The sequence below is a fragment of the Rhizobium deserti genome (genome assembly GCF_004358025.1).
Classification (GTDB): Bacteria; Pseudomonadota; Alphaproteobacteria; order Rhizobiales; family Rhizobiaceae; genus Neorhizobium; species Neorhizobium deserti.
Map to the genome: position 1 here is coordinate 57,112 of NZ_SMTL01000008.1, position 115,343 is coordinate 172,454.

General features: G+C 58.1%; 104 protein-coding genes, 1 tRNA gene and 1 pseudogene (2 of these 106 only partly in view). 57 read left to right on the forward strand and 49 right to left on the reverse strand.

Going from position 1 to position 115,343, the window contains the following annotated elements:
• Positions 1-19 carry the 3' end of a WecB/TagA/CpsF family glycosyltransferase gene (locus tag E2F50_RS21050; protein ID WP_133318157.1) on the forward strand. The gene continues 740 nt to the left of window position 1, outside the view, so only the last 19 of its 759 coding nucleotides appear in the window; its start codon lies beyond the left edge, outside the window; the stop codon is at positions 17-19.
• Positions 20-131: 112 nt separating this feature from the next.
• Here the strand turns inward: E2F50_RS21050 and E2F50_RS21055 are convergent, their stop codons facing one another.
• Complete coding sequence (locus E2F50_RS21055; RefSeq protein WP_133318158.1) at positions 132-2,381, reverse strand: methyl-accepting chemotaxis protein; 2,250 nt, start codon at positions 2,379-2,381, stop codon at positions 132-134.
• A 357-nt stretch (positions 2,382-2,738) separates the two neighbouring features.
• A tRNA-Ser gene (locus E2F50_RS21060) sits at positions 2,739-2,828 on the reverse strand.
• A gap of 305 nt (positions 2,829-3,133) precedes the next feature.
• Between E2F50_RS21060 and rplU the strand changes: the two genes are divergently transcribed.
• The 14 genes from rplU (at position 3,134) to E2F50_RS21130 (ending at position 15,282) form a co-directional block, all read left to right on the forward strand.
• Entirely contained in the window at positions 3,134-3,445 is a 312-nt protein-coding gene (rplU, locus tag E2F50_RS21065) for a 50S ribosomal protein L21 (RefSeq protein ID WP_133318159.1), read from the forward strand.
• A 30-nt stretch (positions 3,446-3,475) separates the two neighbouring features.
• Complete coding sequence (gene rpmA / locus E2F50_RS21070) at positions 3,476-3,745, forward strand: 50S ribosomal protein L27 (RefSeq protein ID WP_133318160.1); 270 nt, start codon at positions 3,476-3,478, stop codon at positions 3,743-3,745.
• 129 nt (positions 3,746-3,874) lie between these two features.
• A complete protein-coding gene (locus E2F50_RS21075; RefSeq protein WP_133318161.1) occupies positions 3,875-4,522 on the forward strand; it encodes a GNAT family N-acetyltransferase in 648 nt (215 codons plus the stop codon).
• On the forward strand, positions 4,519-5,106 hold the full coding sequence (locus E2F50_RS21080) for a GNAT family N-acetyltransferase (protein ID WP_245515528.1): 588 nt from the start codon (positions 4,519-4,521) through the stop codon (positions 5,104-5,106). The genes E2F50_RS21075 and E2F50_RS21080 overlap by 4 nt, the downstream gene beginning before the upstream one ends.
• 195 nt (positions 5,107-5,301) lie before the next feature.
• Positions 5,302-6,366: a GTPase ObgE gene (gene obgE, locus E2F50_RS21085; RefSeq protein ID WP_133318163.1), complete on the forward strand. Its 1,065-nt coding sequence runs from the start codon at positions 5,302-5,304 to the stop codon at positions 6,364-6,366.
• Positions 6,363-7,541, forward strand: a complete 1,179-nt coding sequence (gene proB, locus E2F50_RS21090; RefSeq protein ID WP_133318164.1) for a glutamate 5-kinase — start codon at positions 6,363-6,365, stop codon at positions 7,539-7,541. The genes obgE and proB overlap by 4 nt, the downstream gene beginning before the upstream one ends.
• Positions 7,534-8,817 (forward strand): glutamate-5-semialdehyde dehydrogenase, encoded by a 1,284-nt coding sequence (locus E2F50_RS21095; protein ID WP_133318165.1) that lies wholly within the window; start codon positions 7,534-7,536, stop codon positions 8,815-8,817. Before proB ends, E2F50_RS21095 begins: the two co-directional genes overlap by 8 nt.
• Positions 8,818-8,880: 63 nt before the next feature.
• Positions 8,881-9,453 (forward strand): nicotinate-nucleotide adenylyltransferase, encoded by a 573-nt coding sequence (locus E2F50_RS21100; RefSeq protein WP_245515529.1) that lies wholly within the window; start codon positions 8,881-8,883, stop codon positions 9,451-9,453.
• A 113-nt stretch (positions 9,454-9,566) separates the two neighbouring features.
• Positions 9,567-10,019, forward strand: a complete 453-nt coding sequence (gene rsfS, locus E2F50_RS21105) for a ribosome silencing factor (protein ID WP_133318166.1) — start codon at positions 9,567-9,569, stop codon at positions 10,017-10,019.
• Positions 10,020-10,120: 101 nt separating this feature from the next.
• Complete coding sequence (gene rlmH, locus E2F50_RS21110; RefSeq protein WP_133318167.1) at positions 10,121-10,603, forward strand: 23S rRNA (pseudouridine(1915)-N(3))-methyltransferase RlmH; 483 nt, start codon at positions 10,121-10,123, stop codon at positions 10,601-10,603.
• 93 nt (positions 10,604-10,696) lie between these two features.
• The gene (locus tag E2F50_RS21115) at positions 10,697-12,127 is read left to right on the forward strand and encodes a murein hydrolase activator EnvC family protein (protein WP_133318168.1); all 1,431 of its coding nucleotides are present in this window, start codon (positions 10,697-10,699) and stop codon (positions 12,125-12,127) included.
• Positions 12,117-13,448 (forward strand): S41 family peptidase, encoded by a 1,332-nt coding sequence (locus tag E2F50_RS21120; protein WP_133318169.1) that lies wholly within the window; start codon positions 12,117-12,119, stop codon positions 13,446-13,448. Before E2F50_RS21115 ends, E2F50_RS21120 begins: the two co-directional genes overlap by 11 nt.
• An 80-nt stretch (positions 13,449-13,528) precedes the next feature.
• Positions 13,529-14,749, forward strand: coding sequence for a divergent polysaccharide deacetylase family protein (locus tag E2F50_RS21125; protein ID WP_133318170.1), 1,221 nt, complete (start codon positions 13,529-13,531; stop codon positions 14,747-14,749).
• A gap of 2 nt (positions 14,750-14,751) precedes the next feature.
• Positions 14,752-15,282, forward strand: a complete 531-nt coding sequence (locus tag E2F50_RS21130) for an RNA pyrophosphohydrolase (protein WP_133318261.1) — start codon at positions 14,752-14,754, stop codon at positions 15,280-15,282.
• Between the two features lie 96 nt (positions 15,283-15,378).
• Here the strand turns inward: E2F50_RS21130 and bfr are convergent, their stop codons facing one another.
• From bfr to E2F50_RS23470, 5 genes and pseudogenes are all read right to left on the reverse strand, one after another.
• Positions 15,379-15,864, reverse strand: a complete 486-nt coding sequence (gene bfr, locus E2F50_RS21135) for a bacterioferritin (RefSeq protein ID WP_133318171.1) — start codon at positions 15,862-15,864, stop codon at positions 15,379-15,381.
• A complete protein-coding gene (locus tag E2F50_RS21140) occupies positions 15,830-16,168 on the reverse strand; it encodes a (2Fe-2S)-binding protein (protein WP_245515530.1) in 339 nt (112 codons plus the stop codon). The genes bfr and E2F50_RS21140 overlap by 35 nt, the downstream gene beginning before the upstream one ends.
• A gap of 184 nt (positions 16,169-16,352) precedes the next feature.
• On the reverse strand, positions 16,353-19,787 hold the full coding sequence (locus tag E2F50_RS21145; RefSeq protein ID WP_133318172.1) for an error-prone DNA polymerase: 3,435 nt from the start codon (positions 19,785-19,787) through the stop codon (positions 16,353-16,355).
• A pseudogene (locus E2F50_RS21150) lies at positions 19,784-21,204 on the reverse strand (Y-family DNA polymerase). The gene E2F50_RS21145 and the pseudogene E2F50_RS21150 overlap by 4 nt, the downstream one beginning before the upstream one ends.
• A gap of 40 nt (positions 21,205-21,244) precedes the next feature.
• Positions 21,245-22,183 carry an ImuA family protein gene (locus E2F50_RS23470; protein ID WP_245515531.1) on the reverse strand — a complete coding sequence of 313 codons (939 nt, stop codon included), beginning with the start codon at positions 22,181-22,183 and terminating at the stop codon, positions 21,245-21,247.
• A 172-nt stretch (positions 22,184-22,355) separates the two neighbouring features.
• On the opposite strand from E2F50_RS23470, the gene E2F50_RS21155 reads away from it, so the two are divergent.
• Positions 22,356-22,793 carry a metallopeptidase family protein gene (locus E2F50_RS21155; protein WP_133318173.1) on the forward strand — a complete coding sequence of 146 codons (438 nt, stop codon included), beginning with the start codon at positions 22,356-22,358 and terminating at the stop codon, positions 22,791-22,793.
• Between the two features lie 6 nt (positions 22,794-22,799).
• On the opposite strand, the gene E2F50_RS21160 is transcribed toward E2F50_RS21155, so the two are convergent.
• Together E2F50_RS21160 and E2F50_RS21165 are read right to left on the reverse strand one after the other, a co-directional pair.
• A complete protein-coding gene (locus E2F50_RS21160; protein ID WP_133318174.1) occupies positions 22,800-23,006 on the reverse strand; it encodes a DUF1737 domain-containing protein in 207 nt (68 codons plus the stop codon).
• Positions 23,003-23,905, reverse strand: coding sequence for an HpcH/HpaI aldolase/citrate lyase family protein (locus E2F50_RS21165; protein ID WP_133318175.1), 903 nt, complete (start codon positions 23,903-23,905; stop codon positions 23,003-23,005). The genes E2F50_RS21160 and E2F50_RS21165 overlap by 4 nt, the downstream gene beginning before the upstream one ends.
• A gap of 111 nt (positions 23,906-24,016) precedes the next feature.
• Between E2F50_RS21165 and E2F50_RS21170 the strand changes: the two genes are divergently transcribed.
• The 4 genes from E2F50_RS21170 (at position 24,017) to leuB (ending at position 26,599) form a co-directional block, all read left to right on the forward strand.
• Positions 24,017-24,244, forward strand: coding sequence for a hypothetical protein (locus E2F50_RS21170; protein ID WP_133318176.1), 228 nt, complete (start codon positions 24,017-24,019; stop codon positions 24,242-24,244).
• A 134-nt stretch (positions 24,245-24,378) separates the two neighbouring features.
• Positions 24,379-24,984 carry a 3-isopropylmalate dehydratase small subunit gene (leuD, locus tag E2F50_RS21175; protein ID WP_133318177.1) on the forward strand — a complete coding sequence of 202 codons (606 nt, stop codon included), beginning with the start codon at positions 24,379-24,381 and terminating at the stop codon, positions 24,982-24,984.
• A 14-nt stretch (positions 24,985-24,998) separates the two neighbouring features.
• On the forward strand, positions 24,999-25,385 hold the full coding sequence (locus E2F50_RS21180) for a RidA family protein (protein ID WP_133318178.1): 387 nt from the start codon (positions 24,999-25,001) through the stop codon (positions 25,383-25,385).
• A 101-nt stretch (positions 25,386-25,486) separates the two neighbouring features.
• The gene (gene leuB, locus E2F50_RS21185; protein ID WP_133318179.1) at positions 25,487-26,599 is read left to right on the forward strand and encodes a 3-isopropylmalate dehydrogenase; all 1,113 of its coding nucleotides are present in this window, start codon (positions 25,487-25,489) and stop codon (positions 26,597-26,599) included.
• A 71-nt stretch (positions 26,600-26,670) separates the two neighbouring features.
• On the opposite strand, the gene E2F50_RS21190 is transcribed toward leuB, so the two are convergent.
• Complete coding sequence (locus E2F50_RS21190) at positions 26,671-28,386, reverse strand: MFS transporter (RefSeq protein WP_245515533.1); 1,716 nt, start codon at positions 28,384-28,386, stop codon at positions 26,671-26,673.
• A 483-nt stretch (positions 28,387-28,869) separates the two neighbouring features.
• Between E2F50_RS21190 and E2F50_RS21195 the strand changes: the two genes are divergently transcribed.
• Together E2F50_RS21195 and E2F50_RS21200 are read left to right on the forward strand one after the other, a co-directional pair.
• Positions 28,870-29,904: an aspartate-semialdehyde dehydrogenase gene (locus E2F50_RS21195; RefSeq protein ID WP_133318180.1), complete on the forward strand. Its 1,035-nt coding sequence runs from the start codon at positions 28,870-28,872 to the stop codon at positions 29,902-29,904.
• Between the two features lie 195 nt (positions 29,905-30,099).
• Entirely contained in the window at positions 30,100-30,912 is an 813-nt protein-coding gene (locus E2F50_RS21200) for a lytic murein transglycosylase (RefSeq protein ID WP_133318181.1), read from the forward strand.
• A 19-nt stretch (positions 30,913-30,931) separates the two neighbouring features.
• On the opposite strand, the gene E2F50_RS21205 is transcribed toward E2F50_RS21200, so the two are convergent.
• Both E2F50_RS21205 and pdxY read right to left on the reverse strand, forming a co-directional pair.
• Complete coding sequence (locus E2F50_RS21205; RefSeq protein ID WP_133318182.1) at positions 30,932-31,606, reverse strand: carbonic anhydrase; 675 nt, start codon at positions 31,604-31,606, stop codon at positions 30,932-30,934.
• 70 nt (positions 31,607-31,676) lie between these two features.
• Complete coding sequence (gene pdxY, locus E2F50_RS21210) at positions 31,677-32,549, reverse strand: pyridoxal kinase PdxY (RefSeq protein WP_133318183.1); 873 nt, start codon at positions 32,547-32,549, stop codon at positions 31,677-31,679.
• A gap of 161 nt (positions 32,550-32,710) precedes the next feature.
• On the opposite strand from pdxY, the gene E2F50_RS21215 reads away from it, so the two are divergent.
• Complete coding sequence (locus tag E2F50_RS21215; protein ID WP_133318184.1) at positions 32,711-37,471, forward strand: NAD-glutamate dehydrogenase; 4,761 nt, start codon at positions 32,711-32,713, stop codon at positions 37,469-37,471.
• A gap of 28 nt (positions 37,472-37,499) precedes the next feature.
• Entirely contained in the window at positions 37,500-38,909 is a 1,410-nt protein-coding gene (locus E2F50_RS21220; RefSeq protein WP_133318185.1) for an MFS transporter, read from the forward strand.
• Here E2F50_RS21220 and purH read toward each other — a convergent pair.
• The 4 genes from purH to htpX form a co-directional block, all read right to left on the reverse strand.
• The gene (gene purH / locus E2F50_RS21225; protein WP_133318186.1) at positions 38,906-40,522 is read right to left on the reverse strand and encodes a bifunctional phosphoribosylaminoimidazolecarboxamide formyltransferase/IMP cyclohydrolase; all 1,617 of its coding nucleotides are present in this window, start codon (positions 40,520-40,522) and stop codon (positions 38,906-38,908) included. The two genes, E2F50_RS21220 and purH, sit on opposite strands and share 4 nt — an antisense overlap.
• Positions 40,523-40,605: 83 nt before the next feature.
• On the reverse strand, positions 40,606-42,288 hold the full coding sequence (locus tag E2F50_RS21230; protein WP_133318187.1) for a heparinase II/III family protein: 1,683 nt from the start codon (positions 42,286-42,288) through the stop codon (positions 40,606-40,608).
• Between the two features lie 102 nt (positions 42,289-42,390).
• Positions 42,391-43,794 (reverse strand): RsmB/NOP family class I SAM-dependent RNA methyltransferase, encoded by a 1,404-nt coding sequence (locus tag E2F50_RS21235; RefSeq protein WP_425375414.1) that lies wholly within the window; start codon positions 43,792-43,794, stop codon positions 42,391-42,393.
• Complete coding sequence (gene htpX / locus E2F50_RS21240; RefSeq protein ID WP_133318189.1) at positions 43,785-44,762, reverse strand: zinc metalloprotease HtpX; 978 nt, start codon at positions 44,760-44,762, stop codon at positions 43,785-43,787. The genes E2F50_RS21235 and htpX overlap by 10 nt, the downstream gene beginning before the upstream one ends.
• Positions 44,763-44,873: 111 nt before the next feature.
• Between htpX and E2F50_RS21245 the strand changes: the two genes are divergently transcribed.
• Together E2F50_RS21245 and E2F50_RS21250 are read left to right on the forward strand one after the other, a co-directional pair.
• Positions 44,874-45,092 (forward strand): DUF1674 domain-containing protein, encoded by a 219-nt coding sequence (locus tag E2F50_RS21245; protein WP_133318190.1) that lies wholly within the window; start codon positions 44,874-44,876, stop codon positions 45,090-45,092.
• Between the two features lie 48 nt (positions 45,093-45,140).
• Positions 45,141-45,587, forward strand: a complete 447-nt coding sequence (locus tag E2F50_RS21250) for a thermonuclease family protein (protein ID WP_133318191.1) — start codon at positions 45,141-45,143, stop codon at positions 45,585-45,587.
• An 11-nt stretch (positions 45,588-45,598) separates the two neighbouring features.
• Here the strand turns inward: E2F50_RS21250 and acs are convergent, their stop codons facing one another.
• Positions 45,599-47,551, reverse strand: a complete 1,953-nt coding sequence (acs, locus tag E2F50_RS21255; protein WP_133318192.1) for an acetate--CoA ligase — start codon at positions 47,549-47,551, stop codon at positions 45,599-45,601.
• Positions 47,552-47,776: 225 nt separating this feature from the next.
• Here acs and E2F50_RS21260 point away from each other — a divergent pair, with 225 nt between their 5' ends.
• Both E2F50_RS21260 and E2F50_RS21265 read left to right on the forward strand, forming a co-directional pair.
• Positions 47,777-48,487: a DUF1013 domain-containing protein gene (locus tag E2F50_RS21260; RefSeq protein ID WP_133318193.1), complete on the forward strand. Its 711-nt coding sequence runs from the start codon at positions 47,777-47,779 to the stop codon at positions 48,485-48,487.
• A gap of 36 nt (positions 48,488-48,523) precedes the next feature.
• Positions 48,524-48,757, forward strand: a complete 234-nt coding sequence (locus tag E2F50_RS21265; protein ID WP_133318194.1) for a BrnA antitoxin family protein — start codon at positions 48,524-48,526, stop codon at positions 48,755-48,757.
• Positions 48,758-48,790: 33 nt separating this feature from the next.
• Here E2F50_RS21265 and E2F50_RS21270 read toward each other — a convergent pair whose 3' ends face one another.
• The gene (locus E2F50_RS21270; protein WP_133318195.1) at positions 48,791-50,716 is read right to left on the reverse strand and encodes a propionyl-CoA synthetase; all 1,926 of its coding nucleotides are present in this window, start codon (positions 50,714-50,716) and stop codon (positions 48,791-48,793) included.
• A gap of 88 nt (positions 50,717-50,804) precedes the next feature.
• Positions 50,805-51,464 carry a YggS family pyridoxal phosphate-dependent enzyme gene (locus E2F50_RS21275; protein WP_133318196.1) on the reverse strand — a complete coding sequence of 220 codons (660 nt, stop codon included), beginning with the start codon at positions 51,462-51,464 and terminating at the stop codon, positions 50,805-50,807.
• A 178-nt stretch (positions 51,465-51,642) separates the two neighbouring features.
• Between E2F50_RS21275 and leuS the strand changes: the two genes are divergently transcribed.
• From leuS to holA, 3 genes are read left to right on the forward strand one after another with little or no spacing between them, the layout of a single operon-like run.
• Positions 51,643-54,273, forward strand: a complete 2,631-nt coding sequence (gene leuS, locus E2F50_RS21280) for a leucine--tRNA ligase (RefSeq protein WP_133318197.1) — start codon at positions 51,643-51,645, stop codon at positions 54,271-54,273.
• Positions 54,263-54,826, forward strand: a complete 564-nt coding sequence (locus E2F50_RS21285) for a hypothetical protein (protein ID WP_133318198.1) — start codon at positions 54,263-54,265, stop codon at positions 54,824-54,826. Before leuS ends, E2F50_RS21285 begins: the two co-directional genes overlap by 11 nt.
• Positions 54,814-55,854, forward strand: a complete 1,041-nt coding sequence (gene holA, locus E2F50_RS21290; protein ID WP_133318199.1) for a DNA polymerase III subunit delta — start codon at positions 54,814-54,816, stop codon at positions 55,852-55,854. The genes E2F50_RS21285 and holA overlap by 13 nt, the downstream gene beginning before the upstream one ends.
• 11 nt (positions 55,855-55,865) lie before the next feature.
• Here holA and E2F50_RS21295 read toward each other — a convergent pair whose 3' ends face one another.
• The 8 genes from E2F50_RS21295 to hemE form a co-directional block, all read right to left on the reverse strand.
• Positions 55,866-56,744: a ParB/RepB/Spo0J family partition protein gene (locus tag E2F50_RS21295; RefSeq protein WP_133318200.1), complete on the reverse strand. Its 879-nt coding sequence runs from the start codon at positions 56,742-56,744 to the stop codon at positions 55,866-55,868.
• 27 nt (positions 56,745-56,771) lie between these two features.
• Positions 56,772-57,563, reverse strand: a complete 792-nt coding sequence (locus E2F50_RS21300; protein WP_133318201.1) for a ParA family protein — start codon at positions 57,561-57,563, stop codon at positions 56,772-56,774.
• 7 nt (positions 57,564-57,570) lie between these two features.
• Positions 57,571-58,191, reverse strand: a complete 621-nt coding sequence (rsmG, locus tag E2F50_RS21305; protein ID WP_133318202.1) for a 16S rRNA (guanine(527)-N(7))-methyltransferase RsmG — start codon at positions 58,189-58,191, stop codon at positions 57,571-57,573.
• Positions 58,191-60,068, reverse strand: a complete 1,878-nt coding sequence (mnmG, locus tag E2F50_RS21310; protein ID WP_133318203.1) for a tRNA uridine-5-carboxymethylaminomethyl(34) synthesis enzyme MnmG — start codon at positions 60,066-60,068, stop codon at positions 58,191-58,193. The genes rsmG and mnmG overlap by 1 nt, the downstream gene beginning before the upstream one ends.
• Before the next feature lie 36 nt (positions 60,069-60,104).
• Complete coding sequence (gene mnmE, locus E2F50_RS21315) at positions 60,105-61,406, reverse strand: tRNA uridine-5-carboxymethylaminomethyl(34) synthesis GTPase MnmE (RefSeq protein ID WP_133318204.1); 1,302 nt, start codon at positions 61,404-61,406, stop codon at positions 60,105-60,107.
• 84 nt (positions 61,407-61,490) lie between these two features.
• Positions 61,491-62,756 (reverse strand): transcription termination factor Rho, encoded by a 1,266-nt coding sequence (gene rho, locus E2F50_RS21320; protein ID WP_112964404.1) that lies wholly within the window; start codon positions 62,754-62,756, stop codon positions 61,491-61,493.
• Positions 62,757-62,934: 178 nt separating this feature from the next.
• Positions 62,935-63,480, reverse strand: a complete 546-nt coding sequence (hemJ, locus tag E2F50_RS21325; RefSeq protein WP_133318205.1) for a protoporphyrinogen oxidase HemJ — start codon at positions 63,478-63,480, stop codon at positions 62,935-62,937.
• Positions 63,477-64,511 (reverse strand): uroporphyrinogen decarboxylase, encoded by a 1,035-nt coding sequence (gene hemE, locus E2F50_RS21330; protein WP_133318206.1) that lies wholly within the window; start codon positions 64,509-64,511, stop codon positions 63,477-63,479. The genes hemJ and hemE overlap by 4 nt, the downstream gene beginning before the upstream one ends.
• 400 nt (positions 64,512-64,911) lie before the next feature.
• Here hemE and E2F50_RS21335 point away from each other — a divergent pair, with 400 nt between their 5' ends.
• Genes E2F50_RS21335 through dnaQ form a run of 5 tightly spaced genes read left to right on the forward strand, consistent with a single transcriptional unit; the run spans position 64,912 to position 68,508 of the window.
• Entirely contained in the window at positions 64,912-65,733 is an 822-nt protein-coding gene (locus tag E2F50_RS21335; RefSeq protein ID WP_133318264.1) for a pyruvate, water dikinase regulatory protein, read from the forward strand.
• 26 nt (positions 65,734-65,759) lie between these two features.
• Positions 65,760-66,353, forward strand: coding sequence for a Maf-like protein (locus tag E2F50_RS21340; RefSeq protein ID WP_133318207.1), 594 nt, complete (start codon positions 65,760-65,762; stop codon positions 66,351-66,353).
• Positions 66,346-67,203 carry a shikimate dehydrogenase gene (locus tag E2F50_RS21345; protein WP_133318208.1) on the forward strand — a complete coding sequence of 286 codons (858 nt, stop codon included), beginning with the start codon at positions 66,346-66,348 and terminating at the stop codon, positions 67,201-67,203. Before E2F50_RS21340 ends, E2F50_RS21345 begins: the two co-directional genes overlap by 8 nt.
• Entirely contained in the window at positions 67,203-67,808 is a 606-nt protein-coding gene (gene coaE, locus E2F50_RS21350; protein WP_133318209.1) for a dephospho-CoA kinase, read from the forward strand. The genes E2F50_RS21345 and coaE overlap by 1 nt, the downstream gene beginning before the upstream one ends.
• Positions 67,801-68,508: a DNA polymerase III subunit epsilon gene (gene dnaQ, locus E2F50_RS21355; protein WP_133318210.1), complete on the forward strand. Its 708-nt coding sequence runs from the start codon at positions 67,801-67,803 to the stop codon at positions 68,506-68,508. Before coaE ends, dnaQ begins: the two co-directional genes overlap by 8 nt.
• A 47-nt stretch (positions 68,509-68,555) precedes the next feature.
• On the opposite strand, the gene secB is transcribed toward dnaQ, so the two are convergent.
• Together secB and E2F50_RS21365 are read right to left on the reverse strand one after the other, a co-directional pair.
• Positions 68,556-69,032, reverse strand: a complete 477-nt coding sequence (secB, locus tag E2F50_RS21360) for a protein-export chaperone SecB (protein WP_133318211.1) — start codon at positions 69,030-69,032, stop codon at positions 68,556-68,558.
• Positions 69,033-69,113: 81 nt separating this feature from the next.
• Entirely contained in the window at positions 69,114-69,626 is a 513-nt protein-coding gene (locus tag E2F50_RS21365; RefSeq protein WP_133318212.1) for an FxsA family protein, read from the reverse strand.
• 123 nt (positions 69,627-69,749) lie between these two features.
• Here E2F50_RS21365 and E2F50_RS21370 point away from each other — a divergent pair, with 123 nt between their 5' ends.
• The 5 genes from E2F50_RS21370 (at position 69,750) to gyrB (ending at position 75,067) form a co-directional block, all read left to right on the forward strand.
• Entirely contained in the window at positions 69,750-70,451 is a 702-nt protein-coding gene (locus E2F50_RS21370; protein WP_133318213.1) for a Tim44/TimA family putative adaptor protein, read from the forward strand.
• Entirely contained in the window at positions 70,448-71,566 is a 1,119-nt protein-coding gene (mltA, locus tag E2F50_RS21375; RefSeq protein ID WP_133318214.1) for a murein transglycosylase A, read from the forward strand. Before E2F50_RS21370 ends, mltA begins: the two co-directional genes overlap by 4 nt.
• Positions 71,563-72,129 carry a Smr/MutS family protein gene (locus E2F50_RS21380; RefSeq protein WP_133318215.1) on the forward strand — a complete coding sequence of 189 codons (567 nt, stop codon included), beginning with the start codon at positions 71,563-71,565 and terminating at the stop codon, positions 72,127-72,129. The genes mltA and E2F50_RS21380 overlap by 4 nt, the downstream gene beginning before the upstream one ends.
• Positions 72,126-72,485: a helix-turn-helix domain-containing protein gene (locus E2F50_RS21385; RefSeq protein WP_133318216.1), complete on the forward strand. Its 360-nt coding sequence runs from the start codon at positions 72,126-72,128 to the stop codon at positions 72,483-72,485. Before E2F50_RS21380 ends, E2F50_RS21385 begins: the two co-directional genes overlap by 4 nt.
• 146 nt (positions 72,486-72,631) lie before the next feature.
• Positions 72,632-75,067, forward strand: coding sequence for a DNA topoisomerase (ATP-hydrolyzing) subunit B (gene gyrB, locus E2F50_RS21390; protein ID WP_133318217.1), 2,436 nt, complete (start codon positions 72,632-72,634; stop codon positions 75,065-75,067).
• 57 nt (positions 75,068-75,124) lie between these two features.
• Here the strand turns inward: gyrB and E2F50_RS21395 are convergent, their stop codons facing one another.
• The gene (locus tag E2F50_RS21395) at positions 75,125-75,730 is read right to left on the reverse strand and encodes a nitroreductase family protein (protein WP_133318218.1); all 606 of its coding nucleotides are present in this window, start codon (positions 75,728-75,730) and stop codon (positions 75,125-75,127) included.
• A gap of 277 nt (positions 75,731-76,007) precedes the next feature.
• Here E2F50_RS21395 and E2F50_RS21400 point away from each other — a divergent pair, with 277 nt between their 5' ends.
• The 8 genes from E2F50_RS21400 (at position 76,008) to E2F50_RS21435 (ending at position 83,798) form a co-directional block, all read left to right on the forward strand.
• Positions 76,008-77,291, forward strand: a complete 1,284-nt coding sequence (locus E2F50_RS21400) for a polyhydroxyalkanoate depolymerase (RefSeq protein ID WP_133318219.1) — start codon at positions 76,008-76,010, stop codon at positions 77,289-77,291.
• Between the two features lie 134 nt (positions 77,292-77,425).
• Positions 77,426-77,848, forward strand: a complete 423-nt coding sequence (locus E2F50_RS21405) for a DUF2852 domain-containing protein (RefSeq protein WP_133318220.1) — start codon at positions 77,426-77,428, stop codon at positions 77,846-77,848.
• Between the two features lie 77 nt (positions 77,849-77,925).
• The gene (locus E2F50_RS21410) at positions 77,926-78,687 is read left to right on the forward strand and encodes a M48 family metallopeptidase (protein WP_133318221.1); all 762 of its coding nucleotides are present in this window, start codon (positions 77,926-77,928) and stop codon (positions 78,685-78,687) included.
• Positions 78,688-78,756: 69 nt separating this feature from the next.
• Positions 78,757-79,413: a phosphoribosylanthranilate isomerase gene (locus E2F50_RS21415; RefSeq protein WP_133318222.1), complete on the forward strand. Its 657-nt coding sequence runs from the start codon at positions 78,757-78,759 to the stop codon at positions 79,411-79,413.
• A 10-nt stretch (positions 79,414-79,423) separates the two neighbouring features.
• The gene (trpB, locus tag E2F50_RS21420; protein ID WP_133318223.1) at positions 79,424-80,644 is read left to right on the forward strand and encodes a tryptophan synthase subunit beta; all 1,221 of its coding nucleotides are present in this window, start codon (positions 79,424-79,426) and stop codon (positions 80,642-80,644) included.
• Between the two features lies 1 nt (position 80,645).
• Entirely contained in the window at positions 80,646-81,485 is an 840-nt protein-coding gene (trpA, locus tag E2F50_RS21425) for a tryptophan synthase subunit alpha (protein WP_133318224.1), read from the forward strand.
• A 39-nt stretch (positions 81,486-81,524) separates the two neighbouring features.
• Entirely contained in the window at positions 81,525-82,415 is an 891-nt protein-coding gene (gene accD / locus E2F50_RS21430; RefSeq protein WP_133318225.1) for an acetyl-CoA carboxylase, carboxyltransferase subunit beta, read from the forward strand.
• Positions 82,416-82,454: 39 nt separating this feature from the next.
• Positions 82,455-83,798 (forward strand): bifunctional folylpolyglutamate synthase/dihydrofolate synthase, encoded by a 1,344-nt coding sequence (locus E2F50_RS21435; protein WP_425375413.1) that lies wholly within the window; start codon positions 82,455-82,457, stop codon positions 83,796-83,798.
• A 72-nt stretch (positions 83,799-83,870) separates the two neighbouring features.
• Here the strand turns inward: E2F50_RS21435 and trxA are convergent, their stop codons facing one another.
• From trxA to E2F50_RS21495, 12 genes are all read right to left on the reverse strand, one after another.
• Positions 83,871-84,191 carry a thioredoxin gene (gene trxA, locus E2F50_RS21440; protein WP_133318226.1) on the reverse strand — a complete coding sequence of 107 codons (321 nt, stop codon included), beginning with the start codon at positions 84,189-84,191 and terminating at the stop codon, positions 83,871-83,873.
• 72 nt (positions 84,192-84,263) lie between these two features.
• Entirely contained in the window at positions 84,264-87,806 is a 3,543-nt protein-coding gene (gene addA, locus E2F50_RS21445) for a double-strand break repair helicase AddA (RefSeq protein ID WP_133318227.1), read from the reverse strand.
• Positions 87,799-90,996 carry a double-strand break repair protein AddB gene (gene addB / locus E2F50_RS21450; RefSeq protein ID WP_133318228.1) on the reverse strand — a complete coding sequence of 1,066 codons (3,198 nt, stop codon included), beginning with the start codon at positions 90,994-90,996 and terminating at the stop codon, positions 87,799-87,801. The genes addA and addB overlap by 8 nt, the downstream gene beginning before the upstream one ends.
• 3 nt (positions 90,997-90,999) lie before the next feature.
• Positions 91,000-91,731: a nucleotidyltransferase family protein gene (locus tag E2F50_RS21455; protein WP_133318229.1), complete on the reverse strand. Its 732-nt coding sequence runs from the start codon at positions 91,729-91,731 to the stop codon at positions 91,000-91,002.
• A gap of 12 nt (positions 91,732-91,743) precedes the next feature.
• Complete coding sequence (gene tsaE, locus E2F50_RS21460; protein ID WP_133318230.1) at positions 91,744-93,255, reverse strand: tRNA (adenosine(37)-N6)-threonylcarbamoyltransferase complex ATPase subunit type 1 TsaE; 1,512 nt, start codon at positions 93,253-93,255, stop codon at positions 91,744-91,746.
• Complete coding sequence (locus E2F50_RS21465; RefSeq protein ID WP_133318231.1) at positions 93,252-95,828, reverse strand: sensor histidine kinase; 2,577 nt, start codon at positions 95,826-95,828, stop codon at positions 93,252-93,254. The genes tsaE and E2F50_RS21465 overlap by 4 nt, the downstream gene beginning before the upstream one ends.
• 195 nt (positions 95,829-96,023) lie before the next feature.
• On the reverse strand, positions 96,024-97,424 hold the full coding sequence (gene ahcY / locus E2F50_RS21470; RefSeq protein ID WP_133318232.1) for an adenosylhomocysteinase: 1,401 nt from the start codon (positions 97,422-97,424) through the stop codon (positions 96,024-96,026).
• 152 nt (positions 97,425-97,576) lie between these two features.
• Positions 97,577-97,855 (reverse strand): HPr family phosphocarrier protein, encoded by a 279-nt coding sequence (locus E2F50_RS21475; RefSeq protein ID WP_133318233.1) that lies wholly within the window; start codon positions 97,853-97,855, stop codon positions 97,577-97,579.
• A gap of 12 nt (positions 97,856-97,867) precedes the next feature.
• Entirely contained in the window at positions 97,868-98,269 is a 402-nt protein-coding gene (locus tag E2F50_RS21480) for a PTS sugar transporter subunit IIA (RefSeq protein WP_133318234.1), read from the reverse strand.
• A gap of 125 nt (positions 98,270-98,394) precedes the next feature.
• Positions 98,395-98,859, reverse strand: coding sequence for an HPr kinase/phosphorylase (locus E2F50_RS21485; RefSeq protein WP_133318235.1), 465 nt, complete (start codon positions 98,857-98,859; stop codon positions 98,395-98,397).
• On the reverse strand, positions 98,856-100,619 hold the full coding sequence (locus E2F50_RS21490; RefSeq protein ID WP_133318266.1) for a sensor histidine kinase: 1,764 nt from the start codon (positions 100,617-100,619) through the stop codon (positions 98,856-98,858). The genes E2F50_RS21485 and E2F50_RS21490 overlap by 4 nt, the downstream gene beginning before the upstream one ends.
• Positions 100,620-100,725: 106 nt before the next feature.
• Positions 100,726-101,445: a response regulator transcription factor gene (locus E2F50_RS21495; protein WP_202615497.1), complete on the reverse strand. Its 720-nt coding sequence runs from the start codon at positions 101,443-101,445 to the stop codon at positions 100,726-100,728.
• Between the two features lie 332 nt (positions 101,446-101,777).
• Here E2F50_RS21495 and E2F50_RS21500 point away from each other — a divergent pair, with 332 nt between their 5' ends.
• The 3 genes from E2F50_RS21500 to E2F50_RS21510 all read left to right on the forward strand — a co-directional run bounded on the left by E2F50_RS21500 (position 101,778) and on the right by E2F50_RS21510 (position 104,554).
• Positions 101,778-103,391, forward strand: coding sequence for a phosphoenolpyruvate carboxykinase (locus E2F50_RS21500; RefSeq protein WP_133318237.1), 1,614 nt, complete (start codon positions 101,778-101,780; stop codon positions 103,389-103,391).
• 104 nt (positions 103,392-103,495) lie between these two features.
• Positions 103,496-103,930, forward strand: a complete 435-nt coding sequence (gene arfB, locus E2F50_RS21505) for an alternative ribosome rescue aminoacyl-tRNA hydrolase ArfB (protein ID WP_133318238.1) — start codon at positions 103,496-103,498, stop codon at positions 103,928-103,930.
• Between the two features lie 12 nt (positions 103,931-103,942).
• On the forward strand, positions 103,943-104,554 hold the full coding sequence (locus E2F50_RS21510) for an alpha-ketoglutarate-dependent dioxygenase AlkB (RefSeq protein ID WP_133318239.1): 612 nt from the start codon (positions 103,943-103,945) through the stop codon (positions 104,552-104,554).
• A gap of 32 nt (positions 104,555-104,586) precedes the next feature.
• On the opposite strand, the gene coaA is transcribed toward E2F50_RS21510, so the two are convergent.
• The 7 genes from coaA to hisB all read right to left on the reverse strand — a co-directional run bounded on the left by coaA (position 104,587) and on the right by hisB (position 109,319).
• Positions 104,587-105,576: a type I pantothenate kinase gene (gene coaA / locus E2F50_RS21515; protein ID WP_133318240.1), complete on the reverse strand. Its 990-nt coding sequence runs from the start codon at positions 105,574-105,576 to the stop codon at positions 104,587-104,589.
• Positions 105,573-105,896 (reverse strand): phosphoribosyl-ATP diphosphatase, encoded by a 324-nt coding sequence (locus E2F50_RS21520; protein ID WP_133318241.1) that lies wholly within the window; start codon positions 105,894-105,896, stop codon positions 105,573-105,575. The genes coaA and E2F50_RS21520 overlap by 4 nt, the downstream gene beginning before the upstream one ends.
• An 18-nt stretch (positions 105,897-105,914) precedes the next feature.
• On the reverse strand, positions 105,915-106,691 hold the full coding sequence (gene hisF / locus E2F50_RS21525; protein ID WP_133318242.1) for an imidazole glycerol phosphate synthase subunit HisF: 777 nt from the start codon (positions 106,689-106,691) through the stop codon (positions 105,915-105,917).
• On the reverse strand, positions 106,688-107,431 hold the full coding sequence (gene hisA / locus E2F50_RS21530) for a 1-(5-phosphoribosyl)-5-[(5-phosphoribosylamino)methylideneamino]imidazole-4-carboxamide isomerase (protein ID WP_133318243.1): 744 nt from the start codon (positions 107,429-107,431) through the stop codon (positions 106,688-106,690). The genes hisF and hisA overlap by 4 nt, the downstream gene beginning before the upstream one ends.
• Positions 107,432-107,565: 134 nt before the next feature.
• Positions 107,566-108,216: an imidazole glycerol phosphate synthase subunit HisH gene (hisH, locus tag E2F50_RS21535; protein WP_133318244.1), complete on the reverse strand. Its 651-nt coding sequence runs from the start codon at positions 108,214-108,216 to the stop codon at positions 107,566-107,568.
• Positions 108,216-108,695 (reverse strand): DUF2628 domain-containing protein, encoded by a 480-nt coding sequence (locus E2F50_RS21540; protein WP_133318245.1) that lies wholly within the window; start codon positions 108,693-108,695, stop codon positions 108,216-108,218. The genes hisH and E2F50_RS21540 overlap by 1 nt, the downstream gene beginning before the upstream one ends.
• An 18-nt stretch (positions 108,696-108,713) precedes the next feature.
• Complete coding sequence (gene hisB / locus E2F50_RS21545; RefSeq protein ID WP_133318246.1) at positions 108,714-109,319, reverse strand: imidazoleglycerol-phosphate dehydratase HisB; 606 nt, start codon at positions 109,317-109,319, stop codon at positions 108,714-108,716.
• 185 nt (positions 109,320-109,504) lie between these two features.
• Between hisB and hslV the strand changes: the two genes are divergently transcribed.
• From hslV to E2F50_RS21570, 5 genes are all read left to right on the forward strand, one after another.
• A complete protein-coding gene (hslV, locus tag E2F50_RS21550) occupies positions 109,505-110,029 on the forward strand; it encodes an ATP-dependent protease subunit HslV (RefSeq protein WP_133318247.1) in 525 nt (174 codons plus the stop codon).
• A 72-nt stretch (positions 110,030-110,101) separates the two neighbouring features.
• Positions 110,102-111,409 (forward strand): ATP-dependent protease ATPase subunit HslU, encoded by a 1,308-nt coding sequence (gene hslU / locus E2F50_RS21555; RefSeq protein ID WP_133318248.1) that lies wholly within the window; start codon positions 110,102-110,104, stop codon positions 111,407-111,409.
• Between the two features lie 239 nt (positions 111,410-111,648).
• Complete coding sequence (locus E2F50_RS21560; protein ID WP_425375415.1) at positions 111,649-112,548, forward strand: DUF1402 family protein; 900 nt, start codon at positions 111,649-111,651, stop codon at positions 112,546-112,548.
• 40 nt (positions 112,549-112,588) lie between these two features.
• Positions 112,589-114,007 carry a cytochrome P450 gene (locus tag E2F50_RS21565; protein ID WP_133318250.1) on the forward strand — a complete coding sequence of 473 codons (1,419 nt, stop codon included), beginning with the start codon at positions 112,589-112,591 and terminating at the stop codon, positions 114,005-114,007.
• Between the two features lie 54 nt (positions 114,008-114,061).
• Positions 114,062-115,343, forward strand: partial view of a hydantoinase/oxoprolinase family protein gene (locus tag E2F50_RS21570; RefSeq protein ID WP_133318251.1) — the 5' portion only. Its footprint extends 722 nt past the window's final position; the window shows 1,282 of its 2,004 coding nt (coding positions 1-1,282); its start codon is at positions 114,062-114,064; its stop codon lies beyond the right edge, outside the window.

The window sequence follows — 115,343 nt, forward strand, 5'->3', positions numbered from 1 at the left end:
TCTTCAAAAGTCCAAGTGAGCCTTTGGCTGAGCTCGGATCGGCCTCGTCATTTCAACGGTGAAGCAAAAAAAGGCCCGCACCACCTTTGCTGGTGTTGCGGGTCTGACGACTTTTTAGACCGCTTCTTGCGTTACGCGGCGTAGCGGGAGCTCGATTGGCGTAATGCACCGGCTGAATGACCGGCTCCGTGCATTTCGAAGCTTTCGAGCAGTTCCGACAGACGCGCGCTTTCCTGCGCCAGGTTGGCGCCAGCAGCGTTCATTTCTTCAACCATGGCCGCGTTTTGTTGGGTCATCTGATCCATGTGGTTGACGGAGGTGTTGATCTCCGAAAGACCGACAGCCTGTTCCTTGGCGGCAGTGGCGATCGCTTCCATGTGCTGGTTGATCGACGTCACGAGACCAGCGATTTCACCAAGCCCGGTTCCCGTATCGTTGACGAGGGTCACGCCTTGGGTCACGGCAGCTTCAGAGTTTCCGATCAGGAGCTTGATTTCTTTTGCCGCATTCGCGGAACGCTGGGCAAGCTCGCGGACTTCCTGGGCAACGACGGCAAAGCCCTTGCCCGCTTCTCCGGCGCGCGCCGCTTCCACACCGGCATTGAGCGCCAGAAGGTTGGTCTGGAAGGCAATCTCGTCGATCACGCCGATGATGTTGGTGATCTGGCTAGAGGCCATTTCGATCTTCTTCATCGCATCGACTGCGCTGGACACGACGTCGCTGGACGATGCGGCACGCGACCGGGCATGGCGCACCATTTCACGCGCTTCGTTGGCTCTTTCGGACGTTTGCCTGACATTGGTAGTGACTTCCTCCAGCGCGGCGGCGGTTTCCTCCAGCGAGGCGGCCTGCTGCTCCGTGCGCTTCGCCAACTGATCGGACGCCATCGAAATCTCGCCGCTGCCGCTGCGAACGCTCAATGCCGTTTGACTGACGCCCTCCAAGGCATCGCGAAGCTGGCGGACGGAGCTGTTGAAATCGTGGCGCAGGGATTCGAACTGCTCGCTGAAGACCTCGTTGATCTCGCAGACCAAGTTGCCCGACGCCAAGGCCTGCAAGCCGCGTGCGAGACCCGAAGTGGCTTTCGTCAGGCGCTCTTCGGCTTCCCGTTCGGCCTTTTCTTGAAAAACAGCTCGCTCCACTTCAGCTGTCTTCCGATTTTCCTCGGCCTGAATCTCCAGCGTTTTGTTGTGCAGCGCGGCTTCCTTGAAGATCTCAACCGCGCGGGCCATTTCGCCGATCTCATCCGAACGGCCGGATGCTGCAACAGCGACTGACAAGTCGCCGTCGGCAAGTCTGCGCATGATGTTCGTCAGTTCGGCGATCGGGTTGGCGATGCGGAAGATGACCATCAGGATGCCGGCGATGGAGAGAGATAGCGTGATCGCCATTGCAACGCCGTAGATCAGGATCGAGCGGGTCGAGGATGTGACGTGTGAAGCCGTGACGGCTGTCATCTGTTCAAGCGATTTGACGGCTATATCGGCAAGCGAGGCTTGAGCGGGCGCCGCCGGCTTACGCCATGCATCCACTGCCATGTCGATGGGCTGACTGGCCGCAAAAGCCTTCAGTGCAGCTGCTTTCTGCTCAGCGTAAGCTCCTCCGAAATAGGTGGTTTCAGCGACCTTATATTGTTCCTTGAGGGACGCGGGGACAGATGGCCCTTTGACGATTTGCGACACCAGATTCCAAGCAAAAGTGACCTTGCCATCCTGAACCGCAAGTTCGGAGAGCTTGGCGGCATTCAAAGGTTCCTTGGCGATGATAGCACCGACCAGTGTCGAGTTTGCCGAACCGCCATAGGTGCGCATGGACCAGCCGAGCGAACGAAGCTGCGTGAACATCATCAGCTGTGGATTGCGAGCCGCGATGACGACTTCCACCGCATTTGCCGATGCTTCAAGATTGGTCAGCATCTGGTCGGCATGTGCCAAGACCTCTTTGATCTGATCCGGATTGCGGCTAGCGACCGGTTTCTGAAATGCCGCATCGACCTGCACTCGCAAGGATACCCAGCGTGTATAGCCATCCATCAGCGGCGCAAGCGACCTGCCAAGATCCTCAGAGGCGATTTCGTTCGAAAGTGTCTTCACGGCAACGAAGGCCGGATCGACAGCCTTACGACCGTCTATGAGGTTCACGAGGCTCGATTGGATGTCCGCGGGCTCCAGCTTTGCGGCAGAGGACACCGCGCCGCGCTCACCGCGCAAACCAAGCAGCGCATCAAAAAGCCGAGCATCGAGCTGGGCCAATTGCGACAGTTCTGTTGAACTGCGATAAACGGCAACCTCCTGCATCAAAAGGCGCCCGACGAGGCCAATGACCGCTAAGCTTAGGGCGGCGAAAGCCAGAATGAGAGTATACTTGATCGATATTTTCATGTGTCCCTCGCAACATGCCCTCGACCAAAGCTTCATCTGCTAATGATTGGGTCATGCTATTTGAGGAACTTGTCATAAGAACATAAAGAGTCGATTAATCATCACGCCGCTGTAAAATCGCAGGTTGAGCTGAACCTCCACACTCTGGGCTTACATCATATATTGCCGCTTCAGAGGAGATGCTGCGGTATTTGCCTTGTGAAGGTTGAATGACACCGTCGCCTTGGAGCGGCTTCAGGCTTCATCCGAGTTCAAGCTGGAAGTGCCAGTAATCTGGTTACGGGATACGTTCAGGCTCTCGTTAGACAACTGCATGCTCCACGCAGTCGCGGAGATCCTTATGCCTCAAGTCCATCATGGCGGAGAGGGTGGGATTCGAACCCACGATACGGTTGCCCGTATGCCGCATTTCGAGTGCGGTGCTTTCGACCACTCAGCCACCTCTCCGCTTTGCTGGTCGGCGCATCTTGCAGCGCGGGCGTTCTCTTAGCGACGAAAGGCAATGCTGGCAAGCGCGAATATCAAAACCAGCCCGGCTTTTACCTTGACAGTTTTTCCTCTCTCACGTATCTCCGCACGCGATCAGGCGTGGAAAAGTTCCCGCGCCTCTTTTGTGTGGGTGACAACAAGCAGCCCGCGCAATTCACCGGCAGCCGTTTCGAAAGTTCGCCTTTCAGATCCTGCCAGAGCTCGACTGACAAAAAGACGGCCATCCTTCGGATAGAGCCGGAACGAACATGAAAGGATAAAAAATGTTCGCAGTCATTAAGACCGGCGGTAAGCAGTACTGCGTGGCAGCCAACGACGTGCTTACCATCGAAAAGCTGGAAGCCGATGCTGGTTCGGTTGTAGAATTCAACGAAGTCCTGGTTGTCGGCGTTGGCGCCGATGCCAAGTTCGGCGCCCCCTTTGTAGAAGGTGCGACCGTCAAGGCAGAAGTGGTCGAACATAACCGTGGCAAGAAGGTTCTTTCCTTCAAGAAGCGTCGCCGTCAGAATTCCAAGCGGATTCGCGGACATCGCCAGCATCACACGGTTGTCCGCATCACGGACATCCTCGGCTAATCAGGTTTCGAAGGTTTAAGGAGAACTCCAATGGCACATAAAAAAGCTGGCGGTTCCTCGCGCAACGGTCGCGATTCAAATTCCAAGCGCCTTGGCGTGAAGAAGTTCGGTGGCGAAGTCGTCATTCCGGGCAACATTATCGTGCGTCAGCGCGGCACGCAGTGGCATCCGGGCGCCAATGTCGGCCTCGGCAAGGACCACACTATTTTTGCGCTGACCGCAGGCAATGTGAATTACCGCACGAAGGCCAATGGCCGAGTGTACGTGTCCGTCATGCCGAAAGCCGAAGCAGCAGAATAAAACCGGTCAAGCGTTCTTAAGCAGCCGGTGTCACATCGACCCGGTTGAACGCGCAAGGTTCAGTCAGAAAAAGGGAAGATGGGACACCACCATCTTCCCTTTTTCTTTTTCCCAATAGGAGGACTGAACATGCAAGGCGAACTAATGCGGGCGAGCCAATCCCGGCCGCCAAAGGACCGGTCAGAAGACCGGTTAAGACCCGACAGGTCGAGAAGCGATTGCCCCGTCTTGTTATCGCAAAGACTTGTTCTGCGCGCACCCCACGAAGACGACATAGACGCACTTGCCCATCTCGCCAATAATGCGAACATCGCCACCATGGTGTCCCGCATGCCGCATCCTTATACGGCAAAAGACGCCGCCGACTTCGTGCGACGTACGAAAGCAGGCGAGATTGGCAAATGCGTCTATGCCATCACCGGAGGCGACAACGGTGCCTTTCTCGGTTGCTGCGCATTGGAGCCCCAGGAAGACGAGCATGCCCTGGAAATTGGCTATTGGCTAGGAGAACCCTTTTGGAACAAGGGCTATGCCACCGAGGCCGCCCACGTGCTGATCGACATGGCGTTCCGGACGCGCAACCAGATCGACCATATCGACGCCAGATGCCGGGTAACCAATGTTGCGTCGAAGCGGGTTATCCAGAAATGCGGCTTCCAGTTCCAGGGCACAGGCATGATCGAATGCTTGGCGGTCGGCGGCATGGTTGCCGTCGAATGGTTCCGGCTCGACCGCAAGACATGGATCTCGCTGCGAAGCTGGGGAGAGCTGAGATGAGAGCTGCCCTGTCGCACAAGACGGCTGCCGCAAGCGCCACGCCCGGCCCCTGCCCCGTGATCGCAACAAGGCGGCTGGTGCTTCGTCCGCATAGATTGGCGGATGCGGGCGCGATATCGGAATCGCTTGGCGATTTCCAGGTAACCCGGATGCTGGCACGCGTGCCGCAACCTTATCACCGCCAGGATGCTCTGGATTGGCTGGTACCGCAGGTTTCAGGCATCTTGCCCGATTGGACGCTGGCGATCACCTCCGGCGACGATACGCATATCGGCTTGGTCGGTATCGAACTCCGGCACGACCACTGGCATCTCGGCTACTGGTTGAACCGCTTCTATTGGGGAAAGGGTTACATGAGCGAGGCTGTCGCGGCGGCTCTGGAACGCTTCTTCCGACGCATGCCTCAAACGACGGTGTTTTCCGGCGCCTTTGCCGACAACCTTGCCTCGCTCCGGATCCAGAAGAAGCTTGGGTTCCGCATCATCGATGCCAACCAGATCTTCAGCCTGTCACGCAATGCCATGGCACCCCATGTGGAAACCATGCTCCTGCCGCAGGACCTGCGCGTGATCACGGGGCAGTGACCCATCAACAAGAGATCCGGCGGAACAGCCGCCGGATCTCTGTCACGACCTTGTCCATGCCAATGCCGTTTTGCGTGTTATAGCTGACGATGTTCATGATAGTCTTTGACCTGCGCCCTTACCGGCGATATCGAACTTACAAAGTGCTTCTGGGAATATCAGGAGCCCGATTGGCACAGGACTGACGGCAGCAAGATGAAGTTTCTCGACGAGGCAAAGGTCTACATACGTTCCGGCGACGGCGGTGCGGGCGCAGTCTCGTTCCGGCGGGAGAAATTCATCGAGTTCGGTGGTCCGGATGGTGGCGACGGCGGGCGCGGCGGCGATGTCTGGGTGGAAGCGGTCAATGGCCTCAACACGCTGATCGATTTCCGCTTCCAGCAGCATTTCAAGGCGAGCACCGGCGTGCATGGCATGGGCCGCAACCGCACCGGCGCCAATGGCTCGGATGTCACCCTGAAAGTGCCGGTGGGTACACAGATCTTCGAGGAAGATAATGAAACGCTGATCATCGACCTGACGAAGGAGGGCCAGAGGTTCCGGCTCGGCAAGGGCGGCAATGGCGGCTTTGGCAATACCCATTTCAAGAGCGCCACCAACCAGGCTCCCAATTGGGCCAATCCGGGCCTTGAGGGCGAAGAAAAGACCATCTGGCTGCGGCTCAAGCTGATTGCCGACGCAGGCTTGGTGGGATTGCCCAATGCGGGAAAATCGACATTCCTCGCCAGCGTCACGCGCGCCCGGCCGAAGATCGCCAACTACCCCTTTACGACCCTGCACCCAAACCTTGGTGTAGCGACCATCGACGGGCGTGAATTTGTCTTGGCGGATATTCCCGGACTGATCGAAGGCGCTCATGAAGGCGTCGGCATCGGTGACCGTTTTCTCGGCCACGTCGAACGCACCCGTGTCCTGCTGCACCTGGTTTCGGCGGTCGAGGAAAAAGTCGGCCATGCTTACAAGACGGTGAAGACCGAGCTTGAAGCCTATGGCGGCGGCTTGATCGATAAGCCCGTCATCGTTGCCCTGTCTCAGATCGACGTTCTCGATGAGAAAGACTTGAAGAAGAAGGCCAAGGAGCTGGAAAAAGCCAGCGGCCAGGTACCATACCTTATCTCCGCGGTGACGAATAAAGGCATGACCGAAGTCTTGCGCGCCCTGCGGGACGTCATCGTCGAAGCGAGTGGCAACAACGAAACCGCTCTTCCAGACCGCTCGACACCTATCGAGGAAGATTTTGTCGAGGACGACGACGAATGACGGCAGACCGCAAGCGTGTCGCCGACCATCGCCGCATCGTCATCAAGATCGGTTCGGCGCTGCTTGTGGACCGTCAAACGGGCCTCAAGGCAACTTGGCTGGAAGCCATCTGCGCTGACATTGCGGATTTGAGGGCCAAGGGCATAGACGTGCTGATAGTTTCCTCGGGCGCCATCGCCATGGGCCGGACGGTACTCGATCTGCCAGGCGGCGCCTTGAGACTTGAGGAAAGTCAGGCTGCAGCCGCGGTCGGCCAGATTGCGCTTGCTCGAGCGTGGTCGGAAAGCCTTTCCCGTAGCGGCATCGTCGCAGGCCAGATCCTTCTGACCCTTGGCGATACGGAAGAACGCCGCCGCTACCTCAATGCCCGGGCCACGATCAACCAGTTGCTGAAGATCGGCGCGGTGCCGATCATCAATGAGAACGATACGGTCGCGACCTCTGAGATTCGCTACGGCGACAATGATCGCCTGGCTGCTCGTGTTGCCACCATGACAGGCGCCGATCTGCTGATCCTGCTATCGGACATAGACGGGCTTTACACAGCTCCACCTCATCTTGATCCGGATGCGCGTTTCCTTGAGGTCATCCCAACCATCACGCCAGAAGTGGAAGACATGGCCGGCGGGGCAGCATCCGAGCTTTCTCGCGGCGGCATGCGAACTAAGATTGATGCCGGCAAGATCGCAACCGGCGCCGGCTGCGCTATGATTATTGCCTCAGGCAAGACGGATCATCCTTTACGCGCGATTGAACAAGGCGCGCGCTCCTCTTGGTTTGCACCGTCCGGGAACCCGGTGACGGCCCGCAAGACCTGGATTGCCGGGCAATTGCAACCTGCCGGCGAACTCCTGATCGACGAGGGTGCCGAAAAAGCGCTGTCGACGGGAAAGAGCCTGCTGCCGGCCGGGGTGCGTCGGATCGCTGGCCATTTCCATCGCGGTGACACCGTCGCTATCACCAGCACTGACGGCCGCGAAATCGCCCGCGGCCTCGCGAGCTACGATGCGGAGGAAGCCCGTCAGATTGCCGGGCGCAAATCCGGCGAGATCGAGGCGATCCTCGGCTATGCCGGCCGTGCGGCAATGGTCCATCGCGACGACATGGTAATGACCCGGTTTCTTCATCATGCGGCTGAACGCGACGATCGGAAAGAAAGTGCCAGCCATGGATGATATGCTCTCTGTGACCGATGACGTGACGGCCATCATGACCGAGATCGGGCGCAACGCCCGGGCGGCAGCGCGTGAACTGGCGACGGCTTCGGCTGAGGTCAAGAACACGGCCCTGCATGCCATGGCCGATGCTCTCTTGGCCAATAGTCGCGAGATTCTTGCCGCCAATGCCGTCGATCTTCAAAACGTTCAAGGCAAGGACCTCCTCCCTTCGTTTATTGACCGGCTGACCCTGACAGGGGGCGGCATTGCCGGAATGGCCTCAGCGCTACGGGAGATCGCAGAGCTCAAAGATCCAGTTGGAGACGTCATCGCCGCCTGGGAGCGGCCGAACGGATTGAAGATCGAGCGTGTGCGTACGCCGCTTGGCGTGATTGGCGTCATTTACGAAAGCCGGCCCAATGTCACGGCGGATGCCGGCGCCCTTTGCCTCAAAGCAGGCAATGCCGTGATCCTGCGCGGCGGATCCGATTCCACCAATTCATCGCAGGCGATCGGTGGGTGTTTGAAGGCTGGCTTGGAGATCGCCGGCCTTTCACAGTATGCGATCCAGATAGTGCCGACGACAGATCGGGCCGCCGTGGGCGCCATGCTCTCCGGCCTCGGTGGGGCAATCGACGTGATCGTGCCGCGTGGTGGAAAAAGCCTTGTGGCACGTGTTCAGAATGAAGCGCGTGTGCCGGTCTTTGCGCACCTTGAGGGGCTTTGCCATATCTACGTGGACACATCAGCCGAAATTGAAATGGCCAAGACGATCGTCGTCAATGCCAAGATGCGTCGTACCGGTGTCTGCGGCGCAGCCGAAACCCTTCTCATCGACAGTGCCGCAATCGGCAGCCATCTCATGCCGATCCTGGAGGCGCTGACCGATGCTGGCTGCGAAATCCGCGCTTCAGCCGCCGTTCTCAAAGTGGTCCCCGGGCTCATACCGGCGACTGAGGAGGATTGGCGGACCGAATATCTCGACGCGGTCATTTCCGTCGCCATTGTCGACGGCGTTTCCGGCGCGATCCGTCATATCAACACCTATTCCTCCAGCCATACGGAAGCAGTGCTCGCGGAGGATGCTCAGGTCGTGGCGCGCTTCTTCAACGAAATCGACTCGGCAATCCTGCTGCACAACGCCTCGACCCAGTTTGCCGATGGCGGAGAGTTTGGCATGGGTGGCGAGATCGGCATATCCACAGGCAAGATGCATGCCCGCGGCCCCGTCGGCGTCGAGCAGTTGACCTCCTTCAAATACCGGGTGCATGGCACCGGACAGATCCGGCCCTGATTTCACGTGGCGCAAGAGACCATCGACCGCCGATACCTAACCATGCCCCATGCGGAACGAGGCATGGCGGTCGGTCTGTTCGGCGGCTCCTTCAACCCTCCACATGAGGGGCACCTGCTCGTCGCAGAAATAGCCCTGCGCCGACTCGGCCTCGACCAGCTCTGGTGGATGGTCACGCCTGGAAACCCGCTGAAGAGCCGGCTGGAACTCGCGCCTTTGGCGGACCGCCTTGCAATGAGCGAAAAGCTCGTCCAGGACCCGCGGATCAAGATCACCGCTTTTGAAAGGACGCTTGAAACGTCCTACACCGCCGAAACGCTTGCCTTTGTCAAAGCCCGCAATCCGCATGTGAACTTCGTCTGGGTAATGGGCGCCGACAGCCTGAAGACTTTCCACCTTTGGCAGAAGTGGCGGGAAATCTTAAGCACATTTCCGCTCGCCGTTGTCGATCGCCCGGGATCCACCCTTTCGTTTCTATCATCGCCGATGGCGCGCGCCTTTGGCCATGCGCGCATCGACGAGGATGACGCTGGTGTGCTTTGGAAGAAGCAGGCGCCGGCCTGGACATTCATCCATGGGCCTCGTTCGGCGCTGAGCTCAACGGCGCTGCGAGCCAAGGCAGACTCAAAATCCTGAAAGCGGTCTTCTCCCATGCGGTTGTTGATGATCTTTTGTGCAGATCTCTTGAATCGGTAGCCGTTCAATGCCACCTTTAACCTGCGGCCGATCGTCGATCGGATTCGTGGTACGTGCATGTTGCTGTTACCTGGAAGAAAGGACAAACCCTGACAACAGTACACGCCAAGGGAAAGGCGATCTCCGTCCTCCCGCAGAGCCTGGAACGTGGCGCCGATGCCGCCGCCCGTGCTCTCGAACTGGTCCTCGCAAGTCTCGAGGATTCGAAAGCTGAAGATATCGCCACCATCAACATTGCCGGCAAGTCGGCGCTCGGAGACTACATGGTAGTCGTCTCCGGACGATCGAGCCGACATGTCATGGCGATCTGCGACCACCTAATTTCCGACCTCAAGGACGAAGGCTTGGGCACGGCCCGGGTCGAAGGCATGGAGACCGGCGACTGGGTGCTGATCGATACCGGTGACATTATCATCCATGTGTTCCGTCCTGAAATTCGCGAGTTCTACAACATCGAAAAGATGTGGGCGGCTCCGGATATCGAGGAAGGCGCACTGCTGCATTGACAGGTTCGGGCGCGTCCTGAACCGGTCCAGATGAGATCGAGTTGAAGGTTCGAGTGCGAACTCGGACCGTAATGCCCTGGTCTGCGAAAAATAGGTAGCACATGCGGGTCAGCCTTTTTGCCGTGGGACGGCTCAAAACCGGACCGGAAAAGGAGCTTGCCTCCCGTTATCTCGATCGCTTTGCCAAAGCAGGTCCTGCCACTGGGCTGGAATTGTCGCGCGTCGTGGAAATCGCTGAAAGCCGCGCGGCCAATCCCCAGACGCGCAAGAAGGAAGAAGGTTCGGCGCTGGAGAAGTCTCTGCCAGACAGCGCGATCCTGGTCCTACTCGACGAACAGGGCAAATCGCTGTCAAGCGAAGCCTTTGCCGCCATGATCGGCGGCTATCGCGACAATGGCAAACGGGATCTGATGCTTGCCATCGGCGGCGCCGACGGGCTTGATCCTGATCTATACGATCGCGCTCACATGGTTCTTAACCTCGGATCCATGACCTGGCCCCATCAGGTCGTCCGGATTTTGATCGCCGAGCAGCTTTATCGGGCTGTCACCATTCTTTCAGGCCATCCTTATCACCGCGTCTAAACGTTTCGTTTACCGTGGAACACGATGTTGTTTCTAGCTTTCGGTGACAAATCAGCATAGGATTTGGGCGATCCGGAGGACATCGGAGCTTTGATGGCAATTGGGCAAACGACGGCCGGCAAGCGGGCGCTGCTTCCTTTCACGGCAGCATGTTTGGGCTTTATCTGCCTTGCCCCAGCGCCCTTGTCTCACGTCGCGCTCGCTCAACAACAAGCTGCGCCGGGCATGCCGGGATCTCCGCCTCTTGTAATGCCGCCGGCGACGGATCCGACTGCAGAGCTGCAGAGCAAGCGAAACGAGACCCGCGGCGAACTGGAGGTGCTGGCCAAGAGCATGAGCCTCTCCGCCGAGAGGGCCTCCTCCATCGAACAAAGTATTGCGCAGATCAAGAAGACTTCCGCCGACCTGCGGCAGGCGCTGATCGCTTCGGCTGCTCGCCGCAAGGATCTGCAGACAAAAATTCTGGTAAGCGAGGAAAAGCTCGCCGAGCTGAAGGTCGGCGAAGCGGATATCCGGACGTCGCTCCGTAGCCGGCGAGCCGTGCTGGCCGAGGTCCTTGCCGCCCTGGAACGCATGGGTCGTAATCCGCCACCGGCTTTGCTGGTCAAACCGGAAGATGCACTTGCTTCCGTACGCAGCGCTATTCTTCTTGGAGCCGTGGTGCCGGGAATGCGCACGGAGGCGGATAAGCTGGTTGCCGACCTTCAGTCCCTCGCGGCCTTACAGGCTGCAGCACTCGAGGAGAAGGCATCGGTCAGCCAAACGATCGCTGCAGGTATCGAGGAAGAGCAGCGCATGAACCTGCTGCTGGCTGAAAACGATAAGGTGAACAACCAGAACCAGCAGGATCTGCTGGCGGAACGGCGGCGTTCCGAGCAATTGGCAGGCCAGGCGTCTTCTTTGCAGGACCTCATCCGGTCGCTGGAAGGTCAAATATCCTCTGTACGCGAAGGCATAGACCAGGCCCGCGCAGAAGAAGAAAGACGGAGACTTCTTTCGGAAGCAGAACGGGAAAAAGCCAAGCAACTTGCCGAAAGCGGTGTGCCTGACAAAAACCGTATTGCGCCCGCATACGCGTTTTCAAGCCTGAAGCAGAAGCTGGAACTTCCGCTCGCTGGCGATGTCTTGCGTGCGTTCGGGGACGCCGACGGCACGGGGCATCCGGCGAGAGGCATGACGGTTGCCTCCAATGCAGGGGCCGTTGTGACGGCACCCGCCGACGGCCTTGTTGTTTTCGCCGGCGCCTTCCGAAGCTATGGGCAAATGATCATCCTCAATGCCGGCGATGGATACCATCTGGTTTTGGCCGGTATGGATGTAGTGAATGCACGGCAAGGAAAATTCGTCTTTGCAGGCGAGCCGATTGCCGTGATGGGTGAGAAAAGAGTAGCAAGCGCAACTGCGTTGGCGCTGGAAACGGATCGTCCGACGCTTTACATTGAATTTCGAAAAGACGGCACCCCGGTTGATTCCAGACCATGGTGGACCGCGAAAGAAACTGGAAGGGCACGAAATGATTCGTAGGGCTTCTCTTGTCATCGTGGGTGCACTCTTGGGTGCCACGGCGATGAGCGTCATCTATTCAGCCGGTGTGCCGGCACAGGCCGCAGGGGCTTCCACTTACAGGGAGCTGTCGATCTTCGGTGATGTGTTTGAACGGGTTCGTGCCCAGTATGTGACGCCGCCGGACGAAGAGAAGCTGGTCGAGAATGCCATCAATGGCATGCTGACCTCGCTTGATCCGCATTCCAGTTTCATGAATTCCAGAGATGCTGAAGACATGCGCACGCAGACGCGTGGCGAGTTCGGCGGTCTTGGCATTGAAGTGACAATGGAAAACGAGCTCGTCAAGGTCATCGCGCCGATCGACGACACGCCTGCCGCCCGGGCCGGGATCTTGGCCGGCGACTTCATCTCCGAGATCGACGGACAGCCGGTGCGTGGCCTGAAGCTCGAGGAAGCTGTCGAAAAGATGCGGGGCGGCGTGAAGACGCCGATCAAGCTGACCGTTATCCGCCAGGGTGCCGACAAGCCTCTTGAGATCACCGTCGTTCGTGACATCATTGCTGTTCGTGCGGTTAAGTCGCGCGTCGAAGGCGGCGATATCGGCTATCTCCGCGTCATTTCCTTCACCGAAAAGACCTATGATGACCTGGAAAAGGCCATCAAGAAGATCAAGGCCGATGTCCCGGCCGACAAGCTGAAGGGCTATGTCCTCGACCTGCGGCTCAATCCAGGTGGCCTCCTGGATCAGGCAATCAATGTTTCGGATGCATTTCTCCAGCGCGGTGAAGTGGTCTCGACACGCGGACGCAATGCCGAGGAAACCCGTCGCTTCAATGCCGGTCCTGGGGATCTGACGGACGGAAAGCCGGTGATCGTGCTTGTAAACGGTGGTTCCGCCTCAGCGTCGGAAATCGTTGCGGGCGCTCTGCAGGATTTGAAGCGCGCGACCGTGGTTGGAACGCGCTCCTTCGGCAAGGGATCGGTTCAGACCATCATCCCGCTTGGCGATGCAGGCGCCTTGCGTCTGACCACAGCGCTGTACTACACGCCGTCGGGCAAATCGATCCAGGGCACGGGCATCCAGCCCGACATCAAGGTCGAGCAGCCGCTACCGCCGGAACTGCAGGGCAAGATCAAGGCTGAAGGCGAATCTGGTCTTCGCGGCCATATCCAGGGCGCTGCCGAGACCGACGAAGGTTCGGGTTCCGCAGCTTATGTACCGCCGGAAACCAAGGATGACATCCAGCTGAACTATGCAATGGATTTGCTCCATGGCGTAAAAACGGATCCGTCCTATCCAGCAAATCCTGACAAGGCGGCTGCAGCGATCAAGAAATAACGCAATACCGGCCAGAGCAACCGTGATACGTAATGCTCTGGCTGGTTTCATTCCCTAGAGACTGCAATTCGGAACTTGATTTGGGCACCGATCTCCACGCACCGCTTGGACGGGACCGGCCGGCTGAACGGCGTCGGGCAAGGAGATGGCCGGTATCTACCTTTTTCGCATGCCTCGGCATTGCCGGGATTTCAGCGCTTTCATTTTACGCCATGCGCGGCGACGACGCTCTGCGTCAGGTTGCCCCAATACCGGCACCGGACGAGCAAAAGCCGCCTGACGAAGCCTCGGCATCTAGCGACAACCAGACGGCAGGCGCTTCTGACGACAAGACTATTTCAAGGTCGAACCCGAATTCCGGCGCTCATGTGGAGCGAACTGTCACCGACGACGGGTCCATCGTCACCAAATACACGCCGCGACAGCGGGATGGCGCAGGGCCGGTTTTAATTGACGCGCAAGGGATTGGTCAGGATCCCCGCATAGCGGCTCAACCCAATGAAGCTTTGCTGGAAGACACACCAAACGGGAAGTTACCGATCATAGGTGCCGACGGAATGCGGCCTATGGATCATTATGCGCGGCCCTGGTCTGGCGCCCGCGGAACCCGTATCGCGATCGTGGTTGGGGGACTGGGCCTCAGCCAGACAGGCACGCAACGCGCCGTGCAGCAATTGCCTCCGTCCATCACGCTTGGCTTTGCATCCACCGGGAACAGCCTTCAGCGATGGATGCAGGAAGCAAGGCGAACCGGCCATGAAATCTTGCTTCAGGTGCCTTTCGAACCTTTCGACTATCCCGCCAACGATCCGGGTCCCGCCACCTTACTGACCGCAAGTTCGGCGAAGGACAATCTGACCCGCCTGCACGAGGCGATGGGTCGCATCACCAACTATACCGGCATCATGAACTACCAAGGCGGACGTTATCTGGCAGACATGAAGGCTCTGGAGCCCGTTCTGCGTGATATCGGCAAGCGGGGCTTGCTGTTTCTCGATGACGGCAGTTCGGCTCAATCGAAAAGCGGAACGATTGCCGACGCCGTCAACCTCCCGCATTCCTTCGCAGACATGACGCTCGACGGACAGATGCAGACCAGTGAAATCCTGAAGAAACTCGATGAACTGGAGCGGATTGCCGACCGCCGCGGCACCGCGATCGGTGTTGCCTCTGCTTTCGATGAAAGCGTTGCTGCGATAAAGCAATGGAGCGAGGAGGCTTCCCAACGCGGTATCGAAATCGTTGGTGTCTCCGCTCTGGCTCGTGAAAGCCTCAAGGCTGCCGATGGAGGATCGAGGTGACGATGAAGAAAGCTCTGCCGATGAAGGCTGAAGATTTGCCCTATCGCCCCTGCGTCGGCGTCATGGTCCTGAACAGCGAAGGTCTCGTCTGGGCGGGACGGCGCATCAGCGAAGGCAATTCAGAATATGACGGCTCCCCGCAGCTATGGCAGATGCCGCAAGGGGGCATCGACAAGGGCGAAGATCCGTTGAAGGCGGCTTACCGGGAGCTTTACGAGGAAACCGGTATTCGGTCTGTGTCGCTCCTGGCGCAATCGCGCGACTGGATCAACTACGATCTGCCTGCGCACCTGATCGGCATCGGGTTAAAAGGAAAATATCGCGGACAGACCCAGCGCTGGTTCGCTTTCCGCTTCGAAGGAGATGAAAGCGAGATTGCAATCAATCCGCCGCCGGGCGGCCATGAAGCAGAGTTCGATGCGTGGGAGTGGAAGCCAATGACTGCGCTTCCGGGTCTCATCGTGCCGTTCAAGCGCGCGGTCTATGATCAGGTGGTAAACGAATTCGCACATCTGGCAAAGCCGGTAAGCTGAGGCTTATCTCTTGCGCCTGGGGCGTCCTAGGGGTTTTCTCGTCAACTCAAGGTATTTGAAAGCCCGCGGAGTAATTCCGCGGGCTTTAGGGTATGGTTATTCTGCCGAGTCGGCGGATTCAGCGTTGAGCTGCCCGTAACGCTCTTCGCCGATCTTTGCGAGGAGATCCAGCTGGGTTTCGAGGAAGTCGATATGACCTTCCTCATCCATCAGGAGCTGTTCGAAAAGCTTCATGGAGACATAGTCTCCGGCGGCATGACAGATATCACGCGAGGCTTTGTAAGCCGTACGGGCATCGTATTCCCCGGCCAGGTCGGCTTCCAGAACTTCCTTGACATTCTGGCCAATGCGCAGCGGCGCAAGGGTCTGAAGGTTGGGATGGCCTTCCAGGAAGATGATGCGATCGATGAGACGATCCGCATGATGCATTTCCTCGATCGACTCCGCCCGCTCCTTCTTTGCAAGCTTCGTATAGCCCCAGTCAGCCAGCAACCGGTAATGCAACCAGTACTGATTAACGGCGCCGAGCTCGAGGAATAGTGCCTCGTTAAGCCGCTCGATGACCTTTAAGTCGCCTTTCAATGTCCGCTCTCCTGTTTTCCTCGTGGAATTCTTTCAGGCGGGACATATAAACGACAACCTCAGCTTCCGTCGAGTGTCGATGGGCGTGATATTCCTCGGTTGTACGGATAATCAAGTCGACGACATTGGGAAAGCATCCGCAGCAGCGGCCACGCTTGGCCATGGCGTGATACACTTTGACCGGAACAATCAATTGCCAACAGTCCTCATCCAGAAGCTGGATGATCGTGTCGCGGATTTCCTTATCAGTAATGTAATTGCAGCTACAAACCAGCATTCTCGGACGATCCGGAAAGATGAGCATTGGTATCCCCTTTTTTAGAAAGGAGACCGGTTCTGTCAAGAAAAAATCGCATGCCACGGTTCACGGCTTGATGAGCGAGACAGGATGTCGCGCCCGGGACGGGTCTCAGCCGTTCAGAAATTCCATGAGACAGAAGCTGACATGGATTGAAGCCTGCTTTTCATCTCCGGCTCCGCGCGACGCATCAGTGGAAGTTTCGGCCCTTCGGCATGACCTGCCCTGGTTGTTGATCCGATAGGAGATCCAAAGTGTCTGTAGGCTGTGGCCGGGCAGCCTCGGCCGGTCGCCGGCGCTCCGGTCGCCAGGAACCGCCGCCGCTTTGCAGTGTCTCATCCGAGCGCGGCGATGCTGCAAAGCGTCGGGCTTCCTTTTGCAACAGGCCCAGCATCGACGTGATGTCTTCGATATGCTCTACGACCGTATGGACCACACCACTCTGGCTCTGCAGCCGGCCGCGGATCTTAACGAGGCGCGCGCCCATCACCACGGGCCGGTATTGTTCAAAGATCTTCGGCCAGACGATGGCGTTTGCCACTCCCGTTTCGTCTTCCAAAGTCATGAAGATGACGCCCCGGGCAGATCCTGGCCTTTGGCGGACGAGAACTAGGCCGCCGATCGTAACCCTCTGCCCATTGGCGATCGTCAGCAAGTTAACGCTGCGGGTAATCCCCATAGCTTCCATTTCCGGGCGCAAGAAGGAAACCGGGTGCCCCTTCAGCGACAAGGAAAGATAGCGATAATCCTCAATCACCTCTTCTCCCGGCAGCATCATGGGCAACTCGGCCTTTGCTTCGGGCCTGAGATCAGAGCCAGACGCGGCGTCGAAGAGCGTCGGATTGTCGGTTTTGGCCTTGATATCCAGGCCACGCACTGCCCAGAGCGCCTCACGCCGCGATAGCCCCATGCTGCCGAAGCTATCCGCATCGGCCAGCCGCTCGAGATCCAATTTGTCGAGGCCCGATCGGATCCAGAGATCATGCACGGAGCTGTATCCGAGCTGACGATTGGCAATCAGCCTCCCAACCACATCTTTTTCGGCCAAGCCCTTGATCTGCCGAAAACCCAGACGCACCGCATGAGAGGTCCTGATGACGTCCCGCATGGAGCCGTGGCGCCTGTCGATCATCCTTGCGTCGAAGGGTGCCTGTTCCAGTGTGCAGTCCCAATCGGAGTGGTTGATGTCGACCGGCAGGATCATTGTGCCATGCTCACGCGCATCGCGGATCAGCTGTGCCGGAGCATAGAACCCCATGGGCTGGGAGTTCAGAAGGGCGGCGCAGAATATATCGGGATAATAGGTCTTGATCCAGGATGAGGCATAGACGAGGAGGGCAAAGGAGGCCGCATGGCTTTCCGGAAAGCCATATTCGGCAAAGCCTTCGATCTGACTGAAACATTGCTTGGCAAAATTTTCCTGGTAGCCATTGTCCAGCATGCCCTTGATGAAATCGAGCCTGAACTCATTGACGCGACCGGAGCGCTTGAACGTGGCCATGGAGCGACGCAGCCGGTCGGCTTTTTCAGGAGGAAAGCCTGCACCGGTGATAGCGATCTGCATCGCCTGCTCCTGAAACAGCGGAACACCGAACGTTCGCTCCAGCACATCCTTCAGTTCCGGCTTCTCATACCTGATTTTTCCGCCCTTGTTCCGGATCTCCCGACGCTTGAGATAGGGATGGACCATATCACCCTGGATCGGGCCGGGCCGCACGATCGCGACCTCGATGACAAGATCATAGAACTCTCGTGGCCTCAGCCTTGGCAACATGCTCATCTGTGCCCGGCTTTCGATCTGGAAGACGCCCACTGTGTCTGCGCGGCAGATCATGTCATAGACATTCTGGTCCTTGTGCTTCTGCATGAGACTGTCCAGTGTCTCTTCCCGGCCGTAGTGAAGCCGCATCATCTCGAACGCCTTTCTGAGACAGGTCAGCATGCCGAGTGCGAGGACATCGATCTTCAGCAGGTTCAGCGTATCGAGATCATCCTTGTCCCACTCGATCATGTAGCGCCCGGGCATGGCGGTTTTCATGATCGGCACCACTTCGTCGAGGCGGTCGCGGGTGATCAGGAAGCCACCCACATGCTGGGTCAGATGGCGGGGGAATCCCATCAACTGCTTGGCATGGGCAATGACCTTGCTTGTCAGGGGATCGGAGATATCGAGACCCGCGACCTTGGCCTCGCGTTCGGAAAGGCCATCCTCGGACCAGCCCCAGACGGTGCTCGAAAGGGCAGCCTGCACATCTTCGGAAAGACCGAATGCCTTGGCCACTTCACGGCCGGCCATACGCGTTCGGTAGCTGGTGACGGCCGCCGTCAGTCCCGCATGCCGATAGCCGTAATGCTCATAGATATACTGAATAACCTCTTCCCGCCGCGCATGCTCGAAATCCACATCGATATCGGGCGGTTCATTGCGCTCCGTCGAGATGAAGCGAGCGAAGAGCAGCTTGGTCGAGGTCGGATCGACAGAGGTAATGCCGAGACAATAGCAGACGGTCGAATTTGCAGCCGATCCCCGCCCTTGGCACAGGATCTTCAGCACATGGCGAGCATGCCAGACGATATGGCGGACCGTCAGGAAATAGGGTTCATAGCCCATCTCCTCGATGAGATCGAGTTCATACCGGATCTGGCTTGAGACCTCGGCGGGTATTTCATCCGGATACCGGTCTGCCGCCCCTTGCCATGTCAGCCGCTCCAGGGTTTGGGAGACCGTCTCCCCTGCAATGCTTTCATCCGGATAATTATGGCTGATCTCCTCAAGCGAAAACTGCAGCCGCTTGAAGAATCGCTCTGTATTGGCGATGGCATCGGGATAATGTTTGAAGAGACGCGCCATCTCCGCTGCATTCTTGATGTGCCGCTCTCCATTCGGCGCTAAACGAAAACCTGCTTCCTGGATTGTTACATGTTCGCGGATGGCAGTGACGACATCCGATAAGGAACGTCGCCCAGGAAGGTGAAAGAGCGGCAAATTGGTTGCGATCAGCGGCAGGCGGTTGCGCCTGGCCAAATGAGCGAAGCTTGCAAAAACAAAACTGTCGCGGCCGTCATAGGTTGGCGCCAGCGCGAGATAGATATCCTTGCGGAAGCGTTTTCGATAACGGTCCAGTTGCTTATCCAGCAAGGCCAGATAACTGCCATCCTCCGCCCGGCCTGGATCCGGCAATAGGGCAAGCATCATCTCGTCGCCCCATTCCAGAAAATCCCATTCCTCCAGGAGACAGGAGCCTTTTTCCGTCCTCAGATTTCCCCGGCTCAAAAGGCGGCAAAGATTAGCCCAGCCTTTCCGGTTGCGGGGATAGGCCAGGACATCCGGCGTATCGTCGGAAAAGACCAGCCGCGCTCCTGGATGAAACGCGCATGCGGGGAAAGCTTCCTCCTCGTCTTGCCCCCTGCCCTTTTGTTGCTGGCGCTCCCAAGCCTCCTTCATCTGGCGGACCTGATTATGGGCGCGAACAACCCCGGCCACGGAATTGCTGTCGGCAACGCCCAAGCCGGCAAGGCCGAGGACACTTGCGGCGACAATCATCTCTTCAGGTCTTGCAGCCCCCTCCAGGAAGGAGAAGTTGGTCTTGGCACCGATCTCGTAAAAACTTGGTACGTCGCTCATGCGAAGATACCATGAACCCGCCAGGCTGGAGCTGGATTACCGCGATTGTAATGGCCTTTGCGGAACACCCAAAACCTGCGGCCAGCTTCGCTTTCCAGGCGAAAATAATCCCGCTCTTCCACATCCTTCTCATCAAGCCACCATTCGGGCGAAATCCGTTCCGGGCCCTCGGCACGCACGACTTCATGAACAATCCGGCGCCAGCGAAAACGCTGCGGAGGCCCGTCCGGCACGGTTGCGGCAAAGGCCTCCATGGGTTCGGGATAACGGAGAGCCGCAATGGCCGGCTGGTCTTCGGCAGGAAGGCAAAAATCTCGTCGACCTTTTGCTTTACCGTCCAGAATGCAATGGCCGGCATGAAGACTTCCGCACGTTCGGGAATATGGCTTTGCCGCAGTTCGGCCACCTGCAAACAATCTGCACCCAAGCGGGCGGAAACCCGATCAACGAAATCCGCAAGCGAAACCGTGCTCTGGTGTTGGCCGGTAAAATCATTTTGGGACGCTTTGAATGCCTCGTGCTGCAGCACGTTGAGCCGCAGAAGCTCGAATCCGTAACCGGCATCCAGATCATCCTGCACAGCGCTCAGACGTTCGGAAAACAGGCCAGCGATGCGTTTCGGATCCCGCAAGGGCTGTGAGGCGCCGGCACGGATGCGAAAAACCCGACCGTCGACCCGAAACAGCACCAGTTCAAATATGCGCCCTCCGGCCCCACGCTTTTCCAGTCCGGAGGTCAGAGAAGCGGCGATCTGGCCTGTGAGATGAAGGATGTGCTCTTCCGCCTCGACCGGTTCGGCAAGACGTCGCTCGGCTGAAAGGGCAGCAACTGGACGCCGGGGTGAAATTGCCTCCTCATTGGCTCCCAAGGCCTGATCAAGCCGAAGCAGGAGATAGGCGCCAAACCGGCGTGCCAAAGGTGCGCGAGGCAGACGTAATAGGTCTGTAACACGCTTCAAGCCCAGCTTATGAAGCGAAGAAATGGTTGTTTCATCGACGCGAAGGGCATCCACCGGCAGCGGCGCCAGCACGTCCTGCGTCTTATCTTCGGCAATCACTCCGCCCGGGCCGTACCGACAGGCTGCCCAGGACAGGCCGGGCGAGGAGGAAATAGCGCCCCGGGCATCGAACCCCATCTGGAGCAGCCTATCCAGCACTTCCTTCAGCAAAGCATCTTCACCACCAAACAGGTGTGCACAGCCACTGATATCGAGAAACAATCCGTCACGACCATCCAGGGCCACAAGCGGCGTATAGCGATCGCACCAGTCTGCAATGGCTTCAAGAAGCACGAGGTCAGCGGCTTCGTCCTCCTCCACCACATCAATTTTTGGATACATGGCGCGCGCCTCCGCCAAGCCCTGTCCCCGCTTCAGGCCCAGACCCTCCGCCGGCTCGTCCAGCGCGGTCAGCCGCATAGCATTGGCGCGCCGTCCGGCACAAAGGATCGGCGGGTGCTCAGGACGCTCTTTCAAACGCCAAGACAGTCCCCATAGCCGGCGGGCGATCCTGTCTGTCGGCAAGTGCAGGAATGCCAGCGCCAGAATGCGCTGCCGGCTTGGGGCGAGAGAAAGCCTCTCCTGTTTGGCGGACGAGGGAAAATTGACGGTCACGGCTGTTCCACTCCAGAAGAAAGGAGAGCGGAGCCGGGTTGCGGCTCTTCTCCAGGGTGAGTCGGAAAACAGGATGGCCGATGCTGCCGCCAAGCACGGATCCATCCAAAAGACGCCGCTCGGAAGCCGGCGCCGGTTCGGCAAGAAAGCGGAGAAGAGCACTACTCGCCTCTTCCTCCGCCGCATGCCGCAGAATGAAAAGCGGCCGCCCCGCCGCCTTCGTCCTGAGGCTCAGTCTTCGGCTTTCGGTAAGGCCGAAATGTTTGAGATTGCCGCGGATTTCCAGGATGGTTGCGGAAATTGCCCCGCTGGCGACCGCCGCTTCCGCAATCCACAAGGCATCTTCGAGCTTGCGAGGCGAAGCGAAGAGAACATCCCTTGTCTCCAAGCCAAATTGCCGCAAACCACAGGCGTTGGGAATGCCCGCTTCCTGCGTCGCAAAGACGTCGCTGATCCATAGAAGCGGTGCTTCGCCGGTATCTTTTGCTTTGATATAAGCGGCCAGCGAAAGAACAAATCCGCTTGCCGCACCGGCATCTCCCATAAGGAGGCTTCGGATCTCGGTCAGGGCGTCGAGCGGCAAGCCACCTTCCAAAGCGTCATCCATGGACGCGATGCCAAATGGAAGACGAGAATGGAGGGACTTGGCTTCCTGCCCTTCAGGAACGATAGCCGACCTTGCTTGCTCTGCGGCAGCAAGCGCCGGTACAGGCTTTCCTTCCAATCTGGCGATCTGTTCGCGCAGGGCAAAAAGCGTCTCCTGCGCCGTGGCACCAGGGGCCATGGCGTCAGCTCCATTCTTATATGTTCACTTTATGTTCCTATGAATTCCAGAGGCCGCCAAAAGAGTCAACAGCCGCTCCAAAGGAATCTTTTCCTTCAGCGATAGCGCAATGATTCTTCTCTCGAAAAAAATCGCTGCAGGTACTATATGGGCGTGACCGGAAGGAGAGCCCATGGCCCGCAGTGACCAGACCAATGATTGGCAGGATCGTCATGCGCCGACGATCAGCACGTTTGAATCACTGGCCATCGAAGCTTATGGTCATTTGCCAGAAGAATTTCGGGCTTTAACCGCTAACCTGACCATTGAAGTCGAAGATTTTCCGGATGACGACGTCTTCGAAGACATGGCGCTTGAAACGCCCTTCGATCTGCTCGGCCTTTTTGAAGGCAAGGGTATCTCGGAACGGTTCACAGTCGAAACAGGCGAACTGCCTAATCGTATCAGGCTTTATCGCCGCCCCATCCTTGATTACTGGGCAGAAAACGAGGAAACGCTCGGCGACATCATCACCCATGTCCTGATCCATGAGATCGGCCATCATTTCGGCCTGAGCGACGACGACATGGAGCGTATCGAGGCCAGCGCCGAAGAGGCCGCCCAGCGCTAGTCCGGCTTATTGCTCGCCAAGCTTCATGCTTGGATCATAATCCTTGCCATCCACCGTTTTCGTCACCGCCTGGCCGCAGTACATCTTGTTCTCCGCCTGGTTGAAGGAGAGGCTTGGAGTGCCGTGCAATTCCCAACCCTTGTTCAGGGCATCTGATACCCGGTGGCAAAAGCTGGCATCATCCGGTCCGGTCAGGAAGCGGTATAGTTTCATGAGGATTTCCTTTCTCGTTTGGCGATGAACGCGGCTTCGGCAAGCAGCTTTTCCGCCTCAGTCAGATGCAGCCGCTCCACCATTTTTCCGTTCAGATTGATGACATTGAGATTTTGCGCCTCCGACTGCGAAAAAGCTGCGACGATCTCCTGCGCCTCCTTTACAGCCTGCACAGACGGGCCGAAATGACGATTGGCCGGCTCGATCTGGTTTGGATGGATCAGCATCTTTCCCGAAAATCCCATAGCCCGGCCTTGGGCACATTCGGCATCGAAAGCATCGCTGTCCTTGAAGTCGTTGAAGACGCTATCAATGACGACCAAACCATGGGCGCGGCCGACAAGCAGTATCTGCATCAACCATGGAATGAGATGAGAGCGGCCGGGCTCCGGAAGCACTCCCGTTGCTTTGCGCATATCATTGAGCCCGACCACGAAGCATTGAAGCCGCTCGTCCGCTATAGCAATCGCTGCAGCGTTGAGAATGCCCTTGGGCGTCTCGATCATCGCCCAGATGGCGACATCCTTCGTCAGCCCGGCATTCGACAGTATATCCGCCACCGCCTGGACATCGGAAGCCTGCTCGACCTTCGGGATCAGCACCGCAGCCGGCAGGACTTCAATCACCAAATCTAGGTCTGCCTTGCCGTAATCCGAATCAAGCGGATTGATCCGAATAACGGCTAAGGTTTCCTTGAGCGGATTTTCCCGGAAAAGTTGGCGCAGGTTATCTCGGGCGTTGACCTTCTTGTCTGGAGCGACCGAATCCTCAAGATCGAAGATCACGGCATCACAATCCAGATCATGAACCTTTTCCAAGGCCCGCGTGTTAATCGACGGTACACTAAGAACTGAGCGGCGGAGATGAACGGGCACGGAATTGATATCGGTCAAAGCCATTATCGCAACTTTGTGACAATCTTTTTATCCGCCGGCAATACCACAGGCAGGAAAGCCTCTTGCAACAGAAGGCCGCAAGGCCCACATTTTCCGATGCAGAAAGGTCTAATTATGCAAAATGTTCGCGCATTCCTAGTCATTACATCGGCAATTGCCATTCTTGCCACGGCGGCTTTGCTGACGGCATCTCTGACCGTCGCCTTTGTAGGCATACTGGCCGTTCTTTCCATTGGCCGAGCGCTTTCGCAGCGGCTCAAGCCGGTTCCGGTGCGTGCCAATGCTGACCAGCGCGCAATGCGCGTCTGGAATGATGGCCGCGGTACGATCATCGATCTCTAAGCTGCTCACGCTCAACAGGCTGCAATCCGGCTGCTTCAGGACGCTAGCGTACCGGTTGAGGGTAAACCGCCCTTCAAATTCGGCTGAATTTACTTTAATGCAGCTTGCGCGAATAAGTCTTGCGGAGGCAGATCATGGATAAGTTTACAAAGCTCACCGGCGTTGCTGCGCCGCTTCCGGTCGTCAATATTGATACGGACATGATCATTCCGAAGGATTACCTGAAGACGATCAAGCGGACCGGGCTTGGCAAAGGCCTATTTGCCGAAGCTCGTTACAATGAAGACGGCACAGAAAATCCCGACTTCGTTCTCAACAAGCCTGCTTATCGCGATGCCAAAATTCTAGTTGCCGGGGACAATTTCGGTTGCGGCTCCTCACGTGAGCACGCGCCTTGGGCCCTCCTCGATTTCGGCATCCGCTGCGTGATCTCGACGAGCTTTGCCGACATTTTCTACAATAACTGTTTCAAGAACGGCATCTTGCCGATCGTCGTCAGCCCGGAAGATCTGGACAAGCTGATGGATGACGCTTCGCGCGGTTCCAATGCCGTTGTCTCCGTCGATCTTGAAGCCCAGGAAATCAGTGGCCCGGATGGCGGCTCCATCCATTTCGATATCGACCAGGGGCGTCGCCACATTCTCCTCGAAGGTCTCGACGATATTGCTTCCACCATGAAGAGCGATGCTGCAATTAGCGGCTTTGAGAACAAAAACCGCACCGAGCGCCCCTGGCTTTGATTGGGAGCGCTCGAATGGTGACGCGCATCTCCTCCGGATCCCCCTTTGAAGCGCGGATTGGTTATTCCCGCGCTGTGGTCGACCGTGACATGGTCTATGTCTCCGGCACGACCGGGTATGATTATGCAAAGATGGAAATGCCCAATGACGTCGCGGCCCAGACCCGGAACGCGCTCGGCACGATCGAGAAGGCGCTGAAGGAAGCAGGCAGCGGTCTTCAGGATGTTCTACGCGTCCGTTATTATCTCACCGACATGGCTAACTACGACGCTATCGTTGAGGTATTGGGGCAGACTTTTTCCGACATCCGACCTGCCGCCACCATGGTGGTCTGCGGACTGACCACACCTGAAATGAAGATTGAAATCGAAGCGACGGCCCGGATCGGCGCCGGCAGTTAACGAAATCTGCCCCGTCGCTCCAGGCTCGACGAGGGTGTGACAGGCGCGCTTCAGTTAGCGCGGGAGGACGAGCCTGGAGAACCGGTAAGGACCAATCGAATATGGCCAAAACTCTCTTCCTTCTCCCCGGCGACGGTATCGGACCCGAAGCAATGGGCGAAGTCCGCAAGATCATCACCTACATGAACAGTGAAATGAACGCGGATTTCGTTCTGGACGAAGGCTTGGTTGGCGGCTGCGCCTACGATGCCCATGGCGCTGCCATTTCCGAAGAGGATATGGCCAAGGCAATGGAGGCCGATGCTGTTCTGTTCGGTGCAGTCGGCGGCCCGCAATGGGATGCCGTTCCCTACGACGTGCGTCCAGAAGCCGGCCTTTTGCGGCTGCGCAAGGACATGCAGCTTTTCGCCAATCTTCGTCCGGCGATATGCTACCCAGCACTTGCCTCCGCATCATCCTTGAAACCGGAACTGGTTGAAGGGCTCGATATTCTGATCGTCCGCGAGCTTACCGGCGGCGTTTATTTCGGTGAGCCGAAGGAGATCCTCGATCTGGGCAATGGGCAAAAGCGCGGCATCGACACGCAGGTTTACGATACCTATGAAATCGAACGGATTGCAGGCGTCGCGTTCGAGCTCGCCCGCACAAGGCAAAACGCCGTCTGCTCCATGGAAAAGCGCAATGTCATGAAGTCCGGCGTGCTTTGGAACCAGGTTGTGACCGAGACGCACAAGGCGAAGTATTCCGACGTCAAGCTCGAGCACATGCTGGCCGATGCGGGCGGCATGCAATTGGTCCGCCAGCCGAAGCAGTTCGACGTCATCGTCACCGACAACCTATTCGGCGACATGCTGTCCGACGTTGCCGCCATGCTGACCGGCTCGCTCGGCATGTTGCCGTCGGCCTCGCTCGGTGCGCCGGATGCCAAGACCGGTAAGCGCAAGGCTCTCTATGAACCGGTTCACGGATCTGCGCCTGATATTGCAGGCAAGGGCGTGGCCAATCCGATCGCGATGATCGCCTCCTTTGCCATGTGCCTTCGCTACTCGTTCAACATGGTCAACGAAGCCGACAAACTGGAAAAGGCAATTGCCACCGTGCTCGACCAAGGCATCCGCACCGGCGACATCATGGGCGAAGGCTGCAGGCAGGTGGGGACTTCGGAAATGGGCGAAGCTATCCTCGACGCCTTCAAAGGCAATCTGGGCGTCTGATCACCAGCGTTTGGATTCTCAAATGCAAAAGGGCCCTGCGTCTCCGCAGGGCCCTTCCTTTTGATGAACGGTTAGTCGTTGAGATCGATATTGCGCTGGTCCTTCACGAAGATCACGCCGATGATGATCGTGAGAATGGCAAAGCCGACCGGGTACCAGAGGCCGGCATAAATATCGCCGGTCGAGGCAACGATTGCAAAGGACGTTGCCGGGAGCAGCCCGCCAAACCAGCCGTTGCCGATGTGGTAGGGCAGTGACATGGCGGTGTATCGGATGCGGGTCGGGAAAAACTCGACAAGCGCCGCGGCGATCGGGCCGTAAACGATAGTGACATAGACGACCATGACCCAGAGGATGGCGATGACCGTCAGCGCCTGCTTATTGCCGAGCACCGAGAAGAAGCCATCGACTTTCACCTTGGCGGCATCATTGGCGGCCGGGTAGCCAGCCGCCACGGAGGCCGGACCCAGACGCTGGGCAAAGGTCTCGCTCTTGCCGTCGGCAAGCGTTGTCGTTGCGACCGGCACGTCAGTTCCTGCAACGCTGACCGTTGTCGGCGCACCGGCTGCAGCTGGAACCAGCGTGTAGGTAAAGGCCTGCTGCGACAGGGTCCGGCGTGCGACGTCGCAGGGCTGCGTAAAGGTTCTGATACCAACTGGATCAAACAGGGATCCACAAGTCGCCGGATCTGCCGAAACCTCGATTTTGACCCGTTCGATCGCTGCCGCATAGGTCGGATTGGCGGCATTGGTCAGCCCGTGGAACAGCGGGAAATAGGTCGCCGCCGCGAGGGCGCAGCCTGCAAGGATCACCCATTTGCGCCCCACCCGATCCGACAGCGCGCCAAAGACGAGGAAGAATGGCGTTCCGAGGAGAAGCGACCAGGCGATAAGAACATTCGCTGTCAGAAGGTCGATCTTCAGAATGCTTTGAAGGAAGAACAGGGCATAGAACTGACCGGTATACCAGACAACCGCCTGTCCAACGACGAGGCCAAACAGCGCAATCAGAACGATCTTGCCATTTTTCCACGTACCAAAAGCTTCGGTCAGCGGCGCCTTTGAGCGGGTGCCCTCTTCCTTCATCTTCTGGAAGACCGGCGACTCGTTCATCTGCATCCGGATGTAGATCGAAACGGCGAGCAGAAGAGCAGACGCCAGGAACGGAATGCGCCACCCGCCCTGAAGGCCGAACAGCACGGGATAGCTTGTAGCGAAAGCTTCTTCGCCCATGTTGACGCGCAGCGTCACGATGACAGCAAGCGAAAGCAGAAGACCAAGCGTTGCTGTTGTCTGGATCCAGGACGTATAAAACCCGCGTCGGCCGCGAGGAGCATGCTCAGCCACATAGACCGCTGCACCGCCGTATTCGCCGCCGAGTGCCAAGCCCTGCAGCATACGCAGCGCGATGAGAATAACGGGTGCCGCTGCGCCGATCTGCTCGTAACTTGGCAGAAGGCCGACCAAGAAGGTGGAAAGGCCCATGATCACGATCGTGATCAGGAAGGTATACTTACGCCCGACAAGGTCGCCTAGACGCCCGAAGACAAGTGCCCCGAAGGGGCGGACAAGAAAGCCCGCAGCGAAGGCGAGCAGTGCAAAGATCGCTTGCGTGGCCGGCGGAAAGGCTGAAAAAAACTGCCGGCCGATGATGACTGCAAGAGTTCCGTAGAGATAGAAATCATACCATTCGAAGATGGTGCCGAGAGAAGAGGCAAATATGACCTTCTTCTCCTCCCGCGTCATCGGGCTGGCCTTCGTTCCAGCCGCCGTTGCGACATTTGCCATTGTTGTCCTCCCACAAATGAACCGGCACCGCGTTCCAGACATTCCCTCCTGAACCTGGACATGGCGCATTTTCGCAGACTGACAGAATCTGGGACAAAGGGAGAGAGATGCTTTGGGATTATGACTTTCGTCTAATGTCAGGCCTGCATTTGCTTAAAGATACAGCCAGCCGACAGCTCGCATTGATCCTGTACCGCCTTGACTCGGCACAAAAATCTTCTAAACCACTTTGCGAACGGGAAATACCCAGATGCAAGCCTGCGACTTCGACATCGCTGCCTCCAGCCAGCCGGTCTATCAGACCGAATGGCGAATCTGTATTTCCGGTTCCTTCAAAACCATGGCCAAAACGACGACGAAAACCGTCTGACGTCTCTGGCCCGCCGCTCTCTCCCCGGCATGGCTGGGGACAAGGAACACCGCGACCTCACTGGCGCGGCTTCCCCCTCACCAGATCGAGGAGAGACAGAAAGAGAGCACGAAATGGGTTTCAAGATTGCAGTCGCCGGCGCAACCGGCAATGTCGGCCGGGAAATGCTCAACATCCTGTCGGAACGGGGTTTTCCCGTCGATGAGGTGGTAGCGCTCGCCTCCGCACGCTCGCAAGGAACTGAAGTGTCCTTTGGCGACCGGACGCTGAAGGTTTCCAACCTGGAAAATTATGATTTTTCCGACACCGACATTTGCCTCATGTCCGCAGGCGGTACCATTTCGCAGAAGTGGTCGCCGAAGATCGGGGCCCAGGGCTGCGTCGTCATCGATAATTCCTCCGCATGGCGTTACGATTCCGAAGTGCCGCTGATCGTGCCGGAAGTCAACGCGGACGCCGTCAGCGGCTTTGCCAAGAAGAACATCATCGCCAATCCCAATTGCTCGACCGCTCAGCTGGTTGTGGCCCTGAAGCCGCTGCACGACTTTGCGAAGATCAAGCGCGTTGTCGTTTCGACCTATCAGTCCGTTTCCGGTGCCGGGAAGGAAGGCATGGACGAGCTGTTTACCCAGACACGCGCCGTCTTCGTCGCAGATCCGGTGGAAGCCAAGAAGTTCACCAAGCGCATCGCCTTCAACGTCATTCCGCATATCGATAGCTTCATGGAAGACGGATATACGAAGGAAGAATGGAAGGTTCTGGCTGAAACCAAGAAGATCCTCGATCCGAAGATCCGGGTGACTTGCACAGCCGTGCGCGTCCCGGTTTTCATCGGCCACTCGGAATCCGTCAACATCGAGTTCGAAAACGAGATCACTGCGGACCAGGCGCGCGACATCCTGCGGGAAGCTCCTGGTTGCCTCGTGATCGACAAGCATGAAAACGGCGGCTACATTACGCCTTATGAGTCTGCCGGTGAGGATGCCACCTATATCTCGCGTATCCGCGAAGATGCGACGGTAGAAAATGGCCTCAATATCTGGGTCGTTTCCGACAACCTGCGCAAGGGTGCGGCCCTGAATGCGATCCAGATTGCTGAGTTGCTTGTCAATCGTGGCCTGATCAAGCCGCGCAAGGTTGCTGCCTAATTGTTTTATTAAGGCTGTTACGGTAGATCCCGCTCGATATGGCGGGGTTTACTCTTAAGAATACTCTCCCATCACGAACTGTTCATGAAGGATGAGTTGCGATTATCCGCAGCCATCGCCATAAGGCCGATTGGATATATCCCCCACGGGCGCGCTTCCGGCCAAGCTGACCCACTTTGACGACAGGTTGACTGCATGAAGAAGATTTTGCTGGCAGGATTGATTGCAACCAGTGCCATGGTAGCCTCCCCGGCTCTTGCCGCCCTTCAATGCGGCAATGATGCCTCCGGTTTCAGCCGCTGGGTCGAGGACTTCAAGCGAACTGCTCCTGCAAACGGCATTGACCCTTCCGTGGTTGAGCGGGCGCTGTCGACAGTATCCTACAATCGCAATACCATCCGCGCCGACCGCGGCCAGAAGAGCTTCAAGCTGTCTTTCGACGAATTCATGCGCAAGCGCGGCGGCCCCGCCATTATTTCGCGCGGCAAGGGCATGAAGTCCGGCAATGCTGCGCTTTTCGCGTCGCTCGAGCGCCGATATGGCGTTCCGGCCGGTCCGCTGATTGCCATCTGGGGGATGGAAACTGGCTTCGGCAGCTTCATGGGCAATGAGCATACGCTCTCGGCTGTCTCGACCCTGTCCTACGATTGCCGGCGCTCTGCCTATTTCACCGAGCAGCTTTATGCAGCCCTGCAGCTCGTTGCCCGCGGCGACCTCAGCACCTCTGCGCGCGGTGCCGCCCACGGCGAGATCGGCCAGACGCAGTTCCTGCCGCTGAACGTTATCCGTTACGGAGCCGATGGCGACGGCGACGGACATATCGATCTGGTTCGCTCGCGTGCCGATGCGCTTGCCTCCACTGCCAATTTCCTCAAGGGCCATGGGTGGAGAGCAGGAGCCGGCTATCAGCCGGGAGAGCCGAATTTCGGCGCCATCCAGGGATGGAATGCTGCAAGCGTCTACCAACAGGCGATCGCCTATATGGGCGCCAAGATCGACGCTCAGTAAAGTCTTGGATCAAGCCGCTTCAGGCCGAAACTTCTTCGGCCTGAAGCGCGGTCTCGACCAGATCGGGACGCACGAAATCGCCTTTGTCGTTCATGACCCACAGTTCGCCTGTGGAGATGTCAAACCAGGCGCCGTGAATGGCAAGTTCTCCGCTTTCCCCGAGAGACCGAACAAAGGGGAAAGTCTGGAGGTTTGCGATCGAATTGCGGATCGATACCCGCTCGAGCGCTGTCTGACGCTCAGTCTGGGTCATCAGATCATTGCTCTGGATCTGTTCGGCGGCAGGCCGCACAAGTCCGATCCACTTGCCGATGAAATCGCCGGGCGACAGCGGCTGCATATCGAGATCGAGCGCCGCCTGGATGCCACCGCAACGGCCATGCCCCATGACGACGATGTTGCGGATCTTCAAAACCTGGATGGCATATTCCAGCGCCGCGGATGTTCCGTGAAACTGGCTGTCGGGCTCGTAAGGCGGAACCATGTTGGCGATGTTGCGGACAACGAAGAGTTCGCCCGGGCCGCAGTCAAAGATTGTTTCCGGCGCCGCGCGCGAATCGCAACAAGCAATGATCAGCGTATGCGGTGCCTGCCCCGTTTCCGCGAGAACGCGATAACGCTCCCGCTCGTCGCTGTAGCGTCCGCTCATGAAATTGCGGTAGCCGCTCAAAAGTCTGTCTGGAAATTCCGTCATGCGCCAAGGATTATAGCGCTGCCGTTGGAAGATCAACGCCCTTGTGCACCTATAGATGCGCCGCTGCTGGTCAACGCTTGATCCGCTGTAGGGGATGCACCAGCCGGCGCATCTGCACCATGGCCATTGGCAAAGAAAGGCTTGCCGAATCCGTTTCCAGCGTCAGTTCATCGCCGCCACGCTTGGCCGTGCGCGCCAGGATCTCGAAGACGCTGGCTGTAGAAAGCTGCAGCGCCTTTTCGTCATCCAGCCCTGCCAGTATCCTCGCCAGGAACACCGCAGAAAGCAGATCGCCCAACCCGTTCGGCGGGTTGTCGATCAGCCGGTGTTCCGCGAGCAGGGCATGGTGGCCGGTGAGGTAGAGATTTCCGGTGCCACCGGCCATCATCGGTACGGCCGAGGTGACCAGAAGCCGGGGCGGACCAAGCGACACAGCGGCCTCCATGATTGCGGTATTGCTTTCCAGCGGCGCTCCGGAGAGCCATTCGAGTTCGAAACGGTTGGGTGTCGCAAGTGTCGCCAGGGGCAGCAACTCATCGCGAATGGCTTCAGCCGTTGCTTGGGGAACGTATAGTCCACCGCGATCGCCTATGACTGGATCGCAGGCGTAGAGTAGATCGGGATTCCTGTCCTTTAAAGCTAGAATGAGGCGCGCTACGGAGCGTGGCTGGGCCGCGTTTCCGAAATAGCCGGTCAGGACCGCCCTCACCTCTCCCAGCCATGGCGCACGAATGAGATCGTCTATAGCTTTGTCAAAATCTGATTCGGGAAAGCTGAGGCGCGTCGAGGGCCCATGCCCCGGATGCCACGGGAGGACGATGGTTGGCAGTGCCCAGACAGGATAGCCCAAAGTCTCCAGCGCGAAGACAGCAGCACGATTGCCCACCGAACCTCGCACCACATGGCTGGAGATGACGATGACGGCACTGGCAGTATTGGACATTGGCTTCGGCTTTCGGCTGCGAATGGGCGTTGATCCTTCCATCGTTGCCGCATGTCAACAAGGCTTAACGGAAGAATGAAACGCTGGTGAGCCGACATGGATCGGCTAGGTTACGGCAAGATGACAAGACAGCTCATCGTCTTGGAGGGGAAGGAAAACAAATGGCAGGCAAGCAGAACCCAAGCCGCGAAAAGCAGATCGAGAAGGCGCGCGCCATCGCGGCCGGCCTGGCAGGTCCTCATCTTGATCCCTTCATCCTTTTTGCCCGTGCCAGCAAGGACGACATAAGCAATTATACGTCTGACATGCTGGCGCTTTCGGCCCAGCACGCCGCTACGCGGTTGCAGTCCTGGACCCGGATCAAGGCGGACATTTCGATTTCCCAGGTAGCGGGGATAGAGCCGAACGGTAGCCCGGTCTCGATATTGACGGTCATCGACCGCAACATGCCTTTCCTCTTCGATTCCATCATGGGCGAGGTGACGGCCACTCATCGTGATCTATCCATGGTGGTTCATCCGATCCTGTTAATGCAGCCTGGCAAGGACCCTGTTCTGCGCTCTCATGACCAACCTGGCGATCCTTCCTACCATGTTAGCCTCATCCAGATCCATCTTACGCCACTGGGTGAGGAACAGGCTGCCTCGTTGGCAGAGCGGGTCCGTCATGTCCTGGATCAGGTACACCTGACGATTGCCGACTGGACATCTATGCTCGAAGTTCTCGATGGAGCAGCAGAACAGCTGGCTAAATCTGCGAGCCGACGCAAGGCAGAGCGCGACGAGGCTCTCGCTTTCCTTGACTGGCTGCGCGACGACAACTTCACCTTCCTTGGCATGCGTGAATACGTTTACAGCGGTAAGGGCTCGCAGGCGACCGTGGAGCGGGGCAAGGGCCGCGGCCTTGGTATTCTTTCAGATCCGGACGTGCTCGTGCTGAGACAGGGCAAGGATGCCGTGATGACCACGCCGGAAATTCTGGAATTCCTTAATGGACCAGATTTCCTGATCGTCACCAAGGCCAATGTAAAATCAGTCGTTCACCGCCGCGCCTATATGGATTACGTCGGCATCAAACGCTTCGATGAAACAGGGCAGGTTATCGGTGAGCTACGCATTGTAGGGCTGTTCACCGCCACCGCCTATACGCATTCGGTGCGAGATATACCGCTGCTGCGGGCCAAGATCAGCGAGGTCGAAACCCATTTTGGCTTCGATCCGGACAGCCATTCGGGACGAATGCTCGAAAACACCCTGGAGTCCTATCCGCGGGATGATCTCTTTCAGATCGATACCGATCTGCTCGCACGCTTCTGCGAACAGATCCTGGAATTGAGCGAACGCCCGCGTGTTCGGGTATTGCCGCGTATCGACCGCTTCGACCGTTTCGTTTCTGTCATCGTTTATGCGCCTCGTGAAGATTATAATTCCTTGGTTCGTGAAAAGATCGGCGCCTATCTGGCGGAAATCTACCAGGGCCATGTCTCCGCCTATTACCCGGCCTTCCCGGAAGGTGCGATTGCCCGCGTCCACATGATCATTGGCCGTAGCGGCGGGAAGACCCCGCGGATTGCGCAGGCCAAGCTCGAAGACGCGATACGTCTGATTGCCACGCCATGGGAGGCGCATTTCGCAGCCCTTGCCGAAGCCGGCCCCCGTCTCACCGTTAGTCAGGCTTTTCAAGAAGCCTTTTCTCCGGAAGAAACCTTTGCAGATCTGCCGGCGATCGCCGCTTGTGCGGCTGGTGAAACGATCAACATCGCGTTTTACCGTCGTGCAACCGATCCCGCGGCGACCATTTCGCTGAAGATCTTCCACAAGGATCACCATCTGTCTTTGTCGCGTCGCGTCCCGCTTCTTGAAAACCTCGGCTTCCACGCCGTCAGCGAACAGACTTTTGAGATCGAGGTAGGCCCGGACAACAAGCTCGTCGTTCTCCACGACATGGAGCTTCAATTAAGCAGTGGACGGGAAGTTGATCTGTCCCGCGAAGCGCCGCTTCTGGAAGAGGCATTCCTGTCGGCCTTCAATGGCTTGATCGACAATGACAGCTTCAACCAACTGGTTCTGCTCTCGGGCCTTTCTGCACGCGAAGTCACTGTATTGCGGGCCTATGCGCGTTACCTGCGCCAGGCCGGCATCGTTTATTCGCAAGCCTATATTGCCGACACGCTTAACAAGTATCCGGGGATAGCAACGGCACTCTTCCGGCTGTTCCGAAATGGGTTCGATCCGGCAATATCCGACAAGGCGCGCACGAAGAAGCTGTCGAGCTGCCATGCAGAAATCGAGCAGGCTCTTGCGGATGTTCCCAATCTTGATGAAGATCGCACCCTGCGACGCTTCGTCAATGCCATCGACGCAACGCTTCGCACCAACTATTTCCAGCGCGGCCCAGATGGCAGCCCGAGCCGGATGCTTGCCTTCAAGCTTGATCCGAAGCTGCTCGACGGCCTACCGGAACCGCGGCCATTCCGTGAAATCTACGTCTACGGAACGGAAGTCGAGGGCGTACATCTGCGCTTCGGCATGGTGGCGCGCGGCGGTATCCGGTGGTCAGATCGCGGCGAGGACTATCGCACCGAGGTGCTTGGACTGGTTAAGGCACAGCAGGTCAAGAACGCCGTTATCGTGCCAGTTGGTGCCAAGGGCGGCTTCTTCCCTAAGATGCTTCCTGTCGGCGGCTCGCGCGACGCATTCTTCAACGCGGGCAGGCAAGCCTACATCACCTTCATCCGAACCTTGCTGTCGATCACCGACAACATTGTCGGTGGCGAGATCACTGGCCCCCCGGACACGATCCGTATCGATGGCGATGATGCCTATTTTGTGGTGGCGGCCGACAAGGGCACGGCCACGTTTTCCGATACAGCCAACGGCCTGGCGCAGGAAGCCGGCTTCTGGCTGGACGATGCCTTTGCGTCTGGCGGGTCGGCAGGTTACGACCACAAGAAAATGGGCATTACCGCCCGGGGCGCCTGGGAGGCGGTCAAACGGCATTTCCGTGAAAAGGACGTCGACATCCAGACGACGCCGTTTTCCGTGGCGGGCGTCGGCGACATGTCCGGCGACGTTTTCGGCAACGGCATGCTGCTGTCGCGCAAGATCCGGCTGCTCGCCGCCTTCGACCATCGCGACATCTTCATCGACCCGGACCCGGACATCGAAAAATCTTATGCCGAACGAGAGCGCATGTTTTCGCTGCCGCGTTCCTCCTGGCAGGACTACGACCGATCGAGCCTTTCAGATGGCGCCATGATCATCTCGCGGTCGGAAAAGTCGGTGAAGCTTACAAAGCAAGCTGCGGATGCGATCGGTATCGACAAGACAACGGCGACACCCTTCGAGATCATGACCGCCATCCTTAAAAGCCCGGTGGACCTTCTCTGGTTCGGCGGCATCGGCACCTATGTGAGAGCCTCCTCCGAAAACGATGTGGAAGTCGGCGACCGAGCCAACGATCCCATCCGCATTACCGCTAGCGAGGTGCGTGCCAGCGTCATCGGCGAAGGCGCCAATTTGGGTGTCACGCAAAAAGGCCGTATCGCCTATTCACTGGCGGGCGGCCGTTGCAATTCGGATGCCATCGACAATTCCGCAGGCGTCAATTCCTCCGACGTGGAAGTTAACATTAAGATCGCCCTGAATGCAGCAATGCAGGATGGCCGGTTGAGCCGCGAAAAACGGAACCAGCTCCTTGCTTCCATGACGGAGGAAGTCGGACACCTCGTGTTGCGCAACAATTACCTGCAGCCCCTGGCCATATCGCTGACAGAACGCAAGGGCGTCACTAACCGGGAAGAACTCTCACGCCTCATGTCGGTTCTCGAGGCGCATGGCCAGCTGAACCGCAAGGTGGAAACCTTGCCCGACGATCAAGAGCTGACGGAGCGCTACCTGTCGGGTCGCCCGCTCAGTCGGCCGGAAATCGGCGTCTTGCTGTCCTATGCAAAGATCGTCCTTTTCGACTCACTGATCGACAGCCCTGTTCCGGACGACCCCTATTTTGCTGACGTGCTGAAGGCTTATTTTCCAGCCAAGATGCAGAAGCTATATGTCGGCGACATCGATAATCATCGGCTTCATCGGGAAATCATTGCGACCGCGCTTGCCAACGAGGTTATCAACCGCGGTGGGCCGGGCTTTGTCCAGCAGATGAGCGACATGACCGGCGCAACAGCCGCCAATGTTGTGAAAGCCGCATACCTTGGGCGTGACGGGTTCGACCTCCCAAAGCTGTGGCAAGAGATAGACGCTCTCGACGGAAAACTGTCCGGAGATGTCCAGAACGATCTTTATGCCCGTGTCGGCGCGATCTTTGCGGAGGCAACGCGGCTCATTATCCAGACACAGGTTGGAGCCGGCGATTTAACTGGCGCCATGAACCGGCTAAAAGCAGCCTTGAAGGGACTTCGAGCCTCGATCAATGGTCTGGATGTCATCGACGCGGCCGCACGCGCCGCGGAACTGGAGGAGCGTGGGGTTCCGGCATCGCTGGCGCGGGACATCGTACTTCTGTCGACCTTGGTTCTTGTTCCGGAAATCATGCTGATCGCCGACCGGACGGGGGAAACCATGGCACGCGCGGCAGAAAGCTATTTTGCCGTGACAGCCACTTTCCGGGTCAACAGGCTAATCGAATCGGCTGAGAGAATCAGCACTTCCGATCACTATGAGAGCCTCGCCATTTCCCGCAGCCTGCAACAGATCGCTTCAGCCCGCAGAGATATTGTGATCGCCGCCCTGATGAACCACCCGAAAGACAAGAAGCCGGTAGAAGCGTGGCACGGCAGTGACCGCGTCCGCGTCAACCGTATCGGCGCTGAACTGGTTGCCTTGAGCGAGGGCAGCGATATCACTCTCCCCAAGGTGACCGTCGCCGCCGGCCTTCTGGGTGACCTCGCCCATGCACGCACTGCCTAGCACAATCAATGAACCTATCTGAGGCAATATGGCCGACCTTCAAACTGAAGATGTGCCGGTAAGATCCACCCGGCGTGGCATATGGGGGTGGATGTTGTTCGACTGGGCAGCCCAGCCATTTTTTACCGTCGTCACCACCTTCATCTTCGGCCCCTATTTTGTTTCACGGCTGAGCGAGGATCCGGTCTCGGCTCAGGCTGCCTGGAGCAACATGGCGACCATATCCTCCCTGGTCATAGCCGTTTTTTCCCCTCTTCTCGGTTCGGTTGCCGATTACAGCGGACCGAAAAAGCCCTGGATTGCCTTCTTCGCTCTCGTGAAGATTGTCTGCGTGGCGGCGCTTTGGGTGGCGGCACCGGGCTCGCCCATCATCTGGCCGATGATATTCATGATCTTCGCATCGATCGCTGCGGAATTTTCCTCGGTTTTCAACGACTCGATGATGCCGCGGCTGGTCGGCAAGGCAGAGGTCGGCCGAGTTTCGAACACGGCCTGGGGCCTCGGCTATCTCGGCGGCATGATCGTCCTGATAGCGGTCGTTGCTCTTCTATCCGCCAATCCTGATACAGGACTGACTCTGATTGGCATTCCGCCGCTCTTTGGACTTGATCCACATCTCGGCGAAGATGCCCGCATCACCGGACCGATTTCTGCAGTTTGGTATCTTCTCTTTATTCTGCCGATGTTCTTTTTCACGCCGGATGCAAAGCGCGGCCTGCCGCTGGCGGCTTCGGTCCGTGCAGGTCTTCAGCAAGTCGGCGGCACGCTTCGCGAACTGAGGCAGCGAGCCGGAATCGCCCGCTTCCTGATAGCCCGCATGCTCTACCAGGACGGCGTCAATGGACTGCTGATCCTGGGCGGTGCCTTTGCCGCCGGCATGTTTGGCTGGGCGACGATCGAAATCGGCATCTACGGGATCATCCTGAATATTGTTGCCATATTCGGCTGCATTCTTGCAGGCTGGCTCGATCGCTTGCTTGGCTCTAAGGTCGTCGTCGTCATGAGCCTCAGCGCTCTCATGGCAGCAACCCTGGGCATCGTCTCAACCGGTCCGGGCTTCGTCTTCTTCGGCCTCATGCCACTGCCGCTCGACGATAGTGGCGGATTGTTCGGCACCGCAGCCGAAAAGGCATATGTCCTCTTCGGCCTACTGATCGGCATCGCTTTTGGGCCGGTCCAGGCCTCCTCCCGATCCTATCTCGCCCGCAGCGTCAGTCTCTCGGAAGCCGGCCGCTATTTTGGCATCTATGCGCTGTCGGGCCGCGCCACCAGCTTCCTTGCGACGCTGCTCTTTTCGGCAGTCACTTACCTGACCGGTTCTGCTCGCTACGGCATGGCGACCCTGATGATCTTCCTGACGCTAGGCTTGGTCCTGCTGATCACGACGCCCTATCCAGCCGATCGGTTGCCGAAACGACTGAAGGATACTGACGGCTAGTGTCGGAAGTGGCGCATGCCGGTGAAGACCATGGCGACATCATGCTCGTCGGCCGCCGCAATAACCTCTTCATCGCGCATGGAGCCGCCGGGCTGAATGACCGCGGTGGCACCGGCGGCAATTGCTGAAAGAAGACCATCGGCGAATGGAAAAAAGGCTTCCGATGCCACTGCCGACCCCTTGGTCATCGGCTCTGCCCAGCCCATTGCCCTGGCAGCTTCCTCGGCCTTCAAGCCGGCAATACGAGCCGAGTCTAGGCGGCTCATCTGGCCGGCACCGATACCCGCCGTCTGACCGTCCTTCGCATACACGATGGCGTTCGACTTGACGTGCTTGGCTACCTTGTAGGCAAACTTGAGGTCATCCAGTTCGCTCGCCGTCGGCTGGCGCTTGGTGACGACGCGCAAGTCAATGTCCTCGATCATGCCGTTGTCGCGGGTCTGAACGAGAAGGCCACCAGCTACCGTCTTTGCCGTGAGGCCACGGGAGCGCGGGTCCGGCAGTCCGCCGGTAACGAGCAGTCGCAGGTTCTTTTTGGCCGCAATGATCGCTTTGGCTTCCTCTGAAACCTGCGGCGCAATAATGACTTCCGTGAACAGCTTGACGATTTCTTCGGCCGTTTCGCCGTCCAGTATCTGGTTCAAGGCGATAATACCGCCAAAAGCCGAAGTGGAATCACAGGCGAGTGCCTTGAGATAGGCATCCCTTAGGGAGGAGCCGACCGCCACGCCGCAAGGGTTGGCGTGCTTGATGATCGCGCAAGCAGCGCCGCGTTCCGGCGAGAATTCGCCGATCAGCTCGAAGGCTCCGTCCGTATCATTGATGTTGTTATAGGAGAGCTGCTTTCCTTGCAGGAGCACGGCAGTGGCGACACCTGGGCGGTTCTCGCCGGTTACGTAGAAGCCGGCGCTCTGGTGCGGGTTCTCCCCATAGCGCATCTCTTCCTTCAAGACGCCGCCGATGGTGCGGTAGCGCGGAATCTCGATGTCAAGTGCTTCTGCAAACCAGTTGGAAATGGCTGTGTCATAGGCAGCCGTGCGGGCATAAGCCTTTGCCGCCAGTTTCTGACGGAAGGCGTAAACGGTCTGGCCCTCGTTCGACCGCATTGCTTCGATGAGCGCCGGGTAATCGGACGGATCGGTGATGATCGTTACATAGGCATGGTTCTTGGCCGAGGCGCGGATCATGGCTGGGCCGCCGATATCGATGTTCTCGACGGTGGTCGGGTAGTCACCGCCAGCCGCCCTGACCTCCTCGAACGGGTAAAGGTTGATGACGGCTAGATCGATGCCTTCGATCGCATGCTCTTTCATGGCCGCCGCATGCTCCGCATCATCGCGAATAGCCAGCAGTCCGCCATGCACGCTCGGATGGAGCGTCTTGACCCGGCCATCCATGATTTCGGGAAATCCGGTCACATCTGAGACATCCGTGACGGGCAGGCCGGCGGCAGCAATGGCCTTTTGCGTGCCACCGGTCGACAGCAGCTTTACGCCCTGCGCCACAAGCGCCTGAGCAAGCTCAATGATGCCGGTCTTGTCGGAAACCGAAAGCAGCGCAGTTCGGATCTTGATATGATCGGGAGCAGGAATTTTCTTGGAAACGACGGCCATTGCTCACTCCTCGAAATGCGCTCCGAACGGAGCCAGCAGCTAAGATGGCCGCGGTTAGCACAGCTTGGCAGAAGAGGGAACGTCTATTCGCCCCGCCTTAACATCCAGCGGATTTCAAAGACATCGGGCGGTGAGAATTCGATCACGAGTTGCTGGCTGGGGCGGATGCCGGCAACATCGGCGAAGAAGATGTCCTCGTCGATCTGCACGTGTAGACCCGGCGCCGTAAAGACCCACGCTTCTCCATCCGGCGCGCGCAGGACAACCGTTTCCTCGTCGCGACGCTTGAGGATGACAGCGGGATGGACGTGAAAACGGGCCACGGCTGAAAACGGCTTGGAAGGAGACGCGTCTCCTTCCTCCCGAAACAACCTGTCATGGCCCTTGATCTTGTTGCCTTTCGAACTCATGCCGATTTCGCGCTCATGGAAGTAGCCATAGTCGCGAACGTAACCGTCGTGAATTGCACGGAGCCAGTCATTGCCGTGCGCGTCGTCCCACCGCTCCACCTCGACCTGGCTGACGCCCGGCAGCAAAATGGCGCCTGAAATTTTGGAGCGGGCAATGCGGCTTGAGGACGCTTCGTCGAGGATGACAGTAGAATGGGCGGCCGTTGATCGGGCGATCGTACGGTAATTGCGGCCGGCGGACTTGGGTGCTCCGCAATTGACGATGAAGCGATGTCGGGCTGACGACATTTCGAAGGCAAGGCTGCCGGCATGTGCAGACGAGGACAGTTCCGGAGACAGCGGATGGCCGGTGTCGACGATGAGGGTCGTTCCTTCTGCCGCCAGCCGGTGGTAATTCATGTGTGGCAGCGCCTTGAAAGGCTTGCCTGCCGACTCGTCGTAACGCAGCACTGACATCAATTCGCTTGCCGGCGTGGCACTGGCGCCGTTGAAAAGTGCCAGATCGCCGTCCTGATGACGAAAGAACCGCAGCGCCGGATACATACGGTCGATTGTCGGGATGAGCTTTTGCGGCAGGTCATGCCCCAGATTAATGTAGGTTTGGCGAAGCGGCAGCAGATCCAGCAGGAGATCCAGCAGAGCACGCGGATTGCGGGATACATGGCCTCCATCCGCAAGGACCTGCTGTTCCAGCTCCCTATCCAGGCGGGCGCCCTCCCGACGGATGTAGCCAGCCCGTGTCGGCATGGAGATGGACGCCATCGCCAGAGCGATGCGCTGCCTCAAGCGCGTCTCCCCTTCGGGCGTATAGCTTGCGATCTTGCGAAGATACCGCACCTGATAGGCAAGGCACTTCATGAAGCGGCGATAGAACCCGGCTTCGGCCCCCTGCAGCACGACGGTGGAGTGGGAAAGCCAGGCAATGACCCTTTCCGCAACGACATGCGGCTCCCAGGCAACACCCCTGCGCCGCCGGCCATAGATGGCGATCCAGTCCGACACGATCTCTCTGGCATTCGCACAGCTGGCTTCGGTCTTGTTCGTCCGGATATGCCGCAGCCACGCAAACGAATGCAACCGCTCCGCAAAAGCGCGTGATGGCAGTTCTGTCGCGAAGGGCGATTGGCCAAATGTTTCAAGCGTGCGGCCAGCTAGGGGGAAGCGGCCTTCGAGAATCTCCTCGGCAACGAAGGGATCGAGCGACCGTAGATCCGTAGGCGCGACAATCAGCCGGTCCGGCACCTGCAGCGAAAACGGGGTGACAGCCAGCCGCAATGGCGCCGAACGCCGGCCGAGGCGTCGCCAGATCTCCCGCAAGCCGGAGGATAGAAGCCTCCTGCGATCCGCGAGTCGCATTGTCAACCTGGAACACTCCGCAGGATGTCTACAAGTCCGGCCGATCGGACGGAATCACTTTTTAGACTATTCGAATGATCGGACTTTATGGTGAAGAATGTCTTACCGGACCCGCAGCACCGAAGCGAAAAACCCGTCTATACCGCCAGAGAACTCGCCGTCTCCCGGCAGCATGGCAGGTGTCGTGCGGATTTCTCCGAGATCGGAAATGGCATCCTCCAGTCCCGGCCAATCCCTGGCGTGGACCGGCACACGCTCGAGCCTTGGATCGTCTGCCAGCACACGCGCCACCAGGTCTTCTCCTTCTGATGGATCGAGCGAACAGTTGGAGAAGACAACGATGCCGTCAGGCTTCACCAGTGTGGTTGCGTGTCTCAGCATCTTTTCCTGCAGCGCAGCAAGCTTGGCTATGTCCTCCGGACCTTTAGTCCAAAGGACATCGGGATGCCGCCGCGTCGTTCCGGTCGAGGAGCACGGAGCATCCAAAAGCACGCCGTCCAGGGCTTGGTCTGGCTGAAACTTGAACAGATCGCCGAGGACAAGTTCGGCCTCAAGCTTCAGTCTCGACAGATTCTCCTTCAGCCGGACAATGCGATTGCTGGACTGCTCGATGGCGATGACATGGGCTCCGGCATGGACCAGCTGCGCCGTCTTGCCTCCCGGCGCGGCACAGAGATCCGCTATCCGCTTGCCCTTGAGATCACCAAACAGTTTTGCGGGGATGCTGGCTGCCGCATCCTGGACCCACCATTCACCCTCGCCGAATGCGTCCAGCGCCGTTACCGAGCCTTCAAAGCTGCTGAGCCGTACGCTGCCTGTGGGCAGGATCTTGCCATTCAACTTCTCCGCCCAGCCATCAGGGTCGGATTTCACCGTAAGATCGATCGCCGGAGGCACCAGCTGTGCTTCCGCTATCCGCTTGGCTTCCGCGTCGCCATAAATCTCTTTCAAACGGTCGTTGAACCAGTCCGGCACCGGTGACACATCGGCTGTTCTGGCCAGAACTTCGTCCTTTTCCCGCACCAGGCGACGCAGCACCGCATTGACGAGCTTGGCGAAGCGCCGGTTGCGGGGGTCGCGATTGGCCTGTTCGACAGCCAGATCGACCGCCGCATGCGATGGGACATCGAGATGCAGGATCTGGGTCGCAGCAATTACGAGAACGTGGTGAAGCGCCCGAGCACCCTCCGGCAATGGCGTCTCGATAAGGGATGCGATAGCTGCCTCAATGCGGGGCAGATAGCGCAGCGCCGTTGTCAGAATGGCGCGTGTCAGGGCCCGATCGGCATCACTCAGCGCCTTGTAGGCCGGGTTGCCATGCGTCAGATCCAGCATTCCATCCAAGGAGGTCTTCCGGTCTACGGCCGCCGCGAGAAGCTTTGCGGCGGTTAGCCGGACTTCAAGACCGGGCTTGAAAGGTCCTGAACGACTTTCCGGAGCCGAGCTTCTGGAACCGGTCGATGGCGGACGGGGCTTCTTGCTTTTGTTGCTGTCGTTCAAGACCAGGGACCTTTGCGCGGTTCATTTGAACCACGGCCCCAACCGGAATTTCGGCCGGTATACGGAACGGAGCGCGCGGTGCGCTGCGGTCTATCAGCCTCAAATCGCGGCGTCGAGGAGTTGCCACGCAAGTCGCCGGCCATTTCCTGAAGCGCCGCGATGCGATTTTCGGTGTTGGGATGGGTTGAAAAAAGGTTGTCCATGCGCTCGCCCGAAAGCGGGTTGATGATGAACATATGCGCCGTGGCCGGGTTGCGTTCAGCCTCATAATTGGGAATTTGATGCGCGGTGCCAGCAATCTTTGCGAGAGCCGAGGCAAGCGCCAGGGGATTGCCGCAGATTTCTGCGCCGCGCCGGTCGGCTGAATATTCGCGTGTGCGGCTGATCGCCATCTGCACCAGCATGGCGGCGAGCGGCGCAACGATCATGGCTGCCAACACGCCAATGAACCCGAGCGGATTGCTGTTGTTCTCGCGATTGCCGCCAAAGAAGAAGGCAAAATTGCCGAGCATCGAAATCGCGCCAGCCAAGGTCGCGGTAATGGTCATCGTCAAAGTATCGCGGTTCTGGACGTGCGCCAGCTCATGGGCCATGACCCCGGCTACCTCGTCGTGGGTCAGCCGCTGCAAAAGACCGGTCGACGCGGCGACTGCGGCATTCTGGGGATTGCGGCCGGTCGCGAAGGCGTTCGGCTGAGGATTGTCGTAGACATAGACCTTCGGCATGGGCAGGCCGGCATTGGCCGCCAGATCCCGGATCATCGTATAGAATTCCGGAGCAGTCTGCGCGTCTACCTCTTGCGCATTGTAGGCAGACAGCACCATTTTATCCGAGTTCCAGTAGGAAAACAGGTTCATGCCGGCGGCGAGAACGAGCGCGATCATCATGCCGGACCTGCCGCCGATCAAAAATCCGACGCCCATGAACAGGGCGGTCATAAAGGCCAGAAGCATGGCTGTGCGCATCACATTCATCGTCATCTCTTCCTTTGACGGGTGCGGTGGGGTTTTCCCTTACCGGCAAGCGCTCTATTATGTGGTCAGATGAACCGCTATTTTCAACAAACAGTCGAGTGAAGCTAACCCATGCAGACTGCAGATAACGACAATATGCACGAAGTGGCGGACGAAAACTCGCGGAAAAAACCTCTCACTCCTGCAGCGCAACGTGCTCTTGAGGAAGCGGAGGAGCGTCGCCAGGCCGCGGCTCAGGTGAAAATGCCCGAGGAGATCGGGGGCCGAGGCGGTGCCGATCCGGCCCGCTTCGGAGACTGGGAGATCAACGGCCGCGCCATCGACTTCTGAGCAAATATTCCTATTGACTTGAACCAGAAAACGGAATTTATTCCTTTCATGGTCAAGAAGTCTGTCATACTTGCTGCTTGGTTTTCCGCTCTTGGCGCGGGTGCCTTGGCACGGGAAGAGATCTCCGGCCCGGTCACGGCAGAAATCCTGCGGGTGATCGACGGAGACACAATTCTCGTAGAAGCGCAGCCTTGGCCGCAGCAGAAGATAGAGGTCTATGTCCGGATCCGCGGAATCGACACCCCGGAGATGAACTCCCGCTGCGAAATCATCCGGGAAAGCGGACGACGCGCGCAACGAGCCCTGGAAGCGATGACGGCGTCATCGCGCAGGATTGAGCTTAGCCGAATTTCCGGCGACAAGTATTTCGGCCGGATCGTTGCTGACGTGAGATTTGCCGATGGGCGGGACGCCGCAAACAACCTGCTTCTTGCCGGGCTTGCCCGGCAGTACGATGGGGGTCGCAAACCTCGTGAAGTATGCGACGCCCCCTAAATAACTGGCGATCAGGCCGACTTGTTCTGACGATTCTCGATCAGATCATCCACCACGGCTGGATCAGCCAGCGTTGACGTGTCGCCGAGCGCACCAAAATCATCTTCCGCGATCTTGCGAAGGATACGGCGCATGATCTTGCCTGATCGGGTTTTCGGAAGCCCAGGCGCGAACTGGATCTTATCCGGTGCTGCAATGGGGCCGATCTCGTTGCGGACATGTTTCACCAGTTCCTGCCGCAGTGCATCGGTCCCTTCATGGCCGGACATCAGGGTGACGTAGCAATAGATGCCCTGCCCCTTGATGTGATGCGGATAGCCGACCACGGCTGCCTCGGAGACCAGGTTATGGGAGACGAGCGCTGATTCCACCTCTGCCGTGCCGAGCCTATGTCCGGAAACATTGAGAACATCATCGACCCGCCCGGTGATCCAGTAATAGCCATCAGCATCGCGTCTGCAGCCGTCACCGGTGAAATACTTTCCCTTATAAGTCGAGAAGTAGGTCTGGATGAACCGCTCATGGTCGCCGTAGACCGTCCGCATCTGGCCCGGCCAGCTGTCGGTAATGCAGAGGTTTCCGTCTGCCGCGCCTTCAAGCACATTGCCTTCATTGTCGACCAGCTGAGGCTTGACGCCGAAGAATGGCTTCGTGGCAGAACCAGGCTTCAAATCGGTCGCACCCGGCAGAGGCGTGATCATGTGGCCGCCGGTTTCCGTCTGCCACCAGGTGTCGACGACAGGGCAGCGCTTGTCGCCAACGACCTCGTAATACCATTCCCAGGCTTCCGGATTGATCGGTTCACCGACCGTGCCGAGCAGGCGCAGGCTTTCGCGCGACGACCGCTTTACGAACTCGTTCCCGGCTCCCATCAAGGATCGGATGGCCGTGGGCGCCGTGTAGAAAATGTTGACCTTGTGCTTGTCGACGATTTCCCAGAAGCGGCCCTGGTCGGGAAAATTGGGAACGCCCTCGAACATCAGCGTTGTGGCGCAATTGGCAAGCGGCCCATAGACGAGATAGGAATGTCCCGTCACCCAGCCGACATCGGCGGTGCACCAGTAGATGTCGCCGTCGTGGTAGTCGAACGTGTATTCGTGGGTCATCGCGGCGTAAACGAGATAACCGCCGGTCGTGTGTAATACACCTTTGGGCTTTCCCGTCGAGCCGGACGTGTAGAGGATGAAAAGCGGATCCTCCGCCTTCATCTTGACCGGCTCGCAATGCGGCTTCACGCTGGCGATTTCCTGATGGTACCAGAGGTCGCGCCCCGGCGCCCAGTTGGTCTTGCCGCCGGTACGGCGAACCACGAGAACCTTGTTGACCGTAACATATTGCTTGGCCGCAATGCGGATGGCCGTATCGGTGTTCTCCTTGAGCGGCACGGGCTTGCCACCGCGCACGCCTTCGTCACAGGTGATCACGAAGGTGGACTGGCAATCGATAATGCGCCCGGCCAGCGCTTCGGGTGAAAAGCCACCGAAAACAACGGAATGAACCGCGCCGATACGGGCACAAGCCAGCATCGCATAGGCCGCTTCCGGGATCATCGGCATGTAGATGGTAACGCGGTCGCCCTTCCTGACCCCCTGCTTTTTCAGGACATTGGCCAGGCGGCATACCTGATCGTAAAGCTGGTTATAGGTGATCTTCTTGTCGATATACGGATTGTCACCTTCCCAGATGATGGCTGTCCGCTCGCCGTGCGTCTTCAGGTGCCGATCGATGCAGTTGTAGGAGACATTGGTCAGCCCATCTTCGAACCATTTGATGGAAACCCGGCCCTTGAACGAGGTATTCTTCACCTTGCTATAAGGCTTGAACCAGTCGATGCGCTTGCCGTGCTTGCCCCAGAACTTATCCGGATCCTCGACGCTCTCCTCATACCATTTTTCGTATTTTGCCTGATCGATGAGCGCCTTCGTCTTGGCTGCCTTAAGAACCGGATAGATTTTTTCCGACATGAACTCCTCCCTACTGTGCCCTGAAAACGATGTATCGAACCTCAAGGCGATATGTCCGGCATTCATAGCAGCTGCGGCAAGAGCAGCAATTAGACAAACGGTCATGCCGCATCACGAATTGCAATTCGGTCCCAATTCGATTATAGCTCCGATGAATTCCCGGAAATTTGTGGTTGATACCCACGGCCCGCGACACCGGCGCGGACGGACAGAGGAACTATATCCATGGCTCAACAATTGCTCATGCCGAAGGCGACGGCCGTATGGCTGGTCGACAATACCGCACTTTCCTTTGATCAGATCGCTCAGTTCTGCAAGCTGCATCCTCTTGAGGTCAAGGCGATTGCCGATGGCGAGGCGGCCCAGGGCATCAAGGGTCTTGATCCGATCGCGACGGGACAGCTTTCCCGCGATGAGATCCAGCGCGCCGAGGGCGACGTCAATTACAGGCTGAAGCTATCTGAGCCCAAGGTTCGCGTGCCTGAATCCAAGCGGCGCGGACCGCGCTACACCCCGGTATCCAAGCGTCAGGATCGCCCGAACGCCATCCTCTGGCTGGTTCGCAACCATCCGGAATTGAAGGACGCCCAGATTTCCCGCCTCGTGGGGACGACCAAGTCGACGATCGAGCAGATCCGCGAGCGTACCCATTGGAACGCCACCAACCTGACGCCGATGGATCCGGTGACGCTTGGCCTCTGCAGCCAGATCGACCTTGATCTGGAAGTGGAAAGGGCGTCCAAGGGCCGTCCCCTGCCCACCGCTGCGGAACTCGGCGCTTCGCTGCAGCCAGCCGCTGAAACCGAGAACCTTGGCTTCAGCTATCGCACGGAGCGCGAGGACGAGAAGGAAATCGACGCAAATGCGGTGTTTGCGAAGCTCAGCTCGCTCAAATCAACCCGTCGTGACGACGATAATGAAGAAGATCGCTTCTAAGGCTTTGGCTTGAGGCGACGCGACGGAGACAGGCACATGGCATCTACGCCCAGACGTCCGGTCAATCCCATGGATGCGGCCGAAGCCTTGTTCAAGCCTGCCGCAAAGGAGGCAGCGCCGGCGGTTGAAAGGCCGGCGGTGCCCAACAGCCGCGAAACCGTATCTCTAAGGATCGATAGCGATGTCCTGTCCTTCTTTCAGGAGGACGGGCCTGGATGGCAGGACCGAATCAACGACGCTCTGCGTGCCGCCATGCTTGCCAAAGGCTGATTGTTTTCAACCTCCTGCTCGCTTGCCACATCCTCAAGAAGACGAACCACGCGCCTCTTTCGCATAGCCATTGTGCTTGAGAACTATGGTGATAGTCTCCAGAACCGCAGCATCCTCAATCGTTGCCGGCATTTTCCATGGCTGATCATCGGCAATCTTCTGCATCGTTCCACGCAGGATCTTCCCGGATCGCGTTTTCGGCAGCTTTGGCACCACTATGACGGTCTTGAAGGCGGCAACCGGGCCGATCTCGTTACGCACCAGTTCGGCAACCTCCCGCGAAATTCCCTTTTCATCACGGGAAACATTGTTCTTCAGAACGATAAAGCCGCAGGGAATTTGCCCCTTGATGCTGTCATTGACGCCGATCACCGCGCATTCCGCCACGTCCGGATGCCTGGCGCAAACCTCCTCCATTCCACCGGTCGATAAACGATGGCCAGCGCAGTTGATGATGTCGTCCGTTCTCGCCATCACAAATACGTAGCCGTCTTCGTCGATCAGCCCGGCATCCGCGGTTTTGTAATAGCCCGGGAATTCTGACAGGCATGTTTCTCGGAAACGCTGATCGGCGTTCCAAAAGCTCGGCAGGCATCCGGGCGGCAGGGGCAGCTTGATGACCAGATTGCCGAGCATTCCCGGCGTAACGGGATGACCCATGTCGTCCAGTACCTCAAGGCGGTAACCCGGCATCGGCCGCGTCGGCGACCCGTGCTTGAAGGGCATCAAATCGAGGCCAAGCGGATTGGCCGCAATCGGCCATCCGGTCTCCGTCTGCCACCAGTGATCGATCACCGGAACCTTGAGCTGCTGCTCTGCCCACTTCAAGGTTTCGGGGTCGGCGCGTTCACCTGCCAGGAACAGGGCCCGCAGGCTGAGAAGATCATAGTTCTGGACCAGTTCGCCTTCAGGATCGTCGCGGCGGATTGCGCGAAAGGCGGTCGGCGCGGTGAACAGAACTTTGACGTCATGCTCGCCGGCGACCCGCCAGAATGTACCTGCATCCGGCGTGCCTACCGGCTTTCCTTCATAGATGACGCTCGTAATGCCTGCCAGCAAAGGCGCATAAACGATATAGGAATGGCCGACGACCCAGCCGATATCTGAGGCAGTCCAGAAAACCTCTCCAGGTTTGACTCCGAAGATATTTTCCATGCTCCAGTGCAGCGCCACCATGTGCCCGCCATTGTCGCGGATCACTCCCTTCGGCTGCCCTGTCGTTCCGGACGTATAGAGGATGTAGAGCGGATCGGTTGCTGCCACCGGAACACATTCCACAGTCCTCCCGCGCGCACGCTCTATAGCTTCGGCAAAATCGAGGTCCCCACGCTCTGCGCGCAAGTCTACCCAAAGCTGTTCGCGCTGGAGAACCAAGCAGTGCCGTGGTTTGACATCTGCCAACTCGATGGCTTGGTCTAGCAGAGGTTTATACGCCACCACCCGCCCCGGCTCTAGGCCGCAGCTGGCCGTGATAACCAACTTCGCCTCCGAATCATTCAATCGGGCTGCGAGTTCCTGAGCCGCAAATCCGCCGAAGACGACCGAGTGAACCGCGCCGATGCGTGCACAGGCCAGCATGGAAAAGACCGCTTCAGGCACCATGGGCATGTAGACGATGACACGATCGCCCTTTTGTATACCGAGGTCGATAAGAGTGCCGGCAATAGCCGAGACCTCGGACAGAACCTGATCATAGGTGAAAGTACGCTTCTCTCCCGACATGGCGCTGTCGTAGATAAAGGCCTGCCGGCTACCATGGCCGGCAGCGACATGCCGATCCAGGCAGTTGAAGCAGGTATTCGTCTCGCCTCCGATGAACCACCGGCCGTAAACGCCCTGATCTTCATCGAAGACCCTGTCCGGTGGCTTGAACCAGTGAATTGCTTCAGCAGCGGCTTTCCAGAATGCCTGCGGGTCTCTCTGCCACTCGTCATAAACCTCGAAATAGCGGCTTTGCATCTGAACCTCCCCTTCTGGATTGCGCTGCCAGAACGGAACAATTTAGAAGGCGCAGGAGGCTCGGGAAAGCCCGACCAAAGCTTTAGTTCTAACGCACGCCGAAGATCGCTGAGCCCACACGGACACTGGTTGCACCGAACTCGACAGCGGTTTCGAAATCTCCCGACATCCCCATGGATAACCTTTGCAAGCCGCATTGATCAGCGAGCTTGGCAAGCAAGGCGAAGTGAGGCCCAGGATTTTCGTCTGCCGGCGGAATGCACATCAGGCCCTCGATCAAAAGCCCGAGATCCCTGCGGCAGAGTTCAACGAAGGCAGCCGTCTCTTGAGGATCGATGCCGGCCTTTTGAGGCTCCATCCCAGTGTTGACCTGGACATAAAGCCTTATTGGTTTACCCTGCTTTTTTATCTCTTCGGCCAGGGCTCGGGCTATCTTCTCCCGATCCACCGTTTCGATCACGTCGAACAAGGCGACCGCGTCTGCCGCTTTGTTGGACTGCAGCGGGCCAATCAGGTGAAGCTCGATATCCGTTGTTTCCGCTTTCAGCTCTGGCCATTTGCCCTGGCTCTCCTGCACTCTGTTTTCGCCAAACACGCGTTGGCCGGCCAGGATCACTGGGCGGATCTGCTCGGCGTGGAACGTCTTGGACACGGCAACCAGCGTCACGGACCCCGCCGGTCGCTTGGCCTGCCGCTCGACCGTCTCGATCCTTGACCTGACGTCCTTCAGTCGTTCCTCGACGCTCATCTACCGCCCTTTCTGTTTCTTGTGATAAGAGCGCTTAATCCCCATATGACGCCTTGCCAAGGGCGCTCTGGCGAAAGTTTACGGACGTCCCGAAGCCCCTAAAAACTTGACGCTTGCGGCCTTTCATGGTGAAGGTCAGCCCGACTCCTGATCCAGATTTTCCCGGAATATCATCGAAATGGCGACTGAACGTTATAATCCGCGCGATGCCGAGCCTCGTTGGCAGCAAAAATGGAACGAGGCCAAGGTTTTCGAAACCGACAACAGCGATCCGCGCGAGAAATATTACGTCCTTGAGATGTTCCCTTACCCATCGGGTCGTATCCACATGGGCCATGTGCGCAATTACGCCATGGGTGACGTGGTGGCGCGCTATAAGCGTGCTCGTGGCTTCAACGTTCTGCACCCGATGGGCTGGGATGCTTTCGGTATGCCGGCCGAGAATGCCGCTCGCGATAACAAGGTCCACCCCAAGACCTGGACCTACCAGAACATCGAATCGATGAAGAAGCAGCTGAAGGCCATGGGCCTGTCGCTGGATTGGTCGCGGGAATTTGCGACCTGCGATGTGGAATATTACCAGCAGCAGCAGCACCTCTTCCTCGACATGATGGAAAAGGGCCTGGTCTACCGCAAGCAGTCCAAGGTCAACTGGGATCCGGTCGATCAGACCGTTCTCGCCAATGAACAGGTCATCGACGGTCGTGGCTGGCGCTCCGGCGCGCTGGTGGAGCAGCGCGAGCTGGTACAGTGGTTCTTCAAGATCACTGATTTCAGCCAGGATCTGCTGGATGAGCTCGACAATCTGGATCAGTGGCCGGAAAAAGTCCGGTTGATGCAGAAGAACTGGATCGGCCGGTCGGAAGGCATGGTGATCCGCTGGGAGATCAATGGATCGACGGCGCCTGCCGGCGAGACGGAGATCTCCGTCTATACGACGCGGCCCGACACGCTGTTTGGCGCATCCTTCCTGGCCATTGCTGCTGATCACCCGGTGGCCAAGGCTGCTGCCGCTCAGAATCCGGCTATCGAAGCCTTCGCGGAAGAGTGCCGCCGGCAGGGAACATCGCTTGCCGCCTTGGAAACTGCCGAGAAGAAGGGGATCGACACGGGCATCCGCGTCAGGCATCCGCTCGACTCTTCTTGGGAGCTGCCGGTCTATGTCGCGAATTTCGTGCTGATGGAATATGGCACGGGCGCAATTTTCGGCTGCCCGTCCGGCGACCAGCGCGATCTTGATTTCGCGCGCAAGTATTCTCTGCCGGTCGTCCCCGTCGTGATGCCAAAGGACGGCGACGCGGCAAGTTTTACCGTGGGCGACACAGCTTATGTCGACGACGGCGTGATGATCAATTCCCGCTTCCTGGACGGCAAGACGACCGACGAGGCCTTCCAGATCGTTGCGGATATGCTGGCGGCACAGACGCTGAACGGCGCTCCCCAAGGCGAGCGCAAGGTGAATTTCCGGCTGCGCGATTGGGGTATTTCCCGCCAGCGCTATTGGGGTTGCCCGATCCCCGTCATCCATTGCGACGACTGCGGCGTGGTTCCGGTGCCTAAGAAGTCTCTGCCGGTACAGCTGCCGGATGACGTCACCTTCGACCAGCCCGGCAATCCGCTCGACCGTCATCCGACCTGGCGTCACGTCGCCTGCCCGCAATGCGGCAAGGACGCCCGTCGGGAAACTGACACCATGGACACGTTTGTCGATTCGAGCTGGTATTTCACCCGCTTTACGGCGCCTTGGGAAGCCGCGCCGACCGATCATGCCGTTGCGAGCCGGTGGCTACCTGTCGACCAGTACATCGGTGGCATTGAGCATGCGATCCTGCACCTGCTCTATTCCCGCTTCTTTACCCGCGCGATGCGCGAAACCGGCCATGTGGATGTCAAGGAACCCTTCAAAGGGCTCTTCACGCAAGGAATGGTGGTGCACGAGACCTATAAGCTCGGCACCGGCCAGAACGGCGAGTGGGTCGCACCCGCAGATATCAGCATCGAGGAAATCGACGGAAAGCGGCGCGCCACCCTGTTGAGGAGCGGCGAAGAGGTGACGATTGGTTCGATCGAAAAGATGTCGAAGTCCAAGAAGAACGTCGTCGATCCGGATGATATCATCGCCTCCTATGGCGCCGATACAGCCCGCTTCTTCGTTCTGTCGGATTCTCCGCCGGACCGTGATGTGATTTGGTCGGAAGCTGGTGTGGAAGGCGCGCACCGGTTTACGCAACGGCTGTGGCGCCTGATCTCCGAGGCGTCTGAGACGCTGAAGGGCGTCGCACCGGCGCCTGCCCATCAGGGGGAGGGTCTGCCTGTGTCACAGGTCGCTCACAAGACTCTCCAGGCGGTCCAAGCCGATCTGGACAAGCTGTCCTTCAACAAGGCCGTGGCGCGCATCTACGAGCTGGTCAACGCCCTGGCCGGGCCACTGACGGATGTCGCTGCCGGCAAGGGCGATGCTGCTTACCATGCCGCAGTTCGCGATGCCGCAGAAATCCTGATCCAGATCGTAGCGCCTATGGCGCCGCATCTGGCGGAAGAATGCTGGGCCGCTCTCGGCAATGATGAAATCGTTTCGCGCACCGCTTGGCCGCGCTACGAGGACGCTCTGGTCGTTGAAAACGAGGTGACGCTGCCCGTTCAGATCAACGGCAAGAAAAGAGCCGAATTGACAATCGCTCGCAGCGCAGATCAAACTGCCGTCGAAGCCGCCGTTCTGGCTTTGGACGCGGTGCAGGCGGCTCTAAATGGCCAGGTGCCGAAGAAGATCATCGTTGTCCCACAGAGGATCGTCAACATTGTCGCTTGACCGCTCACTCCGCCTCATCGCCATGGCTGCAGGCGTCATAACACTGACGCTGCTTTCCGCATGCCAGGTCCGCCCGCTTTATTCCGAGAGCGGCGGCGTCGGGCAGCGCTTGTCATCGGTCGAGTTCTCCGATCCGCGTAACCGGATCGAGCAGGTGGTTCGCAACCACCTGGTTTTTCTCGCCTCCGGAGGAGCGGGCGAAAACCCACGTCCTGAATATGAGGTCAAGCTTTCGGCGAAAAGCACCGCGTCGAGCATTCTCGACATCACCTCTGACGACGATACGGTTACGGTGACCAACACGCCGATAGCCGGCCGCGTCGAAGTACAGGTCACCTATACGCTTTCCCGCGTCAGGGACGGACAGGTGCTGAAATCCGCAACGCGGGAAGTGGTCTCTCAGATCGACGTCTCAGGCCAGACATTCGCAAAGCTGCGCGCGATCCGTGACGCGGAGAACCGTGCATCGCGAGAAGCGGCCGAATTCATTCGTGCGGAGATTGCCATTGCGTTGTCTCGCGAGCCGCAGCCCCAGACCGTATGGCAGAAATAAAGTCTCACGAATTCGATCGCTTTGTCGAAAAGGCGGTCGACGCCTACAAGGTCTTTGTCATCTACGGCCCGGATCGCGGTTTGGTGTCGGAACGCGCTACGCTTCTTGCCGCAAAGACGGGCGCTTCATCTGATGACCCTTTTGCCATGCTGAAGCTCGATGTCTCTGATCTTCAGGGGGATCCAGGCCGACTATTGGATGAGGTCAATTCACTTGGTCTGTTTGGCGATGCCAAGCTCATCTGGCTGCGAGGGGCAGCCAATGAGAAGCCTCTGATCGATGCACTCCAAATTCTGGCCGACGGGCGTCCGCCTGCCAATATTCTTATTGTTGAAGCCGGCGACCTAAAAAAAGGGGCCGGTCTGCGAAAAATTGCTGAGCCGGCTAAAACAATTGCTATCGTGCCATGTTACGCAGATGACGCCCGCGCTATCCAAGGCCTGATCGATGTCGAACTCGCTGCCGACAACCTCCGCATCAACAGCGCAGCAAGGTCAAGGCTTGTCGAGCTGTTGGGTGGAGATAGGGTTGCTTCCCGCAATGAAATCCGAAAACTGGCACTCTACTGTCGTGGTGCCAATACAATTGAGGAGCATCACGTCGATGAAATCATCGGCGATGCGAGCAGTATCTCAACTGATGAAGCTGTTGATGCCGTGCTTGTCGGTGATATTGCCAGTCTGCAGCGTTCGGTCCAGAAGATCGTCGCGTCAAAGACACCCATCTTTCTTGTACTGCAGTCATGCCTCAAACAGCTCCAGATGCTGGACATGATGAAATGCGAAATGGAGGAAAAGAAGCTTCAGCCGGGTCAGGTGATGATGACGCTCGGGCGACATATCCACTTCAAACGCAAGCCGCTGATAGAAAAAGCGCTTCGGAACTGGAGCCTGCCAGCTTTGGCTCGCGAAGCAGAGCGTCTTCAAGCGGCCGTTCTCGCATCTCGACAGCGGCAAAGTCTCGAACCTGACATCGCCTTCCACGCGCTAATGGCAGTAGCTGTCCAGTCTCGCAGGCAGCAGGCTTAGCCGCCGCGAGCCTACTTTCGCTCAAGTAGCCGGCAGATTTCTTCAAGTTGGTCCAAGCTGCGATAGTTGATCCTTATCTGGCCTGTCCCACCCTTGTGATTGATCTTCACATCCAGTCCCAGCGTATCGGAAAGCGTTCGCTCCAGCGCCAATGTGTCGGAATCCTTTTCAACGCTTTTGAGTCCCGCTGCCGGCTCGGACTGTGCTTTAACATCATTTTGGGCTAAACGCTCGGCGTCACGAACAGACATGCCTTTAGCCACGATAGTGCGGGCGAGCGCGGCTGGATCCGAAGTTGTCACAAGAGCGCGAGCATGCCCTGCAGAGAGGTCGCCGGCTGATAGCATATCACGAACGGGATCAGGCAATTTCAGAAGACGTAGGCTATTGGCAACGTGGCTTCGGCTCTTGCCGATAATCTCGCCCAAGTCGTTCTGCGTATATCCATGCTCAGCGATGAGCTGTTCGTAACCAAGCGCTTCTTCGAGCGGGTTGAGATCCGAGCGCTGGACATTCTCAACAATGGCGATCTCAAGCGCAGTCCGGTCGTCAACATCACGGACGATGACAGGGATCTCAACCAAGCCGCCCAACTGCGCGGCACGCCAACGTCGCTCGCCGGCGATGATCTCGTAGCGACTGTCACGCGGCCGCACGACGACCGGCTGAACAATGCCATGCTGCCGGATAGAATTTGCGAGATCCTGAAGCTCGCCTTCGTTAAAGCTCCGTCGCGGATTACGCGGATTGCGCGAAACCAATTCGATAGGCACCAGCCGATCGGCATCCACCTTCTTCGGCGCAGCATCAGCAGCAAAGGGCTGATCCATTTCGCCTATGAGAGCAGCAAGACCGCGGCCCAGACGCCGCTTTGAAGGATCATCATTCATTGTCGACCTATGGATTATTGAAGCAGATCAAGCTGCTTTTCGGCGGCGCTCGCGCTGTATTACCTCGGATGCGAGTTGAAGATATGCCTGGCTACCAGCGCATTTCAGATCGTAAAGGATAGCCGGCTTTCCATGTGACGGAGCCTCGGAAACCCGAACGTTGCGGGGGATGAGTGTATGGTAGACCTTGTCGCCAAGGTAGCTGCGCACATCCGTGACCACCTGCTGCGCAAGGTTGTTTCGGGCATCGAACATGGTAAGAACGACACCCTGAATATCGAGTGTGGGATTAACCGTTCGCCGCACCTGATCGACTGTCTCCAGAAGCTGACCCAGACCTTCAAGCGCAAAGAACTCGCATTGGAGTGGCACCAGCACAGAATGCGCCGCTGCCATCGCGTTCATCGTTAGCAAATTGAATGACGGAGGGCAGTCGACGAGTATATAGGAGTAGCTGGCAGCAGCGTCGGAGCCAAGCGCACGTCGTAGCTTAAAGGCGCGGTCGCTCGACTGAGAGATCTCCATCTCGAAGCCAAGCAGATCCATAGTTGAGGGAACGATGAACAGGTTGGGGACAGCGGTTTCCATAGCCGTTTCTTGTACATCATTATAGCCCATCAACAGGTCGTAAGACGACAGTTTACGGTCTTTCCGATCGATACCGAGGCCGGTGCTAGCGTTACCTTGGGGGTCAAGATCGACAATAAGAACCCGCTCACCGATAGCGGCAAGTGCGGTCGCAAGGTTGATGGCAGTGGTCGTTTTCCCAACACCGCCCTTCTGGTTTGCAATGGTGATGATCCGGTTTCTATCAAACATACGGCACCTAACCTGGGTTCTTGTGCCTTAGGCCACTAATCTCAAGAACAACTGAGTTCGCTTCGACGGCACTAGCATGTTCTACCAGATCGAAATCCCACCGACTATGAGCTTTCTCGATCTCGGCAACGTAATCCCTACCTTTGTGAAAAAAGGCGCGTGTTTCGGAGCCTATCAACCAAGGCGAGGAAAGCGAGAGTAGCTGATCCAGATCCGCTAAGGCTCTGGCTGAAATGGCGTCGCAAACCGGCAGTGAAGAATATGCGTTCTCGATACGAAGAGGATAAACCGACCCACGCGCGCCGGTTTCCGCCAATGCCACCCGGAGGAAGGCGGCCTTTTTCTGGTTGCTCTCCACGAGATGCACCCAACCGTCCTGAAGTTCAGCCAGAAAAATCGCTGTGATTACACCTGGGAAACCGCCCCCGGATCCCAGGTCGAGCCAGTTTTGCGGCTGAGGCGAAAGCTGAAAAATTTGAGCACTATCGGCGATGTGTCGACGCCAGATCTCCCCAATAGTCGAGGGAGCAACAAGGTTTATCGTGCCAGCCCATTTCATAAATAGCTTAGAAAAATTCTCCAACCGGTCCTGCGTTTCACGTGAAACACTCTTGCCGTTTAATTGCATCAGGAGACTCGTTCCGCGCGTTCGATTGCACCGTGTTTGCGAATGAGCGCGAGAAGCAGGGCAAGCGCTGCCGGGGTCATTCCATCAACCTTAGCAGCCTGAGCTAAATTCGCAGGGCGCACAGCCGCGAGCTTGAGCTTCAACTCATTGGATAGGCCAGGGAGATGATCAAAGATAAAATTGGGAGGGATGACACGTGCTTCGTCCCGCTGCGTCGCTTGAATATCGGCGGTCTGACGATGCATATAGACTGCATATAAAGCTTCTGTTTCGAGAGCCTTTTGGACCCTTGGTCGCACAGATACTAACTCTGGCCAGAGAGCCTGGAGACTGGTGGTTGACTGCTCCGGGTAGGCCAGAAGCTCATACGCACTACGTCTTTGCCCATCCTGATTCAGCTTAATCCCATGACGGGCCGCCTCATTGGGTGTCACCTGAAGTGACTGGAGCACACGACGGCCCTGATCCAGATCCTCGCAATACGATGAAAACCTATCAGATCGCTGCTGCCCCACAATGCCTAACGATATCCCTATGGGCGTGAGCCTCAGATCCGCATTATCAGCACGTAAGGACAAGCGATACTCGGCTCGCGAGGTGAACATACGATATGGTTCTGTCACGCCCCTTGATGTCAGATCATCTATCATCACGCCAATGTAGGAATCGGATCGGCTGAAATGATGTGGTTCCTGCTGAGCAGCGCAACGCGCCGCGTTTAGACCTGCAACCAGACCCTGGGCCGCTGCTTCTTCATAGCCGGTGGTGCCATTGATCTGCCCAGCTAAGAACAACCCGGACAGCTTCTTGAGCTCAAGGGCAGGGGTGAGTTCACGCGGATCGACATGATCATATTCGATCGCATATCCGGGCTGCAGGATCGCGACATTTTCCAAACCAGGAATGGTACGAATGAACGCTTCCTGAACGTCGGCGGGCAGGGATGTCGAGATTCCGTTCGGGTAAACCGCCGGGTCGTCAATGCCCTCTGGCTCAAGGAAAATTTGATGGCCGTCTCGCTCGCCAAAGCGAACGATTTTGTCCTCGATGGACGGGCAATATCGGGGGCCAACGCCTTCGATCTGACCCGAATACATGGCCGACAGGTGGATATTGTTCGTGATGATCTTATGGGTCGCTTCGGTCGTCCGCGTGACGCCGCAGGAAATTTGCGCAGTAGTGATACGATCGGTCATAAAGGAAAACGGAACCGGATCTTCATCGGCTTCCTGTGAACCTATAGCTGACCAGTCAATGGTTCGCCTATCCAATCGTGCAGGAGTACCGGTCTTCAGGCGACCCAACTTCAAGCCTAACCGCGTTAGTGTTCCGGACAAACCTTCTGACGGATCTTCTCCAACGCGACCTGCAGGAATTGTAGTTTGACCAATATGGATCAGTCCACGCAGGAAGGTGCCAGTCGTCAACACAACCGTTCCGCACCCGAATCGACGTCCGTCTTTCGTGGTAACAGAGGAGACTGCCCCGTGATCGGCGCTGATATCAAAGGCGTCACCCTCAATGACAGTAAGATTACGATGCTGGGCGATTTCTTTTTGCATCGCTTCACGGTAAAGCCTGCGATCAGCTTGGGTTCGGGGACCTCGGACAGCTGGTCCTTTTTTCCGGTTCAGAAGCCGGAACTGGATCCCCGAAGCGTCCGCAACCCGCCCCATAAGCCCATCTAAGGCGTCGATTTCGCGGACTAAATGCCCCTTGCCTAACCCGCCGATAGCAGGATTACAGGACATCACGCCAATCGTATCGCGCCTATGCGTCAGCAATGCAGTCTTTGCACCTGAGCGCGCTGCGGCACTTGCCGCTTCGCATCCGGCATGCCCAGCACCAATAACGATGACGTCGTAGTTGATATCCATCCTACCGCCTTAACGGAACAATCTGTTTCACGTGAATCACTTGCCGACGCAGAACTGCGAGAAAATTACGTCCAGAAGTTGTTCCACATCCACCCGGCCGGTGATTCGTCCCAAGGCCGATGCCGCTGCACGAAGGCTTTCCGATCTAAGATCCAGGTGATGGCCAGCCAAGGCCTCTTTAATGAATTCGGTTGCTTCCCGCAAATGGGAAATATGCCGCTCCCTACTAGGCACACTGAAGCCCGTCCAATGCTGCTTCAGCCGAGCAGTAATTTCGCCCCGAAGTTGATCCAGGCCTTCACCTGTCACCACAGAAATACATAAATCAAAACGCTGCGCTTGGCCGCAGATATCGACCTTTGTTCCAACATTGAGAACTTCAGGTAGGCCTTGCAGTTTATCTTGTTGCGGAGGCGAATCAATTTCTTGAAGCTGTATAACGAGATCAGCCTGATCTATCGCGGTAATAGCACGTCTGACACCCTCTCGCTCAACGATATCGTCAGTGTCGCGAATTCCGGCCGTGTCAAATACGCGTACCAAAAAGCCATTTAAATCCAGATCGACATGCAGGACATCTCGCGTCGTTCCGGCGATATCGGTAACAATTGCCACGTCGCGTTGTGCTAGCGCGTTCAGTAAGCTGGACTTCCCGGCATTTGGCGGACCGGCGATAACAACTTTATATCCGTCCCTTATTATTTCCCCGGTCTTGGCGGCGGCAATATGGCGTGTCATTTCAGCGGAGAGGGCTGCTACATCCGCCCATACCCTGTCTGATACCGACCCCGGAATATCATCCTCGTCAACGAAATCGAGTTCGGCTTCTATCAGCGCTCGGGCATGTGTCAGCCGTCGAGCCCAATCCATATAGAGTTGTGACTGTCCTCCAAAGCCCTGTTCGACGGCCAGCTTTCTTTGCATTTCCGTTTCTGCGGAAATGAGATCGGCTAGACCTTCCACCTCAACCAGGTCGATCTTACCGTTCTCGAACGCACGACGTGAAAACTCACCCGCTTCAGCCAGGCGAAGTCCGAGGAGCGACAGCTCCTGAGATATTCTAGCGAATACGGCACGGCTTCCGTGAAGGTGCAGTTCGACGCAATCTTCTCCCGTGAAGGAGTGTGGTGCAGGAAAAGTGACGACCAGGCCATGGTCGATCACGTCTCCCGTTTGGCCTCGTAGAGCCCGAAGCATAGCTTGACGGGGAGGAGGTACATCGGCCGTCAGTGCAGCGAGAGCCTGGAAGCTTTTCGGACCGCTCATACGGACCACAGCGACGCCTGCGGGGAGAGTGCCACTGGACAAGGCGAAGATCGAGTCACTGGTGTTCGGCATCGGGCGACCTCAATAAGGGAATCTGGAAAACCAAAAGCGCCCGGATTAACCGAGCGCTTTCATTTTTAAGACTCCGGCTTAGGATCAGGTATTCATCGAGTCGAAGAAATCGCCGTTGTTCTTGGTCTGCTTCAACTTATCGATAAGGAATTCAATCGCGTCCGTCGTACCCATTGGCGCAAGAATTCGGCGAAGAACAAAGATCTTTTGCAAGTCCTGACGCGGAACGAGCAAGTCTTCCTTACGGGTACCGGACTTGAGGATGTCCATGGACGGGAAGATGCGCTTGTCGGCCACCTTGCGATCAAGCACGATTTCCGAATTGCCCGTTCCCTTGAATTCTTCGAAGATCACTTCGTCCATCCGGCTGCCTGTATCGATCAGGGCCGTGGCTATGATGGTCAGCGAGCCGCCTTCTTCGATGTTGCGCGCCGCGCCGAAGAAGCGCTTGGGACGCTGGAGAGCGTTGGCGTCCACGCCGCCTGTCAGAACCTTGCCAGACGAAGGGACCACGGTGTTGTAAGCGCGCCCAAGGCGGGTGATGGAATCGAGCAGGATGACAACGTCGCGGCCGTGCTCGACAAGCCTCTTGGCCTTCTCGATCACCATTTCCGCTACCTGGACGTGGCGAACGGCCGGCTCGTCGAAAGTGGACGAAACAACTTCACCCTTCACCGACCGCTGCATGTCTGTCACTTCTTCCGGCCGCTCGTCGATCAGGAGAACGATGAGATAACATTCCGGATGGTTTGCGGTGATGGAATGGGCGATGTTCTGCAGCAGAACCGTTTTACCAGTGCGTGGAGGAGCAACAATCAGTCCGCGCTGACCCTTACCAAGCGGCGCAACCAGATCAATGACACGGGCTGACAAGTCCTTGGATGTCGGTACGTCCAGCTCCATCTTGAAGCGATCGTTAGGATAGAGCGGCGTGAGGTTGTCGAAATGGACCTTGTGGCGAATTTTCTCCGGGTCGTCGAAATTGATTGTGTTGACCTTCAGCAGCGCGAAATAACGCTCGCCTTCCTTAGGTCCCCGGATCGGTCCCTCGACCGTGTCGCCTGTCTTCAACGAAAAGCGCCGGATTTGCGAGGGCGAAATATAAATATCGTCCGGGCCCGGCAGGTAATTGGCGTTCGCAGAGCGAAGAAAACCGAAGCCGTCCTGCAGTACTTCAACAACGCCTTCGCCAATGATCTCAATGTCCTGGCTTGCCAGAACCTTGAGGATTGCAAACATCAGCTCCTGCTTTCGCATCGTGCTGGCGTTCTCAACCTCGAGCGATTCGGCGAAGGTCAACAAATCAGTCGGAGATTTGCTCTTGAGTTCTTGAAGCTTCATTTCAGCCATGAAGGGAGGACCATATTGAGAATTCAGGGAGGATGTAGGCGTGTCGGTGGAATTCGCTACCGCGGATAATGGTCCGGGACGATGAGATTACACGCATGCCACGAGATGAGGTGGCGATGAAAATAGCGATTCACGTGGAACGCCGCAAGAGGCATTCGCTAATCTGTCTGATAATAGATTAGAACGGCTTCACAATAACCAGAATGACGATGCCGATCATCAGCACGGTCGGGATCTCGTTCATCATCCTCCAGTAGCGGGAAGACTTGCGCGGACCATCCGCCGCGAAGCGACGAACAGCCCTGCCGAAGAAGACGTGCACCAGCGTCATCAACACGACAAGCGCGATTTTCGCATGCAGCCAACCACCCTGAAATCCATAGACTTCCCAAGCCAAAAACAGGCCCAGTATCCAGGTAATCATCATGGCGGGGTTCATGATGATTTTCAGCAGCCGAGCCTCCATCATCTTGAACGTTTCCGACTGGGGCGAACCGGCTTCGGCGTCGCTGTGATAGATGAAAAGCCGCGGCAGATAGAGCAATCCCGCCATCCAGGAAATCACGGCGATGACGTGGAAAGCCTTGACGTAGAGCAGGAAATCGTCCGGCTGACTGAGATAAACCGCAGCCAAAATGACAACGAAAACAGCGAGCGCGATGAAGGCTCGAAACGCTGAGCGTTTTCCGGCAGAAGCGCCGGCCTGATTATCACCCGCCGTCACGGTGCAAAACCGCGAACGCGGTTGACGAGCGTGGCGACGTGATCCGGATCAGCCTCCGGCGTGATGCCGTGGCCGAGATTGAATATCAGCGGACCGTTTCCAAGCGTTTGGAGGATAGCATCAATACCGTCCTCCAATGCCTGGCCACCAGCGACAACCCGCATTGGATCAAGATTGCCCTGAACCGGCCCGTCCTTCTGCAGATCAGCTGCGAAGGAGAGGGGAACCGACCAGTCGAGGCCGATGGCGTCGGCTTGGGTTCTCTGGCGGTAGGTCTTGAGGTTGAAGCCGGCACCTTTTGCAAAAGCTATCACCTTGGCTCCAGGGCGTTGAGAATGGACGATATCGATCATCCGCTCAACGGGTTTGATCGCATGTTTTTCAAACTCTCGCTCCCCAAGAACGCCTGCCCAGGAATCGAAGATCTGAACCGCATCAGCCCCAGCATCGATCTGGCTGATCAGATATTCCGCCGAGACCTCGGCCAGTAGGGCGAGAAGTTTCTCAAAAGCTTCCGGGTATCTATAGGCGAAGAGACGGGCAGGAGCCTGATCCGGTGTACCTTGTCCTGCGATCATATAGGTGGCCACGGTCCAGGGCGCACCGCAAAAGCCAAGCAGAGCAGTTTCTGGCGGAAGCTGCTCCCGCAGCCTTGTGACCGTCTCGAGAACCGGTTTCAAATAATCGATCACGCCACTGGCGCTGAGTTGCAGGATCTCATCAACCGTGATGGGATCCATCCTCGGTCCTTCACCCTGAACGAATCGAACGTTTCTTTGCAAGGCGTCCGGGACAACCAGGATGTCGGAAAACAGGATAGCCGCATCAAAGCCATAGCGCCGGATTGGCTGAAGCGTGACTTCGACTGCCAGATCCGGTGAGTAACAAAGATCGAGAAAGCCACCGGCACGTGCTCTCACTTCCCGATACTCTGGAAGATAGCGACCCGCCTGTCTCATCAGCCAGACGGGGGGAGGACTGACTGTCTTTCCCTCAAGCACACTGACTATCTTCCGGTTCGTCCCGGTCAATGGGTTCTCCCTCTAATAAAAGAAAATCATTTTAGAAGGTTTCTATTTCTTAGAGTCGGTGAGTAGCAAGGATTAAAGTGAGATCACAGGCAGTGCGACAATCCACCGCCGAAAGCTGTCCCCGAGGAAATAAAAATGACAAAACAAATTGAAGTCGGGGATAAGCCGAATAGACGAGCAGATTCAGCGATATCAATAGGCAAGAAAATGAGCGTGCTTGTGGAAAGGCTGTGCAAAAGCTGCCGTAACGGATGCATTGTCCCCGTCATCCACAGCGCCGCTGATAACGTGTCCCCGAATGAGCGTTTGTGGAAAAGTCGGCAGTTTTCCCAGCTGCGGCGGGCTGCCCCCTAGAACCCGATCGTCTCTCCCCAGTTATCAACAAAGGGTTAAGTTTAGCGTGGAGAACCGAAAAACCTTCTTCCATCTGCACCTGATTTCGGACTCAACCGGAGAAACGCTGATTTCAGCCGCACGCGCCGTCTCAGCGCAATTTCAGCATTCGCTTGCCATTGAACACGTCTACCCGCTCGTACGGAACCGCAAGCAGTTGCTGGCTGTGCTGGAGGCGGTGGATCAGGAACCCGGAATTGTTCTTTACACGATTGTCGATCATGACCTTGCCGCGCTGGTCGAGCTGCGTTGCAGGGAGATGGGGCTTCCAAGCGTCAATGTACTTGAACCGGTCATGATCACGTTTCAGGCCTATCTCGGTGCCCCGTCGCGCCGCCGCGTTGGTGCTCAGCACGCGCTCAATGCAGACTATTTCAAACGCATCGAAGCTCTGAATTTCGCCATGGATCATGACGATGGCCAAATGCCGGAAGACTATGAAGAGGCGGACATTGTTCTGGTTGGTATCAGCCGAACGTCCAAAACACCGACAAGCATCTATCTTGCCAATCGCGGCATCAAGACAGCCAATATTCCCATTGTTCCAGGGATCGAACTTCCTGCAGCTCTCTTCCAAGTGAAAACACCGTTGATCGTCGGGCTGGTTGCGACCACCGATCGCATCAGTCAGGTTCGCGAAAATCGTGAACTGGGCACGTCGCAAGGCTTCGATCGCCAGGTTTACACCAATCGCGCGACGATCAATGAAGAGCTCAAATACGCGCGCGCCCTTTGCGCCAGACACAATTGGCCCATCATAGATGTCACCCGCCGATCGATTGAAGAGACTGCAGCCGCGATCGTTGCGCTTCGCCCGAAGCTGCGTTAATCGGCGCCTGTCATTGGGAGATCATCGTGACGCAATATCTCGTGCTCGCCTCTTCAAGCCCCTTCCGCCGAATGCTGATGGAAAATGCCGGCCTCAGCTTCGAAAGCCATCCCGCCAAAATCGACGAGCGCAAGATCGAGGCCACACTGGGTGTGTCTGGTCCCGACCAAGTCGCTTTGTCACTTGCCAGGGCGAAGGCGCTCGATGTGAGCAGCCGGTTCCAGGATCGATTGATCATCGGCTCCGACCAGACCATGTCTCTGGGCTCTCGGGTATTTCACAAGCCAAGGTCCCTAGCGGAAGCGAGGGAAAACTTGCTCGCACTCTCCAGTGCCACCCACAGGCTGAACAGCGCCGTAGCCCTGGTCCGCAATGGTGAAGTTGTCTGGGAGCATGTTTCATATGCGGATCTGACCGTCCGTGAGTTGAGTGGGCAGTTCGTGGACCGTTACCTCGCAAGAGTGGGAGATAAGGTTTTAGGCAGCGTTGGCGCCTACCAATTGGAGGGGGAGGGGATCCAGCTTTTCTCCAGGATCGACGGCGATTACTTTACTATCCTCGGTCTCCCCATGCTGCCGCTTCTGCAACAGCTTCGATTGCTTGAGGCAATAGATGGCTGATTCACGTGAAACATATATGGTTAATGCTTTTGTCACGGGATGGCCGATCAAGCATTCCCGCTCGCCGCTGATCCACCGGCACTGGTTGAAGCGTCATGACATTCACGGCTCCTATAAGGCCGAGGCTGTAGCTCCGGAAGAATTCCCGGCTTTCATTCACTCATTGAAACAGGATGAAGCAGGCTATCGCGGTGGCAATGTCACCATTCCTCACAAGGAACTTGCTTATCAACTGTCCGATAAGCCCGATGAGATCGCGCAGGAACTAGGGGCCGCCAATACCCTCTGGATGAATGAAGGTCTGCTCCATGCGACAAATACTGATGGCTACGGCTTTACCGCCAATCTCGATTATATGCGTCCGGGTTGGGACAAAGCTGAACGGGCGGTCGTTTTCGGTGCAGGCGGTGCGAGCCGCGCCGTTATCCAGGCCATTCGTGACCGTGGCTTTAGTGAGATCCACGTCATCAACCGGACCTTGGCGCGAGCGCAGGAACTACGGCATCGCTTCGGTTCACAGGTCTACGCCCACAGCCCTGAGGCTCTTTCGGAGGTCATGACCGAGGCGGGGCTTTTCGTGAACACCACGTCTGTTGGAATGGATGGGAGCGATGCACCGGATATCGATTTTTCCATGCTAGCACCAGATGCTCTTGTGACGGACATTGTTTATATCCCGCTGATGACACCTTTACTGAGGCAGGCTCGTAAGCAGGGCTTTCGGACTGCCGATGGTTTGGGCATGTTGCTGCATCAAGCCGTTCCCGGTTTCGAAAAGTGGTTCGGCTTTCGCCCTGAGCCGGATCAGGAGATCCGCGAGCTGGTGATCCGGGATATGGAGCAACATTGATGATCATCATCGGTCTGACCGGATCGATCGGCATGGGGAAATCGACGACTGCAGCCATGTTCGAACAGGAAGGTATTCCGGTCAACGACGCTGATGCGGTCGTTCATGAACTCTACCGAGGCGACGCCGTTGGCCCTGTCGCCGAAGCTTTTCCAGGAACGCTCAAAGACGGCGCAATCGATCGGCAGGAGCTTTCGCGGCAACTTTCTGTTGATCCTGGAAAGCTTCGCTTACTGGAATCCATTGTTCACCCCCTCGTTCGCCAGCGAGAGGCGGACTTCTTGAACCATCACAGGGAAGCCGGAGCCGAGATCGTCGTCCTCGATATCCCGCTGCTATTCGAAACTGAGGGGGAGGAGCGCGTCGATGTGGTCGTTGTCGTTTCCTGTGATCCACAGATTCAAAAGCAAAGAGTGCTTGCGCGGCCGGGCATGAGCGAAGACAAGTTGGAGATGATTCTTGCCCGACAGGTTCCAGATCGCGAGAAGCGCGAAAAAGCCGATTTCATTATAGACACCGGAACAGGAATCGACGCGGCAAGGCAAAGGGTCAGGCAGATCATCACTTCCCTAAAATCCGGAAACATGAGCGACAAGTATGCGTGAGATCATCTTCGATACGGAAACGACAGGCTTGGAAACTCGCTCCGACCGGATCATCGAAATCGGTGGCGTCGAGCTCGTCAATAACTTTCCGACCGGCAGGACGCTGCATCTCTACATCAATCCAGGAGACCGCAAGGTTCATCCGGATGCTCTCGCCGTGCACGGTATCACGGACGAATTCCTGAAAGACAAACCGCACTTCGGCGAGGTTGTGCAGCAGATCTTGGACTTCTTTGATGGGGCCAAATGGATCGCTCACAACGCGACATTCGATATGGGCTTCATCAACGCGGAACTGGAGCGGATTGGTCTTCCGCCGGTGCTGCCTGATCGGGTGGTGGATACGCTTTCCATGGCTCGCCGGAAACACCCGATGGGGCCGAATTCGCTCGACGCGCTTTGCCGGCGCTATGGTGTGGACAACGGTCATCGTGCCAAGCACGGCGCGCTTCTCGACTCCGAACTGCTAGCAGAAGTTTACATCGAGATGACCGGTGGCCGCCAGGCGGCTCTGGGTCTCGTCGGCGCAGAGCAGAACAGGACCACTATCGAGGTCGAGGAAGTCGTCGTTACAACTAGGCTGGGCCGCCCGCGGCCCCTGCCGAACCGGCTGAACCCTGCCGACCTGGAAGCGCATGCCGCCATGGTCGCGTCCTTGAAAGACAAGGCCATTTGGCTGAAATACGGCCCGGCGCCGTGATCAAAAAAGCCCGGTCGTAACCGGACTTTTTTGTTTCAGCATCAGGTTCAGCTATTGAGAACCTGAACCTTGGACTTGGCTTGCTCTTCGGCCATGCGCTGCGTGAACATCTGTGCGAAATCGATCGGGTCGATCATCAGTGGAGGAAAACCGCCGTTGCGAGTCACGTCGGCAATAATCTGACGGGCAAAGGGGAAAAGCAGGCGCGGGCATTCGATGAAAAGCAGCGGCAGCATATGCTCCTGCGGGAAGCCTGTGATCCGGAAGACGCCGCCGTAGACAAGTTCTGCAGCGAACACGACCTTTTCGTCGTCTCGTGCTTCAGCATTCAAGGATAGGATGACGTCAAAATCGGTTTCCGACAACGGATTTGCGTTGACGTTGACGTTGATATTGATGGCCGGTGCCTTGTCGCGCGCCTGCAAGGAGCGGGGAGCGCCCGGATTCTCGAAGGAAAGGTCCTTGGTATATTGGGCCAGGATGTTGAGCGAAGGAGTCGCGGCCTGTGTGTTGTCGTCTGCCATAAGAATTCCTCGAGCCTTGGAATAGTTCAGGCCCTCTAACATTTCGTCTTAGGCCTTACAACCCTGGCCGCTGGCCGGGCTTCAGCAGTCTTTTTCGTCCGGCGGAGTCCAAGGTGATGGTGAACTGGGTCTCCGCTGAAACTCCTGCTCATCCAGATCGAATACCGGGCCCAGAGCTTCGGCTCTCGGCTTAGCGCTGCGATGTCGAGCAGTGAACCCTCCTTTGCCGGAACTTACGACGACGATCCGCTTTCCAATGGCCGACCAGATCAGGCTTCGTATGCCAGGGATGAAGAGCAGGATGCCGATGATATCCGTAAGGAAGCCAGGCAGGAGCAGGAGAACGCCGGCCACGACAATCATGGCCCCATCGATAAGCGCGCGACCGGGCATGCGGCCCTCTCGGCTTTCCTGGGAAATCTGCCTGAGCAAATGCATGCCCTGACTTCTCATCAATAATCCGCCGAGAATGGCAGTCCCGATGACGAGACCCAACGTGCCCCACAGTCCGACTGCGCGGCCAACGAGGACGAAGCCCGCGATTTCCGCTAGCGGCCATCCAAGAAGGAGCAAAGGCACAAGAAAGAGGCGCATGATATTGCCTATGTCGTGATAGTTATCTGTCCTGACCGTCTGCAGCGTCGCTATTTGAAGATGGCCCGTTGCAGACTATATGAGAAGCTGCACTGAAAATTTAAACGGCAATTGCAGGTTAAGATGGGCTCCAACGACTTTATAACACTCTTTTTTCTCGTCGCCGCGGTCCTGATCTTTCTGCAGCTGCGCAGCGTGCTTGGCAGGCGCACCGGTAATGAAAAGCCCCCGGTTGACCCCTACAGCCCGCGCGACGTCGCAAAGAACCCGGGCGGCGCTGACGACAGCAAGGTAGTAACCCTGCCCCGCCGGGACGTGGGTGATGATGATCAGCGTTATGCCGATATCGATTCAATCGCCAGGCCCGATACCTCTCTCAACGCTTCTCTAAGGGCGCTAGTCAAAGCCGATCCCAACTTCCGCCCCAAGGAATTCCTGAACGGTGCGAAGATGGCCTATGAAATGATCGTCATGGCTTTCGCCGATGGGGACCGGAAGTCTCTCAAGAACCTCCTGTCCAAGGACGTTTATGAAGGCTTCGATGCGGCCATTTCGGAACGCGAGGCTAAAGGCGAAGTGGTCAAATCGACCTTTGTGGGGATCAACAAGGCCGATATCAACCAGGTCGTCATGAAGGATAATGAAGCGCAGGTGACGGTACGCATCGTCAGCCAGCTGATCTCTGCAACTTTTGACAAGGCCGGAACCTTGGTTGATGGCGATCAGGAAAATGTCGCAGAAGTCACCGATATCTGGACCTTTGCAAGGGATATCGGCGCCCGCGATCCAAACTGGAAGCTTATTGCTACCGAATCCGAGCAATGACCGACGGTTGGCCAGGATACAATCTGCAGGCAGTCGATTTTGATGATCTGCCTGGTTGGAGTGGGGATGACCCGACGCCTCTGCTGGGAGGCATGGCAGCGTGTCTCGATCATCTGCAGAAAGCGAAACCTTATAGGACTGGTTCCCTAGGGCTGACGGCAGATGACCTCCTGGCACTGTTGCAGCTCGCGCGAGACATTACTCAGGATGCTTCCTCTGTCCGTGCCTTTTTCGAAGAGCACTGCACACCGTTTCTGATCTCGCAGGCTGACGGCCGGAGGGGCTTCGTCACAGCCTTCTATGAGCCTGAAGTGGAGGTGTCATCCAGACCCAATGAAATCTGGGCCTATCCGTTTTATCGCCGGCCTGACGATCTGATCGACATCGATGACGTAAGCCGTCCCCCTGACATGACACCAGATTATGTGTTTGCGCGGCAGTCAGGTGAGGCCATCGTGCCATACCCCGACCGCAAGCAGATCGACTCCGGCTATCTCGACGGGCGAGGTATGGAGATCGCTTGGGCTAGATCAAAGGTTGATGTGTTCTTTGCGCATGTCCAAGGAGCGGCGCGATTACGTTTTCAAGACGGTGAAATAAAGCGCATCACCTATGCCGCTAAAGCCGGGCACGCCTTCTCGCCCATCGGCAGGCTCCTCATCGATCGTGGCGAAATAGCGCGATCCGACATCTCGATGCAGTCGATCCGCGCCTGGCTGAACAGCAACCCGGAGCACGTTGACGCGGTTCTTTGGCATAACAGGTCCTATATATTCTTCCGGGAGGCTGATGTGTCAGATCCGGCACTTGGACCCATAGCGGCGGCCAAAGTGCCGCTAATTCCGGGTCGCGCGCTCGCTGTCGACCGACAAATCCACACATTCGGTTTTCCCTTCTTTATCCATGCTGAGAAGCTCACACATCTGGATAGCGGAGGGCCTTTTGCCCGATCCATGCTAGCACTGGATACGGGATCAGCCATCGTTGGGCCGGTGCGGGGTGATATCTTCACAGGCTCCGGATATGAGGCAGGCGAACTTGCCGGGACAGTGCGTCATGATGCCGATTTCTATATTCTGATCCCTAAGGCAGCAGCGGGCAGGTATGGCGGATGAAGGGCGGTCGAAAACTCGATCCTGAAGAACGGATCCTTTGGGGAAAGGTGGCGAAATCAGCACGCGCCTTGCCTGGGCGCTTAGCCGAGATCCTTGAGTTCGAGGAAGCAGAAAAAAGCAAAACTAGCACCGAGGATACTGCCAAGCCGAAGCCTGTCATTGTCGCACAGGAGCAGGTGACCGGCAGAAGCGATCGAAAACCCGCAAAGCCGGCGGGGATTCATCATCCTCTGGAAAAGCCGACAAAGCAAAAACTGGCAAAAGGGCGGCTGCCGATCGAGGCGAGGCTGGATCTGCATGGGCTTTATCAAGATGAAGCGCATGATCTGCTGCTGGATTTTCTGCTGCGGGCTCATCAGCGCGGGCTTCGTCATGTTTTGGTGATTACCGGCAAAGGCAGCTCGATGGGCAGTGAAGGGGCCTTGCGGCGCGCCGTGCCCCTGTGGTTTTCCAAAACAGAATTCCGGTTTCTGATCTCCTCTTACGAAGGGGCAGCGCGCCATCACGGCGGCGAAGGGGCCATGTATGTCCGCCTTTCACGTGGTAGAGGCAGCCAGGCATGACTCCGTTTGGCCGAGCCCTTCGAGAGCTTCGCCGTCGTAAGCGCGTAACTCAGCGCATGTTGGCTGAAGCGATAGGTGTTACGCCCGCTTATCTCTCGGCTCTTGAACATGGCCGACGCGGGCGCCCGACCTTTGAACTGCTTCAGCGGATAGCCGGCTATTTCAACATCATTTGGGATGAGGCGGAGGAGCTTTTTCGCGTGGCAGAAGCTTCGCACCCGAAAGTGACTCTGGATACGGCAGGTTTACCGCCAGCATACACGGCCTTCGCAAACCGCCTTGCACTCCAGATTCGCTCTTTACCACCCGACGTGCTAGACAAAATGGATAGCCTTCTGCAAAAGGCCGACGGTTAGGTTGATTTCCATCCTGCATCCACGGCTTTCATGCCGCATGAACAAGCCTCAACCTTTAGAATCCAGCTTGTTTTGCCTATATATTCAAAGGTGGAATGGCCGGTGATTCGCTTGACCGGCATCTCGAAAGAATTGGAAGAAATCTGATGACCGATACACCCGTCAGTGAAAACGGCGCGAGTGCCGAATATGGTGCGGACTCGATCAAGGTCCTGAAGGGACTTGATGCCGTTCGCAAGCGTCCCGGCATGTATATCGGCGACACCGACGATGGCTCAGGCCTTCACCACATGGTTTATGAGGTGGTCGATAATGCGATCGATGAGGCTCTCGCTGGCCACGCAGATCTTGTCACCGTAACCCTCAACGCAGACGGCTCGGTGACAGTGACCGACAACGGTCGCGGCATCCCGACGGACATCCATACCGGAGAAGGCGTTTCAGCAGCCGAGGTCATCATGACCCAGCTCCACGCCGGTGGCAAGTTTGACCAGAACTCCTACAAGGTATCAGGCGGCTTGCACGGCGTCGGTGTCTCCGTCGTTAATGCCCTGTCAGTCTGGTTGAAGCTGCGCATTCGCCGTAACGGCAAGCTTCACGAAATCTCCTTTACCCACGGCGTCGCAGATGGTCCGCTGAAGGTCATCGGGGAATACGAGGGCCGTTCCGGCACGGAAGTAACCTTCCTAGCCAGCACCGAAACCTTCACTATGACAGAGTTTGACTACGGCACCTTGGAACATCGCCTGCGCGAACTGGCTTTCCTGAATTCCGGTGTGAGAATCCGGCTAACGGACAAACGGAAGCCAGACGTTAAGGAAGAGGAGATGCTGTATGATGGGGGTCTCGAAGCCTTCGTACGCTATCTTGACCGTTCCAAAAAGCCGCTCGTTGAAAAGCCAGTCGCGATCAGGAGCGAAAAAGATGGCATCACCGTCGAAGTCGCCATGTGGTGGAACGATAGCTACCACGAAAACGTGCTCTGCTTCACCAACAACATCCCACAGCGCGATGGCGGCACGCATATGGCCGGTTTTCGCGGCGCATTGACGCGCCAGGTCACCTCCTATGCCGATAGCTCTGGCATCACCAAAAAGGAGAAAGTGACGCTGCAGGGTGAAGACTGCCGCGAAGGCCTGACTGCTGTGCTTTCCGTCAAAGTGCCGGATCCCAAGTTTTCGTCCCAGACCAAGGACAAGCTTGTCTCGTCTGAGGTTCGGCCGGTTGTTGAGAGCCTCGTCAACGAGGCCTTAAGCACTTGGTTTGAAGAACATCCGAGTGAAGCAAAGATCCTGGTGGGCAAAGTGGTTGAAGCCGCCGTTGCGCGCGAAGCGGCACGAAAGGCCCGTGAACTGACGCGTCGAAAAGGCGTGCTGGATATCGCGTCCTTGCCCGGCAAGCTCGCCGATTGCTCCGAGCGGGATCCCGCCAAATCAGAATTGTTTCTTGTTGAAGGTGACTCGGCCGGGGGCTCTGCGAAGCAAGGGCGTTCGCGTGAGAGCCAGGCGATCCTGCCTTTGCGTGGCAAGATCCTCAACGTGGAACGCGCCCGCTTCGACAAGATGCTGTCGAGCCAGGAAATCGGAACATTAATCACAGCGCTTGGAACGTCGATCGGCAAGGACGAGTTCAATGCCGACAAGCTACGCTACCACAAGATCATCATCATGACGGACGCGGACGTTGACGGCGCGCACATTCGTACGCTGCTCTTGACCTTCTTCTTTCGTCAGATGCCGGACCTGATTGAACGGGGGCACATCTATATTGCTCAGCCGCCGCTCTACAAAGTAACGCGCGGCAAGTCAGTTCAGTACCTCAAGGACGAAAAGGCACTGGAAGAATATCTGATCAGCATGGGGATCGAAGAAGCAAGACTCACCCTGGGTTCGGGCGAGGTCCGCACCGGTCAGGATCTTCGCGAAGTGATCCAGGACGCGCTTCGTGTCAGATCGCTGCTGGACGGCCTTCACTCTCGGTATAGCCGCTCGATCATAGAACAGGCGGCAATTGCCGGCGCTCTACACCCCGATCTCACCGACCGGCCGGAAGTTGCCCGACAGACCGCGGATGAAGTTGCGCGCCGGCTCGACATGATCGCGGAAGAGACTGAACGCGGATGGTCAGGCCATGTGACCAGCGAAGGTGGTTTACGATTTGAGCGCATGGTACGCGGGGTCAAGGAAGTCGCGGCGGTGGACGTGGCATTGATCGGTTCTTCCGATGCACGGCATATCGACCAGATGACCCAGCGCTTGCAGGACATCTACCGCACTCCGCCCGTTCTTTCGCGCAAGGATGGGGAGCAGGAGATTTCCGGTCCGCGTGCGCTTTTGGATGCCATATTTTCCGCCGGCCGCAAGGGTCTTTCCATGCAGCGCTACAAGGGCCTTGGCGAGATGAATGCCGAGCAGCTTTGGGAAACGACGCTGGATCCGAATGTTCGCTCGCTGCTGCAGGTTAGAGTAAATGACGCGACCGACGCAGACGGTCTTTTCTCTCGCCTGATGGGTGATGAGGTTGAGCCCCGTCGAGAATTTATTCAGGATAACGCCCTTAGCGTAGCTAATCTCGATATCTAAGCAGCACCTGTTTCACGTGAATCTTTCCTGTGGATATGATTCACGTGAAACATAAAGTTAAGATTTAAACTCGCCGGTAAACCTGCCCTCGAAGGCCACCTCGGAAATCGCCTTCCTGCTGTTGGGCTTTTCGCGCTCGCGGAGATCTTCAGGAAGGGTCTCCCTTTCGGCGATTTTGCCGATTGCTGCCGCAGCCTCCACTCTATATCCGTCCGGTATACTCAGTACATCAACGGCCTTGTCCATATCGAAGCCTTCCATCCCATGGGCATGGTAGCCGAGTTTCATCGCCTGCGCCGCAACTGAAAACCATGCAGCGCCCGTGTCAAAGGAATGCGTATAAGCTGGTCGACGCTCGCCCTCTTTGCTTAGGCGATAGGTCTTCGAGATGATGAAGATCAAAGCCGAAGCATTCTGCGCCCATCGCTGGTTGCTAGGGTTGAGAAGGGTGACAAACTTATCCCAGTTGTCAGTGTCTCTGAGTGCGTAAATGAACCGCCAAGGCTGGTTGTTTCCGGAAGAGGGTGCCCAATGGGCCGCATCCAGGATCGTCAGCATTGTTTCAGGTGCCATAATTTCCGGATGAAAGGCACGGGGAGACCAGCGATCCAGAAAGAACGGCTCGATGGGAAATTGGGACTGGCGGCCGTTGCTGATGGTCATGGGGCTCTCCTTCACTTGTTCTGCGTGAGACATAGAGGATTGTCTCTTCTTGGCAAACGTGTCCATTCCAGCGCTCAGGTCCGGGCCGGCCTGTAAGGCCTGGGCTGATAAGCAGATGTTGCGAAGCGAACCTTTTGAGCCTATGGGGAGTTAAGGCTATAGCGATCCGGATTGCTGCCGGACCTTCCTGCCGCTGGCAGAAGCACAAGCCTAACTTGTTTTTAGGCTTGACGCGCTCATGGCCATTGGGTCGCTGGGGTCGCAGAGGTAGTCACTGATGTTCTATCAATTCTACGAGATGAACCACGCCGCGATGATCCCGTTGCGGGCAGCAGCAGACGCGATGCGGCTGTTCTACGCCAACCCGCTTAACCCTTTATCCGAGACTGCAGCGGGACGGATGTTTTCCGCGGGCTTGGAAGTCTTTGAGCGCATGACTCGGCGTTACGGCAAGCCGGCATTCGGACTGGCAAAGACGGAAGTTGATGGTCTTTCGGTTGCGGTGACTGAAGAGATTGTTTGGGCAAAGCCCTTTTGCAATCTCCTGCATTTTCGAAGGGAACTGCCTCAGGAACATGCTGATGATCAGAAGATCCTGATCGTTGCGCCGATGTCTGGACACTACGCGACGCTCCTAAGAGGGACGGTCGAGGCGCTCCTGCCGCATGCCGACATCTACATCACGGACTGGATCGATGCTCGGACCGTGCCGGTCACAGAGGGGAGCTTCGATCTCGATGACTACATCGACTATGTGGTCGAGATGCTTCACGTGCTCGGGCCTCGCACCCATGTGATGGGTGTGTGTCAACCTTCCGTTCCGGTGCTTGCCGCCGTTGCAGTCATGGAAGCGCGGAACGATCCTATGGTACCGGCCTCGATGACATTGATGGGCGGACCGATCGACACTCGCATCAACCCGACGGCTGTTAACAAGCTGGCTGAAGAACACACGATCGAGTGGTTCAAGGACAATGTCATCATGACGGTGCCGTGGCCGCAGCCGGGTTTCATGCGCCGCGTTTATCCAGGCTTCCTGCAGCTTTCGGGCTTCATGTCGATGAACCTCGACAGGCACGTCACGGCACACAAGGAGTTCTTCGATCACCTGGTCCGCAATGACGGGGAGTCGGCCGAAAAACATCGGGAATTCTATGATGAATATCTAGCGGTGATGGACCTGACCGAAGAATTCTATCTTCAGACGGTGGACACCGTCTTTATCAAGCACTCCCTCCCCAAGGGAGAAATGCTTCACAGGCAAAATCTCATCGAAACATCCGCGATCCGCAACGTCGCGCTGCTTACGGTCGAAGGCGAGAATGACGATATTTCTGGCCTGGGACAAACCAAAGCGGCGCAGACCATATGCTCCAATATACCTGACGACATGCGCATGCACTACGTGCAGCCCGAGGTAGGCCATTATGGGGTTTTCAACGGCTCCCGCTTCCGCCGCGACATTGTGCCCCGCATCGTAGACTTCACCCGTAAGCACGGGAATCCGCCAGCACCAAAAGCCAAAGGAAGGTCAGGGGTCTCGAAAGGCAAGGGGAGCTAACGGCTCTTCGAATTCTCCTATAGATATCAGAATCTTCTTTATTTCAGCGCCGGCTCTTCTTGAAGGCGGTCTTCGGCCTCACCAAATCGATTCGGACGGGCTGGCATGAGCCACCCGCAAACGAGGGTGTGACCATGAACCAATCTGCACTGATCCGTCCTGAATGGACGCCGGCCACCATCGCTCTGATGGTTCTCGGCTTCGTCGTCTTCTGGCCTTTGGGCCTCGCAGTGCTTGCCTATATTATCTTTGGAGAGAGGCTGCGCGGCTTCAAGCGTAATGCCAATGCCGGCGCCGATCGCGTGTTTGCCGGTTTGCGCCGCGCCGGCCGCGGTTACAACACGCAGTTCTCGACAGGTAACGTTGCCTTCGACGACTGGCGCGTGGCCGAGTTGAATCGCCTTGAGGAAGAGCGCCACAAGCTGGATGAGATGCGCGAGCAATTCGACAACTATGTCCGCGAGCTTCGCCGCGCCAAGGACCAGGAGGAATTCGATCGCTTTATGCGTGAACGCAACAATCGATCCTCTGGCCAGAATGGCGTTGTGGACCTTTGAGGATTCACGTGAAACCGGAAAGGCCGGCGCTGGAGCGCCGGCCTTTTTTATGGAAGGGAATCGGTTAGAAGGTAGGCATGTTCGCGCTCCTGAAAAAGCCCATACGATCTGGTCCGAGACCACTCGAGACGGTGAAACGTGTTCTGGCCGTTGGTAAACGTAGCGTCCCGCTGACCGTGAAGGAAAACCGGCGCGCCACTCGCATTACCCTCAGGATCGAACCGGGAGGGCGGGCTCTCAACCTGACGATACCCGTCGGGCTGCGAGAAAATGAGGTCGATGATTTTCTGGAACGCCACCAGAGCTGGCTGCTCACCAAGCTGGCGAAATTCTCGACCGATAATCCCGTGCGTCCGGAAGGCAGCATTCCTGTGCGCGGCGTTCTGCACCGGATCGAGCATACAGGAAGTTTGCGAGGCATTACGGAAGCCGTCGATGTGGATGGTCAGCCGGTTCTGAAGGTGAGCGGTCTGGAAGACCATATCGGTCGCAGGCTATCGGCTTTCCTCAAGAAGGAAGCCCGTAAGGATCTGGAGGTTCTGGTGGCACGCCATGCGGCAGCCATCCGCAAGCCGGTCGCCTCCATCACCATGAAAGACACGCGCAGTCGCTGGGGCTCCTGTTCATGGGATGGAAACCTGAGCTTCTCCTGGCGCATTGTCATGGCGCCGCCGCTGGTCATCGATTACTTGGCCGCGCATGAAGTGGCACATTTGCAGGAGATGAACCATGGCCCGAAATTCTGGGCTTTGTGCAAGCAGCTCTGCCCGCGCATGGAGGAGGCTCGCAAGTGGCTGAAGCAGCATGGCTCCCAACTCCACGCGATTGATTTTGATTGAACCGCAGCCGAACGAGACAGGCTTGCGATTTGCCTCGACTCCGACAGAATTTCGTGCCAATCCGCAGCCATGAAACCGGATATCAAGATCTGTGGGCTGAAGACGCCCGAGGCTGTTGATCGTGCCGTAGCGCGCGGAGCCACTCACATTGGTTTCATCTTCTTTCCCAAAAGTCCTCGCAACATAGATCCGGCCCTTGCGGGAGAGCTGGCCGATCATGTTCGCGGCAAGGTCAAGATCGTCGCGGTTACCGTTGATGCCGATGACGAGGAGCTTGACGACATTGTTTCCCTGCTGCGGCCCGACATCCTTCAGTTGCACGGCAACGAAAGCCCGGAACGCATCCTGCATATCAAGGCGCTTTACGGCTTGCCCGTGATGAAGGTATTTTCGGTCAGGATCGCGTCCGACCTTGATCGTGTCGATGCTTTTATAGGAGTTGCAGACCGGTTCCTGTTCGATGCCAAGGCGCCTGCAGGTTCGGAACTTCCCGGCGGCAACGGCGTCTCCTTTGACTGGGGCCTTATGGCATCGCTTGACGGCAAGCTCGATTACATGCTTTCCGGGGGGTTGAACAAAGACAATGTCGCTGTTGCGCTCGCATCGACGAGCGCCACGGGCGTTGATATTTCATCCGGCGTGGAAAGCGCTCCGGGCACAAAAGACCTTGGAATGATGGATGCGTTTTTCGACGCTGTCGCACAAGCGGAACGAAGAAGCGCGTGAGGAGTAGAAAATGAACCAGACGCCCAAGCTCAATTCGTTTCGCTCCGGTCCTGATGAGGACGGCCGCTTCGGCATTTTCGGCGGCCGCTTCGTTGCCGAAACCCTGATGCCTTTGATCCTCGATCTTCAAGGCGAATGGGAAAAAGCAAAGAACGATCCCGCATTCCAGAGAGAACTGGCGGATCTCGGCACCCATTACATCGGCCGCCCCAGCCCGCTCTATTTCGCTGAACGTCTGACCGAGCATCTCGGTGGAGCAAAGATTTATTTCAAGCGCGAGGAGCTCAATCACACCGGCTCCCACAAGATCAATAACTGCATCGGCCAGATCCTGCTCGCCAAGCGCATGGGCAAGACGCGCATCATCGCGGAAACCGGTGCCGGTCAGCATGGTGTGGCATCGGCCACCGTTGCAGCCCGTTTCGGCTTCCCCTGTGTCGTTTACATGGGTGCAACTGACGTCGAGCGCCAGGCGCCCAATGTCTTCAGAATGAAGCTCCTCGGTGCGGAAGTGAAGCCGGTGACGGCCGGTAACGGCACATTGAAAGATGCCATGAACGAGGCGCTCCGCGACTGGGTCACCAATGTTGATGACACCTATTACCTGATCGGCACTGCCGCTGGTCCGCATCCCTATCCAGAAATGGTGCGCGATTTCCAATCGGTTATAGGCACGGAAGCGAAGGAGCAGGTTCTGGAAGCGGAAGGCCGGCTGCCAGATCTCGTTATCGCTGCGGTTGGTGGCGGCTCCAATGCCATCGGCATCTTCCATCCTTTCTTGGATGACGAAAGCGTTCGCATCGTCGGCGTCGAGGCTGGTGGTCGCGGGCTTGGCGGCGTAGAGCACTGTGCCTCCATCACTGCGGGCACGCCTGGCGTCCTGCATGGCAACCGGACCTATCTCCTGCAGGACCAGGACGGGCAGATCCTGGAAGGTCATTCCATATCCGCGGGATTGGATTATCCTGGTATTGGTCCCGAGCACAGCTGGCTTCACAATATCGGCCGCGTCGAATATGTCCCCATTATGGATCAGGAGGCGCTTGATGCCTTTCAGTTGCTGACCCGCTTGGAAGGTATTATTCCAGCGCTGGAGCCGAGCCACGCCATTGCCGAGGTGATCAAGCGCGCGCCTCAGATGGGCAAGGACGAGATCATCCTGATGAACCTGTCGGGCCGCGGCGATAAGGACATCTTCACTGTCGGCAAGATTCTCGGAATGGAAATGTGACATGACTGCGCGCATGAATGAACGCTTCGCTGCATTGAAAGCGGAAGGGCGGCCTGCCTTCGTCACTTACTTCATGGGCGGCGATCCGGATTTCGAGACATCGCTAGAAATCATGAAGGCTCTGCCTGCGGCAGGTGCCGACGTTATTGAGCTCGGCATGCCGTTTTCGGATCCGATGGCAGATGGCCCGGCGATTCAGCTGGCTGGCCAGCGCGCGTTGAAGCACGGACAGACGCTCGCAAGGACGCTTGATCTTGCGCGACGCTTTCGCGAAATCGACAACCGGACGCCGATCGTCCTGATGGGCTATTACAATCCCATCTACGTCTATGGCGTTGAAAAATTTCTTGATGACGCTCTCGCTGCCGGCATAGACGGCCTGATCGTCGTCGACCTGCCGCCCGAGATGGATGACGAACTGTGCATCCCGGCACTAGCAAAGGGCGTCAATTTCATCCGCCTGGCGACGCCGACAACGGACGAAAAGCGCCTGAAGACCGTGCTCAGGAATACGTCGGGCTTTGTCTACTATGTATCGATGAACGGGATTACCGGTTCGGCGCTACCCGATCCATCTTTGATCTCAGGCGCCGTCGGTCGCATCAAGGCACACACGGACCTGCCCATCTGTGTCGGCTTCGGGGTGAAGACTGCCGAACATGCGAGAGCGATTGGTGCCGCGGCCGACGGCGTGGTCGTCGGTTCTGCCATTGTGGCCGAAATTGCTGCCAGCCTCACCGCGGAAGGCGCGGCTGGTCCTGACACGGTCGCATCCGTTGTGCGGCTGGTCCGCAGCATTGCAGATGGCGTGCATGCATCCCGCCTTGTTGCCGCCGAATAGTTTCCCCACATTGGGACAAGTTGAATCGGGAGTACCCAAGTGAACTGGATCACCAATTACGTCCGCCCGCGGATCAACTCCATGCTTGGCCGCCGCGAAGTACCGGAAAACCTCTGGATCAAGTGCCCTGAAACAGGTGAGATGGTTTTCCACAAGGACCTTGAGGAAAACAAGTGGGTCATACCTGCTTCCGGTTTTCATATGAAAATGCCGGCCAAGGCCCGCCTGGCTGACCTGTTCGATGACGGCGCTTATGAATCGCTGCCGCAGCCCAAGGTCGCGCAGGACCCGCTGAAGTTTCGCGATTCCAAACGGTACGCCGATCGCTTGAAGGACAGCCGCATCAAGACTGAACAGGAAGACACGATCGTTGCAGGCCTGGGACATGTGCAGGGCGTCAAGCTCGTTGCCGTGGTCCACGAGTTCAACTTCATCGGCGGCTCGCTTGGAATGGCCGCAGGCGAAGCCATCGTCAAAGCCTGCGAACGTGCCGTTTCCGAAAAATGCCCGCTGGTTATCTTCCCGGCCTCGGGTGGCGCACGCATGCAGGAAGGCATTCTTTCCCTAATGCAGTTGCCGCGCACCACCGTTGCCGTCAACATGCTGAAGGAAGCCGGCCTGCCTTACATCGTCGTGCTAACCAATCCCACGACGGGCGGTGTAACGGCTTCCTACGCCATGTTGGGCGACGTTCATATCGCTGAGCCGGGCGCGGAGATCGGTTTTGCGGGCAAGCGGGTGATCGAGCAGACCCTGCGCGAAAAGCTTCCGCAAGGGTTCCAGACGGCCGAATACCTCCTGGAGCATGGCATGGTTGACATGGTCGTGAAGAGACATGATTTGCCGGCGATGCTGGCAAAGCTGTTGCGGATGCTCACCAAGCAACCAGGCCAGCAGGCGCTTCCTGCGCCCGTCGCAATCAGCGCTTGATCCACTGAACACAAGATCCGGAGCGGCGGGATGTCTACAATGAACGAGCCCGTTGTCAGTGAGTCTGAACGTGAGATCGAGAGGCTGATGGCTCTCCATCCGAAAGGGTTTGACCTTTCGCTGCAGAGAATTACGCGGCTTCTCGAGGTGCTTGGCAACCCGCACCAGAAGCTGCCGCCGGTCATTCACATCGCCGGAACGAATGGCAAAGGATCTGCGACCGCCTTCTGCCGTGCGCTGCTCGAAGCAGGCGGTCATGCCACTCACGTCCACACCTCGCCGCACCTTGTGAATTGGCACGAGCGGTACCGGATCGGCGTCAAGGGTGGGCGCGGTCGTCTTGTCGACGACGCCATGCTTGCGGATACTCTTCGTCGGATTGCCGCTGCAAACGATGGGCAGCAGATCACCGTCTTCGAGATCCTGACAGTCGCGACCTTCCTGCTCTTTTCGGAGCAGCCGGCCGATGTCGTCGTTCTGGAAGTGGGCCTTGGCGGCCGGTTCGACGCCACTAACGTCATTTCTGATCCCGCCGTTTCCGTCATCATGCCGATCTCTCTCGACCACCAGGCCTATCTGGGAGACCGGGTAGAACTGATCGCTGCCGAGAAGGCCGGCATCATGAAACGTGGTCGACCTGTCGTCATCGGTCACCAGGAATTTGAGGCGGCGCGTGAGGTTCTCGTCGACACCGCTGAGCGGCTTCGCTGCCCGACCACCCTCTACGGACAAGACTTTTCGGCTCATGAAGAGTTCGGCCGGCTGATCTATCAAGATGAATTCGGTCTGGCGGATCTTGCCCTGCCGCGTCTTCCCGGCCGCCACCAATATGCCAATGCAGCGGCCGCAATCCGTGCCGTCAAGGCCGCTGGTTTCGATGTTACGGAAGCCATGATGGACAAAGCCATGGCGACTGTAGAATGGCCGGCACGCCTGCAGAAGCTGAACGATGGAAAGCTCCTGGCCTACGCTCCGGCTGGCGCTGAAATCTGGCTGGATGGTGGGCATAATCCCGGCGCGGGCGAGGTTATCGCGGAAGCGATGGCCGCTTTCGAGGAGCGTCAGCCACGGCCCCTTTACATTATTGCCGGGATGATCAACACGAAGGACCCTGTCGGATATTTTCGCGCCTTCGCAGACATTGCCGAACATGTCTTTACCGTCGGCATCCGCAACAGCGAGGCGGGGCTGGATCCCGTTGTCTTGGCGCATGCCGCCTTCGATGCTGGCTTGGTCGCCGAGCCCTCAGGCTCGGCCATCGAGGCCCTGCAGGAGATCGCTTCCCGGCAGTTGCCCGATGCCCCGCCACCCCGCATTCTGATCGGCGGGTCACTCTATTTCGCTGGTAATGTCCTCGCGGATAATGGCACCCCGCCGACCTGATCCCGTCGGACAGGTAAAATAAAAGCCCGGCTGCGCATGCAGCCAAGCTTTTATTTGAAAGTTTGAGGCTGATCAGGCTGCGCTGGAAATCCAGGCGGCCAGAGCCGTCTTGGGCTTGGCGCCGACGGAGATGTCAGCCACTTCGCCACCCTTGAAGATCGCAAGGGTCGGGATCGAGCGTACACCAAACTGCGCGGCCAGCTCGGGGTTCTCATCGATATTCAGCTTCGCGACCTTGACCTTGCCGGCCATCTCGGTGGAGATTTCTTCCAGGCTTGGTGCGATCATCTTACAAGGGCCGCACCATTCAGCCCAAAAGTCCACGACGACCGGTTCTGCGGAATTCAGCACTTCGTCCTGGAAATTGTTGATATCGACTTTCACGGTAGCCATAGGGCTCTCCTTCGCGATTCTGTGTTGCTGCAAATGTGAGCCTGTGCCCCGTCAATTTCAATGGCCGCCATCTCACTTTGTTTTAAGTTCGGCAAGCGAGCGCGACAAGAGCTCCGTAGGGAGGCTTATGATTTCGGCGCTCTCGGTATAAACGAGGACGCATTCCAACAGCTTGCCAGCATAGAGCGGCTTGAGAATCTCGCGGTAGATGGCGAGCTGGGCGCGATGAGCAAGGGGCACATCTTCGGCCCGTTTGGGTGGCAGGCGATTTGTCTTGTAATCGAGTATGATGACGCGATTCTCCATCGCCACCAGCCGGTCGACGCGGCCGGATATGGCATAATCGCGCCCCTCCAGCGTCAGCGTACCCATGATCGAAACTTCTGCCTGGCTGCGTTCCGAGAAGATCGGCAGCACTTGCGGGTGGGACAGGACGGACATGACATCGCGGACCAGTTTGCCGCGCTCTTCCTGAGGCCAGTATCTCGCAGCCCGTTCCGCATAACGGCTAGCTGCCTCCCCACGCTCATGCTCCGCAAATTCGGTCAGCATCTGCAGCATGCGGTGCACGAGCCGACCTTTCTGAAGAGCAAGCCCGGAAGGCTCCTTTTTTCCGAACAGCGGCGAGCTCACGAGGAGATCGTCGGCCTCGTCCTCGATCATGATGCCGGCACCGGATGGGCTGAGCGGCCTTGGAAGCAGCTTTTGGGCTGGTAGCGCGCGGGAAAGAGCCGCCGGAAGGGCTGGCCGTTCCGCTTGCGCTACGTTTTTTTGCTCGATGCTTCGTGCTTTCCCTGGAGCAGACGGCAACCGCCACCTGAAGCCATCCCATACCCCATCAGGACCAGAAAACTCAGCAGGGCTGCAATGATATTCGTGGTTCGACAATGCTGTCGATATCATCGATTGCCAGGTGTTGGGATTGTCGATTTTGCCGCGATAACCGCAAACGACCAGCCGGTCGGCGGCACGTGTCATGCCGACATAAAGCAATCGTCGATATTCCTCTTCGGTTGCTGCTTTAATTCTTTCGTCATCGGCCACAGTCAGCGAATTTGCCAAAGTCTTTCCCGGCACCCAGGCAGGCACTTCCTCATCGCCGATCCTCAAGAGCCGGAATCTCGGCACATGCGAAGAGATAAAGGCTTTGGAGCCGCTGTCGACCAGAAACACGATCGGGGCTTCCAAACCCTTCGAGGCATGCACGGTCATGATGCGGACTTCATTGCGGCCTGCATCCTGTTCGCGCTTGACCTCCGGCGATTCGAGCTCGAGCATCGAGATGAAGGCCTGCAGGCCCGGCAGGCCGCTCGTCTCGTGGTCCAGCGCGAAGGTCAGGAATTCGTCGAGGATGTCGCCTGCTTCCGTCCCGAGGCGGCCGAGGAATTTTCGGCGGCCGCCTTGCGCTCCAAGAATGCGTGCAAACAGGTCGTGGGGACTGAACTTGCGAGCCAGCGCCAGGAGATGATGGAGCTTGTCGGCCGTTTCCCGAAAGCGCAGCGGCTGCTGCTCAGCCAGGTGGTTGAGGTTGAGCCAGGCACTTGTTCTCTCCGGGCGTAGCGCGGCCACCTCAAACACGTCTTCCTCGGAAAGGTTGAAGAGCGGACTTTTCAGCAGCGCAGCCAGGGAAAGATCGTCATGCGGCAAGAGCAGGAAACGCCCTAGCGCCAAGAGATCCTGGATTGCGATATGGCTTGTCAGCCGCAAGCGATCGGCACCGGCGACGGGAATGTTGTTCTTCCGCTTCAGCGCCCTGGTCAAGGCGTTGACGAAGGCGTCGCGCTTCCTCACCAGGACGAGAACGTCGCCGGCTTCTATCGGCCGTTCAATACCCTTTTCCATGACGGTTTCCCGCCCGATCATCTCGCCGATCCGGTTGGCGATACGGCCGGCAAGGATGGCCGATGGCGCTTTGTCCGGCGTGGCATCGAAAGGCGCCGTCCAGTCCTCCTCCTGTTCGGAGATCTCCGGGACGACCACGTTCCAAAGATCGACCTCACCGGGATGACCGATGCGGTTAGACCGATGCTGGACCGGTTCTCCAAGGGCACTCAGTCCCTTGGCATTTTCCTCCAGAGAAAAGACGGCGTCGACGGCGGCCAGAACGTCGGCGGTAGAGCGGAAGGAAAGCGGCAGCCTTACCGGGTTGAAGCTTTGACCGCTTGCTCGCACCCGCTTCTCGGTCTGGCGTCGTTCCTCTGCAAACCGCTCCGGCCTGGCACCCTGAAAAGAATAGATCGACTGCTTCTCGTCACCGACTGCGAACATGGTGCGGCGGGTATCGCGCGCGCTGGCGCCGGAATAGAAATCTTCAGCCAGGGAATTGATCACTGTCCACTGTATCGGGCTGGTGTCTTGCGCCTCGTCAACCAGAATGTGATCAATGCCCTGGTCTAGCTTGTAGTGCACCCAGGCGCCCACGCCGTCCCGCGTCAGCAGGTCGGCCGTGCGGGCAATCAGGTCCTCGAAGTCGAGCAGGCTTCGCTGCTTCTTCAGATCCTCATAGTCCTCGTTCAGCCTCCGGGCCAGTACCAGCGCCGCTTTCGTCGCGTCGAACATGCGCATCAGGCGAAGCCGGTCGCGCTGTTCGACAACATGGCTGCGGGCAGTCGCGATCGCATCGGCAAGTTCGGGCGCCCTCGTCACCATGGCTTTGGCGATGAGTGATACATCTGCCTTTGGCTTTCCGTCCTTCGTCAGAAAGATCTGGTCGAGATATTGTGCCCGCTTGGAGGCATCCGGCTCCTTGGCGACTTGCCGAAGTCCGTAAGCGGCTTCCAAGACCTTCGAGCCGCCTTTCTGATCGCCGAGCGTCAGGTAAAGATCGAGCGTCAGGCCAACGAGGTCGGGAAGCGGCCAATAGCCGGCGGCGATGCTTTCTTCCGTGTCGGCAGGCGCAAGGCCAAGCTTGAGCTTCAGCTCGGTCGCAATCCCGCCCGCTCGTTCCGCTCTGGCGACAAACCGGCGAATGGCGGTGCGATTGGCAATGATCTCGCTCAGCAGCGTTTCGAGCCCGAACTCGTCTCCGAGATCAAGGACATGGGCAAAGGCCTCGGCGAGCTCGGCGTCTTCTTCCGCGGATGTGGCGGTAAGAAGGGACCGTCGCGCTTCGGCCAGCAGTGCGGAAGCTGCACGGTCATCGAGCACCGCGAAATGCCCCGCGACATTGGCCTCCAGCGGAAACTGGTGGAGCAGCGCCTCGCAGAAGGCGTGGATCGTCTGGATCTTCAGGCCGCCCGGCGTTTCCAGCGCCTTTGCAAACAGCCGCCGTGCCTCGGCCAGCTTGAGTGAATCCGGCTCAGCACCTTCTACCTCGGCGATCTTCTGACGCAATTCTGCGTCCGAAATTACAGTCCATTCGGCAAGCCTCTGAAAGACCCGGTTGGACATTTCAGAGGCTGCAGCCTTGGTATAGGTAAGACAAAGGACCGCCGACGGCCGGGAGCCGGAAAGCAGCAAGCGGATGACACGCTGGGTCAGCACATGCGTTTTGCCGGACCCGGCATTGGCCGAAACCCATGCGGAGCTGGCGGGATCCGAGGCCAGAGACTGCTGAATCGTCGTCCAGTCGATCCATTTAACCGGATCGTCGCCCTGAGGAAGCTCGTCACTCATCGGTCTCGGCCTCCTCGTCATCCGCCGTGGACCATTCCGCAACCCGGGCCAGATGATCGTATTCTCCGCCGAAATCGCTTTGCGCCATCGGCACGATGCGCGATGCAAAGCCTGCATCATGGCTCCGCAGCGCCACGACGAAGCGCGTCAGCTGGTCCACCGATTCCTGGGCCAGTTCGAGCGCTGATTTCGGTTGCCTCTTGGCGGTGGCACTCGATCCTTCGTTGTTCACCTTGTCTTCGCGGAAACGGTCGCCCGGCCTCAGCCGCACGTAAAGCAGGTTGTCCGGCGTCATCGCGCCCGCCTTCCGGAACGCCCCCGCCTTCAGGGCAGCGGCCTCCAGGGCAAGTTGAGGGTCAAGCAGCGAACGCGCCTGCGACACGGAGGGATTGAGCCCGGTCTTGTAATCGATCAGGTCGGCGCGTCCGGATCCCTTGATATCGATACGGTCTGCGATTCCGGTCACCCGGATGCCGGCATTCTCGATCTCGAAACCGGCACCCACTTCGGTCAGCGTCTGTCGGATGTCCGGCGCCCGTTCTACCTCCCAGTCGAGAAACGCGCGGGCAACGTCAACGAATCGCGGCCTCCAGACCCAATCAATATGCGGAGGCAGCTGTTCGGCATCGAAGAGCTCGTCCGTGATCCGCTGCATCGCGGACCTGGCTTCAGCCGAACCCGGCCGGTGATCCTCGCGCGTATAGCGGTCGATGATTGCGTGATAGAGCGTTCCGCGCTCCGAAGCGCCGGGATCGCGATTGAAGGGGTGCAGCGGGTCAAGTCGCAGGATCCAACGCGCATAGATGGAATAGGGATCGCGGCGAAGCCGCCCGACCTCGCTGAACGAGTAGCTCTTCGGCTGCAGGTCCGCGGGCGGTTTGGGAGCAGGGCGCTTGGCAGGCGGCTGATTTTCCCCCGCATCGATCGCGGCTGCCCAGTGACGGTAGACATTACCGCGCTCCTTGAGGGACCCTGCGAAGGCTTTGCCGCCAAGGGCAAGCAGCCTTTGCAGCCAGCGTGAGGCAACGGTCGGCGTGGATCCTTGCCGCAGGGACCGTGAAAGGATCAGGTTCCGCGTGCCGCAGGCCATCTCAAAGTCATGCGCGAGCTGGCCGATCCGCCGTTCCGGCGGCTCGAGGCCCAGATCGGTCTTCATCGTGCGTGACAGGAAAGGGTTGTTGATCGTCTGGCCCGGCCATGATCCCTCGTTCAGTCCGCCGAGTATCATCGTGTCGACGCTCTGCAGCCGCGCTTCCAGCGTCCCGAAGATGAAGACGCGCGGATCGCTGAGGGAACGTGGTTTTACCGCCTCCCCGGTGGTCAAGGCCATGACGATATCGATCCACTGGGGGCCGTCCGCCTCCATCTGGCCATCTGTGGCGATGACGTCGGACAGCAGGTTGGCCAGCTTTTCGCCGGCTTCGCCCGTCCAGAGCGCGGCAAGGTCTTGTCTCTCGTCGACGCAAAAGGCTTCAAGTGCCCGGCCTGTTCGCTGCGCCCAGTCGGACAGGGGCAGGCTCGACGTCAGCCCGCGTCCATCCGGGCGGCGGCGGACCAAGGCCGAGGCGAGCGGTTCGACGGCATTGGCAAGCCGATGCGCCAGGTCGAGTGCCTTTTTCGCAATATCCTTGGGCAGGGCGAGCCGCCACTGAGGAGCGTGCTTGTCGTCTCGCTGCTTTGCTATTTTAGTTTCGAGCAAGGGTGCGAGTGCGGAAATATCCATGTCGCCCACGCCACCACGTAGCGCCAGCAGTTCCAGCGCCTCAATGGCCGGATGAAGCTCGGAGAGGGGCAGGCCGAGCCTCAGAAGGGGATGCTTGAGAAGGCCGACAATAGCCACCGGATCACCCGGTCTGAGGGTTGCCTCCAGAAGAAGCTGCGTCAAAGTCCCCTGAGGCGTGGCAGAGAGTGGAGATCCGGCCGTATCATCGGCGATGACGCCAAAACGGGCAAGCTCGGCAGTCACGCGTCGGGCGAGGGCCCGATCAGGCGTGATGAGGGCCGCTTGGCTTTCTCCTCCGTCTCGGCCGGGATTTTCCAGGGCCAGCCTGAGAGCAATGGCGATTGCGACGGCTTCCTCCCGCTCGTTGGACGCCTCAAGCAGGGCGACGTCTTTGAACGCCTCGGCAATGCGATCCGGATTATGATTTTCCCGCCAGCCATTCCATTGGTCTGTCGCCCTGGCCGGCACGAGGGCCTTGGAAAGCACGTCCGCACGCATGGTGAGGGCGTCTGAGACATCGCCTAGAAGCTCGACCTCGTCGCGCCCGATGCCGAGCTTCTCCAATAGCCGCGACAAGCCGAACTGTGGATGGCTGCGGCTGGCCGGCTCGAGCTTTCCGTCGAACGCCTCTTCGCCGATCATGGCCCACTGGTCGGCCGGCATGGAAAGATCGAGGCCAGGAAGAACCACGGATCCATTCGGCAGCGAGGCAATTGCGGCAATGAGGTCCGCCGCGGCCGGCACGGATCCCGTGGAACCGGCAACGATTATCGGCCCATTGTGGTCGCGCGAGGCGATGCGGCGAGCTTCGGCACGCAGTACGGTTGCCTGATGCTTTGCCGGCGAAGAACGACGCAGCTCATCCAGGCGAGCTGGCCAGAAGGCACTTGCGATCGACAGGAACTCCGCCGTCAACTGCCACCAGAGAGCATGCTCTCCGGTGTCCAGTTTCTGAAGGTCCGCCCAGTCGCGCTCCTCCGTCTCCACAGCGTCGATGAGTTCCGCAAGCGAGCGTGCGAGCCAGATGGCATCCGCAGGGCTTGCCGGCGCCACAAGCGGCGAGTCGGAATGGATGTCGAGCACGATCTTGGGAAGCTGGTTGCGCCAGGCAAGAATCAGTCGCCCCAACTCCAGCAGACGGGCTGTTCCGCCGATTGGGGTGGCGAGATCTATTTCGTCAGGTGCCACGAGATCAAAGTAACCGCTGTCATCATCCGTTTCGCCAAGCGGACGGATGACCGGAAGTATGGCTGAGCGACCGCCGAGAAGATCAACGAATTCCGATCGCAGCACGCGCGCCGAGCGGCGTGTCGGGACGAATATCGTGACATTCGCCAGCGAAAGCGGATTGCTTGGGTCGTAGCTGAAACTGTCGTTGAGACCTCCGCTGCAGAGCGCTGCCGCAACCGTTTTCAGAAAGGGTGCTCCCGGCGGGATGGTCAATACGCGCTTCTGCCGGGAAGCCATGGCTCAAGCCTCAGCCACGGAACGGGCGATCACATCTTCGGCGGCGGGCAGGGCTTCGGGTGTGCCGACCGTGATCCATTGCCCGTCCATAATCAGTCCGAACAGCCTGCCCTGCCCGATGGCCTCATCGAAGTAGATGTTCAGGTTGAAAGGCTCGGCGGGCGCCCGATCAAGGAGCGAAGAGTGAAGGACGATGGCGCCGGCATAAACGACCGGATTGTCGCCGCCTTCTTTGTAGCGCGACAATCTGCCGTCGGCAGCCAGCTGGAAATCCTTCTTGCCGTTATGGCCTGTAGTCCGGTCGATCGGCACGCATAGCAGCGCCATGTCCATGTCGGATTGGTTGAAGAAGTCGGCGAGCCGCTGGAGATTGGTCCTCTCCCCGGGCCTTTCTCCAACCCAGAAAAGATCGGCGTTCATCACATAAGTTAGGTCCGGCTGGAGCAGTTTCAAACCTTTGACCAGCCCGCCGCCCGAATTCAGAAGAGCGTCACGCTCGTCCGAAATGCAGATCTCCATCCTCGGATAAGCTTGCAAATGCTTTTCCATCTGATCGGCAAAGTGATGCACGTTGACGGCAGCCCTCGTCACACCGGCATCGGCCAAGGCGTCCAGCGCATAATCGATCATCGCCTTACCGGCGATCGGCACCAGCGGTTTCGGCATCGTATCGGTGATCGGGCGCAAACGGGTACCAAGCCCCGCGGCGAGCACCATGGCCTGAGTAATGGGCATTGCAAACCATATCTATGATTCGGGAAGTTCTATTCCAGTCCTATGGCACCATTCGCGCAAGGGGGCGAGGGCCTCATGCTGGAGTGCTGTGGACAGATAGCGCAGGGTGCGCGGCATATGCTGCATGTAATAGGGCTTGTTGTCCCGCTGCTTCAGCCGCACCCAAAGCCCCGCAAGCTTGCAGTTGCGCTGCGCCGCCATGATCGCCCACGACCTCGCAAAGGTTGGCTCGTCGAATGGACCCATGGCTCGCCGTAAGGTGACATAGTCCACCATCATCTGGTTGGCGAGCGGCTTTGGAATATCAACCCGAGCATCCTGCATGACCGAGGCAAGGTCATAAGCGGTCGGGCCGATCATGGAGTCCTGGAAATCGATCAGCCCCACCTGCCGGACGCCCGATTCATGTGGGCGCCAGATGATGTTCGGCGAATGGAAGTCGCGAAGCAGGAGGTTCTTTTCGCTGCTTTGCAGGATGCCGATCAGCTCGTCCCAGATCGCCAGATATTCCTGCCGCTCCTGGTCGGTGGGATCAGAACCGCGTTTCCAGGGCAGATGCCAGTCCAAGAGGAGCCGGGCTTCCATCTTTATGGCGGTAGGATCGAAATCCGGAATATGATGCATCCGCCCTTCTGACATGGGAAGGTCCTGCCGAAGCTCTTGGGCGTGCAGGAAAGCGAGGCAGACGATCGCCTCACGATATCTCTCCGGAATAGCCTGCCCTTCGGTGTCGAGCACGCCACCACTGCCGAAATCTTCGATCAGCAGGATGCCCTGATCGTAATCCACATGCAGCACTTCAGGCGCAGCAAGCCCGATTTCTCTTAGATAGCGTGCAATGGCGACGAAAGGATAGGCGTTTTCGGCAAGATGAGCGACCTTTGGATAAGGCTTGCCATCCAAGACGGCCGGACCTTCGGGCATCTTCGGCCAGTCCATCAGGATCAGCGTTTCGCCGGCCATCGTCGTCAGGCGCTCGTAAGCCCGTACGGAAGCGTCGCCAGTCAGGAAGCGCCGCCGCGCATCGCCCTGATCGTGTTCCTCAAGAAATTTGCGTATGGCCAGGACGCGGCGCAGGCGTTTCATCTGGGCTTCGGGGGCTTTGATTCGAACCGTTCGTCCCGCACCCGTGTGCTCCAGCTGCAACCTGATCTGTGTGCCAGGCAAAAGTTCTTCCGCCATTTCCGGCCATTCGACCAAGCAGATTCCGGAAGCGAGGGCTTCATCGAAGCCCAGCTCTTCCATCTCCGAAGAGTCTCCAAGTCGATAAAGGTCGAAATGCGCCACGGGGATACGCAGCTCGTAGCTTTGCACCAGGGTAAAGGTCGGACTTGGCACTTCCAGTGTATCGTCGTTGGCGAGGGCACGCAGGAAAGCACGGGCCAGCGTGGATTTGCCGGACCCGAGATCGCCTGAAAGGCAAAGGCAATCGCCGCGGCGAAGCGCAAGCGCCAAGTCCTCGCCCAGACGAATGGTATCGTCTTCCGCAGGAAGCGTCAGCGTGAGAACGTCAATATCTGTCATTCTGCAGCGGCGACGGAATGCATCAGCGTGCCCGTGGGTATGCGGCAGGTAATCGTGGTCCCCTGGCCGGCGCGGCTGTCGATCGTCACTTCGCCCTTGTGGAGGGTGACGAAGCTCTCGACGATGGAAAGGCCAAGGCCGGCGCCGCTCCGCTTGCCGCCCTTCGAGTTCGAAGAGAAACGGTCAAAGACGGTCTTGAGCATGTCCGGCGGAATGCCAGGACCCTTGTCGCTGACCGAGAAGAAGATATTCGCAGATTTACGCCAGCATTCCAGAGTAATAGCCGAGCCTTCGGGAGCGAAATTGGTGGCATTGGTCAGCAGCTTGAGCAGGATCTGCTTGAGCCGCTGCTCGTCTGCAACGATCGTTCCAAGCCCCGTAGGTGCAGTGATCTCCAACGTAACATTGCTTTCATGCAGCCGGTCGGCAATCTGCATTGCCACGTCGTCGAGCAGGTCGTCGACAGGCATTTCGGAGTAACTGAGCTGCATAATGCCGGCGTCGACGGTGGCCAGGTCGAGGATATCATTGACGATGGTCAGGAGGACAGAGGAAGAGGTTGAAATATGGTCGATATATTCCGCCTGTCTTCCGTTCAGCTCGCCGACACCTGGCGTTTTCAGAAGGTCGGTAAATCCGATGATGTTCGTCAGCGGCGAGCGCAGCTCGTAAGAAACGTGCTGGACGAAGTCGTTCTTGATCTCGTCCGCCTTCTGCAGCGCCTCGTTCTTTTCCTTCAAGGCCCGCTCGGCGCGCGCACTTGCCGTCATGTCGACAAAGGTGAACATGGTCTGGGCGTTCGGCAGCGGCGTCACCGCATAGTCGAGGATCAGGCCGGAATAGAGCTCGAATGTTCCCTGCAACGAGCGCCGCTCGTCGTCGAAATTTGTCAGCATCTGGCCGAAGCGCCGCCAGCCGTCGGATCCGTCATAGGACGGAGAGCAAAGACTCTCGATCGCTTTGATATGGGTGCCGGGCTTGGCTTCCTCGGCGGTGATCCCCCAAAGAGCCCGGAAAGCAGGGTTGGATAAGCGGATACGTCCGTCCGGCCCAAAAACGGCCACACCTTCGGAAAGGTGATCGATCGTTTCCCCTTGGACCCTGACCAGAGTATTATAGCGCGTTTCGAGATCGACCTGTTCCGTCAGGTTCTCAAAAACCCATGTCGCGCCACCCTGCGGATGCGCGGTCGCAATGACGCGCAGTGTCTGGCCGTTCGGCAGGTGCCAGGTGTCGGTTTTCGTGTCCAGAGCCTGGTAGATGGCGAGAGCGGCTTCTTTCCAGCTGCGCCAGTTCAGCTGCTCCGGCAATTTACCACTGCTGCGTAGTGTGTCGAGCAGTTCGCTATTGTCTGGCCGCGATTCGAGGAAGGGAAGGGCAAGATCCCAAAGCTGCACGAAGGCCTGGTTGTAGAACTGCAGGCGCCGCTCGCCATCAAATATGGCAACCGGCGTCGCCAGGTGGTCGAGGGTCTCGGCGTGGCTTTTCAGCGTCCGCTTCAGTTCTTCCCGCACAGTTTCGGCTTCCGACACATCGGTCGCCATGCCGGCGGAGCCGCCGGGCACGACCACGTCCACGACGTCGAACATGGTCCGGTTGCCGCGCACGACCGTCGACATGCGATCATGAAAGGGAGATGTGGGTGTTGTCGTCGCAGCGATCTTCTCGCGCGCGATCGTTCCTAGAAACTCGCGCCCTTCTTCCAGTGCCTGATGCGGCGTGGGAGCTTCAACGGCATCGCTATAGGCATGGTTTACCCATGCCAGCTTGCCCTGCGCATCGCGTCTCCAGACCGGCTGCTCGATGGCGTCCAAGAGAGAATGAAAAAGCGATATGGAATGGGTGAGGCGCTCGCGCTCGATCTTGAGCTCCGCCAATTCCGCGCGAAGGTTGTTCAATGCGATGAATCGAACGAAGGCCTTGCCGCCGGACACGCGGCCTTGGACTTCGAGAATTTCGTCCCGGCTGGTTTCTACAACCATATCGAAACTGCGGGCTTCGCCGCGAAGCAGCTCGATCGCCTTTTCAATCTCGATTGCCGATGTGGGTCGCATCCAGCGGCCGAACGCCAGGAACTCGCGATCCTGTTGAGGCGCGCCGGTCTCCGGAGGCAGCTGGCCCAGGAATTCCGGCTTCGACGGTCCGTTTTCCCACACTACGATGCGGCGGTTCTTTTCAGCGATCAGAGCTTCATATTTGGATATACGTTGCTGCGCATCGGAAAGCGCACTGCGCATTTCCTGCGTCTCGGCCTGCATATTGCCGCGCTGGCGAACAAGCCATACCGCCGACAACAAGGCTGCTCCAAGCGCTCCTACAACCAGCGACGAAATAACGACTTCGGTTGATGAAAACAGCTTGGCCGCCGCCGCACCGCTTTCCTGCGCAAAGGCGGTGGTCGCGTTTGAAAGCACCGTCCCCGAAAGAAACGCAGTCCAAGTTCTTTTCAATCGACCCATCTTTCCCGCCACGGCTCCGCAGAGCTGGCCAAAGCGTAAAGTTAAAGCCGTGTGATTCGCATCGCCACGACATGGATCGGCCTGCCTGCGCAGGCTCTTTTTCATTACCGACATCACCGGTCTGTCTCCGTCCAGTTGCCGCTTGCCGACAAGACATACCACATCGCACCTTGCCCCGAGCCGGTGCGAATCGAGTTGTAAAACAATACTTGCTCGGGGAATCGCCGGGAAGGGCGCGGGCCAAAAAAGAGGCCGCAGCCTTCTGTCAAGGCTGCGGCCACCATATCTTGTGGATTAACCGGCTAGGGATTAGTAGCGGTAGTGTTCGGCCTTGAATGGTCCCTGAGCGGAGACGCCGATATAGGCTGCCTGCTCTTCAGAAAGCTCGGTGAGCTTCACACCGAGCCGAGCAAGATGCAGACGGGCGACCTTTTCGTCGAGGTGCTTCGGCAGGATGTAGACGTCGTTCTTGTACTCGCCCTGCTTGGTGAACAGCTCGATCTGCGCCAATGTCTGGTTGGTGAAGGAAGCCGACATCACAAAGGATGGATGGCCGGTCGCATTGCCGAGGTTCAGCAGGCGCCCTTCTGAGAGAAGAATGATGCGGTTGCCCTTGGGGAACTCGATCAGGTCGACCTGCGGCTTTACATTGGTCCACTTGAGGTTCTTGAGGGCCGCAACCTGGATCTCGTTGTCGAAGTGACCGATATTGCCGACGATGGCCATATCCTTCATCGCGCGCATATGCTCGATACGGATAATGTCCTTGTTGCCCGTGGTGGTGATGAAGATATCGGCGGAATCCACCACGTCTTCGAGAACGACGACTTCGAAACCGTCCATGGCGGCCTGAAGCGCGCAGATCGGATCGACCTCCGTCACCTTGACGCGGGCGCCGGCGCCTGCAAGCGAAGCAGCCGATCCCTTACCGACGTCGCCATAGCCGCAGACGACGGCGACCTTGCCGGCCATCATCACGTCGGTGCCGCGGCGGATGCCATCCACCAGCGATTCCTTGCAGCCGTACTTGTTATCAAATTTCGACTTTGTAACCGAGTCGTTGACATTGATTGCCGGGAAGGGAAGCAGGCCCTTCTTGGAGAGTTCATAAAGGCGATGAACGCCTGTCGTGGTCTCTTCCGTGACGCCCTTGATCGCATCGCGCTGCTTGGTGAACCAGCCGGGCGAAGCCTGAAGACGCTTCTTGATCTGCGCGAAAAGGATTTCTTCTTCTTCCGAAGTCGGGTTCGAGAGGACATCTTCGCCGGCTTCGGCGCGGGCGCCGAGAAGGATATACATGGTGGCGTCGCCGCCATCATCCAGGATCATGTTGGAGAAGCCGCCATCGCTCCACTGGAAGATCTTGTCGGTATATTCCCAGTATTCGGTCAGAGACTCGCCTTTGACGGCAAAAACCGGGATGCCGGCAGCAGCGATCGCCGCGGCAGCGTGGTCCTGGGTCGAGAAGATGTTGCAGGACGCCCAGCGAATTTCGGCGCCAAGTTCCTTGAGAGTCTCGATCAGCACGGCAGTCTGGATCGTCATGTGCAGGGAGCCAGAAATGCGGGCACCCTTGAGCGGCTTGGAATCCCCGAACTCGGCGCGGCAGGACATCAGGCCCGGCATTTCCGTTTCGGCAATGTCTAGTTCCTTGCGACCATAGTCAGCAAGTCCGATGTCTGCGACGATGTAATCCTTCTCACTGCTCATAAAACTCTCCAGATGATGTTGATGCTGCGGTCGAGAGGGAAGATTTGGCCGAGCCGCGCGTAAACTTTCGCCAGCGGTTTAGCAGGCTTCGAGCAAACTATCAACAAGCACATAAAGAAGTCTTTATGTCTTTATGTCAGCAAGAGAGGTCCTTACGCTTCCTCACCGAATTTATCGGCGATCAGCTTCTCCAACGCGTCCACGGCTGCCGCCGCCTCTCTGCCGGTGGCTGAAACCTGAATCGAACAGCCGGTGCTGGCAGCCAGCATCATCAGGCCCATGATGGAGGTGCCGCCAACGGTCGTCCCATCTCGAGAGACGGTGACTTGGGCATCGAAGTTTTCCACCATCTGCACGAACTTGGCGGATGCCCGCGCGTGCAGGCCGCGCTTATTGACGATCAGGAATTCGCGAGAAAGAGGAGCGGACATTCAGCCTTGTTTCTATTTACCGCTCAGGACGCGGCTTGCCACGTTGATATATTTGCGCCCTGCTTCCGACGCCTCGGCCAGGGAGCGTTCCATGTTGTTGTCGCTGCGTACGCCGGCGAGCTTGATCAGCATGGGGAGGTTCATTCCGGCGATAACCTCGGTCTTGCCGCTTTCCATAACGGAAATCGAAAGATTGGATGGTGTGCCACCGAACATATCGGTCAGGATGATCACACCGTGGCCGTCATCCGCAAGAGCTACGGCATCGACAATATCCTGACGACGCTGGTCCATATCATCTTCGGGGCCGATCGATACTGTTTCGATAAATTTCTGAGGCCCCACGACATGCTCTACAGCATGCCGAAATTCCTCAGCCAGCTTGCCATGAGTGACAAGCACAATTCCGATCATGTAAACTGCCCCCTGCTATGGAAACTCGCGGCCAATATCGCATCGCAATATAGCCGTCCAGCGGTGGGAAGCCATCTTCGTCAACTAGCTTTCAAGTTCAAGTTAAAAATCTAGGCTTTTCGGCATCAAAATGGCAACTGGCCGCGAAAGCCAGGCATCAAGGCAGCGATAACCGCCAAAGGCTCCAAGGCATTGCTCGGCAATCGCCGGAGCGGGAGCTCGCCGAGGGGAGGGAGTTTGAACCGTTCTTTTTCCGGCGGAAGACGCTCCGCATCGGCAAGCGAAACCACTTGGATGGCCAGATCCAGAACGGCAGACGACAAGCTTTCCACCTCCACGATGCCGCTGCCGCGCAATTCCATCAACCCGGCGATCGACGGAGAAGAGCTTGCAATCAGTTGATTGCCGTGGCGCGAAACTAGCACCCGGTCGTCCGCCACGAGCGCTGCAAATGCGCCCTGTCTCCTGGCTGCAGCAAGGCAGGCAAAGGCGAGCATCGACTTTCCGCTACCGGATGGGCCGGTAAACAGCAGGCCTCGCGTACCCACTACGATCGCAGTGGCATGAATATTAACGGAAAAGGGAGTCACGAAACCCCACTGGACGGCAAGGAAAGTATGAACCGCGCTCCGCCGATTGTGCCCGTTTTGTTGTCCGTTAGGTTTTCCGCTTTGAGCGAGCCTCCATGGGCTTCAGCAATCTGGCGGCTGATCGATAGGCCCAAGCCTGAATTCTGACCGAAACTTTCGGCCTCCGGACGGTCAGTATAGAAGCGTTCGAAGATACGGTTGATATCTTCCGCCTGTATACCCGGCCCATTGTCATCGACGGTGACGACAACCCGGTCCTTGATCCGCGACAGCCGCAATGTAATCCGCCCACCCTTTTCAGGAACAAAGGATCGGGCGTTTTCGATAAGGTTGGTAATGATCTGCCCGAGGCGCAGGTCATGGCCGCTGACGATATAGGCGGACTTGTTGCCGCCCGAGGCGTCCACCATCAGCTCGATCTCGACCGGCTTTCGACCGCTGCGGATCTGGCGCGAAATGTCGACCAGATTGCTCAGCAGGTTTTCCATATCGACAGGCGCGGAATCCGAGCGGGCAAGCTCGGCGTCAAGACGCGAGGCATCGGAAATGTCGGAGATCAGCCGGTCGAGGCGGCGCACGTCGTGGAAGATGATTTCCGTCAGCCTTTGTTTCGACGAGTCCGATTTCGCAAGCGGAAGAGTCTCGACGGCGCTTCGAAGCGACGTCAGCGGATTTTTTAACTCGTGGCTGACGTCCGCAGCAAAGCTTTCGATCGCGGCAATCCTGTCATAAAGCGCATTGGTCATGTCCCGCAAAGCGATCGACAGATTGCCGATCTCATCCTGGCGATAGGAGAAATCAGGGATCTCTTCCCGCTGCTTTGCCCCCCGGCGCACACGAATGGCCGCCGCAGAGAGGCGCCTGAGAGGATTAGCGATTGTCGAAGACAGCAGGAGCGACAGGAGGATGTTGACCAGTGTCGCAACGCCGAACACGCGCATGATCGCTAGCCGTTCGGCGTGAACGATCTTGTCGATGTCGCCCGCCTGCGTCGACAGCAGCAGTACGCCCAAGACCGCGCGGGAACGTTGAACCGGCACCGCGACGGAAACGATCAGTTCCCCGCGCTCGGTTATACGAACCACCGCACCCCGCACCCCGGTCAGCGCGTTCATGACTTCCGGATAAATGGATCCGTCGCCGCCGGGCGCCTCCTTGTAGGTTGGCAGGTTGCCTGGCTGAAGCAGGCGGTTGAAAAGGCCGGCAAACCATTCGCTCCAGGTCTGGGCTTGATTTTCCACGGGCGGCAGATCGAAGCGCAGGACCTGGCCCCGGGAATAGAGATGCCGCGAATCGAGAAGAAGATTGGCATCCGCATCGAACAGACGTGCCCGTGTGCGGGTGGGCGAAATCAGTCGCCGAAGGACCGGAGCAACGCGTTCCGGATCAATAGGGAAATCCAGGTCTTCGTCATTGGGAACAGGCGTGATGCTCTGCCCGGCCTGAAGCTCGAGGAGCTTTTGCGGATCGATCGTGATGGAATTGGTATCGACGGAGGCGGACGCAGAGATCGCCCCTGAAATGATCTCGCCCTGCGTCAGGAGGCTTTCGACGCGGGCATCGATCAATCCTTCGCGAAACTGGTTCAGGTAAAGGATACCTGCGACCAGCACGACCGTTGCGGCTATGTTGAAGAACAGGATGCGGCGCGTGAGGCTGGAAAACACCGCATGTCCGAACACGCGGCGGATGAGCGTGAACGGCCGTGACCAGAAGCGCCGCTGTGCGCGGCGGCTTTCAGGTGCTGTCGTCTGCATCATTTCCCTGTCGAGCAGTTGATCTGCCACGTGCAGTCCTTCCACCGGACCGGTCTACTGCCGGTCCGGACGTGGCCCCAGCTTGACCCTCGGCAAGGTCATCCGAAGCTCAGGCGGCTTCGCGGAAGCGATAACCGACACCATAGAGCGTTTCGATCATGTCGAAGTCGGTGTCAACCATCTTGAACTTCTTGCGCAGCCTCTTGATGTGGCTGTCGATCGTGCGGTCATCGACATAGACCTGCTCGTCATAAGCCGCATCCATCAACGCATCCCGGCTCTTCACGACGCCCGGTCGCTGTGCCAGCGAATGCAGGATCAGGAATTCGGTCACGGTCAGCGTCACAGGCTCGCCCTTCCAGGTGCAGGTATGGCGCTCCTGGTCCATCAGCAACTGCCCGCGTTCCAGCGTGCGCGCGGCCGCAGGCTGATCTGCGGCCGTCTTTGCTCCGGGCTGGACCTCACGAGTGCCCGCGCGGCGCAAAATGGCTTTCACGCGCTCGACAAGCAGGCGCTGCGAGAACGGTTTGGTGATGAAATCGTCCGCCCCCATTTTAAGGCCGAACAGTTCGTCGATCTCCTCATCCTTGGACGTGAGGAAAATCACCGGCAGATCCGATTTCTGGCGCAGGCGGCGCAGCAGCTCCATTCCGTCCATCCTCGGCATCTTGATATCGAAGATTGCCAGATGCGGCGGCCGAGCAACAAGACCATCGAGCGCGGACGCGCCGTCCGTATAGGTTTCAACCTTATATCCCTCCGCCTCCAGTGCAATTGACACCGAAGTCAGGATATTGCGGTCGTCATCCACGAGCGCGATTGTCTGCATACTCTCCGTCTCCATCACCATCTAAGCGCATCTCCTGGATAGTCCCCAGCCAGGTCCGGCAAAGCCGCCGCGCTTCTTGGGTATAAAGGTGGAACAAATTGTGGCAAAGTTAAAGGGGCGGCATTCGGATAACCTCCGCTAGCCGGCGTAGTTCTGTTAGATGGGGCCGGAACTGGCGGATGAAAAGCACTGCTAAACCGATTTAAAACGAAACGATTTTTTTTAAATCGATTAATTGATTGATATTGCTCATTAATTCATAATTTGCTCTTGCTCTTTAAAATATGCATCTCTACCTTCTCCGTCAGCAACGTCTTTAAAGGAGAGCGCCTATGGAGGAGTTTGGGCTTCGCAACCCATCGAATGGGTTGGCGGCGATCGGTCTCGAGAACATATCGCGCGTCTACTACAACCTTTCGGAGGTTGAGCTTTACGAAGAGTCGATTCGACGCGGCGAAGCCGATCTGACGGCGGATGGCGCTCTTCGAGCCAGAACCGGTCAGCATACCGGCCGTTCGCCGAAGGATAAATTCGTCGTGCGCGATACGACCACAGATGGCCAGATCTGGTGGGACAACAACAAGCCCATGTCGCCTGAGCATTTCGAATTGCTCCGCCAGGACATGTTGGCTCATGCCGCCGGCAAGACGCTTTATGTTCAGGATCTGGTTGGCGGAGCCGACGTGGAAAACGCGCTTCCGACGCGGGTCATCACTGAGCTTGCCTGGCATGCATTGTTCATTCGCAACCTTCTGATCCGCCCGAAGCGCGAGACGCTAAATGGGTTTCAGCAGAAGCTGACCATCATCAACCTGCCGAGCTTCAAGGCGGATCCGGCACGTCATGGTTGCCGATCTGAAACCGTCATCGCTTGCGATCTTGCCAATGGCATCGTGCTGATCGGTGGCACCTCTTATGCGGGCGAGAACAAGAAGTCTGTCTTCACCGTCCTTAATTACCTGCTGCCGGCCAAGGGCGTCATGCCGATGCATTGCTCGGCCAATGTCGGCAAGCAGGGTGATACGGCCGTCTTCTTCGGCCTTTCCGGCACCGGGAAAACCACCCTTTCTGCAGATCCTACGCGCACGCTGATCGGCGACGATGAACATGGTTGGGGCGAAACGGGTGTGTTCAATTTCGAGGGTGGCTGCTATGCGAAGGCCATCAAGCTGTCGGCCGAAGCAGAGCCGGAAATCTATGCGGCCACCCGCCGTTTCGGTACCGTGCTGGAAAACGTTGTTCTCGACGAAAACCGGGTACCGGACTTCGATGATAATTCGCTGACGGAGAATACCCGCAGCGCTTACCCGCTGCATTTCATCCCAAATGCTTCCGAGACCGGCCTTGCGCCGCATCCGAAAACGATCATCATGCTGACAGCCGATGCCTTCGGCGTCATGCCGCCGATCGCCAGGCTGACGCCGGAACAGGCCATGTATCACTTTCTGTCCGGCTATACCGCCAAGGTTGCGGGTACCGAGAAAGGCGTGACGGAGCCGGAGGCGACCTTCTCCACCTGCTTCGGCGCACCTTTCATGCCGCGCCATCCGGCGGAATACGGAAACTTGCTGAAGGAGCTGATCGCCCGCCATGGCGTCGATTGTTGGCTGGTGAACACCGGCTGGACCGGCGGCGCTTACGGAACCGGAAAGCGCATGCCGATCAAGGCGACCCGCGCGCTGCTGACGGCAGCGCTCAATGGCAGCCTGAAGGCGGCGGATTTCCGCGTCGATGCAAATTTCGGATTTGCCGTGCCAATCGCAGTGGACGGTGTGGAAAGCTCGATCCTCGACCCCCAGTCGACCTGGACCGACGGTGCGGCCTATGACGTTCAGGCCCAGAAACTGGCCTCGATGTTCATTGCCAACTTCCAGAAGTTCGAAGATCACGTCGACAGCAAGGTCAAGGATGCCGCTCCGGGAACGTTTCTAGCGGCTGCCGAATAAGCTCCTTCGAAAATGATTCACGTGGAACCGTCGGCTTTTGCCGGCGGTTTTCTTTTTGGCGACTTTATGGGAAAGATGCCGCTCAATAACGATCCCAGGCACCCATGGCCAGCAACCCGCTTTTCATCAACAGCCGCATCACCATCGCTGCATGGGAGCTGACGGAACAGTTCGTGCTGGCCGGGGGGCCGGGCGGCCAGAACGTCAACAAGGTCTCGACTGCCGTCCAGCTCTTCTTCGACATCGCCAATTCACCGTCATTGCCTGATCGCGTCAAGGCGAATGCTCTTAAGCTTGCCGGGAAGCGGGTGTCGAAAGACGGCGTGTTGATGATAGAAGCCAATCGCACGCGCAGCCAGGAACGTAATCGCGAAGAGGCTCGCGAGCGGTTAAAGGAACTGATCCTGGAGGCGGCAAAGCCGCCGCCGCCGCCGCGTAAGGCGACTAGGCCGACAAAGGGATCCGTGGAACGCAGACTGAAGGAAAAGTCTGGCCGCAGCGAGGTCAAGAAGATGCGCGGCCGTCCAAACGGCGACTGAACGGGGAGCGATATGGCAAGGCTTGCGAACGGCATCAGGCATCTGCCCGATTATTTGAACCGGCCGGCACAGGAGCGCCTGGTCGAGCTTGTTCGCGGTGTGGTCGCAGAAGTGCCGCTATATCGGCCGGAAATGCCCGGAACCGGCAAACCGATGTCCGTCCGCATGACCAATTGCGGCCCGCTTGGCTGGGTGACGGATAAGCAGCATGGGTATCGCTACCAGCCGCTTCACCCACTAACGGGCAAGCCGTGGCCGCCTATACCGTTGGAACTGCTGACAATGTGGAACGACCTCAGCGGCTACGACAAGTCGCCGGAAGCCTGCCTGATCAACTTCTATTCCGACGACGCCAAGATGGGCTTGCACCAGGACAAGGATGAGTCCGACCTTGCCGCACCGGTCCTTTCTATATCTCTCGGCAATGCCTGCCTCTTCCGGGTTGGAGGTGCAGCGCGCAAGGACCCAACAGGCTCCTTTCGCTTATCGAGCGGCGATGTGGTTCTACTTGGCGGGGAGGGAAGGCTTGCCTTCCATGGTGTCGACCGGATTTACCCCAGTACGTCGACCTTGCTGAAGAGCGGCGGGCGCATCAATCTGACGCTACGGCGGGTAAACAGCTGACAATGAAAATCCGAACGTCGGCTATCGATCGCCTACAGTTTTCGGAGCGATACCTTCTCGATGAAGTGATTTCGGCCCTTGCGCAGGATCAAGTCCGCGCGTGGCCTGGTCGGCAAAATGTTCTGTCGCAGGTTCCGCAGGTTGATGTTTTCCCACAGGCCCTCGGCCACCGCCTGCGCCGCAGTTGCGTCGATCGCCGCATACTTCTTGAAGAAGGACGTCGGATCGCGAAAGGCGGTTTCCCTCAGCCGCATGAAGCGCTGGACATACCAGTTGTGGATCTGATCCTCATCGGCGTCGATATAGATGGAGAAATCGAAGAAGTCGGACACGATCGGCACGATCTTTCCGTCGGCCGGCAATGCCCGAGATTGCAGGACGTTGATGCCTTCGAAAATCAAGATGTCGGGCCTGTCGACCAGTGTATGCTCGTTGGGCAGGACGTCATAGGTCAAGTGCGAATAGCGCGGCGCGCGTACGTTGGGCTCGCCGGCCTTAATCGCAGACAGAAAGCGTAGGATGGCGCCGATATCGTAGCTTTCCGGAAACCCCTTGCGATCCATCAAGTTGTCCCGCTGCAGCACGGCATTCGGGTACAGGAAGCCGTCAGTGGTGATAAGGTCCACCTTGGGGCTGGACGGCCAGCGTGCCAGCAATTCCTTCAGAATGCGGGCAGTGGTGGATTTACCGACTGCAACCGACCCTGCAATGCCGATAATGAACGGCGTCTTGGTAACATCCGACAGGCTTAGGAAGCGGTTCCGCTGCTGGTAAAGCAGTTGAGAGGCTTCGACATGCGTCGACAGAAGGCGAGACAGCGACAGGTAAATGCGCCGCACCTCGTCGATGTCGATCGGGTCGTCCAGCGAGCGCAGCCGTGCAATCTCATCGGCCTTCAGCGTTAGAGGCGTATCAGCACGGAACTTCGCCCATTCGTCCGCGCTGAAATGGTGGTAAGGCGAGTAGATTTCAGCGGTAGAGCCGGCATCCAAAGGTTCGGCGGCCTGTGGTAAGATATTCATAGGGTCGTCCGGCTCGCCTTTTCCCGAAGGCCGGACTGTCCGGTCCTGCGCGCAAGTTCGTCAAGGACATCCTCTAACGGGATATCGGCAATATTCAATACGACCATAAGATGATAAAGAAGGTCGGCGCTCTCGGAAATCAGGTCGTTGCGATCCTGCGCAACGGCGGCAATCACCGTCTCAACCGCTTCCTCGCCCAGTTTCTTCGCAGCCTTCGTTTGTCCGGCAGCAACAAGCTTAGCCGTCCATGATTCATCCGGCGAGGCTTTCGCCCTTTCGGCGACGATGCGCTCGAGGTCCTTCAGGGAGAATTCACTCATGACGTTGTTCCCGGTCGCTCAGTCGATGCGCATGGCAATGCCGCGCTCTGCCATATAGTGCTTGGCCTCGCCAACCGAATGGGTGCCGAAGTGGAAAATCGATGCCGCGAGCACCGCCGTGGCGTGCCCCTGCTTTATCCCGGCCACCAGGTCGTCAAGGGTGCCAACACCGCCGGACGCGATGACAGGCGCCCGGACGCTGTCGGCAATCGCCCGGGTAAGCTCCAGATCATAGCCGATCTTCGTTCCGTCGCGGTCCATGGACGTGACCAGCAATTCGCCGGCGCCGCGCTCGACCATTCTTTCTGCGAATTCCAGTGCGTCCAGGCCGGTCGCATTGCGGCCGCCATGGGTAAAGATTTCCCAACGGCCAGCCTCGCCGACAGGCGAAACCCTTTTGGCATCGATCGACACCACGATGCACTGGTTGCCGAACTTGTCGGCCGCTTCGGCAACGAAGTCCGGATTATTGACCGCCGCCGAATTGATGGCAACCTTATCGGCACCGGCAAGCAGCAGCTTGCGGATGTCGGAGACCGCCCGCACGCCGCCGCCGACCGTCAGCGGCATGAAGCAATGTTCGGCAGTCCGGGCAACCACGTCGAAAATCGTGTCCCGATTGTCCGAAGAAGCGGTGATGTCGAGAAAGCAAAGCTCGTCGGCACCGGCGGCGTCGTAGGCCTTTGCCGCCTCCACCGGATCTCCGGCATCGATGAGATCGAGGAAGTTGACACCCTTGACGACGCGGCCGTCTTTCACATCCAGGCAAGGGATGACGCGGGCTTTCAAGGTCATGCGGCACGTTCCCGGGCATTGAGGATCATCTGCAGCGCTTCGGCAGGATCAATCCGTCCATCGTAAAGTGCGCGGCCGGATATGGCTCCCTCTAGCTGTGCGGCGTCGGGCTGCAGCATGCGGCGGATGTCGTCGAGGGAGGCAAGTCCGCCGGAGGCGATTACCGGTATGGAAACCGCATCGGCAAGTTCAAGGGTCGATGACCAGTTAATGCCGGCGAGGATGCCGTCTCGATCGATGTCCGTATAGATGATGGCGGCAACCCCGGCCCCTTCGAACTTTTTTGCAAGCTCAATGACGCCGAGTTCGGACGCCTCGGCCCAGCCCTCCACGGCCACCTTGCCGCCCTTGGCGTCGATACCGACGGCGATCTTGCCGGGAAATTTTCTGCAAGCCTCGATGACAAGGGAAGGATCGCGCACGGCAATGGTTCCCAGGATCACCCGCGCAAGGCCGCGCGACAGCCAGGTTTCAATGTGATCGAGCGTGCGAATCCCGCCGCCGAGCTGCACCGGGTTTTGGGTTGCCTTCAGAATGGCTTCAACCGCATGGCCATTGGCCGAATGTCCCGCAAACGCTCCATCGAGATCGACCACATGCAGCCATTCGAAGCCCTGCTCCTCGAACGACTTCGCCTGCGCGGCAGGGTCTGTATTATAGACCGTCGCCTGCTGCATGTCGCCGAGCTTGAGGCGGACGCACTGCCCGTCTTTCAGGTCGATTGCCGGGAAAAGGATCATCTCGTCTCAAGTCCGTAGGGTGGGCACTGTCAGTGCATCCCAGGCATCTACGATATCGGAACGAAAAAGGACAGCGGCAACAATGGCTGCACTAAAGAGTAATATCATCCGCCAGACCGATGAGACCCTGTGCGTCACGGCTTCCATCGCAGGAAATTGCCGATCATGGCGAGCCCCAGCTTCTGGCTCTTTTCCGGATGGAATTGCGAACCCGCCATATTGTCGCGCCCGACGAAAGCGGTCATTGGCCCGCCATATTCCGTCGTCGCAACGACATTGGCATCGTCCTTGGCCGCAAGATGATAGGAATGCACAAAATAGGCATGCAGCCCGTCCGGTCCCGTGGGGATGCAGTCGAAAAGCGGGTGCGGATGCGCGAGCTCCAATGTATTCCAGCCGATCTGCGGGATCTTCAGGCTCGGATCCTGAGGCGTCATTTCGACAACATCGCCCGGGATCCAGCCGAGACCTTCGGTGACGGTCTTCTCGAGCCCGCGCGACGACATCAGCTGCATTCCGACGCAGACACCCAGGAACGGGCGGCCCTTGTTGATGACGGCATCGTTCAGTGCATCCACCATTCCTGGCACGGCATCCAGTCCGGCCTTGCAGTCGGCATAAGCGCCCACACCCGGCAGAACCACCCGGTCAGCGCTTGCGACCGCCTCGGCCTTGTCGGTGAGGTCGATAACCGCATCGATCCCTGCCTCCCGGGAAGCGCGTTCAAATGCCTTGGTCGCCGAGCGGAGATTGCCGGACCCATAATCTATGATAGCGACACGCATCAGCGCACTCCATAATCAAAAAGCCCCGGCGCTTGACCCCGCCAGCCATCCGACGGCTGTTTGCCCTGCGGCGCCCAATCAGAAGAAAGGGGCATTGGTTGCTTTTCCGGCTGGGGCAGGCTGGAGAAATAGATCTCCTCGGCGGTTTGTCGATCTTGGGCGAAAACAATCGCTTCCACGGTCCAGCCACGACGACCAAGTGCGTTGCTGTAGTAATTGCGGCTTTCCAATCCGGCGAGAAGGCTCACTGCCAGTCCGATAAGCAGGCCTGCGGGAGCAAAGCCCGGAATCTGCATCAGAAAGCCGCTGCCGATCTGGACAAGCAGCGCCACGATGCCGGCGAGCCACAATTTGTGCCAGAACAGCCAGAGCCATGGGAAAAGAAAAGCCAGCCAGGAAAACCGGTCGGCGATCACAAGTGTGGAGCGGTGGTCCGGCAGGGGTCCGCCGGGAGGCGTCAGAATGGCATAGCTTCGCAAATTGGTCTCCTCAAGCGTTCAGAGCACGCCTTTGGTAGAAGGAATGCGGTTGGCCTGCCGTGGATCGATTTCGGTTGCCGTTCGCAGAACGCGGGCAACCGATTTGAAGCAGGTCTCGGCAATATGGTGATTGTTGGCCCCGTAGTGGTTCAGCAGATGGAGGGTAATCCCAGCATTCTGCGCGAAAGCCTGAAAGAATTCCCGCACCAGTTCCGTGTCGAATGTGCCGACTTTCGGGGAGCTGAAGGACACATTCCAAACCAGGAACGGCCTGCCCGAAAGGTCGACCGCCGCCTTGGTCATGGTTTCGTCCATGGCAAGATCGAGCGAAGCATAGCGGGCAATGCCGCGACGATCGCCGAGCGCTTTTGAGATCGCCTGGCCGAGCGCGATGCCGGTATCCTCTACCGTGTGGTGGTCGTCGATATGGAGATCGCCTTTGACGTCGATGTCCATGTCGATCAGCGAGTGTCGCGATAGCTGGTCGAGCATGTGATCGAAGAAGCCTATCCCGGTCGAGATCCTCGCCGTGCCGTTGCCGTCGAGGTTGACGGACACGGACACGGAAGTCTCGTTGGTCTTGCGGGAAATGCTTCCGGTGCGCGCGATCGCTATGTCACCCATTGGTGTGCTCCATGCCTGATGCCCCGCTCCTTATCAGGCGGTTGATTGAAATTCCAGCAAAAGCCGGGCTGAGACGATGAACTGCATGACGCATTTGCATTCATCTGGAGCGAACATACATAGGGGTCAACGGAGCCGATGGGGCTTCCAACCACGCCTGATGTCAGGCCAACAGGTGCAATTCAATGACAACAATCATAACAGTGAGAAAGGGCGGCAAGGTCGTCATGGCTGGCGATGGGCAGGTGAGCCTTGGTCAGACCGTGATGAAGGGCAATGCCCGCAAGGTCCGCCGTATCGGCAAGGGCGAAGTGATTGCCGGCTTTGCCGGAGCGACTGCAGATGCCTTCACGCTTCTCGACCGGCTGGAAAAGAAGCTCGAGCAATATCCGGGTCAGCTGATGCGCGCCGCGGTGGAACTGGCCAAGGACTGGCGCACCGATAAATATCTGCGCAATCTCGAAGCCATGATGCTGGTCGCAGACAAATCGATCACGCTCGCGATCACCGGCAATGGTGACGTTCTGGAGCCCGAGCATGGTGTTACCGCAATCGGCTCCGGCGGTAATTTTGCCTATGCCGCAGCCCGCGCCCTGATGGACAGCGATAAGACCGCCGAACAGATTGCCCGCCAGTCCCTCGATATCGCAGCGGAAATCTGCGTCTACACAAACCACAACCTCGTCCTGGAAACGCTGGACGCGGAGTAAAGCCTTCTAGCCAAGGGTCCTGGAGGCCGGGCCGTTGCGGCCGGCCGAAGCAGGCACGCCGAGAGGATACATATGACTACCTTTTCCCCAAGAGAAACCGTCTCTGAACTGGACCGCTACATCATCGGCCAGCATGAGGCGAAGCGTGCCGTGGCGATCGCCTTGCGGAATCGCTGGCGGCGGCAGCAGCTCGACGAGAGCCTGCGCGATGAAGTCATGCCGAAGAACATTCTGATGATCGGGCCGACCGGCGTCGGCAAGACGGAAATTTCCCGCCGGCTCGCCAAGCTGGCAGGCGCCCCTTTCATCAAGGTCGAGGCGACGAAGTTCACGGAAGTCGGCTATGTCGGCCGCGATGTCGAGCAGATCATCCGCGATCTGGTGGAAGTCGGCATTGGCCTGGTGCGCGAGAAGAAACGCGCCGAGGTGCAGGCGAAAGCCCAGATGAGCGCCGAAGAACGGGTGCTCGACGCGCTGGTTGGCGTAACCGCTTCGCCGGCGACCCGCGAAAGCTTCCGCAAGAAGCTGCGCAACGGAGAGCTGGACGACAAGGAGGTCGAGATCGAGGTAGCCGATGCCGGCTCCGGCATGCCGGGCTTCGAAATCCCGGGCATGCCCGGCGCCAATATCGGCGTCCTCAACCTGTCCGAAATGTTCGGCAAGGCCATGGGCGGCCGCACCAAGAAGGTGCGCACCACGGTTGCCAAGTCCTACGGCGAACTGATCCGCGATGAATCCGACAAGCTGATCGACAACGAGGTAATCCAGCGCGAGGCAGTCCGTTCCGTCGAAAACGATGGCATCGTCTTCCTCGACGAGATCGACAAGATCGCGGCCCGTGACGGCGGCCTGGGTGCCGGCGTGTCCCGGGAAGGCGTGCAGCGCGACCTTCTGCCGCTTGTTGAAGGCACCACAGTGTCGACCAAGTACGGGCCGGTGAAGACCGATCACGTGCTGTTCATCGCTTCGGGCGCCTTCCATGTCTCCAAGCCTTCCGACCTCCTGCCGGAATTGCAGGGCCGCTTGCCGATCCGCGTGGAGCTGAAGCCGCTCACCAAGGAAGATTTCCGCCGCATCCTGACGGAAACAGAGGCAAGCCTCATCCGCCAGTACAAGGCATTGATGGCGACGGAAGACTTCACGGTGGATTTCACAGAGGATGCGATCGATGCGCTGGCCGATGTGGCGGTGCATCTGAACTCCTCCGTGGAAAACATCGGCGCACGCCGGCTGCAGACCGTAATGGAGCGCGTGCTGGACGAGATTTCCTTCACCGCGCCGGATCAGGGCGGCACTTCGGTCACCATCGACGCGGACTATGTACGCAAGCATGTCGGCGATCTTGCTGCCGATACCGACCTGTCACGTTATATCCTCTGATTGCTCAAAGGGCAGCCGGATCCGCTCCGGCTGCCCTTTACAGCGTTTGACGCTATTTTGAACGCAGGTGTCTCGACACTGCGGCATGTCTTCACGTAAGGGTGACGCACATTCGTGATGTGCAGCACTGCTCCATGGTTCGATGGCCAATATGCTGGAGCCGTGTCTGGCGCAGGCCATGACTTGGGACACGACAGTTGAAACGCTTCCTTCTGGTATTGCTTCTCGCCGTCTCATGGATGGCATCCTCCTCGATCCAGGCTGCAGCCATGTCTGTGGTGCCCGAAGGCAACCGGAATACGGTTCAGCCGAAGGTGCCGGGCGCTTCAGTGCGCCGGACCCGGGCCGGCAAGACGACGTTTGACGAAAAATACGAGAAAATCCGCGATCTTCTGGCCAGCGACAAGGCGCTGGTCGGCAAGATAAAATCGACTGCCGCAGCATACGGGATCGACCCGATCCATATGGTCGGTGCGATCGTCGGTGAGCACACCTACAACGTCGATGCCTATGATCGTCTCCAGACCTATTACATCAAGGCCGCCGCCTATGCCGGAGACAGTTTTCGCTTCGGCTATGGGGACGAAACGATCGAGCAGTTCGTAAGCCGCCCGGAATTCGCCAAATGCGATGCCGGGTCAGACTCCTACAAGCTGTGGACATGCCGCGAAACGGTCTGGGAAAGAAGCTTCCGGGGCCACAAGGTCGGTGGCACATCCTTTCCCGACAATCGGTTCAGCGCGGTCTTCTTCCAGCCCTTCTATGCCGGCCAGACCTTTGGTTTGGGTCAGGTCAATCCGCTGACGGCACTGATGCTGTCGGACATGGTCGCCCGCACATCCAGCTATCCAAAACTGAACGAGAGCAAGGCGGCGGATGTCTATGATGCCATCATGGATCCGGACAAATCGCTCGCCTACATGGCCGCCAGCATCCGCCGGTCGATCGACGACTACAAGTCTATCGCGCACCTCGACATCTCCCGTAATCCGGGGATTACCGCGACGCTTTATAATACGGGTGGCTCCGCCCAAAGGGCGGCCGCGCTTGCTGCACGCGGGCCCGGAGCCTTGCCGGAAGAGAATTATTACGGTTGGCTGGTCAATGACAGGCTCGGCGAGTTGAAATCCCTGCTCTGACTGCTGATATCGACGGGGTCATCAACAAGGAGGCCAGTCGATGGACATGCGACCTGAACCGTTCGTCCCGCCTGCGCCGGAGCCGCGGGCGACACCGCCGTCAGCATTGGAAACCATCCGCACCGTCTTCAGGAACCCCCTCGAGCTGTGGGGTACCGCCTCCTATACTCTCCCCTGGACGGAAACAAAGTTCTTCAGCGAGCGGACGATCATCATCAATGATCCCGGCCTCATCCGCCACGTTCTGGTCGACAATGTCGCCAATTACGAAATGTCCGAGATCCGCCAGCTTATCCTGCGGCCCATCCTGCGCGACGGGCTGCTGACCGCGGAAGGCCACGTTTGGAAGCGTTCACGCAAGGCCATGGCGCCTGTCTTTACGCCTCGGCATGCTAAAGGCTTTGCCGCCCAGATGCTGGCAAAGTCTGTGGAGTTTGCGCAGCGATACGCGGCATTGGGCAGCCAGGGCAAGGTCGTCGACATCTCGACAGACATGGCAGAACTCACCTTTGCCATTCTATCGGAAACGCTGTTTTCAGGACAGGTCGTCACGGAAGGCGACAATTTCTCGAAGGATGTCGACCAGCTCCTGCATCGCCTCGGCCGCGTCGACCCCATGGACCTGCTCCGTGCACCGCCATGGGTACCGCGTTTGACGCGAATCGGCGGGCAGAAAGTGCTCGATAAATTCCGGAACATGGTTTCGCAAACTATGGCGCTCCGACAGAAGCGAATGGATGAAGATCCGCAAAGCGTCCCTCAGGACTTTCTCACCCTTCTTCTTCAGCTCGCCGGGCCCGACGGCCTGACAGTGGACGAAATCGGCGACAACATCCTGACCTTCATCGGCGCCGGTCACGAAACGACCGCCCGGGCTCTGGCCTGGACGCTTTACTGTGTCGCGCAGTCGCCTCTGGTGCGCGAGCATATGGAGGAGGAAATCGATCGGATTTTGGCAAGCGGGGCAGAGCCGGTAGACTGGCTGGACCTGATGCCCTGGGTTCGCGCCGCCTTCGAAGAAGCCATGCGGCTTTACCCGCCGGCGCCCTCCATCAATCGTGCCGCCATCGCCGATGACCGCTGGACCAGCCCCGATGGAGATGTCGTGACGATCCGCGCAGGCATGACCGTGCTCGTTATGCCATGGACGCTGCATCGACATGAACTCTATTGGGACCGGCCGCGCGCTTTCATGCCGGAACGCTTTCTCCCAGAAAACCGCAGCAAGATAGAGCGCTTTCAGTATCTGCCCTTCGGCGCCGGGCCGCGCATCTGCATCGGAGCAACCTTTGCCATGCAGGAGGCTGTCATCGCGCTGACGGTGTTGATGCATCGCTATCGTTTCGACGTGACGGCGCAGACCAAACCCTGGCCGGTTCAAAAGCTCACGACCCAACCCCGCGATGGCATGCCCATGCGGGTGAGTTTGCGACAGACCAAGTCCTCTCCGGTGATTTGAACTTCTGAAGCCATGGGCTATTGATCGTGGAATCAAGATCGACGGGATTTCCGCGTGGCCTCAGCTCTCTTTCTCGGCATCGATACCGGCGGCACATATACGGACGCTGTCCTCCTGGATGAGCGGTACGGTATCGTGGCTAAAGCCAAGTCGCTGACGACCCGCCGTGATCTTGCCCAGGGCATTGCCGGCGCGGTCGATGCGGTGCTGGCCAAGGCAAGTGTCGAGGCTGCTCAGATCCGCCTCGTGTCCCTTTCGACAACTCTGGCAACCAATGCTCTGGTCGAGGGGCAGGGCGGACGGGCAGCTCTGATCATGATCGGCTTCGGGCCGCCGGACCTGTCGCGCGGCGGTCTCGCCGAAGCCTTGGGCAATGATCCCGTCCTTTTCCTGCCCGGCGGGCATGACGTGCATGGTAACGAGATGCCGCTGGATATGGATGCTCTGGAGGAGGCGTTGCCGGCAATCGTTGGCAGCGTTTCATCCTTTGCCGTTGCCGGCTATTTCGCAACGCGGAATCCGGCTCATGAAGTTCGGGTCCGAGAGCGGGTCCGCGCTCTGTCTTCGCTGCCGGTGACGTGCAGCCATGAACTTTCCTCTAAGCTGGGCGGGCCACGGCGCGCGCTGACGACACTTCTCAACGCGCGGCTGGTGTCCATCCTTGACCGCCTCGTCGGCGCCTGCGAACGGTTCCTTGCATCCCGCGCCATAGCTGCGCCTTTAATGGTTGTTCGCGGCGATGGCGCCCTTATCGCGGCATCGGAAGCACGGCTACGGCCGATCGAAACCATTCTCTCCGGCCCGGCCGCCAGCCTTGTCGGTGCTCGGTTCCTGACCGGTCTCGATGCAGCAGTCGTATCTGATATCGGCGGTACCACAACCGATGTGGCCGTGCTTGAAGATGGCAGGCCCAAGCTTGCAGAAGAGGGAGCGGTTGTTGGCGGCTACCGCACCATGGTGGAAGCGGTCGCTCTTCGAACCTATGGCCTGGGCGGAGATTCGGAAGTCCATATCGACGAGCGGGGGCTGGTTGCTCGCTTAACGCTCGGGCCGCGCAGGGTATTGCCGCTCAGCCTTGCAGCCGTTGCCCATGAGAACGATCTTCTCTCTCTTCTCGACAAGCAGCTGCGGGCTTCCCATGCCGGACGTCACGATGGCCGCTTCGCCATCAGAACCGGAATTCCGCAGGCTGCCGAGCAGGGTTTGCAGCCTCAGGAACGAGCGCTTTTTGCCCGTATTCCCGACACGCCGATCCCCTTGAACGATCTCCTATCGATGAATTCGCAGAAGGTTGTTCTGGACCGGCTCGTCGCTTCCGCCCTGGTCCATATCATTG

Excerpts from the sequence above, each read along its gene's own strand:
- E2F50_RS21490 (WP_133318266.1), bottom strand. The coding sequence starts at position 100,619 with ATGATGCAGACGACAGCACCTGAAAGCCGCCGCGCACAGCGGCGCTTC.
- E2F50_RS21055 (WP_133318158.1), bottom strand. The coding sequence starts at position 2,381 with ATGAAAATATCGATCAAGTATACTCTCATTCTGGCTTTCGCCGCCCTA.
- addB (WP_133318228.1), bottom strand. The coding sequence starts at position 90,996 with ATGGCTTCCCGGCAGAAGCGCGTATTGACCATCCCGCCGGGAGCACCC.
- trpA (WP_133318224.1), top strand. The coding sequence starts at position 80,646 with ATGACTGCGCGCATGAATGAACGCTTCGCTGCATTGAAAGCGGAAGGG.
- E2F50_RS21510 (WP_133318239.1), top strand. The coding sequence starts at position 103,943 with ATGGCAAGGCTTGCGAACGGCATCAGGCATCTGCCCGATTATTTGAAC.
- E2F50_RS21405 (WP_133318220.1), top strand. The coding sequence starts at position 77,426 with ATGAACCAATCTGCACTGATCCGTCCTGAATGGACGCCGGCCACCATC.
- E2F50_RS21415 (WP_133318222.1), top strand. The coding sequence starts at position 78,757 with ATGAAACCGGATATCAAGATCTGTGGGCTGAAGACGCCCGAGGCTGTT.
- E2F50_RS21205 (WP_133318182.1), bottom strand. The coding sequence starts at position 31,606 with ATGACGGAATTTCCAGACAGACTTTTGAGCGGCTACCGCAATTTCATG.
- E2F50_RS21520 (WP_133318241.1), bottom strand. The coding sequence starts at position 105,896 with ATGAGTGAATTCTCCCTGAAGGACCTCGAGCGCATCGTCGCCGAAAGG.
- E2F50_RS21380 (WP_133318215.1), top strand. The coding sequence starts at position 71,563 with ATGAAGGGCGGTCGAAAACTCGATCCTGAAGAACGGATCCTTTGGGGA.
- rsmG (WP_133318202.1), bottom strand. The coding sequence starts at position 58,191 with ATGCAATTAAACGGCAAGAGTGTTTCACGTGAAACGCAGGACCGGTTG.
- mnmE (WP_133318204.1), bottom strand. The coding sequence starts at position 61,406 with ATGCCGAACACCAGTGACTCGATCTTCGCCTTGTCCAGTGGCACTCTC.
- holA (WP_133318199.1), top strand. The coding sequence starts at position 54,814 with ATGGCAGAAATAAAGTCTCACGAATTCGATCGCTTTGTCGAAAAGGCG.
- rho (WP_112964404.1), bottom strand. The coding sequence starts at position 62,756 with ATGGCTGAAATGAAGCTTCAAGAACTCAAGAGCAAATCTCCGACTGAT.
- rpmA (WP_133318160.1), top strand. The coding sequence starts at position 3,476 with ATGGCACATAAAAAAGCTGGCGGTTCCTCGCGCAACGGTCGCGATTCA.
- E2F50_RS21075 (WP_133318161.1), top strand. The coding sequence starts at position 3,875 with ATGCAAGGCGAACTAATGCGGGCGAGCCAATCCCGGCCGCCAAAGGAC.
- E2F50_RS21145 (WP_133318172.1), bottom strand. The coding sequence starts at position 19,787 with ATGAGCGACGTACCAAGTTTTTACGAGATCGGTGCCAAGACCAACTTC.
- mnmG (WP_133318203.1), bottom strand. The coding sequence starts at position 60,068 with ATGGATATCAACTACGACGTCATCGTTATTGGTGCTGGGCATGCCGGA.
- proB (WP_133318164.1), top strand. The coding sequence starts at position 6,363 with ATGACGGCAGACCGCAAGCGTGTCGCCGACCATCGCCGCATCGTCATC.
- coaA (WP_133318240.1), bottom strand. The coding sequence starts at position 105,576 with ATGAATATCTTACCACAGGCCGCCGAACCTTTGGATGCCGGCTCTACC.
- E2F50_RS21215 (WP_133318184.1), top strand. The coding sequence starts at position 32,711 with ATGGCAGGCAAGCAGAACCCAAGCCGCGAAAAGCAGATCGAGAAGGCG.
- dnaQ (WP_133318210.1), top strand. The coding sequence starts at position 67,801 with ATGCGTGAGATCATCTTCGATACGGAAACGACAGGCTTGGAAACTCGC.
- obgE (WP_133318163.1), top strand. The coding sequence starts at position 5,302 with ATGAAGTTTCTCGACGAGGCAAAGGTCTACATACGTTCCGGCGACGGC.
- E2F50_RS21480 (WP_133318234.1), bottom strand. The coding sequence starts at position 98,269 with ATGATCGGAATTGTGCTTGTCACTCATGGCAAGCTGGCTGAGGAATTT.
- htpX (WP_133318189.1), bottom strand. The coding sequence starts at position 44,762 with ATGAATGTGATGCGCACAGCCATGCTTCTGGCCTTTATGACCGCCCTG.
- E2F50_RS21385 (WP_133318216.1), top strand. The coding sequence starts at position 72,126 with ATGACTCCGTTTGGCCGAGCCCTTCGAGAGCTTCGCCGTCGTAAGCGC.
- E2F50_RS21115 (WP_133318168.1), top strand. The coding sequence starts at position 10,697 with ATGGCAATTGGGCAAACGACGGCCGGCAAGCGGGCGCTGCTTCCTTTC.
- E2F50_RS21170 (WP_133318176.1), top strand. The coding sequence starts at position 24,017 with ATGCAAAATGTTCGCGCATTCCTAGTCATTACATCGGCAATTGCCATT.
- E2F50_RS21345 (WP_133318208.1), top strand. The coding sequence starts at position 66,346 with ATGGCTGATTCACGTGAAACATATATGGTTAATGCTTTTGTCACGGGA.
- E2F50_RS21475 (WP_133318233.1), bottom strand. The coding sequence starts at position 97,855 with ATGTCCGCTCCTCTTTCTCGCGAATTCCTGATCGTCAATAAGCGCGGC.
- leuD (WP_133318177.1), top strand. The coding sequence starts at position 24,379 with ATGGATAAGTTTACAAAGCTCACCGGCGTTGCTGCGCCGCTTCCGGTC.
- E2F50_RS21180 (WP_133318178.1), top strand. The coding sequence starts at position 24,999 with ATGGTGACGCGCATCTCCTCCGGATCCCCCTTTGAAGCGCGGATTGGT.
- trpB (WP_133318223.1), top strand. The coding sequence starts at position 79,424 with ATGAACCAGACGCCCAAGCTCAATTCGTTTCGCTCCGGTCCTGATGAG.
- rlmH (WP_133318167.1), top strand. The coding sequence starts at position 10,121 with ATGCGGGTCAGCCTTTTTGCCGTGGGACGGCTCAAAACCGGACCGGAA.
- E2F50_RS21195 (WP_133318180.1), top strand. The coding sequence starts at position 28,870 with ATGGGTTTCAAGATTGCAGTCGCCGGCGCAACCGGCAATGTCGGCCGG.
- E2F50_RS21165 (WP_133318175.1), bottom strand. The coding sequence starts at position 23,905 with ATGGCTTTGACCGATATCAATTCCGTGCCCGTTCATCTCCGCCGCTCA.
- E2F50_RS21155 (WP_133318173.1), top strand. The coding sequence starts at position 22,356 with ATGGCCCGCAGTGACCAGACCAATGATTGGCAGGATCGTCATGCGCCG.
- mltA (WP_133318214.1), top strand. The coding sequence starts at position 70,448 with ATGACCGACGGTTGGCCAGGATACAATCTGCAGGCAGTCGATTTTGAT.
- E2F50_RS21365 (WP_133318212.1), bottom strand. The coding sequence starts at position 69,626 with ATGCGCCTCTTTCTTGTGCCTTTGCTCCTTCTTGGATGGCCGCTAGCG.
- E2F50_RS21265 (WP_133318194.1), top strand. The coding sequence starts at position 48,524 with ATGGCATCTACGCCCAGACGTCCGGTCAATCCCATGGATGCGGCCGAA.
- gyrB (WP_133318217.1), top strand. The coding sequence starts at position 72,632 with ATGACCGATACACCCGTCAGTGAAAACGGCGCGAGTGCCGAATATGGT.
- E2F50_RS21100 (WP_245515529.1), top strand. The coding sequence starts at position 8,881 with ATGGCGGTCGGTCTGTTCGGCGGCTCCTTCAACCCTCCACATGAGGGG.
- E2F50_RS21275 (WP_133318196.1), bottom strand. The coding sequence starts at position 51,464 with ATGAGCGTCGAGGAACGACTGAAGGACGTCAGGTCAAGGATCGAGACG.
- E2F50_RS21160 (WP_133318174.1), bottom strand. The coding sequence starts at position 23,006 with ATGAAACTATACCGCTTCCTGACCGGACCGGATGATGCCAGCTTTTGC.
- leuB (WP_133318179.1), top strand. The coding sequence starts at position 25,487 with ATGGCCAAAACTCTCTTCCTTCTCCCCGGCGACGGTATCGGACCCGAA.
- E2F50_RS21455 (WP_133318229.1), bottom strand. The coding sequence starts at position 91,731 with ATGCCCATTACTCAGGCCATGGTGCTCGCCGCGGGGCTTGGTACCCGT.
- ahcY (WP_133318232.1), bottom strand. The coding sequence starts at position 97,424 with ATGAGCAGTGAGAAGGATTACATCGTCGCAGACATCGGACTTGCTGAC.
- E2F50_RS21080 (WP_245515528.1), top strand. The coding sequence starts at position 4,519 with ATGAGAGCTGCCCTGTCGCACAAGACGGCTGCCGCAAGCGCCACGCCC.
- secB (WP_133318211.1), bottom strand. The coding sequence starts at position 69,032 with ATGGCAGACGACAACACACAGGCCGCGACTCCTTCGCTCAACATCCTG.
- coaE (WP_133318209.1), top strand. The coding sequence starts at position 67,203 with ATGATCATCATCGGTCTGACCGGATCGATCGGCATGGGGAAATCGACG.
- E2F50_RS21270 (WP_133318195.1), bottom strand. The coding sequence starts at position 50,716 with ATGCAAAGCCGCTATTTCGAGGTTTATGACGAGTGGCAGAGAGACCCG.
- trxA (WP_133318226.1), bottom strand. The coding sequence starts at position 84,191 with ATGGCTACCGTGAAAGTCGATATCAACAATTTCCAGGACGAAGTGCTG.
- E2F50_RS21500 (WP_133318237.1), top strand. The coding sequence starts at position 101,778 with ATGGAGGAGTTTGGGCTTCGCAACCCATCGAATGGGTTGGCGGCGATC.
- E2F50_RS21370 (WP_133318213.1), top strand. The coding sequence starts at position 69,750 with ATGGGCTCCAACGACTTTATAACACTCTTTTTTCTCGTCGCCGCGGTC.
- E2F50_RS21190 (WP_245515533.1), bottom strand. The coding sequence starts at position 28,386 with ATGGCAAATGTCGCAACGGCGGCTGGAACGAAGGCCAGCCCGATGACG.
- hisA (WP_133318243.1), bottom strand. The coding sequence starts at position 107,431 with ATGATCCTTTTCCCGGCAATCGACCTGAAAGACGGGCAGTGCGTCCGC.
- hisB (WP_133318246.1), bottom strand. The coding sequence starts at position 109,319 with ATGGGTGACATAGCGATCGCGCGCACCGGAAGCATTTCCCGCAAGACC.
- E2F50_RS21565 (WP_133318250.1), top strand. The coding sequence starts at position 112,589 with ATGGACATGCGACCTGAACCGTTCGTCCCGCCTGCGCCGGAGCCGCGG.
- E2F50_RS21250 (WP_133318191.1), top strand. The coding sequence starts at position 45,141 with ATGGTCAAGAAGTCTGTCATACTTGCTGCTTGGTTTTCCGCTCTTGGC.
- E2F50_RS21560 (WP_425375415.1), top strand. The coding sequence starts at position 111,649 with ATGGCATCCTCCTCGATCCAGGCTGCAGCCATGTCTGTGGTGCCCGAA.
- E2F50_RS21095 (WP_133318165.1), top strand. The coding sequence starts at position 7,534 with ATGGATGATATGCTCTCTGTGACCGATGACGTGACGGCCATCATGACC.
- addA (WP_133318227.1), bottom strand. The coding sequence starts at position 87,806 with ATGAGTGACGAGCTTCCTCAGGGCGACGATCCGGTTAAATGGATCGAC.
- E2F50_RS21300 (WP_133318201.1), bottom strand. The coding sequence starts at position 57,563 with ATGTTTGATAGAAACCGGATCATCACCATTGCAAACCAGAAGGGCGGT.
- E2F50_RS21465 (WP_133318231.1), bottom strand. The coding sequence starts at position 95,828 with ATGTCGGTAATGAAAAAGAGCCTGCGCAGGCAGGCCGATCCATGTCGT.
- purH (WP_133318186.1), bottom strand. The coding sequence starts at position 40,522 with ATGGCCGTCGTTTCCAAGAAAATTCCTGCTCCCGATCATATCAAGATC.
- E2F50_RS21220 (WP_133318185.1), top strand. The coding sequence starts at position 37,500 with ATGGCCGACCTTCAAACTGAAGATGTGCCGGTAAGATCCACCCGGCGT.
- hisF (WP_133318242.1), bottom strand. The coding sequence starts at position 106,691 with ATGACCTTGAAAGCCCGCGTCATCCCTTGCCTGGATGTGAAAGACGGC.
- E2F50_RS21230 (WP_133318187.1), bottom strand. The coding sequence starts at position 42,288 with ATGCGACTCGCGGATCGCAGGAGGCTTCTATCCTCCGGCTTGCGGGAG.
- hslV (WP_133318247.1), top strand. The coding sequence starts at position 109,505 with ATGACAACAATCATAACAGTGAGAAAGGGCGGCAAGGTCGTCATGGCT.
- pdxY (WP_133318183.1), bottom strand. The coding sequence starts at position 32,549 with ATGTCCAATACTGCCAGTGCCGTCATCGTCATCTCCAGCCATGTGGTG.
- E2F50_RS21495 (WP_202615497.1), bottom strand. The coding sequence starts at position 101,445 with ATGCAGACAATCGCGCTCGTGGATGACGACCGCAATATCCTGACTTCG.
- E2F50_RS21435 (WP_425375413.1), top strand. The coding sequence starts at position 82,455 with ATGAACGAGCCCGTTGTCAGTGAGTCTGAACGTGAGATCGAGAGGCTG.
- leuS (WP_133318197.1), top strand. The coding sequence starts at position 51,643 with ATGGCGACTGAACGTTATAATCCGCGCGATGCCGAGCCTCGTTGGCAG.
- E2F50_RS21260 (WP_133318193.1), top strand. The coding sequence starts at position 47,777 with ATGGCTCAACAATTGCTCATGCCGAAGGCGACGGCCGTATGGCTGGTC.
- rplU (WP_133318159.1), top strand. The coding sequence starts at position 3,134 with ATGTTCGCAGTCATTAAGACCGGCGGTAAGCAGTACTGCGTGGCAGCC.
- E2F50_RS21140 (WP_245515530.1), bottom strand. The coding sequence starts at position 16,168 with ATGCTCATCTTTCCGGATCGTCCGAGAATGCTGGTTTGTAGCTGCAAT.
- E2F50_RS21200 (WP_133318181.1), top strand. The coding sequence starts at position 30,100 with ATGAAGAAGATTTTGCTGGCAGGATTGATTGCAACCAGTGCCATGGTA.
- E2F50_RS21245 (WP_133318190.1), top strand. The coding sequence starts at position 44,874 with ATGCAGACTGCAGATAACGACAATATGCACGAAGTGGCGGACGAAAAC.
- hslU (WP_133318248.1), top strand. The coding sequence starts at position 110,102 with ATGACTACCTTTTCCCCAAGAGAAACCGTCTCTGAACTGGACCGCTAC.
- E2F50_RS21400 (WP_133318219.1), top strand. The coding sequence starts at position 76,008 with ATGTTCTATCAATTCTACGAGATGAACCACGCCGCGATGATCCCGTTG.
- E2F50_RS21295 (WP_133318200.1), bottom strand. The coding sequence starts at position 56,744 with ATGAATGATGATCCTTCAAAGCGGCGTCTGGGCCGCGGTCTTGCTGCT.
- tsaE (WP_133318230.1), bottom strand. The coding sequence starts at position 93,255 with ATGACAGATATTGACGTTCTCACGCTGACGCTTCCTGCGGAAGACGAT.
- E2F50_RS21120 (WP_133318169.1), top strand. The coding sequence starts at position 12,117 with ATGATTCGTAGGGCTTCTCTTGTCATCGTGGGTGCACTCTTGGGTGCC.
- E2F50_RS23470 (WP_245515531.1), bottom strand. The coding sequence starts at position 22,183 with ATGGCCCCTGGTGCCACGGCGCAGGAGACGCTTTTTGCCCTGCGCGAA.
- E2F50_RS21410 (WP_133318221.1), top strand. The coding sequence starts at position 77,926 with ATGTTCGCGCTCCTGAAAAAGCCCATACGATCTGGTCCGAGACCACTC.
- acs (WP_133318192.1), bottom strand. The coding sequence starts at position 47,551 with ATGTCGGAAAAAATCTATCCGGTTCTTAAGGCAGCCAAGACGAAGGCG.
- E2F50_RS21130 (WP_133318261.1), top strand. The coding sequence starts at position 14,752 with ATGAAGAAAGCTCTGCCGATGAAGGCTGAAGATTTGCCCTATCGCCCC.
- E2F50_RS21395 (WP_133318218.1), bottom strand. The coding sequence starts at position 75,730 with ATGACCATCAGCAACGGCCGCCAGTCCCAATTTCCCATCGAGCCGTTC.
- hisH (WP_133318244.1), bottom strand. The coding sequence starts at position 108,216 with ATGCGTGTCGCTATCATAGATTATGGGTCCGGCAATCTCCGCTCGGCG.
- arfB (WP_133318238.1), top strand. The coding sequence starts at position 103,496 with ATGGCCAGCAACCCGCTTTTCATCAACAGCCGCATCACCATCGCTGCA.